This is a genomic window from Tenacibaculum amylolyticum (assembly GCF_964511145.1).
Lineage (GTDB): Bacteria > Bacteroidota > Bacteroidia > Flavobacteriales > Flavobacteriaceae > Polaribacter > Polaribacter amylolyticum.
The window spans coordinates 57,672-173,014 of sequence record NZ_CAZEFZ010000003.1; the positions used below are offsets into that span (position 1 = coordinate 57,672).

The 115,343-nt window shown below is 31.4% G+C and carries 93 protein-coding genes (1 of these 93 only partly in view); 44 read left to right on the forward strand and 49 right to left on the reverse strand.

What is annotated here, in order from left to right; translation table 11 throughout:
• The first annotated feature begins 71 nt into the window (after positions 1 to 71).
• Positions 72 to 377 carry a hypothetical protein gene (locus tag ACKTTC_RS01000; protein ID WP_408037445.1) on the forward strand — a complete coding sequence of 102 codons (306 nt, stop codon included), beginning with the start codon at positions 72 to 74 and terminating at the stop codon, positions 375 to 377.
• A 1-nt stretch (position 378) separates the two neighbouring features.
• On the opposite strand, the gene ACKTTC_RS01005 is transcribed toward ACKTTC_RS01000, so the two are convergent.
• Complete coding sequence (locus ACKTTC_RS01005) at positions 379 to 684, reverse strand: DUF6787 family protein (protein ID WP_408037447.1); 306 nt, start codon at positions 682 to 684, stop codon at positions 379 to 381.
• A gap of 96 nt (positions 685 to 780) precedes the next feature.
• Positions 781 to 1,422 (reverse strand): DUF937 domain-containing protein, encoded by a 642-nt coding sequence (locus ACKTTC_RS01010; RefSeq protein ID WP_408037449.1) that lies wholly within the window; start codon positions 1,420 to 1,422, stop codon positions 781 to 783.
• A 334-nt stretch (positions 1,423 to 1,756) separates the two neighbouring features.
• Here ACKTTC_RS01010 and ACKTTC_RS01015 point away from each other — a divergent pair, with 334 nt between their 5' ends.
• The 7 genes from ACKTTC_RS01015 (at position 1,757) to ACKTTC_RS01045 (ending at position 11,879) form a co-directional block, all read left to right on the forward strand.
• Positions 1,757 to 6,040: an immunoglobulin-like domain-containing protein gene (locus ACKTTC_RS01015; RefSeq protein WP_408037451.1), complete on the forward strand. Its 4,284-nt coding sequence runs from the start codon at positions 1,757 to 1,759 to the stop codon at positions 6,038 to 6,040.
• A 140-nt stretch (positions 6,041 to 6,180) separates the two neighbouring features.
• A complete protein-coding gene (locus ACKTTC_RS01020) occupies positions 6,181 to 7,506 on the forward strand; it encodes a dicarboxylate/amino acid:cation symporter (RefSeq protein ID WP_408037453.1) in 1,326 nt (441 codons plus the stop codon).
• Between the two features lie 114 nt (positions 7,507 to 7,620).
• Positions 7,621 to 8,652 (forward strand): glutathione synthase, encoded by a 1,032-nt coding sequence (gshB, locus tag ACKTTC_RS01025; RefSeq protein WP_408037455.1) that lies wholly within the window; start codon positions 7,621 to 7,623, stop codon positions 8,650 to 8,652.
• A gap of 24 nt (positions 8,653 to 8,676) precedes the next feature.
• Positions 8,677 to 9,516, forward strand: coding sequence for a sulfurtransferase (locus tag ACKTTC_RS01030; protein ID WP_408037457.1), 840 nt, complete (start codon positions 8,677 to 8,679; stop codon positions 9,514 to 9,516).
• The gene (locus ACKTTC_RS01035) at positions 9,517 to 9,843 is read left to right on the forward strand and encodes a hypothetical protein (RefSeq protein WP_408037459.1); all 327 of its coding nucleotides are present in this window, start codon (positions 9,517 to 9,519) and stop codon (positions 9,841 to 9,843) included. It begins immediately after the preceding gene.
• Positions 9,843 to 10,685: an N-formylglutamate amidohydrolase gene (locus ACKTTC_RS01040; RefSeq protein ID WP_408037460.1), complete on the forward strand. Its 843-nt coding sequence runs from the start codon at positions 9,843 to 9,845 to the stop codon at positions 10,683 to 10,685. The genes ACKTTC_RS01035 and ACKTTC_RS01040 overlap by 1 nt, the downstream gene beginning before the upstream one ends.
• A gap of 33 nt (positions 10,686 to 10,718) precedes the next feature.
• Positions 10,719 to 11,879, forward strand: a complete 1,161-nt coding sequence (locus ACKTTC_RS01045) for a flavohemoglobin expression-modulating QEGLA motif protein (protein WP_408037461.1) — start codon at positions 10,719 to 10,721, stop codon at positions 11,877 to 11,879.
• Positions 11,880 to 11,956: 77 nt separating this feature from the next.
• Here ACKTTC_RS01045 and ACKTTC_RS01050 read toward each other — a convergent pair whose 3' ends face one another.
• The 3 genes from ACKTTC_RS01050 to ACKTTC_RS01060 are packed head-to-tail and all read right to left on the reverse strand — an operon-like array spanning position 11,957 to position 13,727.
• Positions 11,957 to 12,637, reverse strand: coding sequence for an SMI1/KNR4 family protein (locus ACKTTC_RS01050; protein WP_408037462.1), 681 nt, complete (start codon positions 12,635 to 12,637; stop codon positions 11,957 to 11,959).
• A gap of 14 nt (positions 12,638 to 12,651) precedes the next feature.
• Positions 12,652 to 13,302, reverse strand: a complete 651-nt coding sequence (locus ACKTTC_RS01055; protein ID WP_408037464.1) for an HAD family hydrolase — start codon at positions 13,300 to 13,302, stop codon at positions 12,652 to 12,654.
• 8 nt (positions 13,303 to 13,310) lie between these two features.
• Positions 13,311 to 13,727, reverse strand: a complete 417-nt coding sequence (locus tag ACKTTC_RS01060; protein ID WP_408037465.1) for a thiol-disulfide oxidoreductase DCC family protein — start codon at positions 13,725 to 13,727, stop codon at positions 13,311 to 13,313.
• Positions 13,728 to 13,867: 140 nt separating this feature from the next.
• On the opposite strand from ACKTTC_RS01060, the gene ACKTTC_RS01065 reads away from it, so the two are divergent.
• From ACKTTC_RS01065 to ACKTTC_RS01090, 6 genes are all read left to right on the forward strand, one after another.
• Positions 13,868 to 14,575, forward strand: coding sequence for an ABC transporter ATP-binding protein (locus tag ACKTTC_RS01065; protein ID WP_408037466.1), 708 nt, complete (start codon positions 13,868 to 13,870; stop codon positions 14,573 to 14,575).
• 10 nt (positions 14,576 to 14,585) lie between these two features.
• Positions 14,586 to 15,815, forward strand: a complete 1,230-nt coding sequence (locus ACKTTC_RS01070) for an ABC transporter permease (protein ID WP_408037467.1) — start codon at positions 14,586 to 14,588, stop codon at positions 15,813 to 15,815.
• A gap of 2 nt (positions 15,816 to 15,817) precedes the next feature.
• Positions 15,818 to 17,059, forward strand: coding sequence for an ABC transporter permease (locus tag ACKTTC_RS01075; protein ID WP_408037468.1), 1,242 nt, complete (start codon positions 15,818 to 15,820; stop codon positions 17,057 to 17,059).
• 31 nt (positions 17,060 to 17,090) lie between these two features.
• The gene (locus ACKTTC_RS01080; RefSeq protein WP_408037469.1) at positions 17,091 to 18,212 is read left to right on the forward strand and encodes an efflux RND transporter periplasmic adaptor subunit; all 1,122 of its coding nucleotides are present in this window, start codon (positions 17,091 to 17,093) and stop codon (positions 18,210 to 18,212) included.
• A 191-nt stretch (positions 18,213 to 18,403) separates the two neighbouring features.
• Complete coding sequence (locus ACKTTC_RS01085) at positions 18,404 to 20,989, forward strand: DUF6923 family protein (RefSeq protein WP_408037471.1); 2,586 nt, start codon at positions 18,404 to 18,406, stop codon at positions 20,987 to 20,989.
• Between the two features lie 497 nt (positions 20,990 to 21,486).
• Positions 21,487 to 21,612 carry a hypothetical protein gene (locus ACKTTC_RS01090; protein WP_408037473.1) on the forward strand — a complete coding sequence of 42 codons (126 nt, stop codon included), beginning with the start codon at positions 21,487 to 21,489 and terminating at the stop codon, positions 21,610 to 21,612.
• Between the two features lie 125 nt (positions 21,613 to 21,737).
• Here ACKTTC_RS01090 and ACKTTC_RS01095 read toward each other — a convergent pair whose 3' ends face one another.
• Together ACKTTC_RS01095 and ACKTTC_RS01100 are read right to left on the reverse strand one after the other, a co-directional pair.
• Positions 21,738 to 22,625 (reverse strand): 3-hydroxybutyryl-CoA dehydrogenase, encoded by an 888-nt coding sequence (locus tag ACKTTC_RS01095; RefSeq protein ID WP_408037475.1) that lies wholly within the window; start codon positions 22,623 to 22,625, stop codon positions 21,738 to 21,740.
• 29 nt (positions 22,626 to 22,654) lie between these two features.
• Positions 22,655 to 23,620 (reverse strand): Gfo/Idh/MocA family protein, encoded by a 966-nt coding sequence (locus ACKTTC_RS01100; protein WP_408037476.1) that lies wholly within the window; start codon positions 23,618 to 23,620, stop codon positions 22,655 to 22,657.
• A gap of 117 nt (positions 23,621 to 23,737) precedes the next feature.
• On the opposite strand from ACKTTC_RS01100, the gene ACKTTC_RS01105 reads away from it, so the two are divergent.
• Both ACKTTC_RS01105 and ACKTTC_RS01110 read left to right on the forward strand, forming a co-directional pair.
• On the forward strand, positions 23,738 to 24,379 hold the full coding sequence (locus ACKTTC_RS01105) for a protein-L-isoaspartate(D-aspartate) O-methyltransferase (protein ID WP_408037478.1): 642 nt from the start codon (positions 23,738 to 23,740) through the stop codon (positions 24,377 to 24,379).
• Between the two features lie 8 nt (positions 24,380 to 24,387).
• Entirely contained in the window at positions 24,388 to 26,487 is a 2,100-nt protein-coding gene (locus tag ACKTTC_RS01110) for a serpin family protein (RefSeq protein ID WP_408037480.1), read from the forward strand.
• 78 nt (positions 26,488 to 26,565) lie between these two features.
• On the opposite strand, the gene ACKTTC_RS01115 is transcribed toward ACKTTC_RS01110, so the two are convergent.
• The 9 genes from ACKTTC_RS01115 to rlmD form a co-directional block, all read right to left on the reverse strand.
• Positions 26,566 to 26,727 carry a hypothetical protein gene (locus ACKTTC_RS01115; protein ID WP_408037482.1) on the reverse strand — a complete coding sequence of 54 codons (162 nt, stop codon included), beginning with the start codon at positions 26,725 to 26,727 and terminating at the stop codon, positions 26,566 to 26,568.
• Positions 26,728 to 26,750: 23 nt separating this feature from the next.
• Positions 26,751 to 27,605, reverse strand: coding sequence for a substrate-binding domain-containing protein (locus ACKTTC_RS01120; RefSeq protein WP_408037484.1), 855 nt, complete (start codon positions 27,603 to 27,605; stop codon positions 26,751 to 26,753).
• Positions 27,606 to 28,475, reverse strand: a complete 870-nt coding sequence (locus ACKTTC_RS01125; protein ID WP_408037486.1) for a nucleoside phosphorylase — start codon at positions 28,473 to 28,475, stop codon at positions 27,606 to 27,608.
• Entirely contained in the window at positions 28,475 to 29,413 is a 939-nt protein-coding gene (locus ACKTTC_RS01130) for a DUF1835 domain-containing protein (RefSeq protein ID WP_408037487.1), read from the reverse strand. The genes ACKTTC_RS01125 and ACKTTC_RS01130 overlap by 1 nt, the downstream gene beginning before the upstream one ends.
• A 169-nt stretch (positions 29,414 to 29,582) precedes the next feature.
• Complete coding sequence (locus tag ACKTTC_RS01135; protein WP_408037489.1) at positions 29,583 to 29,906, reverse strand: translation initiation factor; 324 nt, start codon at positions 29,904 to 29,906, stop codon at positions 29,583 to 29,585.
• 2 nt (positions 29,907 to 29,908) lie between these two features.
• Positions 29,909 to 30,856, reverse strand: a complete 948-nt coding sequence (locus ACKTTC_RS01140) for an isopenicillin N synthase family dioxygenase (RefSeq protein ID WP_408037491.1) — start codon at positions 30,854 to 30,856, stop codon at positions 29,909 to 29,911.
• A 60-nt stretch (positions 30,857 to 30,916) separates the two neighbouring features.
• A complete protein-coding gene (locus ACKTTC_RS01145) occupies positions 30,917 to 31,645 on the reverse strand; it encodes a DUF6048 family protein (RefSeq protein WP_408037492.1) in 729 nt (242 codons plus the stop codon).
• Positions 31,620 to 32,120: a DUF6452 family protein gene (locus ACKTTC_RS01150; protein ID WP_408037494.1), complete on the reverse strand. Its 501-nt coding sequence runs from the start codon at positions 32,118 to 32,120 to the stop codon at positions 31,620 to 31,622. Before ACKTTC_RS01150 ends, ACKTTC_RS01145 begins: the two co-directional genes overlap by 26 nt.
• Positions 32,121 to 32,126: 6 nt before the next feature.
• Positions 32,127 to 33,578 (reverse strand): 23S rRNA (uracil(1939)-C(5))-methyltransferase RlmD, encoded by a 1,452-nt coding sequence (rlmD, locus tag ACKTTC_RS01155; RefSeq protein ID WP_408037496.1) that lies wholly within the window; start codon positions 33,576 to 33,578, stop codon positions 32,127 to 32,129.
• A 125-nt stretch (positions 33,579 to 33,703) separates the two neighbouring features.
• On the opposite strand from rlmD, the gene ACKTTC_RS01160 reads away from it, so the two are divergent.
• The 3 genes from ACKTTC_RS01160 to rocD all read left to right on the forward strand — a co-directional run bounded on the left by ACKTTC_RS01160 (position 33,704) and on the right by rocD (position 36,029).
• Complete coding sequence (locus tag ACKTTC_RS01160; protein WP_408037498.1) at positions 33,704 to 34,258, forward strand: RNA polymerase sigma factor; 555 nt, start codon at positions 33,704 to 33,706, stop codon at positions 34,256 to 34,258.
• 3 nt (positions 34,259 to 34,261) lie between these two features.
• Positions 34,262 to 34,645, forward strand: coding sequence for a DUF6768 family protein (locus ACKTTC_RS01165; RefSeq protein ID WP_408037500.1), 384 nt, complete (start codon positions 34,262 to 34,264; stop codon positions 34,643 to 34,645).
• Positions 34,646 to 34,784: 139 nt separating this feature from the next.
• Complete coding sequence (gene rocD / locus ACKTTC_RS01170) at positions 34,785 to 36,029, forward strand: ornithine--oxo-acid transaminase (RefSeq protein WP_408037502.1); 1,245 nt, start codon at positions 34,785 to 34,787, stop codon at positions 36,027 to 36,029.
• A 76-nt stretch (positions 36,030 to 36,105) separates the two neighbouring features.
• Here the strand turns inward: rocD and ACKTTC_RS01175 are convergent, their stop codons facing one another.
• Entirely contained in the window at positions 36,106 to 36,807 is a 702-nt protein-coding gene (locus ACKTTC_RS01175; RefSeq protein ID WP_408037504.1) for an OmpA family protein, read from the reverse strand.
• A gap of 20 nt (positions 36,808 to 36,827) precedes the next feature.
• Positions 36,828 to 37,310, reverse strand: a complete 483-nt coding sequence (locus ACKTTC_RS01180; RefSeq protein WP_408037506.1) for a lipocalin family protein — start codon at positions 37,308 to 37,310, stop codon at positions 36,828 to 36,830.
• Between the two features lie 251 nt (positions 37,311 to 37,561).
• On the opposite strand from ACKTTC_RS01180, the gene ACKTTC_RS01185 reads away from it, so the two are divergent.
• Positions 37,562 to 37,750, forward strand: coding sequence for a hypothetical protein (locus ACKTTC_RS01185; protein WP_408037507.1), 189 nt, complete (start codon positions 37,562 to 37,564; stop codon positions 37,748 to 37,750).
• A gap of 136 nt (positions 37,751 to 37,886) precedes the next feature.
• On the opposite strand, the gene ACKTTC_RS01190 is transcribed toward ACKTTC_RS01185, so the two are convergent.
• The 4 genes from ACKTTC_RS01190 to ACKTTC_RS01205 form a co-directional block, all read right to left on the reverse strand.
• The gene (locus tag ACKTTC_RS01190) at positions 37,887 to 40,862 is read right to left on the reverse strand and encodes a DEAD/DEAH box helicase (protein WP_408037508.1); all 2,976 of its coding nucleotides are present in this window, start codon (positions 40,860 to 40,862) and stop codon (positions 37,887 to 37,889) included.
• Between the two features lie 198 nt (positions 40,863 to 41,060).
• Positions 41,061 to 41,396, reverse strand: coding sequence for a CCC motif membrane protein (locus tag ACKTTC_RS01195; protein ID WP_408037509.1), 336 nt, complete (start codon positions 41,394 to 41,396; stop codon positions 41,061 to 41,063).
• Between the two features lie 15 nt (positions 41,397 to 41,411).
• Positions 41,412 to 41,708, reverse strand: a complete 297-nt coding sequence (locus tag ACKTTC_RS01200) for a DUF2752 domain-containing protein (RefSeq protein WP_408037511.1) — start codon at positions 41,706 to 41,708, stop codon at positions 41,412 to 41,414.
• 92 nt (positions 41,709 to 41,800) lie between these two features.
• A complete protein-coding gene (locus ACKTTC_RS01205) occupies positions 41,801 to 42,124 on the reverse strand; it encodes a YbaB/EbfC family nucleoid-associated protein (protein ID WP_408037512.1) in 324 nt (107 codons plus the stop codon).
• Between the two features lie 134 nt (positions 42,125 to 42,258).
• Here ACKTTC_RS01205 and ACKTTC_RS01210 point away from each other — a divergent pair, with 134 nt between their 5' ends.
• Positions 42,259 to 44,355, forward strand: coding sequence for a S9 family peptidase (locus ACKTTC_RS01210; RefSeq protein ID WP_408037513.1), 2,097 nt, complete (start codon positions 42,259 to 42,261; stop codon positions 44,353 to 44,355).
• A 68-nt stretch (positions 44,356 to 44,423) separates the two neighbouring features.
• Positions 44,424 to 45,419 (forward strand): PLP-dependent cysteine synthase family protein, encoded by a 996-nt coding sequence (locus tag ACKTTC_RS01215; RefSeq protein ID WP_408037514.1) that lies wholly within the window; start codon positions 44,424 to 44,426, stop codon positions 45,417 to 45,419.
• Between the two features lie 128 nt (positions 45,420 to 45,547).
• Here ACKTTC_RS01215 and ACKTTC_RS01220 read toward each other — a convergent pair whose 3' ends face one another.
• The 12 genes from ACKTTC_RS01220 to ACKTTC_RS01275 form a co-directional block, all read right to left on the reverse strand.
• Positions 45,548 to 46,636, reverse strand: coding sequence for a hypothetical protein (locus ACKTTC_RS01220; protein ID WP_408037516.1), 1,089 nt, complete (start codon positions 46,634 to 46,636; stop codon positions 45,548 to 45,550).
• A 90-nt stretch (positions 46,637 to 46,726) separates the two neighbouring features.
• A complete protein-coding gene (locus ACKTTC_RS01225) occupies positions 46,727 to 47,248 on the reverse strand; it encodes a hypothetical protein (RefSeq protein ID WP_408037518.1) in 522 nt (173 codons plus the stop codon).
• Positions 47,249 to 47,310: 62 nt separating this feature from the next.
• Positions 47,311 to 49,638, reverse strand: coding sequence for a hypothetical protein (locus ACKTTC_RS01230; RefSeq protein ID WP_408037520.1), 2,328 nt, complete (start codon positions 49,636 to 49,638; stop codon positions 47,311 to 47,313).
• Between the two features lie 526 nt (positions 49,639 to 50,164).
• The gene (locus tag ACKTTC_RS01235) at positions 50,165 to 52,423 is read right to left on the reverse strand and encodes a hypothetical protein (protein WP_408037522.1); all 2,259 of its coding nucleotides are present in this window, start codon (positions 52,421 to 52,423) and stop codon (positions 50,165 to 50,167) included.
• 225 nt (positions 52,424 to 52,648) lie between these two features.
• Positions 52,649 to 54,937 carry a hypothetical protein gene (locus ACKTTC_RS01240; protein WP_408037524.1) on the reverse strand — a complete coding sequence of 763 codons (2,289 nt, stop codon included), beginning with the start codon at positions 54,935 to 54,937 and terminating at the stop codon, positions 52,649 to 52,651.
• A 17-nt stretch (positions 54,938 to 54,954) separates the two neighbouring features.
• Complete coding sequence (locus ACKTTC_RS01245; protein ID WP_408037526.1) at positions 54,955 to 57,543, reverse strand: hypothetical protein; 2,589 nt, start codon at positions 57,541 to 57,543, stop codon at positions 54,955 to 54,957.
• Positions 57,544 to 57,580: 37 nt separating this feature from the next.
• A complete protein-coding gene (locus ACKTTC_RS01250) occupies positions 57,581 to 60,088 on the reverse strand; it encodes a hypothetical protein (RefSeq protein WP_408037528.1) in 2,508 nt (835 codons plus the stop codon).
• 11 nt (positions 60,089 to 60,099) lie between these two features.
• Positions 60,100 to 62,799 (reverse strand): hypothetical protein, encoded by a 2,700-nt coding sequence (locus ACKTTC_RS01255; RefSeq protein WP_408037529.1) that lies wholly within the window; start codon positions 62,797 to 62,799, stop codon positions 60,100 to 60,102.
• 25 nt (positions 62,800 to 62,824) lie between these two features.
• Positions 62,825 to 63,898 carry a peptidoglycan-binding domain-containing protein gene (locus ACKTTC_RS01260; protein WP_408037530.1) on the reverse strand — a complete coding sequence of 358 codons (1,074 nt, stop codon included), beginning with the start codon at positions 63,896 to 63,898 and terminating at the stop codon, positions 62,825 to 62,827.
• Between the two features lie 12 nt (positions 63,899 to 63,910).
• Positions 63,911 to 64,579: a C40 family peptidase gene (locus tag ACKTTC_RS01265; RefSeq protein ID WP_408037532.1), complete on the reverse strand. Its 669-nt coding sequence runs from the start codon at positions 64,577 to 64,579 to the stop codon at positions 63,911 to 63,913.
• Positions 64,580 to 64,590: 11 nt separating this feature from the next.
• Positions 64,591 to 64,887 (reverse strand): hypothetical protein, encoded by a 297-nt coding sequence (locus ACKTTC_RS01270; RefSeq protein ID WP_408037534.1) that lies wholly within the window; start codon positions 64,885 to 64,887, stop codon positions 64,591 to 64,593.
• 255 nt (positions 64,888 to 65,142) lie between these two features.
• Positions 65,143 to 66,147 carry an alpha/beta fold hydrolase gene (locus tag ACKTTC_RS01275; protein ID WP_408037536.1) on the reverse strand — a complete coding sequence of 335 codons (1,005 nt, stop codon included), beginning with the start codon at positions 66,145 to 66,147 and terminating at the stop codon, positions 65,143 to 65,145.
• Between the two features lie 203 nt (positions 66,148 to 66,350).
• Here ACKTTC_RS01275 and ACKTTC_RS01280 point away from each other — a divergent pair, with 203 nt between their 5' ends.
• The gene (locus ACKTTC_RS01280; RefSeq protein WP_408037537.1) at positions 66,351 to 67,466 is read left to right on the forward strand and encodes a sensor histidine kinase; all 1,116 of its coding nucleotides are present in this window, start codon (positions 66,351 to 66,353) and stop codon (positions 67,464 to 67,466) included.
• 12 nt (positions 67,467 to 67,478) lie between these two features.
• Positions 67,479 to 68,174, forward strand: coding sequence for a LytR/AlgR family response regulator transcription factor (locus ACKTTC_RS01285; RefSeq protein WP_408037539.1), 696 nt, complete (start codon positions 67,479 to 67,481; stop codon positions 68,172 to 68,174).
• A 3-nt stretch (positions 68,175 to 68,177) separates the two neighbouring features.
• Here the strand turns inward: ACKTTC_RS01285 and ACKTTC_RS01290 are convergent, their stop codons facing one another.
• Positions 68,178 to 69,473, reverse strand: a complete 1,296-nt coding sequence (locus tag ACKTTC_RS01290) for an exo-beta-N-acetylmuramidase NamZ family protein (RefSeq protein WP_408037541.1) — start codon at positions 69,471 to 69,473, stop codon at positions 68,178 to 68,180.
• Between the two features lie 7 nt (positions 69,474 to 69,480).
• Here ACKTTC_RS01290 and ACKTTC_RS01295 point away from each other — a divergent pair, with 7 nt between their 5' ends.
• The 3 genes from ACKTTC_RS01295 (at position 69,481) to ACKTTC_RS01305 (ending at position 73,465) form a co-directional block, all read left to right on the forward strand.
• Positions 69,481 to 70,713 (forward strand): ABC transporter permease, encoded by a 1,233-nt coding sequence (locus ACKTTC_RS01295; RefSeq protein WP_408037542.1) that lies wholly within the window; start codon positions 69,481 to 69,483, stop codon positions 70,711 to 70,713.
• A 324-nt stretch (positions 70,714 to 71,037) separates the two neighbouring features.
• Positions 71,038 to 72,828 (forward strand): eCIS core domain-containing protein, encoded by a 1,791-nt coding sequence (locus ACKTTC_RS01300; protein ID WP_408037544.1) that lies wholly within the window; start codon positions 71,038 to 71,040, stop codon positions 72,826 to 72,828.
• A gap of 205 nt (positions 72,829 to 73,033) precedes the next feature.
• The gene (locus ACKTTC_RS01305; RefSeq protein ID WP_408037546.1) at positions 73,034 to 73,465 is read left to right on the forward strand and encodes a hypothetical protein; all 432 of its coding nucleotides are present in this window, start codon (positions 73,034 to 73,036) and stop codon (positions 73,463 to 73,465) included.
• A 113-nt stretch (positions 73,466 to 73,578) separates the two neighbouring features.
• Here the strand turns inward: ACKTTC_RS01305 and ACKTTC_RS01310 are convergent, their stop codons facing one another.
• Positions 73,579 to 75,192: a CTP synthase gene (locus tag ACKTTC_RS01310; protein ID WP_408037547.1), complete on the reverse strand. Its 1,614-nt coding sequence runs from the start codon at positions 75,190 to 75,192 to the stop codon at positions 73,579 to 73,581.
• 220 nt (positions 75,193 to 75,412) lie between these two features.
• Here ACKTTC_RS01310 and rpmH point away from each other — a divergent pair, with 220 nt between their 5' ends.
• From rpmH to ACKTTC_RS01380, 14 genes are all read left to right on the forward strand, one after another.
• Positions 75,413 to 75,574, forward strand: coding sequence for a 50S ribosomal protein L34 (gene rpmH, locus ACKTTC_RS01315; protein ID WP_408037548.1), 162 nt, complete (start codon positions 75,413 to 75,415; stop codon positions 75,572 to 75,574).
• Positions 75,575 to 75,679: 105 nt separating this feature from the next.
• Positions 75,680 to 78,532, forward strand: coding sequence for a carbamoyl-phosphate synthase large subunit (carB, locus tag ACKTTC_RS01320; RefSeq protein ID WP_408037550.1), 2,853 nt, complete (start codon positions 75,680 to 75,682; stop codon positions 78,530 to 78,532).
• A gap of 134 nt (positions 78,533 to 78,666) precedes the next feature.
• A complete protein-coding gene (locus ACKTTC_RS01325) occupies positions 78,667 to 79,575 on the forward strand; it encodes a LytTR family transcriptional regulator DNA-binding domain-containing protein (protein WP_408037551.1) in 909 nt (302 codons plus the stop codon).
• Between the two features lie 277 nt (positions 79,576 to 79,852).
• The gene (locus ACKTTC_RS01330; protein ID WP_408037553.1) at positions 79,853 to 84,289 is read left to right on the forward strand and encodes a reprolysin-like metallopeptidase; all 4,437 of its coding nucleotides are present in this window, start codon (positions 79,853 to 79,855) and stop codon (positions 84,287 to 84,289) included.
• A 265-nt stretch (positions 84,290 to 84,554) separates the two neighbouring features.
• Positions 84,555 to 86,924, forward strand: coding sequence for a TonB-dependent receptor (locus tag ACKTTC_RS01335; RefSeq protein WP_408037554.1), 2,370 nt, complete (start codon positions 84,555 to 84,557; stop codon positions 86,922 to 86,924).
• Positions 86,925 to 86,928: 4 nt separating this feature from the next.
• Positions 86,929 to 87,756 (forward strand): DUF4249 domain-containing protein, encoded by an 828-nt coding sequence (locus ACKTTC_RS01340; protein WP_408037555.1) that lies wholly within the window; start codon positions 86,929 to 86,931, stop codon positions 87,754 to 87,756.
• Positions 87,757 to 87,887: 131 nt separating this feature from the next.
• A complete protein-coding gene (locus ACKTTC_RS01345) occupies positions 87,888 to 88,334 on the forward strand; it encodes a MarR family winged helix-turn-helix transcriptional regulator (RefSeq protein WP_408037557.1) in 447 nt (148 codons plus the stop codon).
• Between the two features lie 20 nt (positions 88,335 to 88,354).
• Complete coding sequence (locus tag ACKTTC_RS01350; RefSeq protein ID WP_408037559.1) at positions 88,355 to 89,482, forward strand: efflux RND transporter periplasmic adaptor subunit; 1,128 nt, start codon at positions 88,355 to 88,357, stop codon at positions 89,480 to 89,482.
• Between the two features lie 6 nt (positions 89,483 to 89,488).
• On the forward strand, positions 89,489 to 92,650 hold the full coding sequence (locus ACKTTC_RS01355; RefSeq protein WP_408037561.1) for an efflux RND transporter permease subunit: 3,162 nt from the start codon (positions 89,489 to 89,491) through the stop codon (positions 92,648 to 92,650).
• 11 nt (positions 92,651 to 92,661) lie between these two features.
• On the forward strand, positions 92,662 to 93,984 hold the full coding sequence (locus tag ACKTTC_RS01360; RefSeq protein WP_408037563.1) for a TolC family protein: 1,323 nt from the start codon (positions 92,662 to 92,664) through the stop codon (positions 93,982 to 93,984).
• Positions 93,985 to 94,086: 102 nt separating this feature from the next.
• Positions 94,087 to 94,398 (forward strand): DUF6660 family protein, encoded by a 312-nt coding sequence (locus tag ACKTTC_RS01365; RefSeq protein WP_408037565.1) that lies wholly within the window; start codon positions 94,087 to 94,089, stop codon positions 94,396 to 94,398.
• Between the two features lie 134 nt (positions 94,399 to 94,532).
• A complete protein-coding gene (locus ACKTTC_RS01370; protein WP_408037567.1) occupies positions 94,533 to 98,867 on the forward strand; it encodes a CusA/CzcA family heavy metal efflux RND transporter in 4,335 nt (1,444 codons plus the stop codon).
• A gap of 11 nt (positions 98,868 to 98,878) precedes the next feature.
• Positions 98,879 to 100,075, forward strand: coding sequence for an efflux RND transporter periplasmic adaptor subunit (locus ACKTTC_RS01375; RefSeq protein WP_408037570.1), 1,197 nt, complete (start codon positions 98,879 to 98,881; stop codon positions 100,073 to 100,075).
• Positions 100,076 to 100,078: 3 nt separating this feature from the next.
• Positions 100,079 to 100,495, forward strand: a complete 417-nt coding sequence (locus ACKTTC_RS01380) for a Fur family transcriptional regulator (protein WP_408037572.1) — start codon at positions 100,079 to 100,081, stop codon at positions 100,493 to 100,495.
• Between the two features lie 65 nt (positions 100,496 to 100,560).
• On the opposite strand, the gene ACKTTC_RS01385 is transcribed toward ACKTTC_RS01380, so the two are convergent.
• The 6 genes from ACKTTC_RS01385 to pyrR all read right to left on the reverse strand — a co-directional run bounded on the left by ACKTTC_RS01385 (position 100,561) and on the right by pyrR (position 106,195).
• On the reverse strand, positions 100,561 to 102,966 hold the full coding sequence (locus tag ACKTTC_RS01385) for a TonB-dependent receptor domain-containing protein (RefSeq protein WP_408037574.1): 2,406 nt from the start codon (positions 102,964 to 102,966) through the stop codon (positions 100,561 to 100,563).
• A gap of 125 nt (positions 102,967 to 103,091) precedes the next feature.
• A complete protein-coding gene (locus tag ACKTTC_RS01390) occupies positions 103,092 to 104,030 on the reverse strand; it encodes a ribonuclease Z (RefSeq protein WP_408037576.1) in 939 nt (312 codons plus the stop codon).
• Positions 104,027 to 104,347: a T9SS type A sorting domain-containing protein gene (locus ACKTTC_RS01395; RefSeq protein WP_408037578.1), complete on the reverse strand. Its 321-nt coding sequence runs from the start codon at positions 104,345 to 104,347 to the stop codon at positions 104,027 to 104,029. The genes ACKTTC_RS01390 and ACKTTC_RS01395 overlap by 4 nt, the downstream gene beginning before the upstream one ends.
• A 21-nt stretch (positions 104,348 to 104,368) precedes the next feature.
• Positions 104,369 to 104,701: a hypothetical protein gene (locus ACKTTC_RS01400; protein WP_408037580.1), complete on the reverse strand. Its 333-nt coding sequence runs from the start codon at positions 104,699 to 104,701 to the stop codon at positions 104,369 to 104,371.
• Between the two features lie 4 nt (positions 104,702 to 104,705).
• Positions 104,706 to 105,638 (reverse strand): aspartate carbamoyltransferase catalytic subunit, encoded by a 933-nt coding sequence (locus ACKTTC_RS01405; protein ID WP_408037582.1) that lies wholly within the window; start codon positions 105,636 to 105,638, stop codon positions 104,706 to 104,708.
• Positions 105,635 to 106,195, reverse strand: coding sequence for a bifunctional pyr operon transcriptional regulator/uracil phosphoribosyltransferase PyrR (gene pyrR, locus ACKTTC_RS01410; RefSeq protein WP_408037584.1), 561 nt, complete (start codon positions 106,193 to 106,195; stop codon positions 105,635 to 105,637). Before pyrR ends, ACKTTC_RS01405 begins: the two co-directional genes overlap by 4 nt.
• Positions 106,196 to 106,343: 148 nt before the next feature.
• Between pyrR and ACKTTC_RS01415 the strand changes: the two genes are divergently transcribed.
• Positions 106,344 to 108,236 (forward strand): SulP family inorganic anion transporter, encoded by a 1,893-nt coding sequence (locus ACKTTC_RS01415; protein ID WP_408037586.1) that lies wholly within the window; start codon positions 106,344 to 106,346, stop codon positions 108,234 to 108,236.
• A gap of 59 nt (positions 108,237 to 108,295) precedes the next feature.
• Here ACKTTC_RS01415 and ACKTTC_RS01420 read toward each other — a convergent pair whose 3' ends face one another.
• The 7 genes from ACKTTC_RS01420 to ACKTTC_RS01450 all read right to left on the reverse strand — a co-directional run bounded on the left by ACKTTC_RS01420 (position 108,296) and on the right by ACKTTC_RS01450 (position 113,807).
• Positions 108,296 to 108,802 carry a TlpA family protein disulfide reductase gene (locus ACKTTC_RS01420; protein ID WP_408037588.1) on the reverse strand — a complete coding sequence of 169 codons (507 nt, stop codon included), beginning with the start codon at positions 108,800 to 108,802 and terminating at the stop codon, positions 108,296 to 108,298.
• A gap of 162 nt (positions 108,803 to 108,964) precedes the next feature.
• Positions 108,965 to 109,768: a class I SAM-dependent methyltransferase gene (locus ACKTTC_RS01425; RefSeq protein WP_408037590.1), complete on the reverse strand. Its 804-nt coding sequence runs from the start codon at positions 109,766 to 109,768 to the stop codon at positions 108,965 to 108,967.
• A gap of 23 nt (positions 109,769 to 109,791) precedes the next feature.
• On the reverse strand, positions 109,792 to 110,199 hold the full coding sequence (locus ACKTTC_RS01430) for a toxin-antitoxin system YwqK family antitoxin (RefSeq protein WP_408037592.1): 408 nt from the start codon (positions 110,197 to 110,199) through the stop codon (positions 109,792 to 109,794).
• Positions 110,199 to 111,944 (reverse strand): M14 family metallopeptidase, encoded by a 1,746-nt coding sequence (locus ACKTTC_RS01435; RefSeq protein WP_408037594.1) that lies wholly within the window; start codon positions 111,942 to 111,944, stop codon positions 110,199 to 110,201. The genes ACKTTC_RS01430 and ACKTTC_RS01435 overlap by 1 nt, the downstream gene beginning before the upstream one ends.
• Positions 111,941 to 112,336 carry a VOC family protein gene (locus ACKTTC_RS01440; RefSeq protein ID WP_408037596.1) on the reverse strand — a complete coding sequence of 132 codons (396 nt, stop codon included), beginning with the start codon at positions 112,334 to 112,336 and terminating at the stop codon, positions 111,941 to 111,943. The genes ACKTTC_RS01435 and ACKTTC_RS01440 overlap by 4 nt, the downstream gene beginning before the upstream one ends.
• 3 nt (positions 112,337 to 112,339) lie before the next feature.
• Positions 112,340 to 112,792 carry a pantetheine-phosphate adenylyltransferase gene (gene coaD, locus ACKTTC_RS01445; protein ID WP_408037598.1) on the reverse strand — a complete coding sequence of 151 codons (453 nt, stop codon included), beginning with the start codon at positions 112,790 to 112,792 and terminating at the stop codon, positions 112,340 to 112,342.
• A gap of 31 nt (positions 112,793 to 112,823) precedes the next feature.
• Positions 112,824 to 113,807 carry a D-alanine--D-alanine ligase gene (locus tag ACKTTC_RS01450; RefSeq protein ID WP_408037600.1) on the reverse strand — a complete coding sequence of 328 codons (984 nt, stop codon included), beginning with the start codon at positions 113,805 to 113,807 and terminating at the stop codon, positions 112,824 to 112,826.
• A 110-nt stretch (positions 113,808 to 113,917) separates the two neighbouring features.
• On the opposite strand from ACKTTC_RS01450, the gene ACKTTC_RS01455 reads away from it, so the two are divergent.
• Positions 113,918 to 114,475 carry a PASTA domain-containing protein gene (locus tag ACKTTC_RS01455; protein WP_408037602.1) on the forward strand — a complete coding sequence of 186 codons (558 nt, stop codon included), beginning with the start codon at positions 113,918 to 113,920 and terminating at the stop codon, positions 114,473 to 114,475.
• Positions 114,476 to 114,496: 21 nt separating this feature from the next.
• On the forward strand, positions 114,497 to 115,343 hold the 5' portion of the coding sequence (locus ACKTTC_RS01460) for an RluA family pseudouridine synthase (protein WP_408037604.1). 188 nt of this gene lie beyond the right edge of the window; only the first 847 of its 1,035 coding nucleotides appear in the window; the start codon lies at positions 114,497 to 114,499; the stop codon falls past the right edge of the window.

Sequence of the window (115,343 nt, forward strand, 5' to 3'; positions counted from 1 at the left end):
TTTTTCTGAATTGACGTGTCTAATATAATGGCTTAAATTTTTATTTAAGGCTTTAAATGTGAAATAAAAGTATGAATAGAAGAAATAAATATCAAAAACTAGCACTTAGTCTATTATTTGATGCAATTGGATATATATCTTATATCATTCCTGGAATTGCAGAAGCTATAGATATTGTATGGGCTCCATTATCTGCTTATTTAATGACGAAAATGTATAAAGGAGATAAAGGTAAAATTGCTGCAGTAGTTGTTTTTATAGAGGAAGCAATGCCTTGGATAGATGCGGTTCCTACATTTACTTTAATGTGGTTTTATACCTATGTTACAAACAAGGAAGAGGGAAGTAATGACAATAAAAAAACAATTGATGTGTAAATTATTTTTTAAACAGAAAGCCTAGTCCTAATCTGCTAAGAAACTTTTTCTCAAAATTCCAGAAGAACTTAAACTGTCCAAATAACCATCCAACTATAGGTAAGGTTAATTGATAAATAGGAAAGACTAACAAAATTCTTAATGGATAATATACCCAAGGGCTCATTGTTTCAGGAGATAATCCTAAAAAATGTGTTACAGGTTTAGCTACCCAAGCAGAGAAAGAACCATTAATCGCAAAAACGATTAATACAGCAGTAACATCCCAATTTGTTTTCAGTCCCCAACGTTCTTTTAATTTTTCCACAGAAAAAAATTTAAATATCTAACAGCTGGCAAATGTATAGAAAAGAAAAAGGGTAAACAAGCCTGTTTACCCTTTTGTTATTATGTAGATTAATTCTTATTTCTTGCCAAATATACCACCTAAAAGTCCACCTAATAAACCACCAGATTTTTTATCTCCACTTCCTAAAACCATACCAGCAACATCGTCAATAACACTACCATCACCATCAGCATCTAATATTTTTTCTAAAAAGCTTTGCTCTTGTTGTGTGCTATTACCACCTAACATACCACCAAGTAAATCACCTAAACCACCTGAATTATTAACACTACTTTGTCTAGATTGTTTTCCAAGAAGACCCATTAAGATTGGAGCAGCAGTTTTTAGAATACTCCCAACAGAGCCAGCATCTAATCCAGCTTTTTGACCAATTACTTGTTCTACACCTTGTTGTTTGTTCCCTAAAACATGTCCTAAAATTTTGCTTCCATCATTTACAACAGATGAATCTACGCCACCATTAAACAAATCACCTAAGTTATCTAAGATTCCACCATCATGTTTATTTAATGCACCCATTAAACCTTCTGCTCCTTCAGGAGTAGCAGCGTTACGTTGCATTGCTTTCATTAATACAGGTAAGGCCATAGTTAAAACATTACTGGTTTTAGCATTGTCTTGTCCTGTTGAACCAGCAACACCACTAATAATTGTTTTACCCATTGGACTATTTAGTAAATCTAAGATTCCTTCCATTTGTTTATGTTTTAAAGTTAATTACTATTCTGACAATTATATAGACACAATATACGGATTTTAGGTCACATAAATTTTTACAAAAAATTAAAAAAAGTTTAATGAAGAGGTAGGGAAGACTTCATTTCAGTTGTTATATATGTCGTTGAAACTATTTTTAAATTTTAATATAAAATAAAGTTATGATTCTAAAGTATTATACAATTCTAGTATTAATAATTTCTATGGTTTACTATAATTCTTTACTAAAGAATCGATTAAAATTGTGTTTCATTTTTTAAAGTACGTTGCCCCCACAATCTCCTTTATGAAGTAGAACAATCAATTAAAGTTTATGAAGTTAAAATTATCCCTATTTTCTATTTTATTGTCGTTAGCAATGTATGCTCAGCAAAATAAGCTATGGAAAAAAGTTGAATTAGAAAGTAAAAGTACAGTAGTAAAAAGAACTAATGAGGCTTTTTATAAATTAGAATTAGATGCTTTTAAAAAGGCATTAACAACAACATTAAATAGAAGTGGCGGAAAAACTTCAGAAACAATCATTAGTTTTCCTAATGTAGAAGGAACAATAAATGAATATAAAATTCAGGAATATTCAATTATGCATCCTGATTTAGCACTGAAATACCCAACTATTAAATCATATAAAGGAGTAAATATAAATGATCAACTAGATCATATTTATTTTTCTATTTCAGATAATGGTTTGCAAAGTATGTCTTTAACTGAAGGAAAGAAAGATGTCTTTATAACACCTGTTAAAAACCAAAAAGATATTTACAAAATATACAATAGAGGTGTTAAAGAAAATGAGTTTTTCTGTAGTACAGTTGATGCTTTGAAAGAAAACTCAGAAAAGAACCATGTTGAAAATAGAAACGCAGATGATGCTATCTTAAGAACTTATAGAATTGCTATTTCTGTTACAGGGCAATATACAGCGTATCACGGAGGGACTAGAGCTTTAGCTTTGGCAGCAGTAAATGCAACAATGACTAGAGTAAATGCAGTATTTGAAAAAGATTTTAATGTAAGATTACAATTAATAGCCAATACTGAAGACGTTATTTATTTAGACAGTGCTACAGATCCTTATTCTGGAGGAAGGAATCTTAATAGAGAATTGCAAAGAACGCTTACAAGAGAAATTGGAGAAGCGAATTACGATATAGGACATTTATTTACGCATGCCAGGCCTAACGGAAATGCTGGTTGTATTGGTTGTGTTTGCCAAAACGGTAGAAAAGGAAGTGGTTATTCTGCTCATGATGTTCCAGAAGGAGATAACTTTGATATAGATTATGTATGCCATGAAATAGGACATCAGTTTGGAGCAAATCATACATGGACACATAGAGGTTCAGAAAGAACTGGAGTGCAAATGGAGCCAGGGACAGGATCAACTATTATGGGATATGCAGGAATTGGAGGAAATGCAAACGTACAGTTACATAGTGATCCGTATTTTCATGCAGCTTCAATAAGACAAGTAACAAACGTTATAAAAAGAACAAGGTGTCAAGTTGATGTCAATACAGGAAATAATGTGCCAGTTGTTAATGCAGGTAATGATTATACCATTCCAAAAGGAACACCTTTTGTATTGTCTGGAGAAGCAAACGATGCAGATGTAGATGATGAACTAACATATTGTTGGGAACAAGTAGATGATAATAGAGGAGGGAATACGTTTCCTTCTCCAAGAAGAACTAGAGGAGTAGCTTTTAGATCTTATGAACCTACGAGAAATAATAAAAGATACTTTCCGAATCTATCAATTATAAAACAAGGTAGTACATCTTGGAAATGGGAAGCCTTAGCAGATGTTGCTAGAACGTACAACTTTAGATTAACAGTTAGAGACAATAGAGATAATGGAAGTACGAATAATAGTGATGATGTAGAAATAAATGTTGTTGAAGAAGCTGGTCCTTTTCTAGTAAACTATCCAAGTGATGAAAATATTACATGGAATGTAGGTGGAAGTGAATGGATTAACTGGGATGTTGCTGGAACTGATGTTAATGGAGTAAACGCTACTCATGTAGATATTTTAATGTCTACAGATGGAGGAGATACTTATCCTGTTATTTTGGCTGAAAATGTGGTAAATAACGGAGCTCATCATATAAGAGTTCCTAATCATATTGGAAGTAACAATAGAATAATGATTAGAGGACGCGATCATATATTCTTTGATATTTCTAATCATAATTTTAATATAGAGCCAGCAATAGCTTGTGTTGCTCAGGTACCACAGAATTTGAGAGTTTCTAATATTGAAGGAACTTCAGCACAATTAAGTTGGACAGATGTACCAAGTGCAGTAATTAGGGTAAGTTTTAGACGAGTAGGTGATGTAAATTACAGAGTGATTAGAACATCTAATGATAGATTAAGGTTAACAGGTTTGCAACCAAATACAGAGTATGAAGTAAAAATTAAAAGTAGATGTAGAGGCGGAGGAGCAGCTGTAGATTCTGATTTTACAAACACAATTAGATTTAGAACAACACATGATTATTGTTCTTTAGAAAGTGAAAATGCCGATGGATTTATCACAAATTTCGAATTAGGAACTATTGCAAACCCATCTAGAAATAGTGTGTATACGAATTATAACCATCTTTCAACAAATTTAAGAAAAGGTATTGAGCATGAACTGAGAATTACTGTAAATAGAAGATCTGCATTTGCAAGGTATCGATATATTGTTTGGATAGATTATAATAGAGATGGAGATTTTGAAGATGCTAATGAACGTGTTATAAGTACAGATAGAATAAGAGACAATAATATTTCAGAAAACTTTACGATTCCAAATAACGTAAACAACGGATATGCAAAAATGAGAGTTGCAATGGTAGAAGGTAATACAGGACCGTGTGGAACTTTCTTTGCAGGAGAAGTAGAGGATTATGCAATACAAATTACGAGTATAGATGATAACGAAGTACCAGTAATTACATTAAATGGAAATGCTGTGCTAGAAGTAGAAGCTGGAAGTAATTATATAGATGCAGGAGCTACGGCATTAGATAATGTAGATGGAGACATAACTGGGGCAATTGTAGTTGCAAATAATGTAGATACATCAGTTTTAGGAGTATATCAAGTTACCTATAATGTAGTTGATAGTTCAGGAAACAATGCGATTGAAGTTATACGTACTGTAAGAGTTGTAGATACTCAAATCCCTGTAATTACATTAAATGGAAATGCTGTGTTAGAAGTAGAAGCTGGAAGTAATTATGTAGATGCTGGAGCTACAGCGGTAGATAATTTAGATGGGAATATAACAGGAGCAATTGTAGTTGCAAATAATGTAAATACATCTGTTTTAGGAACGTATCAAATTACTTATAATGTAGTTGATAGTTCAGGAAATAATGCTGTTGAAGTTGTACGTACTGTAAGAGTTATAGATACTCAAATTCCAGTAATCATATTGAATGGAAATGTTATGTTAGAAGTAGAAGCTGGAAGTAATTATGTAGATGCTGGAGCTACAGCGGTAGATAATTTAGATGGGAATATAACAGGAGCAATTGTAGTTGCAAATAATGTAAATACATCTGTTTTAGGAACGTATCAAATTACTTATAATGTAGTTGATAGTTCAGGAAATAATGCTGTTGAAGTTATTCGTACTATACGAGTTGTAGATACTCAAATCCCAGTTATTACATTAAATGGAAATGCTATAGTTGAAGTGGAAGTAGGAGCTAATTACGTTGACGCTGGAGCTACGGCAACAGATAATCTAGATGGAAATATAACAGGAGCAATTGTAGTTGCAAATAATGTAGATACAGCAGCTTTAGGAACGTATCAGGTTATTTATAATGTAGTTGATAGTTCAGGCAATAATGCTGTTGAAGTTGTACGTACTGTACGAGTTGTAGATACTCAAATCCCAGTCATTACATTAAATGGAAATGCTATAATTGAAGTTGAAGCAGGAAGCAATTATCTAGATGCTGGAGCTACAGCGGTAGATAATTTAGATGGAGATATAACAGGAGCCATTGTATTGGTAAATAATATAGATACATCTACTTTAGGAACGTACCAAGTAACATATAATGTAGCGGATAGCTCTGGAAATAGTGCTGTTGAAGTAGTTCGAACTATTCGAGTAGTAGATACAAGAATCCCTGTAATTACATTAAATGGAAATGAAATAGAAGAAATTGAGTTTGGAGGAACGTACAATGAGCTTGGAGCAACAGCTTTTGATAGTTTAGATGGAGATATCACCAATCAAATAATAACTTCAGGAAATGTTAATACAAACATAACTGGAACTTATAGTGTAACGTATAATGTAACTGATAGTTCAGGAAATAATGCAGTAGAGGTTGTAAGGCTAATTAAAGTGAAGTCTAAAAAAATAATAGTATTTCCAAATCCAGTAGAAAACGATTTTGTTCAAATTGTTTTTCCTGAAGAAGAAGCAAATTATTTCATTAGCGATTCGTTAGGGAAGAAAATAACAGAAGGAAGCATAAAAGATGGAGAGAAAATTAATTTAGAGCATTTAGGAACTGGAATTTACCATATTAATTTACTGATGAAGAGTAGAGTTAAGACAATAAAAATCATCAAAAAATAAAGAAATAACAAAAAAAAATGAGATAATTAAATTATCTCATTTTTTTTATAAAAAGCTTTCTATGTATTACTAGCAGAGATTTATCTATATTTACTCCTGTTTAATCAGCACAATAAAAGAAAACAAACATTCAATAAAATATGAAGAAATTAGCATTACACTGGAAAATTTTAATAGGAATGGTGTTAGGTATCATATTTGGTATCGTAATGACCACCATAGATGGAGGCGCTGGTTTCGTGGGAAGATGGATAAAACCCTTCGGAACAATCTTTGTAAAACTATTAAAATTAATTGCAGTACCATTAATCATAGCTTCCCTTATTAAAGGAATTTCTGATTTAAAAGATATTTCTAAATTTAAAAATATAGGATTAAGAACAATTGCTATATATGTAGGAACTACTGTCATTGCAATTACTATTGGTTTATTATTAGTAAATGTTGTAAAACCCGGAGATGGAATTTCAGAAGAAACAATTACAAAATTAACTGAAACCTATGCAAATAGCGGAGGAGTACAAGCTAAGATTGCAGAAGCATCAAGACAAAAGTCAAGTGGACCGCTTCAGTTTTTGGTAGATATGGTACCAGATAATGCTATGAAAGCAATGAGTAACAATAAAGCAATGTTACAAGTAATTTTCTTTACAATTTTCTTTGGAATTGCAATGCTGTTAATTGGAGAGAAGAAATCAGAACCATTAAAGAACTTTTTCGATTCGCTAAATGAAGTGGTATTAAAAATGGTAGATTTAATCATGCTGTTTGCTCCGTATGCAGTATTTGCATTATTAGCGAATGTAGTGGTGTCTTCTAACGATCCAGATTTATTACTAGCCTTATTAAAATACGGGCTTACTGTTGTGTTTGGGTTATTGTTAATGGTAGTTTTCTACATGATTTTAGTAAGTGTATTTGTAAAGAAAAATCCACTTTGGTTCTTACAGCAAATTAGTCCAGCACAATTATTAGCTTTTTCAACGAGTTCAAGTGCTGCAACATTGCCGGTTACTATGGAACGTGTAGAAGAACATGTTGGTGTAGATAAAGAGGTATCGAGTTTTGTATTACCTGTAGGAGCTACAATTAATATGGATGGAACAAGTTTATACCAAGCAGTGGCAGCTGTATTTATTGCACAAGCACTAAGTTTCGATTTAACTTTTGGAGATCAATTAACGATTATTTTAACAGCATTATTAGCTTCTATTGGATCAGCAGCTGTACCAGGAGCAGGAATGGTAATGTTAGTAATTGTATTAGAAGCTGTAGGTTTCCCTTCAGATAAATTAGCAATCGGATTGGCATTAATTTTTGCTGTAGACAGACCGTTAGATATGTGTAGAACTGTAATTAATGTAACAGGAGACGCAACAGTATCTACTTTGGTAGCAAAATCCGTAGGAAAATTAGGAGATCCGAAACCAAAAAACTGGGACGATCATTATGAAGAAGTAAAGTAATTAGAACTACTTCTTATATATTTTAAAAAAGATTATTTTTATAAGTATCAAATGTGTAATCATTTGATACTTTTTTTATATAATTGAAGTACTAAAAAATTAACTATTCTACAAATGAACATTTGTTTTCTAATGTACCCATGGGAAGAGATTGAGCCAGAGAAGGATTCAACATTAACGTTAATTCATGAATGCGCTAAAAGAGGGCATGGAGTTGCCATTTGTACCCCATCAAATTTAACAATTCGTAATAGTGTTACGAATGCTTTTTGTACGATTTTAAATAGAATGGAAAAAGTTCCTTCATCTTATAAAAGCTATTATAAGAAAGCAACTACAAGAGAAGAAATGCTACCATTAGCAGGGTTCGATGCTATTTTTATGAGAGCAAACCCGCCATTAGATCCTTTAATGCTAAACTTTTTAGACTCTGTAAAAGATGATGTATTTATTATTAATTCTGTGGAAGGAATGCGTGAAGCAAATAATAAATTATACACAGCCGTTTTTGAAGACCCAGACAATGAGATTATTCCTGTTACACACGTTTCTAAGAATAAAGATTATTTAATCCAGACGATTGAAGAATCAAGTTCAGATAAAATGATTTTAAAACCTTTAAATGGTTACGGAGGTTCTGGAGTTATTTTAATAGAAAAATCAGCAATGGGGAATATCAATTCCTTATTAGATTTCTATATTAGTAAAAGTGATGGTTCATCAGATTATGTGATTCTTCAAGAATATATAGAGGGGGCTGAAAAAGGTGATGTTCGTATTTTAATGTTGAATGGACTACCAATTGGAGCGATGAAAAGAATTCCAGGAGAAAAAGATCATCGTTCTAATATAACAGCAGGAGGAAGTGTTGAAAAACATAAATTAACAGCAGCAGAGAAACTTTTATGTAAAAAGATTGGACCAAAACTAGTAAAAGACGGATTGTATTTTGTAGGGATCGATGTAATTAATGGAAAACTAGTTGAGGTAAATGTAATGAGTCCAGGAGGGATTACATACATCAATAAAGTGTCTAAAGTAAAACTACAAGAAAAAGTAATTGACTTTTTAGAAAGTAAGATTTTAGAGAAAAATGCTGCGTTCAAACGAATGACAGATTTAAAACGTATGGTTAACGAAGCGTAGTTTATCATTAGAAGTATTAAAGAAATGTTGCAAATAACATCTCCCGTAGTTTCTGTAGAGTGGTTATACAAAAATATAAATGCAGAGAATTTAATTGTATTAGATGGAACCATTAAAAAAGTTACAGCTACTGAAGTACATAAAACAGAAAAGAAGCAAATTCCTAATAGTATCTTTTTTGATTTAAAAGGAGTCTTTTTAAATAAAGAAGGACAATATCCTAATACAATTCCAGAGGAAGCATATTTTGAAGAAAAAGTACAAGAATTAGGAATTAACGAAGATAGTTGTATTGTAGTATACGACGATTTAGGAATTTATTCGGCTGCTAGAGTTTGGTGGCTTTTTAAAACTTTTGGTTTTCAAAATATAGCAGTTTTAAATGGAGGATTTCCTGCTTGGGAAAAAGAAGGGTATGTTACAGAATTCCCTGTAGAAAAGAAATTAAAGAAAGGAAGCTTTAAAGCAACTTTTATTCCTTCAAAATTTACAAACTTTCACGAAGTACGTATCAATATAGATTCACAACAGTTTTGTGCTGTAGATGCACGTTCAGAAGGTCGTTTTACAGCAAAAGAACCTGAACCTCGAAAAGATTTAGAAGGAGGGCACATACCGAATTCTAAAAATTTGCCTTTTACAGTTGTACAACAAGATGGAAAAATGAAACCAAAAGAAGAGTTAATCGAGTTATTTAACAAAGTTAATTCAGAACATAAAGATTATATTTTTACTTGTGGCTCTGGAATCACTGCGTGTATTTTAGCATTAGCGTTAGAAATTACGGGAAAAACAAATTACGCAGTGTACGACGGATCGTGGACAGAATGGGCAAGTATTAAAGATTTACCGATAGAGAAATAAATGAGTTTAGACTGGAGTAAAAAAGAATTTGAAGCGTATGTATTATTATATGCAGCGCAATGTAATTTAATAGAAACAGAAGAAGAAAGAGAGTATATTCTTTCTAAAGTAGATGAAGAAACATTCAATAGAATTCATAATTTAATCGTTTTTGAAAAAGATGAAGATTCTATTGCTAGAATAAAAGAATATTTATTTTTAAATAAGTATTCAGCAGAAGAAAAAAGAACATTAATAAACGATATAAAAGAAGTGTTTTTTGCTGACGGAACTGTAGATAAAATGGAGAAAAAAATCTTTGCAGTACTTCAAAAAATATTAAAATAATGTTGAAATTATCTAACGAAGAAATTATTCAAAAGATTACTGCTGAAGAAACTTTTGAAGCAGTAAGTGAGGACTATTCTTTTACCATAAAAATAGAAAACTACCTTCCTTATATCTGTGCAGCGGTACATGATGGACATCAATTTAGAAAAGAATTGTGGGAAAACTGTACACATACAGCGTATGAAAGATGGTACGAAGAAGATCCTGCAACTAAACAAATGGTACAATCGTATCCTATTATAATTGCAGGATTAGATTCTCGATTCGAATACGATTTAAATCGAGAACCAGAAACAGCAGTTTACACAGATGCTTGGGGGAAACCTTTGTGGAAAACACCTCTTTCAGAGGAAATGAAAAAAAAGAGCCTACAAAAGCATGAAAATTTTTATAAAGTTGTTAGAGCTTTAGTAGCCAAAATCGAAGGAAAGTTTACAATGTGTATTGTATACGATATGCATAGCTACAATTGGAAACGCTGGGATAGAGAAGTACCAACTTGGAATATAGGAACGAAAAATGTAGACCAAAAACGATTCCAAGAAGATATAGAGTTATGGAGAACGATTTTAGAAAAAATGTCATTACCAAATGGTATTCAATCTACCTCAAAAATTAACGATACTTTTCAAGGAAATGGCTACTTCTTAAAGTTTATTACAGAAAACTTTGAAAATACATTAGTGTTAGCTACAGAAATAGCAAAAGTATATTGCGATGAGTTAACAGGTGTTGTTTTTCCAGAAGTCGTAAGTGCAGTTGAAGTGTATTTAAAAGAGCATTTGAAAATGCATGCAACAGCGTATTATCAACGACATTTGAATAGATCATTTTCATAGAAAATCATAAATTTGCAAGCATAAGTAAGCATTATGATGATTGACTCTTCAGTACGTACACAAAAACTATTAGATATAGATAATCGTATCGATACACTAGTAAAGAAAATAGAATTACTTCGATATGTGAATCCTACTAATATAGAAGAAGAAAAACAAAAATTCTTCGCTTCTAAATATTTAACAGACCCTGTTTTTGTATATCCAGAAAGAGATTTCGATAAGTTTAAATTACATAGCGAGTTTTTTGCATTGCCTTTAGAGGAAATCCAAGACGAGAGAATTCGAAACTTATACGAAGAGATTATTTACTTCTATTCTGGATTAATTCAGTGTATAGAAACAATTGGAGAAGGAAAAAAGTTCTATTATAATAGCTTGCGTTCTTTTGGATCTCCAACAGAAGAAGATGTAGAAAACGCAAAATTTATTTTACACTTTGAAGATAAAGATGAAAAATCATCAGTTTTTCAACCAAAATATTCTCCTACTCAAGCTGCTGAAATTTTTAAAGAATACGGTAAAAAATATGCTTTCGATTTTAATATCAAACACTCTACTACTATGAGTGCTATTGCTATGGTATTAAATAGTACGCAATCGTTAGTATTAAATGATCATTATACGTATTCAGAAAATGAAATGGGAATTCTAACAAACCATGAAATAGGAGTACATATGGTTACAACTATGAATGGATTAAAACATCCGTTAAAAATATTTTCTCATGGATTTCCTAATAATGTAGAAACACAAGAAGGATTGGCTGTTTTTAGCGAATATATGTCAGGCAATTTAACATTAAAAAGATTAAAAGAATTGGCATATAGAGTTTTGGCTGTAAATGGATTGGCTAAAGGATATTCTTTTTCTAAAACCTTTAGATCATTACACAATACTTTCGATTTAAATAGGGAAGATGCTTTTTATATAACAGTACGAGCTTATAGAGGAGGTGGATTTACAAAAGACTATTTGTATTTAACAGGGCTGAAGAAAATCTATAATTATTATAAAAATAATAAGGATTTGAATGTGTTGTTAACAGGAAAAGTAACACTAGAGTTTGCAGATGAAATAGAATATTTAATAGCAAATAATTTAGCTGTAAGACCAGAGTTTATAACAGATTCTTATGCTGAAAATAGTAATACAGATACAACACTTAATTTTATTCTAGACAATCTAAAATAAATTAGATATTGCTTTAGGGGAAAGGGGGGGAAGTATGTGAAAAAGTTAGCGTTGTCTAATTTCAATAGAAAATAAGATCAACCTATTGTAGGATAATTAGCTTTGGTTTCTTGTGTAACTTCCACAGTTTTATGAGCTACTAAAATCTTAAGCCATTCTGTAAAATTATCCACTTTATATTGTAATTTCTGTTCTTTAGAATTAAAATATACCAAAGGCCATTCTCCTGTATCTGTATTTTCATTCATTAACCAGCACCAAGCACCGCCATTTTTATCATTAGTAACTAAACATAATAAATCCTTTGTAGGAACAGTAGTTCCATTTTCGAATTGAACAGTAGAGCCTAAATCTTTTTGGTGGTCAGAAAGTAAAACAAGTTTTTTACTACTATGAATTGGAGTGCCATAAATATGCTCTCCTCCATCTCCAAAATACTGTAAGAATAATTTATAAGAACTTGGAAATGTAACTTGTAAATTACCTTCAATATTTTCTATATCAGATTTTAAAAGCTTTGGACCAATGTTTTTGTGTAACGAATGATCATCTGTTAAAGCAATAATTAAATCCATAACAGTTTGTTCTTCACCGTACATCGATTTAATATCCTTAATGTCATGTTTAGCTTTTTCTACCATACGCTTTTTACGTATGATTCTATTTTTAATAGCTCTTGATGTAATTTCATTTTTTACATCTAAATAGATAACTCCAGTAAAGAAAATAGCCAATACTGAGAGAGTAATTGTTTTCAAATTTTGCTTTTTCATTATAAAATTTCAATTAATTCTTCATACTTCGATATAACCATGTCAGCATTTTTAAGTGTTTGATTCGTAACTAAAGGATTTTTATATCCTATAACAAAAATACCAGCATCATTAGCGGCTTGTATGCCGTTGTCAGAATCTTCAATAACAATACATTTATTACGCTCACTTTCTCCAAGTGAAGCAGCCTTTTCAAAAATTTCTGGATGTGGTTTAGAGGCTTTTAAATCTGCACCACTAATTTTTGCTGTAAAGTACTGATGTAAATTAAAACGATCGAAAACACGATTAATATTTACCATAGCCGAAGACGAAGCAAGTACTAAAGTGTATCCTTTATTGTAAAAATATTGAATAATATTTTCTACACCATCAATCAATTTTAAATTGGGGTCATTTTCAAAAAAATCAACATAGCGTTTTCGTTTATCTAATACAAGTGTTTCGGGAGGGGTGTTTAAGCTAAAATGTGCTACCAACTTCTGAAAAGCGTTTAAAGTAGACGAACCTGTAAAAGATGTATACAATTCGTCAGAAACACTAAGTCCTAATGCTTCAAACACTTCGTAGTAGGCTTTTTTGTGTAATTCTTCTGAATCGATGATAACACCATCCATATCAAAAATTACACACTCAAGATTTTGTACCATAGGCTTTCTTAACTTAAAAATTTAGACTTCAACTCAGGCGTTGGTATCATGCATTGCGCTTTTTTACCGAACCAACGATACCTGTTTTTCGCAATAAAATCGTATACAAGATTTCTAATCGGAGTTGGGAAAACCCAAAAAATATAAGTTAATTTCCAAAATCCACCCAAGCTATTCATAATATTTAATGCTGCATCAGATTTTATGTAATAAGCAACCTTAGGTTCATAAAGTACGATAGAATCAATTTGAGTTACATCAATTGCAAGATCATTTAGAATTTTTTTTCCAAATTCAGATTGCAATGAAGCAAACAGAAACATATTTTTTTTATCGAACTTTATAATTTTAATAATGGTTTCATTACATAAGTTGCATACACCATCAAACAGAATAAGCTTTTTCCCCCCAGAAATAGTATTCATAATTATATTATCGAAATAATTTCTTCAAAATTACAATAACTTTTTGTAACATAATCCATAAACTAGCGTCTAGTGTGTGTAAGTATGTTAAAATTATAATAACAATATACTTATTTTAGTCTAATAATTAACTAACTAGCATGATTCGAATAGAAGATTTACACAAATCATACCCAATAGGAAAAGATTCACTTCACGTTTTAAAAGGATTGAACCTACATATTAAAGAAGGAGAATTTGTTTCCATTATGGGATCTTCTGGTTCAGGAAAGTCTACATTATTAAATATTGTTGGGTTGCTAGATACGCATGATGAAGGGAAATATTATTTAAACGGACAGCTTATTGAAAACTTAAATGAAAAGAAAGCAGCCGTTTTAAGAAATAAATTTTTAGGATTTGTATTCCAGTCATTCAACCTAATATCATATAAAACAGCTTTAGAAAATGTTGCATTACCGTTATATTATAAAGGTATAGGAAGAAAAGAGCGTTTAAAAACAGCTATGGAATATTTAGAAAAAGTAGAATTAGGACCTTGGGCCAATCATTTACCAAATGAGTTGTCGGGTGGACAAAAACAACGTGTGGCAATTGCCAGAGCGTTGGCTACTAAACCAAAAGTAATTTTAGCAGATGAACCTACAGGAGCTTTAGATTCTAAAACTACAGATTCTGTAATGGATTTATTGAAAGGAATTAATGATGAAGGAATGACAGTATTTGTAATTACGCACGAAGAAGATGTAGCAGAGCAAACAAATAGAATTGTAAGGCTTAAAGATGGAGTAATTATAAGCGATGAACTTACTAAAACGGGAAAAGCTAAAGCTGAATTAACCTACTAAAAGAAGCACTATGTTTGATTTAGATTCTTGGCGAGAAATTTTTCAGAGTATTAGTAAAAATAAACTAAGAGCAATTCTTTCTGGATTTACAGTAGCATTTGCAATTTTACTTTTTACATTACTATTTGGTATTGTTAGTGGTTTAAAGAATACGTTTACAGATGCTTTTGTAGACGATGCTGCAAATTCTATGTTTGTTCGCGTATGGAAAACATCGAAACCATATAAAGGATTACAAACGGGAAGAAGAATACAACTGAAAAATAAAGATTTTAATTATGTAGGTGATGAGTACGAAAATAAAATTCAGTATTTAACTGCTAGAATATATAAAAACGTAAACATCAGTTATAAAAATAAACAAGACAATTATAATTTAAGAGCAGTACATCCAGATCATCAATTTTTAGAAAAAACGATTATGGATGAGGGAAGATATATTAACGAGTTGGATTTACAACAAGCTTCTAAAGTAATTGTAATTGGACGTTTAGTTAAGAAAGATTTATTTGGAGAGCGACCAGCTGTAGGGAAACAAGTAAATGTGAATGGAATTTCTTATAAAGTAATCGGAGTGTTTTCTGATGATGGGGGAGACAATGAAGAACGTTTAACCTATATGCCAGTAACAACTGCACAAAGATTATATGGAAATAACGATCATATTAGTCAGATTAATATTGGATATAATCCGAATTTAAACTTAGACCAAGCTATTGCATTTGGAAATAGACTAGAAAGAGATTTACGAGAGAAGTTAGATATTCATCCAGATGATCAAAGTGCACTATCTGTACGAAATATGGCAGAAGCAAATAAAGGAGTAAATCAATTTATGGTTGCCTTGTATTTTATTGTAATTTTTGTTGGTTCAGGTACTTTAATTGCTGGAATTATTGGAATTAGTAATATTATGATCTTTTCTATTAAAGAAAGAACAAAAGAGTTCGGAATTAGAAAAGCACTAGGAGCAAAACCATCATCAATTATTGCAATGGTAGTAAAAGAATCGTTATTAATTACAGCGATTGCAGGATACTTAGGATTATTACTAGGAACTTATATTTTAGATCAAATAGGCGATGGTTTAGAAGAGTATTTTATTAAAAATCCTGGAGTAAATACAGGAATTGTAGTAGGAGCAACTATCGTTTTAATATTAGCAGGATTAATTGCAGGATATTTACCAGCTAAAAAAGCAGCACAAATAAAACCAATTGTAGCCTTAAGAGCAGACTAATTATGTTTAGATTTTTATTCGATTCAGATACATGGCAAGAAATTTACGGAGGAATTCGTAAAAATAAAACACGTACCATAATTACTATTATTGGTGTTCTGTGGGGAATATTTCTATTAGTAGTGCTTTTAGGAGCTGCTAGAGGAATGGAAAATAACTTTAAAAACCTTTTTGGAGATTTTGCTACCAATAGTGTATTTATGTGGGGGCAAAGAACAGAAAAGCCTTTTAAAGGGTTTCAGAAAGGAAGAACAATACGCTTAACTACCAAAGATATAGATGTTTTAAAAAGAGAATTTAAGGATATCAAATATCTAGCTCCACGAAGCCAAACTAATGGTACTATTATAAATGGGTTCAAGTCAGGAGATTTTAATGTAAGTGGAGATTTTCCTGTATTAGATAAAGTTCAGAAGAAAGATCTTATTTATGGACGTTTTATAAACGATAACGATATTTTGAATAAAAGTAAAGTTATGGTTATAGAAGAGGAAATGTATAAGCAATTATTTGATAAAGATGAATACCCTATTGGTAGTTATTTAATATTGAATAATATAAATTACAAAGTTGTAGGGGTTTATAAATCTGGTAATATTGATATAGATGGAGAAACAGCTTATATTCCTTTTTCTACATTTCAACAAGTCTATAACAGAGGAAACAGAATTAGCTGGATGATGGTTACAGGAAAAGAAGGTATAGACATCGAGCAGTTAGAATTGGACATGAAACTTACGCTGAAAAATTTGCATAAAGTAGATCCTGAAGATAATAGAGCTTTTGGTAGTGCAAATTTGGCAGTGCAAATAGGAAAAATAACAGGGTTCTTAACAGGAATGCAGTTTTTAACTTGGTTTGTGGGTATTGCTACATTAATTGCAGGGGTATTTGCTATTGGAAATATTTTATTAATTACAGTAAAAGAAAGAACTAAAGAAATAGGAATTCGTAGAGCTTTAGGAGCAACTCCTATAGAAATTCGTTTACAAGTAGTATTAGAATCTATTTTCCTTACCACAATAGCAGGAATGTTAGGAATTATATTTGGAGGAGCAGTACTATACTTAATGGATGCAGCTCTAGGTAGTGGGCCAGATCCAACACTATTAAATCCAACTGTAAATATTCCTATCATATTATTAGCATTTTTAATATTAGTAATATTAGGAACCTTAATAGGAATGATACCAGCTTATGTAGCAACATTGGTAAAACCTATTGAAGCATTAAGAGAAGAATAAATTAGTAATCAGACTTATATAAATAAATACAATGAGCAAAAGAGCAAAAATTATTTTAATATTAGTAGCAGTATTGTTTGCTGCAGTATTAATATGGTTCGCGAAAAAGAACAAGAAAAGCGTTGTACAATACGAAACAGAAACGCCTTTTAAAACGACAATTGTAAAGAAAACTGTAGCTACAGGTAAAGTAATACCTTTAGAAGAAGTGGAAATTAAGCCACAAATTGCAGGTATTGTAGATAAAGTAGTTGTAGAAGAAGGTCAAGTTGTAAAAACTGGAGATCTGATTGCTACTGTGCGAGTGGTACCTAATGTAGAAGCATTAAACTCAGCTAATAACGAAATTAAGAATGCACAAATAGCTTATGAGAATGCAAAAACACAATTCGATCGTAATAAAAGATTATTCGAGAAAGGAGTAATTGCAAGACAAGCATTTGAAAATTCAGAATTGTCATTTAACAATGCCAAGCAACGTCTTTCTAATGCAAGGTCTAATATGGATATCATTAAAAGAGGTACAACTGCAGGTTTAGGAAGTGCAGCAAACACAAATATTAGAGCTACTTCTTCTGGTATGATTGTAGCGATTCCTGTAAAGAAAGGATATCAAGTAATTCAAGCGAATAACTTTAATGCGGGTACTACTATTGCAACTATTGCAGATATGAATAAAATGATTTTTGAAGGGAAGGTAGATGAATCTGAAGTAGGTAAGTTAATCAAAGGAACAGACTTAGAAGTTTCTTTAGGAGCTATCGAAAATAAAAAATTCCCTGCAAAATTGAATTTTATTGCACCTAAAGGAACTGAAGAAGGTGGAGCAGTACAATTTACAATTAAAGCAGACGTAACTTTAGATGATAATTATTTCATTAGAGCAGGTTATTCTGCCAATGCGGATATTGTATTAGAGAAGAAAGATAGTGTATTAGCTATTAAAGAAGCTTTATTACGTTTCGACAAGAAAACTGAAAAACCATATGTTGAAGTAAAAACAGGGGAAGATAGTTTTGAGAAGAAAGAGCTAGAACTTGGAACTTCTGATGGAGTAAACATTGAAGTAATTTCAGGTGTTGAACCAGGTGCAGAAATTAAAATATGGAACAAAGCATCTAAAGATAAAAAGAAAAAAGAAGATGATAACTAGTAGTTTATCATAGCTAAACAGTATAAAAGGAGTCTATTATAGACTCCTTTTTTTGTTTATTAAACATTCACCGATGTTAAAATGTAGTTCATCGATAGTTTCATCGAATACAGTATTTTTCCTGTAGATCTTTTGAGATAAAAATATAAATTGCTGGAAATAATTAAGTTAACCCCCGATAAACTATCATTATGAAAAAAAAATACCTAAGTGTTACTTATGTTGCATTCTTCATTGCAACATTGTTTTTAAGTATAACAGTACAATCTCAAAGTCCTTTTAATTGTGTAACAGAAGCATATCTATTTCAACATAACGATGTGTATGCACAAAATCTAGCATCTGGAAATGCTGTTTTAGATGGAATTAACCTAACATCAGAAGTAATTAACGGTGTAGGATATAATGACAAAGATGGTTACATCTGGGGCTCTTTAAAAACTTCAGCAAATAATACCATAGTTCGAGTTGGTAATAATTATGAGGTAACTGTATATACGGTTCCTGGTGCAACATATAGTTATGTTGGAGATATCAATATGGACGGAATTTATTACCTTAAATCAGGAAGTAATTCATTTTATAAAATAGATTTAGATCCTGAATCTGAAGATTACCTAACAAAAATAGGAACAGGAACACTTTCTCAAGGAATTGGAAATCACGATTGGGCATTTAATGCGGCAGATGATATGTTGTATACAGTAGAAAAAGGAAGTAATATTCTGTATAAAATTGATCCAGCTACAGGAAATGTAACAACTCTTGGTGAGGTTCCTATACTTTCTGGTTTAAATTATACATATGGTGCTGTGTATTTTGATGTAGATGGAAATTTTTATATATCAGCAAACCAAACAGGAACGGTGTATGTTGTATATGCTGTACAAAATGTAACCAGTAGCTTAGATATGGTTTCTAACTTGTTCGCATTTGGACCTTCAAGCTCGCAAAATGACGGAGCAAGGTGTCCAACAGCTCCTGTACCTCAAGAAGATTGTACAAATGGTGTAGATGATGATGGAGATGGTTTAGTAGATTGTGATGATCCAGCATGTTCTGGTGTTGCAGCTTGTCCTACTATTACACCAACTACTACAGGTAGAAATGGAGGTTTAGAAAGTAATAATAGACTTTCAGAAAAAATCAATCAAAGAAATTTAAATAGAATTAAGACAAATGATAAGTTCGATCGTGCAACAGCAAAACGAATATATAAGTCGGGTTCATATGGAAGAAAAACTAGCAATACAGTTTCTTTATGGGATTTCATACCAATGGATATTTTAGAAGGAACTAGAGCTATAGAAAGCACCCCAAGTGATTTAGTAGATATTACAAATGCAACAGAAGTAGTTGCGGTAGATTATATAACTGATAATAATGAAGGAGCTGGAACATTATTGGTATTAAAAACAGAGAATTCAGTATATGAACATGCAAAACAGATTTGTGATCGTTTTACAGGATCTGAATTGCTTTCTGTTTCTAATATGGAAATAAATGAAGAATTATTCATTAAATCAATTGAAAAAAGACCAGATGGTGGTATTGAATATGTGGCAAGTTTTTCAGTTAGAAAATCAGATGATGAGCAATCATATGTAGTAGAGTCACATTGGAACTTAGATAAGTACACTCAAAAAGGATATTATAATTTCCAAATTTGGGCAAGCTCTATAGATGATTTATATAGACTTGCAGAAGAAACGTTACGATTGATAAATATTCAAAAAAATATCACAGAATATAAATCTTCTGATGCACCACCTATTTTTATTAAAAAAGGAAATTATAGCAGAGGAAAGATAGAGTTAGATATTGTAAGTACCATTGGAGAAACGGTGGCCGAAATCGAAGGAAAGAAACGAATGACAGAAACAAGTGATAGTGAAAGTGTACAATTTTCAATTCCATTATCAGGTTATGTAAACCATGTAACATTAGATACTCAAAACTTATATGATTTTGGTTTCAGGTTAAAAAATGAATATGACCTTACTCCAGATGATTTATTCTTATCAGATGGAACTTGGGGAGTAGATTATAGTTCTGAACCTTTTACGCAGCGTTTTGAAGTTTCTCAAAATACAATAACATTTAGCGATGAAGAATATGGCGTAGAAAGAAATTTTGCGGCAACATTCGAAGCAGATCAAGATGTGTCTATTTACAGATCGTTAACTCCAAAATTCGAAAAAGTCGACCTTTCAAATTACGATATTATGCGTTTCAATGCAAAAGGTACAGGAAAGTTAAAAGTTATCTTAGTAAAAGAGAGTATTGCTAATTGGGAGGATCAACCTTCTATAACAATAGATCTTTCTCCTAATGAAAGAGAGCATATCATATATTATAACGATTTACAAAGCACAGCTGGAGTAGATGAAATTATTTTAAATGATGTTAAAATGATATTCTTTACACTAGTTTCTGAAGGAGGTTCTGTAGCTGTAGAAAAAACAGTAGAAGTGAATAATATTAGGTTCTCTGAAGGAAATACAGCAGGTACACCAGATGATGTTTTGACAAAAATGTCGGTTGGACCAAACCCTATGGAGAATAGCACAACATTTTCTTTTAACTATACGCAACAACGTGAACTGACATTTGAAGTTTTCAATATTCTTGGAAAGCAAGTTTATGAAGAAGCTTTTACAGCTAAAACTGGAAGGAATACGATTAATTTTGAAAGAAATAACCTAGCTTCAGGATTGTATTTCTATAAAATTAGTGCACCAGATAGAAAGTGGAAAGGGAAGCTATTATTAAAATAATTTTTCCATTTAAAAAATTAGAATTTTTAATGCTTTTTAGTAGTTTTTTTGAATATTTAAAAGTATCTTAAACCAAAGATTACTTACTTAAGTAAACATAAATTTCTTGGCAATTCTTATGTCAAGCTAAAAGAATTAAAATATATTTTGATACTATTAATCTTTAGGATATTACAGAGGTTGTAATATTAAAGGAATAACATATAAAAAAATAAAAATAGTGTATTATTAGTTTATTACAAATAAGGTGAAACTTTGAAGAAGAGCTTGGAAACAAGCTCTTTTTTTTAGTTATACCAGTTATGATTTGAAGTTTTACTGTAAAAGAAAAAAACGTTTTATTATGGTAATTTCAATTTGTAAATGGTATTAAACGAAGCTATACTACCATTTGTCGAAGATAACTACCAGTAGAACTAAAAGTTTACATGTAGTATGAGTAATGTAGGTATCTTTGAAATGTAAAGTTTAGTTTTCATCCCTAAAACAATTTGTTTATGAATATTTTTCAACCGTTAAAAGAAGTTCTTACAAGATTATTTCAATTAAGTATGCCAACAACTAAGGTGCAAGCGATACCGGTATACACAAGAAAAAATAGAAATTCTTTACATAAGAGATAAGGTTTTCCCCCAATACTTGTCGGTAGTACGAAACGATACTATTGATTGTGTTATCACAGATTACCTAAAAAAGGAGCTCCATAGAGCTCCTTTTCATTTTATAAAATATTATTTTATGCTGTTGTTTAGTTAAACATTTTAGCTACTTTTTCAGCTTTTCTACTTTCAGAATAATCATAAAATCCTTCTCCAGATTTTACACCTAACTTACCAGCAGTTACCATATTTACTAATAGCGGACATGGAGCGTATTTTGGATTTTTAAATCCTTCATACATTACATTTAAGATAGATAAGCAAACATCTAAACCAATAAAATCAGCTAATTGTAATGGTCCCATTGGATGTGCCATTCCTAACTTCATTACAGTGTCAATTTCTTTCACACCAGCAACACCATTATACAATGTTTCTATAGACTCATTAATCATTGGCATTAAGATTCTGTTCGCAACAAAACCAGGATAATCATTAACTTCTACAGGAACTTTATTAATCTTTTCAGTAAGTTCAACAATAAAATCATTTACTTCATCAGAAGTATTGTATCCACGAATAATCTCTACCAATTTCATAATTGGAACAGGGTTCATAAAATGCATTCCAATTACTTTTTCTGGACGAGAAGTAACTGCAGCAATTTGAGTAATAGAGATAGAGGAAGTATTAGTTGCTAGAATAGTGTCTTCAGGAGAAACATCATCTAATTCCTTAAATATTTTTAGTTTTAAATCAATGTTTTCTGTAGCAGCTTCAACAACTAAGCTAGCATATTGTACACCATCCTTAATACTAGTATAGGTAGTAATATTACCTAGTGTATTGTCTTTGTCTTCAGTTGTAATTTTCTCTTTAGCTACCATTCTATCTAAATTTTTAGCAATTGTAGCTAAACCTTTATCTAAAGCAGCTTGAGAAATATCAATTAACTGTACATTATATCCAAATTGAGCAAAGGTGTGGGCAATTCCGTTCCCCATAGTACCAGCACCAATTACAGCAATATTCTTCATGAAAATTAAGTTTTAGTTGTTATGTTATATTAATTAGAAAAACAATCAATTATTTGATGAGCAACTCGTAATGCTTCTGTTCCTTGTGTTAAAGAAACAATTGGAGTTGTATCTTGACGAATGGCATCTGCAAAAGAGTCTAATTCATCTAAAATTGCATTGTTTTGATGGATTTTAGGGTTTTCAAAGTAAATCTGTTTTTTTACACCTTCAGCATTTTGTAAGATCATAGCAAAATCGTCTGGTACTTCTGGAGCATCTTTCATTTTTACTACTTCAGATTTCTTTTCCAAAAAGTCTACAGATATATAAGCATCTTTTTGGAAAAAACGAGTTTTACGCATGTTCTTCATAGAAATTCTACTCGATGTTAAGTTAGCTACACATCCATTTTCAAATTCTATTCTTGCATTGGCAATATCTGGAGTTTCAGAAATAACAGAAACGCCACTAGCAGAAACTTTTTTTACCTTCGATTTTACAACAGAGAGAATAATATCAATATCATGAATCATTAAATCCAATACAACAGGTACGTCTGTACCACGTGGATTAAATTCAGCCAATCGGTGAGTTTCTATAAACATTGGCGTATCAATAATATCTTTTACAGCAGTAAATGCAGGATTAAAACGCTCTACATGTCCAACTTGTCCGCGAACATGATTTTGACTAGCTAAGGTTCTAATTGCTTCCGCTTCTTGTAATGTATTGGTAATCGGTTTTTCAATGAAAATATGCTTTCCTTTTTCAATGGCTATTTTAGCACAATCGAAATGAGAAAGAGTAGGAGTTACAATATCTACAACATCTACGGCATCTACCAAATCCTCAATGGAATCGAATAAATGATAGCCGAATTGTTCGGCGACTTTTTCAGCATTTTCTTTACTAGGATCATAAAACCCTACTAATTCATATTTTTCTGACTCTTGTAGTAAACGGAGGTGAATTTTTCCTAAATGACCTGCTCCTAAAACTCCTGCTTTTAGCATATATTATTACCTTTTATTAGTTATTGATTTCAAAATCAACGCTAACAAAGATACACTTTTATAGATTTTTTTTAGCGAATAATTACTACTTTTAACCCGCTAAAAATCGACGTTTTTTTGAGAGATACTACCAAACACCAAGGGCTTAGAAATCAATTAGCTGCTACTTTATCGGGAAAAGGGATAACCGATGAAAAAGTTTTAAATGCGGTACGAAAAATTCCAAGGCATTTATTTATTGATAGTAGTTTTGAAGACCATGCATATCAAGATAAGGCATTTCCTATTGCTGCAGATCAAACCATTTCGCATCCATATACAGTTGCTTTTCAATCGCAAGTATTAAGTATTAAAGAAGGAGAAAAAGTATTAGAAATAGGTACAGGATCTGGTTATCAGACAGCTGTATTGTTAGAGTTAAAAGCAGAGGTGTATACAATAGAGCGTCAACATGAGTTGTTTAAAAGAACCTCTTTGTTTTTACCAAAAATAGGATATAGACCGAAACGTTTTATTTTCGGTGATGGATATAAAGGATTACCAGAACAAGCTCCATATGATAAAATAATTGTTACCGCTGGAGCTCCATTTATTCCAAAAGCATTATTAGCACAATTAAAAGTAGGAGGAATGTTATTAATTCCTGTTGGAGAAGGAACACAAATCATGACACTTTTAATTCGTACTTCTTTAAAAGAATTTGAAAAACACGAATTAGGTGATTTTAAATTTGTTCCGATGTTAGGGAAGAAGAATTAAATTGATCAATGAAAGACTACGTATTAACACTCTTAAAAATCCTTAACAGTAAAGAGAAAAATGTAATAATAAGTCCGTATTGTTTTGAAATTGCATTTACCATTCTCAGTGAGGGAATGGTTGGAAAAAGTAAGAAAGAGATTTTAAGATTATTAGAAATAAATGAAAGGAGTCTAGATTTATCATCCAAATCATATAAAGATTTAACTAATCGTAAAGAGGGAGTTTTATTTGATATTAAGAATGAAATTTCTCATAATAATGAGTTAGAACTAAAGAAAAGTTATAGAAATAGAATAACAAGTAACTTCCCGCTAAAAATTATAAGTGAAGGCTTTAACGATTTATCAGGCAATTTTTCGATTAAAAGCGTTTTTAGTTTAGAAGCTTTTTGGCTGGAAACGTTTTATGAACTTTCAAGGCCAGAAGTATTCACTTTGCCCTCAGGTAATGAAATGGATACTTTATATTTATGCCAGTCCAATATATATGGAGAGAATAATACAAAATATTTAAAAGCTGATACGTATGAAGCTATTCAACTTCCTCTAAAAGGTAAAGAAATAAATATTGAAATATATTTACCTAATGACTATGATGGGCTTGAAGCTTTCGTTTCTCATTTAGAAACTGATTTTTTTCAAAATCAAAAGTTCAAAAACGTTGATGCTATTAAAGTAGTACTCCCTAAATTTAAATCTAATCATAAACTTAATTTAAAAGATTATAAAGAAGAACTTAAAGTTCATCAAGTTTTTGAAGCAAGTTATGATTATTGTAACTTATTTGAAGGTAATGAATTCGTTCATATTACTAAGATAAAACAAGATAATGAATTAGAATTAAATGAAAAAGGAGTTAAAGGTAAATCTACCACTGCTATTGGTGGAATAGCAGGAGGAATTTCATCACCTAAAGAGCATATATATTTTGAAGCATCTCACTCATTTTTATATGTTATAAGGGACAGGGTTTCTGAAGATGTTTTCTTTATAGGTACTGTTGATGAACCTAAATTATTTGATGATATTTCATTAATTTTTTATAATGAGAGGGAGTATAAGATATATAAGGATAACAAGAAGGAGATTACAAATGTAACAAGTTTACTATTAGCGTTGTTTGTATTAAATAGGATAAAGTATTTACTAGAGGTGAATAATATGTTTGTTGATTGGTTTGAATTAACACTATGGAAAATTATAAAAGATTTTTCTGAAGGAAAAGAGAGCAAGCTATTAGGGGTTATATCATCTATAGATGTTCATAATATGAAGATTAAAGGAGTAAACGATGAAGTTAAAAAAAGTTTTGAAGAATTTTTTCAAGCCAAATTTAGTTTACTTAATAATGTGATTAACCAATTGATTTTTAAATATAAGTTTTCAGATAATAATGACGTGGATTATGTAATTGGTTTAGTGAGTGATTTAAAAGAAAGAAATATACAACTGCCTTCTTTTGAGTTGGTGAAAAAATATGAGCTAGGACTTCCCAAAGAAGGTTGTAACATTCAAAAGAAAGCTGATTTTTTCTTAGTTAGGCCATTACCTAAAATTACACTTACTGAAAAAGAGATTAAACAGAAAAAGCAACGAAAAAAAGCAAGAAGATTTCTTTCAACAATTTTAAATATGAATTTGAGAGGGCTGATTTATTTTGGAGTAATCTCCTTGGAAAAAATAATTAAAAAGCATAAATATCAAATTAAAGAATTAACCCCTTGGATTAATGAATTAAAAAAGATTATTATTACAGATATTAAGATTGAAGAAGTAAAAGAAATTTTAGAAGAGTTAGAAGTAGGATTTGATGAGCAAACAGGTTTTTATTCTTCTAGTAGATTTTTAAGCAAAGATAAACATGAGGAAATTATAGAAAAGTATATTGAAATAAAAGAAATACTTAACATACTCTCTGGTTTATTTTGGACAGTAAAATGGAGTAATAATGATTCAAGAAAATCATTACCTGGAGAGATTATCTATAGTTGTGAGAGTATATTTGATGAATTAATAGAACAGAATATTGATATTGAGTTTTTCGAAGATTTAAAAAAACATAGAATTAGAAATGGAAACGTTCTAGGCTCTCCAATAGGTTTATAATAAACAACTATAAATTAAAACAAAAAAAATCCGCCTTTTTAAAAGCGGATTTATTGAATTTGAAAAAAGAACGATCAACTACTCTGCTGTTGCATCTGCAACAACTACTTCCTGTTGATAGTTTTGTTGAGTTTGCTTAGTATTTGTGTTTTGTGATAATCCACATGGAGCTGTGCTTCCACAAGAAGTTAATCCTAAAAAACCAACAGTACAAATTGCAATAAATACGACTCTTTTCATTTCTTTCTATTTAGGTGTTAAATTTACAAAATTTTAATTAATCTATTAGAATTAATCTTCTCGCTAATAACGTTAAACCCAATCATTTTATTTTGAATGTCTGTCAATAAATTTTCTGTGATCGGTTTTCCGTCGTTCCATTCAGTAATAGATAGCCATTCTTGAATGTCTTCGAGTTGTTGTTCGTATCTAATAGCTAATGTTTCATCAATATTTTCAATGTCTTTAAAATCAGCAGTACAACTGTTAATGATTTCTAAGACTTTTTTTATTTCTTCTGGGTGTTTTTCTAAAACTTCATCTCTAATGGCAACAACAAAGCATGGCCATGGAGTAGGGCAGTCGCCTAAACGTCTAAAAGTTCCGTTATCTACCAAAGGTTTGGTAGTGAAATGTTCCCACATAAAGTAATCAGCTTCTCCATTGGTTAATGCGTCAATACCACCTTGTAAGTTCTTAACAACTTTAAATTGTAGTTTGTTTATGTCCCATCCATTATTATAAGCATTTACAATAGCCATTAAATGAGAACCAGAACCATATCTACTAATTGCGACAGTAGCATTTTCTAAATCATTAATACTTTTGAACTTCGATTTAGCTCCTACGTGAATTCCCCAAATTAATGGACTTTTAACGTAAGTTTGTATGATTTTAGAAGGATTTCCATCAATAATATCCTTAATAATACCTTCAGTAAGAACTATAGCAATATCTATAGAACCTTCACGTAAAGCTTTAGACATAGCACCTGTTCCACCTGGGAAATCTTGCCAGCGTAAATTAATGCCTTCTTTTGTATAGGCTTTATTTTTTAAGGTAATGTACCAAGGATAGTTAAAATGTTCTGGAACGCCACCAACTTTTAAATGCAACATTTATTCAGCTAATTTATCTAAGGTATATATAATTAAATCTGCTACTATTTTTCCAGGGTCTTGACTAAAAGTTCCATTGGCTCTATTAGCAAGAATTGCATTCATAGAACATGCATTGTGTTCTAATAATTTAGCAAGTCCGTAAATAGCTGAAGTTTCCATTTCTAAGTTAGTTGGTCTAATGCCTTCATAAGAGAAACTATCAATTTTTTTATTAATAGTAGGATCTTGTAAAGGTAATCGTAACACACGACCTTGAGGTCCATAAAAACCACCAGCTGTAACAGTCATTCCTTTATGCGTATGCTCAGAGTATAATTTTTTCTCTAATTCTTTTGAGCCAGCAATTACTATTGGATAGGCTTTTTTACTAGACCAATTGGTGTGTTGTACAAAAGCGTCTTCAATAGCTGGATGAGAAATTTCATCTGTTATATAGGCACTCAACATTCCATTTAAATCTAATGCGTGCGAACTTAGTAAGAAACTATCAATAGGAATGTCTTCTTGTAAAGAACCAGAAGTACCTATACGTGTAATATTTAATACTGTATGATCTGGTTTAACCATTCTAGTTTCCAAATCAATATTAACTAAAGCATCTAATTCATTAAGAACGATGTCAATATTATCAGGGCCAATTCCTGTAGATATAACAGAAAGTCGCTTTCCTTTATAGGTTCCTGTAGTTGTTTTAAATTCTCTTTTTTGAGTACTAAACTCTATGTGATCAAAGTGTTTTGTAACTTTGTCTACTCTATATTGGTCTCCTACAAAAATGATATCTGTAGCGATGTGCTCAGGTCTTAGGTTTAAATGATAGATACTACCATCTTCATTTAAAATGAGCTCAGAATTTTGAATATTCATTAAGATGTCAATTTCAATAACTTGTCGTTTGCATTCACATACAGGTAACTGTATTTCTTTGCGCCGCCAAGATACGAAAAATCAGAACGAATTTCTCTATAGTAATTTAGCTGGTTTTCTAGTACTTGCATTCCTTCTTTACTTAACTTAACTGGAGAAAAGGAGCTAAATAGCTTTTTTAAACCTTCTATTTTATTAAGATATTGTACATCACCAAAACCATATATTTCTTGGTTTTTTAGTAATGAATGTAGTAAGTTATCTTTCGTTTTAAAATTATTTTCTTGCGCAGTAGATAGAATAATGTTTTCTATTTTATTCAATCCATTTTCTATAGAAGGGAATCTTTGCAAATGTGCATTAATAGCTTCGGTTAAATAAATAAAAGGAGAAGAAGGATTAAACTTATGAACTGTCTCCAGTCGTAAAGGGCTATCTGAGCAATATAATTGCCAAATATAATCTGCATATTCTATATCATCTTGAGTTAGTGTTACACGATTCTTGTATAAATCGAGTAAACTTTCTTTTGAGAGATGCGCATAACCAACAGGTTTTTCAAAGCCTTCTTCATTACCACATTGAATCAGTGTGATTTTTCGGCCTTTTCTGTATCGTTTTAACCAACTAATAACAGCTAGCATATTGATTTGACAGAATAAATCGTAATCAAACCATAAAACAATTTCATCTTGATTTTGTTTACAAAGATTTCTGTATTCTTTTAAAGTAAAGTCAATAAACGTTTTCTTAGTAACCTTATAGGTGTTATTTAAAAAATCGAAACGTGTTTTCCAAAAATCTTCGCTACCTACATCTGTTGTGGTTTTACCTTCACAAAGCATTTCTCGCCATGTAATAATTTTACCTTCTATTTGTAGGTTTTCTAGTATTTCGGTGGTACAATCACCATTCGTAATATGTAAATAAGAGCTCATTAATAGGGACTTAGAAATATTTATCAATATTAATAAAAAAAACAATATCTTGTGGATATTGTTTGTTAATCTCTATATTTTTATGTATTTTACATGTTTATTGTTAAAAAAATAAATTTTCAAAAACACATATAAGGCGATTTTTTTGAAAAGTAAAAAGAATATTAAACTATCCGCCAACTCTTTTGACTTTAAATCCTTTATCTTTTAGAAGTTCCATGATTTTATCTCTATAATCTCCTTGGATAATGATTTTTTCATCTTTAAAACTACCACCTACAGACAGCTTTGTTTTAATTTCCTTAGCTAACTTCTTAAAATCTTCAGTAGCACCACTGTACCCATCTATTATGGTTACAGGTTTTCCTTTACGTTTTTCATACTTACAAAGTATAGGATCGTCCTGTAACCAAATATCTGGTTTTTCTTCAGCTACTGGTTCTTCAAATTGGTGATCTGGAAATAAATTTTTTAACTGATCTTTTAAATCCATGATTACTTTATTAAACCAAGTTCTCTTAAACGTTCATTTAAGAATTCTCCAGCAGTAATGTCTTCAAATTGTTTTGGGTGCTCTTCATCAATACAGTTTTCTAAAACATCTAATTTCATTTCTGAAACTGGGTGCATAAAGAATGGAATTGAATAACGAGAAGTTCCCCATAATTCTTTTGGTGGGTTTACAACTCGGTGAATTGTAGATTTTAATTTGTTGTTACTGTGTCTAGATAACATATCTCCAACATTAATCATTAATTCGTCTGGTTGTGCAATCGCATCAATCCATTCTCCTTCATGATTTTGTACTTGTAATCCTTTTCCATGTGCTCCCATTAATAATGTAATTAAATTAATGTCTCCATGAGCAGCAGCTCTAACAGCACCTTTAGGCTCTTCTTGGATAGGAGGGTAGTGAATTGGTCTTAAAATACTATTACCATTAAATATGTATTGATCGAAATAAGTTTCTTCTAAACCTAAATGTAATGCTAAAGAACGTAAAACATATCTTGCCGTTTTCTCTAACATCTTATAAGTCTGTTTTCCTACTTCATTAAATTCAGGAAGCTCTTCTACAATTACATTGTGAGGGTATTCTTCTTCTAATTTTGGATTGTTTTCTACATACTGACCGAAATGCCAAAACTCTTTTAAATCTCCTTCCTTTTTACCCTTCGCACTCTCTTTACCAAAAGAAACGTAACCACGTTGTCCTCCAATACCTGGAATTTCGTATTTCTGTTTTGTATCTACTGGTAATTCAAAGAATTTTTTGATTTGTGCGTATAAATTATCTACTAATTCGTCATCTAAAAAATGACCTTTTAACGCAACAAAACCTATATTTTCGTATGCATTACCAATTTCGTTAATGAATTTTTGTTTTCTGTCTTTATCTTCAGACAAAAAGTCTCTCAAATCAACGCTAGGTATTTTATTCATTGTTAATAACTTTGTTTTTACTTAGTGTAAAGGTAGTAAAATCAAAGGAAAGCTCTAAAATTATTTATTAACAAAAGGAATTAAATAGCTAATTGTATAATTAAAGCCAAATCCAGTATCGCTACTCAATACTTCATTAAAGCCAGGCGCATACAATGTTTTAAAGCCAGTTTGATCTTGAATATTAACGGCAACTTTAAAAGAACCGCTAAAACCAATAAAGAGATTTTTAAAGGTTTCTACTTTTATTCCAATTAAAAACTCTAGCCAATGTGCAGTTAATCCTGTTTCGGTAATTGGTGTTGTAATAGGAGATGTAGGGAAGTAGATAGGAACATTTGTACTTCCTGTAGTAACATTTGGAGTATAACTATTTAATGTTTGATCGAAAATAGCAAAACCGTATCTTCCACCTACGTAAATCTCATTATTCATATCTAACCAATTATTATAGGTATTATAATTAGCTCCTAAACGAATATAATTTCCTTTAGAGGTAGATGTTGTAAATTGCTCAAAAGTAATTTCTTTCTCATGTCCAATTTCTCCAGCAATATACCATCTTTTTGAAATTCTATAATCTCCTACAATTTCTAAACCAGTATAACTTTTATCAAAAAAAGCTAATGCGGGTTTGCTAATATCTGCTCCAATACGCAATCCATAACCAGTTTTGTATGTAATAGTATCTTTTTCTACTGGTTGCTCCTCAACTATAAGGTTTTGAGAAAAACTGTTGTTAGCAAATGATATTAGAAAAAGACTAATGAAAAACGTTAACGTGCGCATTGTTTTGTGTATTTAAAGATGCTATTTGAGTTGTTTGAAGCTCGTCTACCCAACCTGGTGTACCTGTTACTTCTACGGTAACATTATTAAAGATAACTCTAAATCCACAAGATCTAGAAACATACTCATCTTCTGGTGTATATTTTATAACAAGTGTTTCAATTTCATTATCTGCTAAATTACCGTCTATTTCATTTTTCTTTAATATATAAACAGTTTCTTGTGCTAGCGGGTTTAAAGGAAGTGCAATACTATCTATAGTAGTATTGGTAAATAAGCTATCTGTTTTACCTTGTGCTATAACAGATAAACGTTGTACCGCTTTTAAATCTGTTCTATTAGCATTGTCATAAAAGCGTAGTACCAAGTTTGGAGTAACTGGAGTTTGAGTACAAAAGTCATCACTTTCACAAGAGCTTATGAATATAAGACTACCAGCTAAAAAGAAAGCAAATAAAGGTTTTAAAATTTTCATTGGCTGTTATTTTTCAAATAAAACAACGGTTTCTATGTGCGCAGTATGTGGAAACTGATCTACTAAACTGATTTTTTTAATATGATAACCAGCTTCAACTAATTGTTCAGTGTCTCTTGCTTGCGTTGCTGGGTTACAAGATACATAAACCATTCTATCTGCATTTAGATTTATGATTTTTTTAAGTGTTTTAGGAGCAATTCCAGCACGAGCAGGATCTAAGATAATGGTGCGGATTTTATTTGTGTACTGTGGATGTTCTTGTAAGAACTTACCAACATCAGCAGCATAAAATTCAACACCTTCAATATTATTTCTTTTAGCATTCTTTTTAGCATCCTCTACTGCAGAAGCTACAATATCTACTCCTACTATTTTAGTATTTGTACTTTTAGAAGCTAAAATTTGCCCTATTGTTCCTGTACCGCAGAATAAGTCCATTACAATTGTATTATCAATGGCTTCTTTATTCTCTAAAGCATATTCTATAACTTTACTATATAGCTTTTCTGCAGATTTAGGATTTGTTTGAAAAAAGCTCTTCATGCTAATTTCAAAATTTAAGCCTAGTAGTTCTTCTACAATTTTATCTCTACCGTACACTAAATTAATACTACCAGAAGTAGCAATAGTTCTATCACCAGTTTCATCGTTAATAGTATGCAATAAACCAGCAACTCTATCTCCAAATAATTCGACTAAAAGCTTAGCAAAAGCATTTAAATCAAAATTCTTTAATCCGTTAGAAGTAGTAACTAAGTTGAATAAAAGTTCATTTGTTTTGTACGATTTACGTACCACGAAATATCTAAAAAAACCTTCTTTACGAGGACCGTGCCATGGAGCTAATCTAGTAGCTTCACAGTAGGTGCGTATTTGTTTTAAGTTATCTTCTATATCTTTATCAAATAAACCAGAGTCTTTTTCTAGATTAACACCCATCCACCAAACACCTCTTCGCTTGAAACCTAACGTAAATTCATCAACATCTGAGTTTTGTTCATGACTATAACCAATGGCAGAGAAACTGTATTCCATTTTATTTCTGTAATGAAATAAGTTTGGAGAAGTTACAAATTCATCAAATTGCTCTTCAATATTAGCAACTTTACCTATTTTTTTGAATAAGTCAATAGTACTAGTGTACTTATATTCATGTTGTTTTTCAACTGGAAGTTTTATGTATGGAGCTCCTGGTATTTCTTGATAAGGGCTTATAACTTCGTCTTCAGAAGCTTTTAAAACCTCAATAAGTTTACATTCAGCATATTTCTTTTGAGATTTGGTAACTCTAGCTTTTACAAGTTGTCCTGGTAAAGTATTAGGAACAAAAATTACAAATTCTCCTAATTCAGAACGAATTCTTCCAATTCCTTTTCCTCCAAAGGCATAATCTTCAATAAGGATTTCAATAATTTGTCCTCTTTTTACAAACTTATTACGTTCTCTACGTGGCATTCACTTAAATTTATAGGAATGCAAAATTAGAAAAGTTATCTTTTATTAAGGTTTTGTTGACCGAATTAATTTTAATAAAAATGAACCTTTTATAAAAAGGTACGTCTAGTAGGTAGCAATTAATTATGAAAAATAAAGAAACATACGCCGATAAAAGGCTTATTGAAGAATACCTAAATGGCAACAAAGATGCTTTGGTGTTTCTTGTACGTAAGTGGCATCAGGTTTTCTGTAGTATTGCTTACTCTTATGTGAACAATATGGCGATAGCTAAAGATATTGCGCAAGAAAGCTGGATTACATTAATACCGAAATTGGAGACTTTAGAAGAACCATCAAAATTTAAAAGTTGGGCTATTCAAATTGTAAAAAGAAAAGCAATCGATCAATTACGAAAGCATAAAAGAGAGCATAAACATATGGATAACTATGCTCATGATAATAAACGAAAAATAAATGAAGAGGATATGGAAGCTTTGGAAGTAAAAGAAAAGAGAAAAGAAACTTTAAAAAAAGCGATAGCTGAATTGTCATTAGCACATCAACAAGTAATTCGACTTTTTTATGTGGAAGAACGATCGTTAATAGAAATGAGCGAGTTATTAGGAATTTCTACAGGAACTGTAAAATCTAGATTATTCCATGCAAGAGAAAAATTAAAGAAAATATTAAAATCATAAATTATGAAATTAACAGAAGATATAGACAAATTAATCAAAGAAACGCTTACAGAAGAGGAAGCCGTTTTTTACCAAAAACTAGAAGAGCAAACAGTTTGGCAAATGATATTTGGACTTTTTAAAGGAAAAAATAAATGGATTGTGGTACTAATGAATATTATGACACTTGTTTTTTTCGGATTGTTTATTTATTGTGTTGTACAATTTTTTGATGCTGAAGAAACAAAAGAGTTAATTAAATGGGCAACTGGAGCTATCATATTTCTATTAGGTGTAAGTATGTTAAAGGTATTTGCGTGGATGCAGATGGACAAAAATGCATTGTTACGAGAAATTAAAAGATTGGAAATTCAAATTTTATCATTATCGTCAAAAACCTTAAAGTAAGATTTTAAAAGCCAATGAATATTTATTAATTTGCGTGCTCTTAGGGATGATTTCTCTCCCACGCTGCTTTTTCGAGTTCTTCGAAAGAATAAAGGTACAGTAGGAATGGTTATTTTATGAATTTTTAAAAATTAAAGAAATGGCTGTTTTAGAACAATTAACTTCACAGCAAGCAATCGATTTAGAAGACAAGTATGGAGCGCATAACTACCATCCATTACCAGTAGTATTAAGTAAAGGAGAAGGTGTGTATGTATGGGATGTTGAAGGAAAAAAATATTATGATTTTCTTTCTGCATATTCAGCTGTGAACCAAGGACATTGTCATCCAAAGATTGTAGATGCAATGGTGAGTCAAGCAAAGACATTAACACTAACGTCTAGAGCTTTTTATAATGATATGTTAGGTCGTTATGAGAAATTTGCTACTGAGTATTTTGGTTTTGATAAGTTGTTACCAATGAATACTGGTGCAGAAGCTGTTGAAACTGCTTTAAAGTTATGTAGAAAATGGGCTTATGAAGTAAAAGGAATTGACGAGAATGAAGCAGAGATTATTGTTTGTAAAAATAACTTCCACGGAAGAACGACAACAATTATTTCGTTTTCTAACGACCCTGTAGCTCGTAAAAATTTTGGTCCTTTTACAAATGGATTTATTAAAGTTGAATATGACAACTTAAAAGAATTAGAAGATGCTTTAGCCAATAATAAAAATGTAGCTGGTTTTATGGCGGAACCTATTCAAGGAGAAGCTGGAGTGTATGTACCTTCTGAAGGATATTTAGCAGCTGCAAAAGCATTATGTGAAAAGTATAATGTATTATTTATAGCAGATGAAGTACAAACTGGTATTGCAAGAACAGGTAAATTATTAGCTGTTCAACATGAAAATGTACAACCAGATATTTTAATCTTAGGAAAAGCATTATCTGGAGGAGCTTACCCTGTTTCTGCTGTTTTAGCAAATGATGCTATTATGAATGTAATTCGTCCTGGAAATCATGGTTCAACTTTTGGAGGAAACCCAATTGCAGCGGCTGTTGCAATTGCTGCTTTAGAAGTAGTAAGAGATGAAAAATTAGCAGAAAATGCAGAACGTTTAGGGAAGATATTTAGAGAAGAGATTGGTAAATTAGTTGAAGAAACTGAATTAGTAACCTTAGTAAGAGGTAAAGGTTTATTAAATGCCATTGTTATTAATGATACAGAAGAAAGTGAAACAGCTTGGAATATCTGTATGAGGTTGCGTGATAATGGATTATTAGCAAAGCCAACACACGGAAACATTATTCGATTTGCACCACCATTAGTAATGAATGAAGAGCAATTAATGGATTGTGTTGCAATTATCAAGAAAACAGTAAAAGAATTTGATAAATAAGAGAAGCTTATATATCATATAAAAAAAACCTCACAAATTTGTGAGGTTTTTTGTTTTTTAAAGATGGTTCGCATTCTTAATTTTTACTTTCTTTGGCTGTTCTTTGCGCATCTTGAATCATTTGCTCATTGGCCATAATAGCGAATTCAACACGTCTGTTTTTACTTCTACCTTCTGCCGTATCGTTTGTAGCTATTGGATCTTTAATTCCAAGTCCTTTTGTTTTAAACCTGTTACTATTAAGTCCTTTACTAGCTAAATAATCTTTTACAGAATTAGCTCTTTTTTCTGAAAGCACTTGATTGTAAGCAACTTTTCCAGTACTATCTGTATAACCATAAATAACAATATCAGTATTTTCATAGGTTTTGAAAATAGGAATAAGCTTGTCTAAGTTTGCTTTTGCTGTAGTAGTTAATGTGGATTTATTAGTTGCGAATCGAACTGAATTTTCGCCTAAAGTTAACTTAATACCTTCACCAACTCTTTCAACTTCTGCACCAGGAACTGCTTCTTCTATTTCACGTGCTTGTTTATCCATTTGATTTCCAATTACACCACCAGCAACTCCACCAATTACACCACCTAATACAGCTCCTAATTCTGAATTTCCACTACCAACGTTATTCCCTATAACAGCTCCTAAAACTGCTCCTGCAGCAGTACCAATTGCAGCTCCTTTTTGAGTGTTGTTTGCATTTTTTATAGCCTTACATGAAATAAAAAAACTAGCTGTAATTACTAAAATAGCTAAACTATAAATGATTGATTTTTTCATCGTATTTTTCTTTTATATTATTATTTTCTTTGAAATGAATAGGTGATGTTTTTTACAGAACCTGCGACATTAATTTTTCCAACTAGTTTAAAGCTATTTTCTGTAATATCATTTAAATCTAAAACGTAGCCATCTTTCACCTTTTTAGCTTTATGAGTATTAATAACTTTTAATACAAATTGTCCGTCTTTATTTACATACCAAGTAATAGGAGAGCTAAATTCAGGGCATTCAGTATTTGGGTTATTTAATTTCATTTGCCCTTTATTATTGTTAGAAATAAAGTTCCACTCACTATTAATAAAACATTGAGAGTTTGCAATGTTAAATGAGTTAACGGCGAAGTAATCTTTACCCGTATAATCAACGGAAATTACTCTCCAATCACCTTTTAACATAACTTCTTTTTTGTTATCTAATTTAGTGTTAACGGCAGACGAAGTCGATTTACAACTTGTCATAACTATCATTGCAAAAAGAAACGACCATAAGATTTTTTTCATCACTATAAAATTGATTGATTTATATTATAACTGTTATATATGAGTATTAGAACGTAAATTTTCTAAAAAGTCACATGTTTTAAGACTTAATTAATGTAAAATTTAAGTTAAATAAGAGTAAGTAGTTGGGAGGTAGCATGGTATAAGAAAAAAATAAATTATGAGTTATTAAAGTTATTGTAAATGGAAGTAAATTAGAATGTTTTTTTGGCTATATTTAAGGAATTAACCACTATTAAATAAATAATAAAATGAAAAAAAACATTTTAAAATTAGGAAATGCTTTAAGCAAACAAGAGCAACAAAAAATTGAAGGAGGAAGAAGAGGTGTAGTGCCTTGTAATGATATAAGTGATTGTTTCTTTTTAGGAGACGGTTACATTGGAGATTATTTTTGTCTGCCTGGTCCTTATGGTTTTAAGCAATGTACTCTTTTGTAGATTTTAAAAGCAAAGTATGAAAATAAAGAGGTTGTATTCTAGTTTAAATAAGAATACAACCTCTTTTTATATGTAATTGTAAGATAATTAATTACTTCGTAATCGTTGAGTTCTCTAATGACATTTCAGAAACTATTTACTGTACCATTTCATATACATTTAAATGTTTCTTTAAAACTCCTGAAGGCGTATTTTTTGTTTCATCGAAAATTCGAGTATCTCCAAATAGTATAAAACTATCTTTCGCTCTGGAAACAGAAACATTCAACATGTTCGGTTTATTGTCTTTTTCAAAGAACATGGTACCTTCATCTTCATTTGTGTATACAGAGCTAAATAAAATAATACTACGTTCCGCTCCTTGTAATGCATGCACTGTTCCTAGTTTAATTTGATTGACTTTAAAACCAGCTTCAATTAATGCTTTAGAAAGTTCTCCCTTCTGACTGGCAAAAGGTGTAATAATTCCTAAAACACTTTCAATACTATCTACATTATAAGCTTCTTGTATAGCTTCCTTATTTTGTTGTAACCAAGTAATAATTGCTTTTACCTCTGCAATATTACAACGACTATTATATTTACGTTCACTTACGCCTTCTACATGATAAGCTACCATAGAAGGAAAAACTTGATCATCTTTGGCTTTTCCTTTCATTGGTTTTAGAATTCCTCCATAAGCTAACTCGTTGCAGAAGTTAATAATTTCATCATTACATCTTCTGTGTTCTAATAAAATTAGACCTTGCTCTTTAGTGTTTGCAATTGGAGTTTCATATTCACAAGCATTTTGCGCCATTTTCATTATACAACCATTCGATGCCAGAAAACCTAAATCTTCTAGTTGTTCATAGTTATGTTCTGTTAGCATGTCTAAACTAGAAAGGTTACCAACATCAATTTTTTGAGGAATAGACCAAATAGGTTCAATTTGCTTTAAATCGCCAATAACAAAAGCCTTTTTAGCTAAGGCAAATACTGGAATACTTACCTCAGGTGTTACTTGTCCTGCTTCATCAATAATTAATAAATCTAGGAAATTGTATAAAGGCAAATAGTCGAAAATAGGTCTTCCGTTTTCGTTTTCTCCTTGAAACTGACTGTATACAAAATGACTTGGAGCCATATAAAACGTTGCTACAAAACAAGGAGTAAGCATGGCTCTACGTTTCCATTTTAATTGAATGACATGTTCACCAGTTCCTTTTTCTGTATCTTCTTCTAATGCTTCTCTAGTAGCTAATAACCAACGACCTTCCCAATAATGTGTTGCTAATAAAAAAGCTCTGTGACGCAATGTAACATCCAATTCATCATAAAAATATTGAGGTGTGGTATCTTTAGTATGCAACTTGTTAAATTCAGATTCCCATAATTTTTCTTCTGAAGTTATTGGAAATCCTTTGACATTATATTGAAAACGCCAATCTTTTAGTTTTAAGTGTGATTGTAATGCGATATTAATATTGGAAATCAATTCTTTGATTACCACAATTATTTTTTTACCATCAGCAATGATATTCTTACGAGTCTTAAAAATCCAATCGCTACTTTCAGGTTGATCATCTTCGGAATCGGCATAAAAATATTGACTAACTTGTGAAATGAAATCAGGGTTTTTATGAGCAACTTTTAAGTTACTTAAAATTGTTCTCCACTCAGTAAGTTGTGCTATTTTAAAGTTTTCTTTTTCTATGAGATCTTTTTTGTGTAAAAGCTGCTCATTAATATAGGCTATAGAAGAAAGAAAACCACTAGAGAATTCTACACTATCTATAAGAATATCTTCTATGGCAATAATTTCATCTTGTAAATGATAAATGGCGTCTTCTAAAGAATCGCTTTCTACATTAAAATAATTACAATAATTGGTCAAGAACTCATATTCTGCATTATTCAAATAAGTTTCATTCTCTAAATTACAGAGAGTTCCTTCATGACCAAATAAATTCCCTTTTAAGAAGTTAATATCACCTAAATATTTTTCGCTTTTAGAGTTCGAAGGCAAATAGGTAGCATATCCTTTAAAGTCAGGAATCCACCTATGAGCAAGGCCTTCCATACTACTTTCAGCATTAATAAAACTATCGATAATATTAGTAACTGCTTGGTTATTATTTGAACAGGCTAAAACAATTGGAGGTTCTTCTCCAATGATGGCACTTTTTACTACTTCTGTGGCTACTAAACTTTGTAATAAAGTTGTTTTACCAGTACCAGGAGGTCCGTTTACAGCAGTAACAGCACTTTCTTCAGCTGCTAAATAAGATAATAAAGTTTTACGCTGACTTACAGATAGTGGAAATTGATTAGACATTTGTCCTAAATGCAAATGATTATAATTTAAAAAATCGGTATCTGTAATTGCATCTCTTTTTTCTTTCAGATATGGATTTGTTATCTTAGAAAGTAATGGTAATTCTTCTAAATTATTCAGTAGGTTCTCATATAAGAACAAGATGCTTTTTGCTGTCGAAATTTTAGAACTCACAGAAAAATAAGTGAGTTTAAATTGAGTCGTATATCTGTCAGCTTTATAAGAATTCAGACTTTTATATGTAATAGCTGAAAAGACTTCGTTTATATAGTCCCAATATTCATCCCATGGAACAGGTTCGTTCTCTTCTTCAGGAATAGGAGGCTCTATTTCTTTTGCGTCTAAAATGGTGTCAAACGAAGAGAAGATAAAATCATTTTTTATATCTGCAATAGGTGTAACATAATTACGAACTACTAATGGAAATAAATCTCTTGGAGCAGATAATTGTCCTAATCTATTTACAACAGCATTAATCCAGAAAGGATGTATTGTTTTTTGTTTAAACTTTGGATTATCTGTTTGGTATTCTAAATGAAAAGGAGCGATTAGAATTCTAGCGTCTTCTACTGGTTTCCAATTACTATTGTCTTTTTTTAAGATACCACGAAGTCTATTAATTCTACGCTCTTCAGCATCGATTAACTCATTTGCTTGTTTTTTGTCTAGAAAAGCATTACTTATATCAGAGTTGTTTTGATGATATAAGTTTTTAATTTTAGCAATATCAATAGCTAAATTTTCACTATCAATTAAACTATTTTTATAATAGTGTAACCAGTTTTTTTCGCTCATTATTTTTTGAAACTTATGTAGTGGAGGAGGTGGGCGAAAATAGTAGGATATTTTAAAAAAGAAAGGACTTTTTTATTGTTTTTATTAACTAAAAACGAGAAGAATTGTTAAGTAGTTATATATCAGGTATAGCTGAATAGTGATATGTTTTAGTCATTAATATTTCAGTTCAACTACACCTGATTTTTTAGAAAGTGATTATTGTAATTCGTTTAATCTTTCTTGCATTAATTCAGGATCTTGTAAAGCTTCTAAACCAAAGTAAGAAATAATCCATAAGATGAATAACAAGTAGATAACACTTAAAATAATTCCAATGATAGATAAAATATATCCTGTTTGTAAGTTTGAGTAATTGGTATACATACTTGGATTACCAGTATATAAAGCTTTATCTTGTTTATACAAAACTAAAGCTACGATTCCAATAACAAGTCCTAAAATTCCATAGCAGCAGCATGTAATAATAGATAAGATTCCTAAAACCAAAACAGCCGTAGCATTGGGTAATTTTCTTTGTTCGAATTCAAACATAAAAGTGTAATTTATCTAGTTTAATATTAATTTGTTCATTTTTAAAAAGTATGCTATTATCATAATAACAGCATTTATAATAGCAAAAGCAATACTAATTTTTGAAGTTATTTTTTTCTTCAAAAAGAAATGAAAAACAATCGCTATTATAAAAAGGAATGTAGTATAAATTGCCGGAAACATATAAAAGGCTTCTGTAAACTCTCCTTTAGAAACTAAAACTACAGAACGTTGCAATCCACATCCAGGGCAATCAACACCCAATAGTTTTTTGTTTAAACAAGGAAGCATGTAATCTTTGGCTCCGTGCATGAATATTTTTCTGGTAAATGTAATTAAAATGTATAACTTCTAAACCTTGTTTTCTCTATAACATTCCTAATTGTTAGAGTATAGAAAAGTTCTTATTTAAACATATCCATAGCAGGAATATTAGGCATTCCACTTTTTGCAGCTATGGCCATTTCCTGTTCATTTATTTCTCCTGCTCTTTTTAAAGCTTTATTAACCGTTAAGATTAAATAATCTTCCAACTCTTCTGCATCGTTTAATAAACTTTCGTCTATAGAAATAGCTTTTACTTCTCTATTAGCGGTAACAGTCACTTTTATTTTTCCATCAGCACCGTTTTCGTCTATCAATACAGTATTTAAGCGTTGTTTTGTTTCTTCTACTTTTTGTTGCGCTTGTTTAAGCTTATCCATCATTCCAGATAAATCACCAAACATAATTCTATTGTTTTATTTAAGTTTTTCTGATGCAAAATTACTATTTTACTCATCCTAAAATCAATCAAATGGAAAAAAATCTTTTAATATGTCTCACATTAAGTGTTATTTTTGCTTCCTGCAAAAAAGAGAAGATGGAAAAAACTATAACTCCACCAGTAGCTGAGAAGCAAGCTCAGCAATTAGAGAAGCACGGAGATGTTCGTACAGATAATTATTTTTGGATGCGTTTAACTGATGATCAGAAAAATGCAGAACAAAAAGATGTACAAACACAAAAAGTGTATGATTACTTAAATGCCGAGAATGACTATTTTGAAGATGTAATGGGACATACCAACGATTTTCAAAAGAATTTATTTGAGGAAATGAAGGGTAGAATTAAGGAAGATGACGAATCGGTTCCTTATAAAAAAGATGGATACTTCTATATTACTCGTTATGAAAAAGGCGGGCAATATCCTATATATTCTAGAAAGAAAGGAAGCTTAGAGGCTGAAGAAGAAATTATGTTTGATGTTAATAAAGAAGCAGAAGGACATGATTATTTTCAGTTAGGAGGGTTGAATGTTTCTCCAAATAATAATTTGGTTGCTTTTGCTACAGATACTGTAAGTCGTCGTCAATATTTTATTCGTATAAAGAATCTTGAAACAGGAGAAATTTATAAAGACAAAATAGAGAATACTACAGGAGGAAGTGTATGGGCTAATGACAATAAAACATTATTCTATACAAAGAAAGATCCTGTAACACTTCGTAGTTCTCAAATTTATAAGCATGTATTAGGAACAGATGCTTCTGAAGACGAACTTGTATTTGAAGAAGGAGATGATACTTTTGGAGTATTTGTAACGAAAACAAAATCTAAAAAGTATATCGTAATAGGTTCTTACAGCACTGTTTCTAGTGAATATCAAGTATTAGAAGCAGACAATCCTGATGGAACTTTTAGAGTAATTCAACCTCGTGAGCGTGATTTAGAATACGATATTGCACACTATGGAGATCATTTTTATATTAAAACAAATAAAGATGGTGCTACCAACTTTAAGTTAATGAAAACTCCAGAGGATAAAACATCTAAGGAGAACTGGGTAGATGTAATTCCGCATAGAGAAGACACATTTTTTGAAGACTTTTCAATCTTTAAAGATTATTTAGTATTAGAAGAGCGTACAGACGGTTTATCAAAGATTAGAATTAAGCGTTGGGATGGTACTGAAGATTATTATTTACCATTTGATGAGGAAACATATTCAGCAGGTGTATATTCTAATCCTGATTTTGATACAGATATTATTCGCTATTCATATAATTCAATGACAACTCCTAATTCTGTGATCGATTTTAATATGAAAGATCGTTCTAAAGAAGTAAAAAAGGAGCAAGAGGTATTAGGAGGAAAGTTTAATAAAGACAATTACGTTAGTAAGCGTGTATGGGTTCCAGCTAGAGATGGTAAAAAAATCGCTTTATCTCTTGTGTATAGAAAAGATACCAAAATAGATAAAGATACTCCTGTATTATTGTATGCTTATGGTTCTTATGGATATACAATTTCAGATGGATTTTCAACGACACGTTTAAGCTTACTAGATCGTGGATTCATCTTTGCATTAGCACATATTAGAGGAAGTCAATATTTAGGACGCGAATGGTATGAAGATGGAAAAATGCTGAATAAGAAGAATACATTTACAGATTTTGTTGATTGTTCTAAATATTTAATAGATAACGGGTATACTTCACCTGGACATTTATATGCAATGGGAGGTTCTGCTGGAGGTTTATTAATGGGAGCTATTATCAATATGAATCCAGAGTTATATAACGGAGTGATTGCTGCTGTACCTTTTGTAGATGTAATTTCTACAATGTTAGACGATAGTATTCCATTAACTACTGGAGAATACGATGAGTGGGGTAATCCTAACGATAAGGAATATTATGATTATATTAAATCATACTCACCTTACGATCAAGTTGAAGCAAAAGCATATCCAAATTTATTAGTTACAACAGGATTACACGATAGCCAAGTACAATACTGGGAACCTGCAAAATGGGTTGCAAAGCTACGTGAATTAAAGACTGATGATAATTTATTGTTTTTACATACGAACATGGAAGCTGGTCATGGAGGAGCGTCTGGAAGGTTCGATGCTTTAAAGGAAACAGCAAGAGAATATACATTCTTATTAGCTTTAGAAGATAAGTTAGAAAAATAATTATATTTTTGCACGGATTTAAACCTGATGGTATCCACTATCAGGTTTTTTTATGAAGTTAATTTTTGATGGAAAGAAACAAAGCAATTGTAAACTCTGTACTCGATTTAATCGGGCAAACACCAATTGTTAAACTACAGCGAATCACTAAAGATTATCCAGGAAGCTACTATGCAAAAGTAGAAGCTTTTAATCCTGGGCATTCAGCTAAAGACAGAATTGCGTTGCATATTGTTGAGAATGCAGAAAAAAAAGGGATTCTAAAACCTGGAAGCACTATTGTAGAAACCACTTCAGGAAATACAGGTTTTAGTTTAGCTATGATTAGCTTAATAAAAGGATACCGATGTATTTTGGCTGTAAGCGATAAATCTTCTCAAGATAAGATTCGAGTTTTAAAAACTATGGGAGCTGAGGTACATGTTTGTCCTGCTAATGTTCCTGCAGATGATCCTAGGTCGTATTACGAAACAGCAAAAAGACTTCATAAAGAAACTCCAAATTCTATTTATATCAATCAGTATTTTAATGAGCTTAACATAGAAGCACATTATACTACAACTGGGCCTGAAATTTGGGAACAAACACAGGGGAAGATTACACATTTAGTAGCAGCTAGTGGAACAGGAGGAACTATTTCTGGAACAGGTAGGTTTTTAAAAGAAATGAATCCTAATATAAAAATATTAGGTGTAGATGCTATTGGTTCTGTAATTAAGAAATACCACGAAACAAAAGAGTTTGATCCAAAAGAAATTTCTCCATATAAAATAGAAGGGTTAGGAAAGAATTTAATTCCAACAGCTACAGATTTTGATATGGTAGATGTATATGAAAAAGTTTCTGACAAAGAAGCTGCTTTTGCTTGTAGAGAGTTAGTAGAGAAAGAAGGAATGTTTTGTGGATATACTTCTGGTGCTGTAATACAAGCAATAAAGCAATATGTTGCTAAAGATACTTTTTCTGAAGATAGTTTTGTAGTTATGATGTTACCAGATCATGGTATCCGTTATATGGATAAAGTGTATTCAGATGATTGGATGAAAGCACAAAGCTTTATGTAAACATAAAATTTCTTTTTTGTAATTATTAAGATTACTTCACTACACTTTGTTTCGTTTGTAATGACAATTCAAAATATTTAATGGAGTTTTAATGACTTAAAGCGTTTTTTCATAATATAAATGAAAAACTATCCTCTTTTCCATATTCTAATTTGTTGAGGATTAAATAAAGCATATCCTTTGTTTTCGGTATCTTCTTGTGTTTCAATATAAGTTTTATAAAAGCGAATAATAGAAGCATAAGAATACCCATAAACTTGGCTACTAGTAGGAACAACCATAACACGTCTTCTACTATGTGTTTCACGATCATAATCAGCTCCAGTACCAGGTAAAGCAGCATATACTTTTATTTTGGTATTGTAAGCCATTTGAGCGGCATAGGTGTGGCATAATCCTCGAATTAAAAAGTCTTTTATTTCTCTTAAAGTCCTAGTAAATCTACGTTCACTTATGGTTTGGTTATTTCTAGATCTAAAGAAAAATAAGGTGTCCTTTTCAAAATAGGTATTGGCAAACTGATTAGAAAAAGATAAAGTAAATGTATCATCATTATTATGACTTCCATATCGTTTTCTTCTAAATTCTGAACTCAAAAGTACTTTGTTAATAACCGTTTTATAAATTCTACTAGAAGCGCATCCCCATACCCATATATGTGCTTGATTATGAAAAGCATTTTTAAAGTTACGCCATTCAGAAGTATTCATATTGGTTACATTAGTATCTTTTTTTCTACCGTCTTTATCCCAAGGATCTCGTAATCTTGGTATGCTACCTGTATGTTTATATGCCGAACGTTCGTATGAATTGACTAATACAGGACCACCTCTCCAGCCATGTCCTACTATAGAAAGCTCGCGAATTGTATTAGGATGGTTCTTGCCAATTTCTTGTATATGCTGATAAACATCTGTAATTGAAAGCACATTTGTTTGTTGCTGAATGAATTTATCATCAGAAGTATAATGGATGGAACGATTGATCGCGTCAAAATTACTCGAAACCACATTCCACTGTATGTTTCCGTTGTTTAGAGCTCCTCTTTCAATAGCACCATTTTTTACATCAAAAAGAGTAAAAGAAACATTAGAATCATTTTGCCAACTATTATGCTTGTGTAAGATTGCATTAGCTCTTTTTTTACAGAGTAAGGCCATATTGGTACGACCATGTTTGTACTCGTAACCAGCTACAAGAAGTATATTTTTACGCATCGTTTTTTTATTTAAACCCCACAGATTTTCATAATCTATGGGGATTTGGTTAAAACAAAGCCAGATCGAGTCGTCGATCTATGGTTTAATTTATCGCTTGGGACTTTGGTCAAGTTTCCGAAGCGCATCTTTTTTTATTTCTTTTCTTAAAGTTTCGTTGAGGTTTTGTATTTGATACTTTTTAGCAGGTTGAATTTTAGAAAAGTCGACATGTTTTTTTAGAATATTAGCATCTAATACAAAAGTTCCATTCACTTTAGGTGGATTTTTTGGAGGTGTTTTTCCTTGTAATTTTTCTATTTTATACGATAGCTTGTTAATCGTTGTTTCATATTTAGTCAACATTTGTAGTAGTTTAGATATGTTGATAGTTAGGTCGTTAACTTCAGTAGATAACTGATCGTTTTTATTGGCAATTGGCACACTAAAAAAGCCTACAACTACAGTGGCTATTAATACAAGTCCCATAAACATTCCAATAGTTTTAGTTGCTATAGGTCTAGGTGCTTCTCTTTTTAGTTCAGCTTGTAATAATCGGTAGGTAAGGACAATCATGATTAATGCAAATCCTGATATTCCATAACTTAATAATTTTTCACTTAAAATGTCCATATCGTTTAATTGGTTTTTATGAAAGGTTTGTTTTTTAAATATTTGTTGTTCTAATTTTTAGCTTACGGAGTTACTATAATTTCATTTGTAACTACTTCTGTATATTTTCCTTTTTCTTTACTACCATCTTCAAAGCGTTTGGTAATTTTTACAAAAAGTTTTCCCTCTTCATTATGATGATAAGTAATAGGAGTGGGGATACCATTTCCAGAAAGCTCTTCTTTTTTTAATTCAACAGTGGTTCCATCTTCTTTTTCAAGCTTGAATTCAAAACGGATGTAATCAATTTCTTCAGAATCAAAAGAAGGTCCATTCCATTTTAGTAATAATTTGTTTTCTTTGACTTTATCTTCTATTTTGAGTAATAAAGGTCCACCAGTTGTTATTCCTTTTTGTAGTATTTCTAAATCACCATTAGTAGTAACTGCAGTAAATTTGTATGTAATAGCATCTCCTTTTTCTAACACAGGAATGTGCAATTCATCTAAAGTAAAATCGGGAGCTTTTGCTCTCATCAGTTTGTCAAAAACAAAGTTGTCTTGAGTTGCTTCGTATGAAAGATGTAATAAAATTTCTAAATGTTTTTGTACATCAGCACCAATAATAACAGGAATAATTTGTACGCTTTTAAATTCAAAAGGATCTGCTATTATAATTTCTTCATCAACTAATGCGGTACTGTTTTGTTGTAATGTTGGACGTCCATCTGCAAAATGATAATGACGTTCTTCTTCAATATATGCTTGAGAGTTTGGTTGATTACGAATGTTCCATGTTTCTTTTTGGTTAGCTGCTGATAAACTCAATATTTCTTGATTTATTTGTGTTCCATCGGCATTTTTAGAGCGAATAAAAATATCGACTCCTTTTACTTTTGTAGTGTCTATATTTCCATATCTGAATTCGAATCGTTGTAATGGAGCTAATACTTGTGGAATGATAATTAGATCTTGAGAACTACTGTAGTTTACATGACTAAAAACAACTACTGGTGAGTTAATATTTTCTACATCTTGTTTGTAAGTAAATTTTGTTTGATAGAAATAACCAGAAGGTTCATCGGCTTCAGTAATCCAAGCAATAGCATGTTTTTCTTTATCATCTTTAGTAAAAGTAAAACTAGCTAAAGCATCAGCATTCTCTGGAATAGCAAAACCGTTAGCAAGTTCTGTTGCCATTTTACCATCTTTTTTACGCCAGATTAAAACTTCAGCACTCAATAAATCATTCGTTGGAGAGTCAAAATCGTGTAATAAAGCAATGTCTAAATGATGTTCTCTCCATAGGTTGCTAAATGTTACTGTTTTACTATAGATGTCAATTTTATCTTTAATTTGATTTCCTAACAGCCATAAATGCGATTGAGGATTATGAATCTTAGTAGTTGCAGAACGTTGTCTATAATCTATTGAGATTGTTTTGTTATGAAAGAGTTTTTTCTTTCGGAATTTATACGCAGCACCAATTAAAATACCATCTCCAGGAGTAGGATTTGGAATTCCTCCAGGGATATCAGGAATTTCAGGAGAAATATATGGACTGAATAATTCTCTCATCACTTTATCTGAAAATTCTTCAATCATTTCATTCATCATTTTCTTAGTATCAGCATCTGTAACTTGAGAAAGTACATTTATTTCAATATCACCATCTTCAATTAATTTTTCTTTAATGAATTCTAGTTCAGCTTTGGCAGAAATTCCTAATTCACCATATTTAATTCCAACACCAGCAGCAAAACCGTGAGATACTTTTTGATGACAACGATCTAAATCAGCTTTTATAGTCATATCTAAAGCACAGCGCATTGCCTTGAATTGTAAATTATAGAGAATCCCTGCTACAGAACTACGCTCTCCTTGTAAGGTTGCAGCAATTAAGCTAGCACCTTTTCTGTCTAATCGAACATTGAAAATAGATTTTAGATCGCTACTAGATAAAGAAGGTTTCTTAGAGCCAATAATGCTTTCTACAAAAGATTCATCATTAATTGTATCTTGATTTTGTGTAGTACTGTCCAGTACAATTAAATCTACAGAACCATCTTTCCATTCTGGTAATGAAAAAAAGAAATCATTAGGAAGGTTATGGTCGTCTATAAGTGTTTCGCGCACACGCTCTAGTTTTTCTTCGCTAGCTGTACATTGAACTCCTAAAGACATAATCGCTCCAGAAGAACCTTCTAATTCTTTTAATCCTCCTTTAATAGCTGTTCCTTCTTTAAAAATTTGCAGGAAGAAATCGAACGTTTTTTCATCTTCGGTATCATCGCTAATTACAGGAGCAAGACTTACTTCATTGGGTAAATAGTAAACAATGTTATCTTGTTCATGATCGCCATAAAAAACGATGTTTTCATGTACTCCATATGGTTTTCCTAGATCTAACATGGTTGGTTGTTTAGTTGTTTTTTATTTAAAGATTACTTTGTCGTTCCTCCTCGTAATGACGGTTTTTTATGTTTTGTCATTGCGAATGAAATGAAGCAATCAGTTTTTTATTTAGAGATTACTTCGTCGTTCCTCCTCGTAATGACGGTTTTTTATGTTTTTGTCATTGCGAATGAAATGAAGCAATCTGCTTTTTATTTAGAGATTACTTCGTCGTTTCTCCTCGTAATGACGATTTTTTATGTTGTGTCATTACAAATGAAATGAAGCAATCTGCTTTTTATTTAGAGGTTACTTCGTTGCTCCTCCTCGTAATGACGGTTTTTTTATGTTTTTGTCATTGCGAATGAAATGAAGCAATCTGCTTTTTATTTAGAGATTACTTCGTCGTTTCTCCTCGTAATGACGATTTTTTATGTTTTTGTCATTGCGAATGAAATGAAGCAATCTGCTTTTTATTTAGAGATTACTTTGTCGTTCCTCCTCGTAATGACGGTTTTTTTTATTAAGTGATAGTTTAAAAACTTTACCATATATTTTCTGGAATACTTACTTTGAGATGTTCTTCAGTAGTAGTTATCCAATCAGACTTATAACGGTCTCCACTTTTACTTTTTGCCTTTAACCGATATTTATAACTTAATAGGTTTGAATCTGTCATTGCATGTGTGAAAATCACGACATCATTTAGTTCTTTAAAAACTAATTTTTTAGTATCATCAGAATCAATAGCTATATTGTTATGTTCATCTTCATATAAGATGCTTAGTGAGATTTCTTTAATTTCATAATCTTCAAAATCTGGAGCATCAATTAAGGTAGCTTTAATAGTACGTTCAGGTTGTACGTTGTCTTTTATCATTGCAATTGGTCCTACATGATCTTTCCAAGCTCCTCGAATAATTTTTCCTTCATTGGTAATTACTGTAGTTCTTAACTCGTAGACTTCTCTAGGTGTTTGTAAACTAGTAATGACAGAAAAGGTATGTGTATCTTGTTCTTTTGTGAAGTTGAACTTTTCAGTAATCCACGTATTCCTAGTATGTTCCCAAACGCGTGCTTCTACAATAAGCTTGGTAGATTTTTCCCAATCAATTTTACTCATAAGTTCTACAGACCATTTACTTTCAAAAGGATTTGGAATGAAATAACTGAAATCTTGATGGTCTGGTAATTCTAAAATGTATTCTTCAGAACCAGCTATGTAGTACTTTACCTGTAAATCTAGCTTTACTGGATGTAGTTTACTGTATAATAATGACAATAATTTTTGTTTCTTTCCTTCATCTGTGTTTTCTAATAAAAAGGATTGGGTTAGTAGTTTTTTATCAGTAACTTTTTCCGTAACAGTTACAGTCGATTCAATCAAATGTGCATGATTAAAAATATCGGTATCGTCTATTCCTATTTGTAATTTGATGTTTTCAAAATATTCAGTAGGATTAAAATAAATGAATTCAGAAGTTGTTTCTTGAGCAGTTACTTCCATTTGTGGTGGTAACCCAGTTCCTTCATTATCTAAAAAAAGAGTGGCATTATATCGATATGTATATTCATTTGTATTTTGTCGAGTATAAGTAAATGTGCCTTTTAAATTTTCAGGAGTAGATTTATTAAAAATAAAAGTTTGTTCTTTAGCAACTTTTTGCAAAGTAAGATCCCAAATTTCACAAGAAATTTTTACTGTTTTAATATTGTTAATACTAAATGTGTCTGCAGCAATATCTACAGCTACAGTTTCTACACGAAAAGGTAAGTCTTCTAGCTTAATCCATTTTAAATGATCTTGCAAACCACCAATATCGCGAATCATACTAGATAGTAGTGCTTGAGGATAAAATGGGTATTTCTTTGCTTTTCGCTCTCTCAAATCAACAGTAAGTTCATTGGTTTGTACCTCTTTGTTATTTCTGAGAATATAAAATGATCCAGGAATAATGGTAGAATGTATCATAGCTACGCCATGCGCAATTCTATTTTCTATTTTTTTACTAGCACTTAATGGAGGCACTGAAGGATTAAACAAACGTTTAATAGCTTCTGTTTTTAATTCATTTAGTAAGGTTTTAGAAGCATAATCAGATACATCTGGATCTAATTCTTCAATTTCCATAGTAACCATACTGGTTTCTTTTAAATCATCTAGTGTGTTACTAATATCTTCTCTGTAGAAAATAAAGTTCTTCACTTTCATGTCTTCAAAATGTTTGTAGATACGATCCCATTTTACATGCATTTTTGCTTTAAATGTTGGCGCAATACCAAGAATATTTAACTCGTAATAAACATGACCAGCTATAACATCTTCGTTTAAAGCAGCGACTAATCTTTTAGCTTCGTTTCCAGTTGTTTTTACAACTAAAGCAGCTCTATTATCACCAAAAATAGAAGGAGATACTCCAGAAGTAACGTACCAATCTTTTGGATCTGGATTTTCACCAGCAGCAGCCATAATCATATAGACTTTTCCATCTGTTATAGTAACTGGAAGCAATCGTTTTACTTTCTTACTCCATTTTTCTTTGATTTCTTCTTTTGCTCTTTCTAAAATAGCGTCCGATACTTTTAAGGAAACTTCCATAGAAAGGCTTGTGTCGATAATTTGATCTATATTTTCATCGGTACTACTTTCTGGTAAAATTGTATAAGCAGATATAGCAGGACCTTCTTTTTTCTGAACTATAGAAGGTTGAACATTTGCATAGTAAAATGTTTCTGGATCTACATCATCTCGAAAGATGGTGAGGTTTCCTACATTCATAAATGGTGGTTGATAACTTAACATGATTTCTAGCTTTTAACCATTATTGTTTTCTAAAATCGTATTTCATATGATGAATTCTTGTCATCCTGAACGTAGTGAAAAATCTCTCTTGTAACTATATTCGTAGGATTAAAGATTTTTCATTTTCCTTTGATTACCTGCGACTGAACTCAGGAACTTCTCTTGGAGTACTTAGAATGACATTTTTGTTCTTTCCTTTAGGTTCTTTTTTCTGTGAAAAAACTACTAGACCACTCCTTGAGCTGTATCTTGTATGATTAAGAATTTACCTCGTCCTTCTAAATCTCGTATTTCAATAGGTTCACCTTGTCCTGGATACAGTGTTAAATTGTAAGTGTATGAATCGTGTTTATCATCGATTCTAGGAATAAACCAATTCAAAGGTTTTGTAGCGTTAGTAGCGTTTAAGAATACTTGATGCTGTACTTTTTGATCTTCGTGTTCGTATTTTAATTCTAATACCGCATTATGATATTTTTCTCCGATTTTTAATCGACTTACATCGATTCCTACTTGAAGAATAGGTAAGATTACAGTTTGATCGCCATGACCATTTACCCAACCACTTTTAGAAAATAGATTGTCTCCTACAATTTTGTAACGGTATGAAAAGTCTTGTTTGTCTTTATTAAGTTGTACAAGCTTTGCAGTAACAGGATCCCAATCGTCTTCGCCCGCTAATACAACTTTATCTTCGCTTGTAAATTGATTGTCTTCATCTTCGTATTTAAATTCTACAATAATTTTCTTCAAACTTTGATCTGGAGACATTCCTAATTCTACATCTAATTCTAAGGTATCTTCATAAGGATTTGGTGTGAAAATTTCTGCTGTCTGATTTTTAGAGAAATAATATTTCTGCGATGGCATTTCTATCACTTTTCCATTTTTACTGAAGTATTTTACAACATATTCAATAGGAGCGTCAATTTCACGATACAATGCACGTTCTAACTTTTTTCCTTCGATATTTTCTGGAGTTAATAACAAACTGGTTTTAAAATGCTCTGGATCTTCTGATGTTTTATAACTAATATCTATTTGAATGCTATGTACTTTATTATCGCCAGACAAAGAATTTAATGTAAGGTGAGGTTTAAAGTTCGCACTTAAGAACCCAATTTTTCCAACTTCGACATTTATCAAACTATTGGTTTCTTTAGATGGAATTATTAATGGTTCAGAAACACCTTTAAAATATATTTCAGAAGTATAATTTACAATTCCATCATCATTTTTAGGTCTTCTAAACAACCACTTTTCTTGAGTTTTATTTTTATCAAATAACCAAGCGTCTTTTTGGTTTGCAGAAGGATATTCAGCAGTTACTTTTACAGAGGAAACAAAAGGAGTTTCTTCCCAAGGAGCATTTACCTGAACTGGAATTTCTACAGTTCCTACTATGTCATCAGCTAAATCTACAATTTTGGTAATATTCTTTTTATGCTCTTCGTCTATATCTGCTAAAAAGTTCATGATAGTAGCTTGAGGAGCCATTGACCATTCTACAACATCACGTTGTGTAAAACGTAATTCTACAAAAGAGTTGATTTCTTCTTTCATTAATTCAATCATAGAAGATTTTCGTTCTTCTTCCGTTAAACCATGAATTCGAGATTTAATAATTTCTTTTACTTTTTCTTCAATGAGCTTAATAGCCATGGTACGTAATTGTCCTACATGTTCATCTGAAATTTGAGTAGATCCTTTTTTAATTTCAATATTCATTAATCCTTCTTCTGTCATTTTTTCAACGACTTCAGAAACATTAATACGTTCTACGTCGGCATCGCTACAACCTTTATCAACGTTTTTCCACACACGATCTACTTTTCTATTAATTTCTGAAGATTGGTGAGAACCTGCCCAAGCTCTTATTTCAAGACTTGGTAAACGTAAGAGCGCTTTTAAATTGAATCGTGTACTGAAAGCTTTGTCGCCTTGCTGCAATGCTTTATACCAAACAGCGGCACCGTCTGGACTTAAACGAATGGCAAAAGCCGCGTTATTATCGCCTACTAAACTTGCTGGTCCACCACCAGAAGACCAGGTAACCATTCCGCCTTCTTTTTCTTCTAATAATTCAACAGTTCCTTCAGTAAATTGTAAAGAACCGAAAACAATTTCTCCAACTTCAGGCACATCTGGATCTGGAATATTTTTTTCTCCTTTAGCTCTGGCAATTAAACTTAAACGTTCTCTTTCAAGTTTTAGAATTTCTTTTCTACGGCTTTGCTGAATTTTCATGCTCTTTAACTTTTGAGCAGCTCTTTTTTCTTCTTCTTCAGAAATTCCTAGGTTTACATCGAAGTTTACATATCCACCAGCTAACCCAGCAGTTGCATTTCCAGTTCCATCAGCTTTATCTGTCCAGAATAAACCATTAAAAATAGGTGTTTCGTCATCCATTCTTATTTGTGGAGCAGAACGGAGTAGGTAGTATAAGTTTGGATTTTCATCGTCTGGAAAAGCTATAATATCGTCGATTACATTTATTTGTGGTAAAGTTGTCATGTTGTTAAATTTTTAGATTAAACTTTCGGATAGATATACAGGTGTTCAATACTTGTATTTTCACTACTTTCCCATTCGCTTGGAGTAGAAGGAGTAAGTGTAATATTCGTTTGTCTAAACTCATATTTCCGATTGTCTTGTTTTTTGGTGTTTAAGAGTTGTTGTACAGTATTTGTCATTTTAATGAGTTGGCGTGGGTTGGCTTTGTTCAATTCGCAAGAGGCTATAATTTCCCCTTGAGAATTTCGAATTTCTACAAGCACGCCCATGATCTTTTTGTAAGGAGTTTTTTCCTCTTCAGAGCATGTATCCCAGTTTTCAAATAAAGGAGAAGAGACATTGAGAGTCCATTGTTGTGTATCGCCTGTAGCACGATCTACTACGGAAGCCATGATCTTTTCTGGATCAATAGCTGCACGTACACCATATGGTTCGCATACCATGTTTGTCCACACCATATTCTTATCAGAAAGTTGATCAACATCATCTTGATTGATGAAAATACCTTCACGATCTCCAGGAGCTAAACTAAGTGGCCAGGTTACTCCTTTGGTGTGTAATTCGTAATCTACATCGTATATGAAGTTATCATTAGTAGCTAATAATGTAAGATCTACATTTTCTACAGTTACTGGAGTAGGAGTTTGATTTTTAAGATAAAATCCTTGTAGAATTCCTGTTGTACCGCCATCAATACTTTCTACAGTTAGTGGAATATTTTTAAGCTTTTCAAAATTTAATTCAACATTAATTGGGTGGCTTTCTTTTACAGTAACACCTGCTTCAGTTTCTTCTTCTAAGTCGAAAAAGATTTTACCAATATTAATTCCATTGGCTAAAAACTCTTCTTTAAAAGCTTCAAAAGATTCTAAACTATGGTCTGCGGTAATGGTAAAACCTACTGGATCTATTTGTTGTAATTCTTCAGTGATTTTAATAGAAAATAAAGCATTTTCTTGAGCAAAACGATCTTCTATTTTAAAAGATACGTTTTGATATCCTCCTAATACCAGGTTTTCTACGTATTTGATATTTCCTTTAGATAAGTCTGCTAAATCTAATAACAAGTCTTTTTTTGCCAGTGGATGGTAATACGGTTCAATAAACATTGTCATTTGTATTCTATATTCTTTATCTCCGTTGTCTTTTTCGTTTTCATAGAGATTTAAATACATCTTTGGTTCACCGGTTTTATGATTTACACCAATGCGATATACTTGTGGTAAAAAGAAAACTTTGTTAGGATCATTTGTTAACCTGTAGTAATACGAATGTTCAATTTCTCCGTGCTTAATTTTAGTTTCTTTTCTCCATTTAAAATCATTGGATTCTAATGCATCGAAGAAACCTTGAAATACAGTTGCATCTTCTTTGTCAAATAATAAAATTTGTTGACTTGTTACGGTTATTTTTTGAGGTTTAGAAGGCTGAGCTGGCTGCGCGGTTGTACGAATAGCCTCTAACATTCTTGGTTGAATTACCGCATGAAAGAGTTGCATTCGTTGTGATTTTGTTCTTTTCAAATAGGTCATACCAGGATTTGGCCTTCCTATATAACAAACTGTGTCAAATCCATGCTTTTTAATTATAGCGAATGCTTTATTAGCATTATTACGATTGCTGCCAAAATCGAATAGATATCGATTACCTTCTACTATTTTCCAACGCTTTTGAACAAACTTTACTTGTAATTTGGAAGGGGTGAATTCTATAGCATCTTCTCCTCGTAGTTTTCCTGTAGGTGCATTATTCCCAGAAAGAAAATAAGTAAAAGTACTACCGACATTACATTTTCTATCGAGTTTATAATGTTTGAGAGCCAAATATGCTTTTTTAGCATCGGAAGGGTTTCTAAATTTAAGTAAAGGAACAGGAGTTCCTATTTGCATAGGACCAACTCTCTTTTTAACAGTAGTTGTTATTGAGTTTCCAGTGATTTTTATTGTGTTTTTATCAAATATGGAACAAGCATCTTTTACAGTTGGAGTTGTGCGGCGCGGTGGAGTAGGAGTAGCGCTTCTAGTCGGTGTACTGTTTGGTGTTGGTTTTTGCCACCAAACATCAGCAGTAAAAATAAGTTTTGAGCTTCCGTCTGGGGTGATTAATGCTTTGTAAACTGCTTCTTTATCTGCTTCTTTAATTACTGTTTGCGCATAAATATGCTTTAATACATTGGTAGCTTTGTCTGGTACAATTTGTATAATTTGTAAATGTACTTTTTGAATACCAGAAGCGTTTTTATAATGCAAGACTACCGTTATACTTTTAAAGTCTAAAGGAGTTACATTTTTTTGAGGATGAAAAGCTTTAGCAATAATGTTTAAGCGTAAATTTCCTTCTGTATCTTTTGTAAATTGAAATCCTTTTTGACCAGGAACTCCTGAATTATTATCGTTAGATAGTAATTCGAATTGAGGTTTGGCGTAGTTTTTACCGTTGTATGTATATATTTTATCCGCTGTAGGAGCTTCCGAAAGTATATTAACAGCATTGTTTACCGTTAATATACTGCGAAAGTTCTTCATAATAGCTGGGTTTACTGCGTAGTTAAGTTTACTAGAAGTAAATATTCCTGTTGTTTTTGTTGGTTTTAATGTAGTTGGCATAATTTTCTGTTTTAGCTAGCTTTTATGTTTAGGTTGTTTAAGCATCTTCAACAGGAATCTCTGCCTTTGGATTTTCTAGAATTAAAATACCTCCTTGTATCGTTTGATCTGAAATGTCTACGACCTTTCCATTTCCAGCAAATTTTAAATTATAGTTGAAAGAATTGGATTTTGGAGTAAATGAATGTATTTCGAAAGATTTGATGAAATCTTGTTGTGTTAAACGAATGGTTTCTTGTTTGATATATTGATTTTCGGCATCTTCATAAGCTACATTTACATACACAACTTGCCATTGTGTCCAATCTACCATTCCTGCATCTATAGTAAGCATTTGTTGATAGCGTTTTAAATCGATTGGATCTATATTTTCATCACTAACAGCTTCTTTCCATTCAGAAGTTTTTACTAAACCATCTGTGAACTGAACAAAGTATCGATATGTAAAGGTGTTGGTAGCTCCTTCTCGTAAACGCATGCTCCAATCCCAAGTTTCAGTGCCAGAGAACCATTTAGAAAATTCTTCACTAATTCCATTAAGTTGATCTTTATACAATACTTCTACTTTTGCAGTTTTTACGGTATTTGTATCCATGATAACATCGAATGAAGCTTTAGCTCTTCCAACTAAAATATCATCTATAGATAAAGCTTCTCGAGTATCTGTTTTATAGGCTGTTTCAGATTCTGTACCATCATGATAGAAATATTTTACTTTATATCGATATTCTTTGTCTTTGTGACCATACATAAAGCATTTCCAATTATCGCTTAAAGAATCTTTATTCAAACGAATTTGTTTTTTGGTATCTGGTTTATTAGGTTCTGCTAAGTATTCTAAATCAACAACAACTTCTTTAATACTGTCCCAATCAATTTCTCCTGCTGATACTTGTGTTGTTATAAAACCAAGTTTGTCGTATGAAATATTTAAAACACGATCACTGATATTTTCTAATACAATTGGAGGTGGAGCATCTGCTGTTCCTTTATAAGATATTTTAGCTTCAGCTTTATAAAAATCTAAAAGTTCACCTTTTGCATTTCTAGCCATGCTTACTCTAAAAGTAAATACTTCGTCGCCAGTTTGAAATAGAAATGATTTTGCATTCTGACGAATAATTCCTGATTTATGATCTTTTTCCTTGTACGAAAGATTTACAATAACCGAGTGAATGTTATCAGCTTCGAAATCGGCATTCACTTTTATCTGTACTTGCATTATTTGAACTTCTGGACTACTAACATCGATGTATTGTACAGCAGCTTTTCGTTCACTTTCTGTTAGTTGTACAGCTAGAGATCCATTTGGATTTTTTAAAAATTCTACAACACCGTTCTTTTTAAAATGAAAGTTGATGTTTGAAATCTTAGATTTATCTACATCATTTTTGAAATAGTAGTAATGATTTTGGTTTTTAACCCATTTGTCTCTTGCACTTAATCCCATGTCTGGGTTTGGTTGGACACCGTTATTTGGAGTATTGTTTTCTCCATCTCCTTCTTCATTTTCTCCGTTTCCATCTTCTATAAACGAAGTTTCAAAAAATGACTTGATAATGGTTCCAAAGATTAAATCCATTAACATTTGGCGTAATTGATCTTCTACTTCCTTTTTCTCTGCGCTATTAGAGCCAACATCTCCATAATCTGTAATATCTACTCTAATGATTTTAGAATCAATCATTTTTTCAACTAGAGAGTTAATATCATTTTTATTAATATTTACTCGTTTATCGTATAGCCATGATTTTTTTGATACAGTAATTCCAGCAATTTTTCTAGTTCTAGTGCGTTTTCCTTGTTCTACCTCTTTTTTATAGGTGTTCTCTTGTGTTTGTAAGAAATCATAAATTTGTGAAGAGCTTCCAGTAACCTTTACTTCTAAATTAGGAACAAAACCATATCCTTTTAACTCATAACGAACAATAGCTTGTAATGGTGTTTTTTCATCCTTTCCTTTTTTTGTTTTATAGCCTTTAGACAATGCGTCAAGTATAATTTCAGCACCTTCTGCTCCAAATGTAGCATAAAATGATGCAGAGTTTGAAGCTGTTAATGAAGGTTTTACTTCGGCACTAGAACTCTTCTTAAATGTATCTCCTAAGCCTTCTAAAATTTCTAATTTGGCTGTTCCACTTTTCCAAGTTGATGGATAAGTTAATACAGGTTCTATTTTTCGATTTGGCATTTTTCGTTTGTATCTTTTGTAATAGCGACGTACGAAAGGATGCTCTTTTTTATTGATAATTTTTCTGAGATAATTAACTGCTATTTTATGTTCTTCTTTAGATAGAGATAAATCTACTGTTACAACCAACTGACCTAATTGCGCTTCGACTAAATCTTTATTAGGACTACTTGCATAAGCAATGTCTGCGTTTCTTGCAAAAAGATTGTATTTTAAAGTAGGTTTATTGTCTTGATCTCTGGCTACAACAGGAATAGATCTAATTACATGAAATGTATTTTCTTTTTTATGATCTCTATAAAATTCTACGTCGGGTAGTCCTGGAACTTTGATGGTATCTAATAATGAAAGCATGAGTTTTAGTTTTAAGATTGATTGATATTTGTAATAGGTAGCATTAATAATGGAGCATTAGGTGGAACCATAAAAGAGAGTTCTTCTATAGAGCCATCATTAGAGAACACACGAACAGCAGCGTTTAAAGCGACTGTTGAAGGAAGATCGGGTATAATGGCTGTATGTTCTAATGAAGTTTCGTTTAAGAAAAGAACAGTGCTTCCAGGATGATCTTCACTAATACTATTTAATGTAACCTCTAATGCTACAATACTTCCAGAAAAAGTATTACTACCTAATAGAGTTTTTACTTTTACAGTTCTAAAGCCGCTATTGTCTAAGTTAATTAGTGGTTGTTCTGTATCATAATTAATCCAATCACCTTCTAATAAACGTCCGTCGTTTAAAACAAATCGACTTCTTCCCATCCAGTTTCTAGAGTCTTCTTCCTCTACTAATACTGCAAAAGAACGAGAAGGTTGTTCTGGTGTAAGGTTTAATGTTGTTGTTTTTTCTTCACTATCAGCAGCAGTATATCGAATATCTACCAACGCCTGTTTTACAAGGCTTTGGCTAACTGCAAGGTTTGGCGTAATACTAAATATTCTAGCTAAAGGTCTGTCTACAACAACTTGAGAATCTTTAATGTTTTCTTCTTCGAAAACTAATTTTTCATCTTTAAAGAAGAATTCTTTGCGTACATAAAAATCGTACTGATTTTCTTTTGGTGGATGAATTAAATAGCGAGTAAGTGCTGTATTACCTTCTTTGAAAATTGTAGTACGTCCGTTAGCATCTTTTTCTGGAGCTAAGAATATTTGTACAGATCGGATTCCTTCATTCTCAAATTGAATTTCACCTGTTTGAATCTCAACAGGAATTAGAGGAGAATGGGTATCCATATTAATACTTAGATCACGTTTTGTTTCGTCTTCAAATACTTGAGAAGTAACTTTAGTTTCTGGACTACCAATAATAGAACCGGTATTATGAATAAACTCTACATAATAATCGTAACTTAAGGTTCCGTATTTATCTACAAAGAATTTAATTTTATCACTAGTATTGCTAGCGTTTAATGATAGGCTATGTTCGTGTAAACGATTATTTTTATCGCCTTCATCTCCACGATATCCGTATGAAATATGTACAATTGCTTCTCTAATATCATATTCTTCGAAGCTGAAACTTGCACGTACTTCTAATTCAATTTCTTTAAAAGGTCCTTCTCCTAAACGGACTAGTAGTAATTGTTTACTCGCATCAAAGGCAGTGTTTGCAACAGTCAATGCACCGTTAGGATGATATTTAATTGTTTTTGCTTCTGCCTTATTAAATACAAAAGTTCTTTTTACTTGTTGAGAAATTTCTCTTCTTCTATAAGTGTATCCTACATTAACATTTACATCAAAAGCTTCAGATGTTTTTTCTTTTTTATCATCATCTTCGTCATCGTTTTCATCATCATTGTTATCATCATCTTCTCCAGGAGTTTCTATTTCATCGTCTGGATCTTCATCTTCGTCTTCGTCTCCATCACTATCATCATCATCTCCTTCCTGATCATCTGCACGTTCACCGTCATCATCTCCATCATCTTCGTCTCCGTCACTATCATCATTACTACCGTCTTCATCACCATCGCTATCATCCTCCTCCTCATCATCCCCTGCATCTTCGCCACTGCCATCATCATCAGGTCTATCATCTGGAGTATCAGTTCCGTCAGTTCCTTCATCGTCATCATCTCCATCATCCTCTGGATTGTCAATTATTGGATTATCATCTTGATCATCTCCACCAGGAGGTCCATCAGCATCGCCGCCTTCACCATTTCGCATACGGTCTGCTATAGATTCGTTAATAGCAGCAGTATAGTCTTCAGAAGGAATTGCAGTAGCTTGGAATAGAGTAGGACCCATTAATTTTTTAACTAATTCAATACCCGTAGGATCATTTCCTAAAAGATTTGTTTGTGCTTCTCTTGCAGCATATACTGTTTCTCGTACTATGATAGCACCTTCATTCATTAATTCACGAATCATTACATCTACATCTGCACTAGCTGCAATATTTACATTTTCAGTTTCTACACCAGCTCTTAGGTTGAAAGAATGATTCCAAAAGTCTTCAGTAGCTTTAAAGTCTACTTCTATTTCTAAATTATAAGCATCTTCTATAGCAGCAAAATCCAAATCATAAACAACAGAAGCTTGTGTTTGCCCCTCTTGTTTAAGTAAATTGTACATAATTTGAGCAGGCTTATTGCTCAATCTTACAGAGAATACAGCTGTTTGCCTTAATTGTAATGAAGGTTTAGTAGAACCTGCAATTGTTATATTAAAATCTTGCGTATTTCCATCAGAGGACCCATCTGAACCAAATAATACTAACTTTACTGTTCCATCTTTAAAAGGAACCATAGAAAGTCTAGCTTGATCTCCGTATTTTGATTGAATTTCAGTTTTAATAGCTTCAAATTCTGTTTCTGTAGGACCTAGTTCTACTTGTAAGGTTAGAAATCCACCTACACGAGATTCATCTTGGTCAAAATCTGGATCGTCTCCTTCTTTAATTTCATTATCTGTATAGACTACATATTGAATACCTCTTCCATTATCGGCAATTTTTGCTTTTTCCTTAGGTAGGCAATAAAAGGAATTAGGATCTGTATAATCTTGATAAACGACACATCCGTTTATGATTTCTTGTTTTGCTGTAGTTAACATAATTGTAGTTTTGTTTTAGGTTGAATTAAACTGGAGTAGCCAATGACATTCCTAAAGATTTAAAAGTTGCTTCATTTGCATATCCATAGGCTTTTCCGCTATGCATATCTTTTTGGAATTGAATTAACGCTTTGGCTGTATTCGCTCCAAAATCACCATCTATGGTTCCTGAGTAATAGGGTTTTCCTGTACTACTTTTTCTCATTTTTTGTAGGCCTTCTTGTAAACGTTTTACCAAAGGACCAGAAGAACCATGTACAACTTTTATTAAATCTATATCTGTAGAAGTAGCTTCTGCAATTTTTTGCATATTGAAGCTATCTATTAATAGGTATTTAAAGTTTTGTTGCTCTTTAGCAAAATGATCATATACATTCCCAATAAACTCTTCCCATGCATTCCAATTACCGCTTTTTTGTCCTCTAGGAATATATTGTTCTGGGCATCCTACGATTACTTGACAACCATAACTACTGTAGTAGTCTGACATACAAAATGAGTAAGAAAAATCTTGCCCTTTTAATGCTTTAACTTTGGTTGTTCTGGTATTATTCCTGGCGCAATGAATATTATCTCCTGGATTTCCTGTTCCAATGTATGCAGATGGTCCGTAATCTATTACAGGTTGTTTATTTTGTAGCGTGAAATTTGCTCTTCTAAATGTAATTTTACTCTGCAATCTAAGTGCTCTATGAGGCTGGAACCCAGAATTGCTTCCTGAATGCTGACCTTTTCTGTAATTATAAAAACCAGGTTGCATGCAATTAAATTGATGCTTTTTCTTTTTATTTCGTTGTACTACTTTTAAATTAGGAACAGTGCTAGCCGGGAAAATTGCGATTTTCCTTTCAGAAGGTAGCCATTGACCAATAACACATCTAGGGTAATAGTAGTTTACTTTTACTCTTTGTAATAAGTGTTCACTTTCAAATTTTGTATGATCGCTATAATCCAAAAGGCTAATGCCTTCTGCAGCAGGCAAAGCACCTCGAATAGCAAACAAAATCATTTCGTCTTCGTTATCTGAGATATCTATATTGTGAAATTCGCAAGCACTTCGTAAAGCACTGTCGGAAATTGTAAAGTTGTATGTAGACATTTGTGTTTAGTTTTAAAGTTTAGCTAGTTGTGTTATAAGTACTCTTCTGGTAGCTCTATCGAAAATTCCATTAATGGTTAATGATGGATAAGTAGATTGAAAAAGTTTTAAAGCACCTTCAGTTTTAGGTCCAAAAATTCCATCAGATGTTCCTGGTTGAAATCCACAAAGTTTTAAAGCATCTTGTAGGTTTACTACATCTTGTCCAGTAGAACCTTTTCTTAAAACTTTTGTGCTTAGTTTTGTTTTTTTAACGGGTCTAAGCCTTCTAAAACCTAGTAATTGAGAAGCAGAGAGTGCAGTTTGACTTACTTGATTGCTTTGATTTCCACCAAGTGTATAAATTCTAGATTGATCTTGAGAATACCCCATGAAAATACCAACATGGCCTTGATAAGATTGTGGACTTTCTCTCCAGAAAATTACAATATCACCTGGTTCGGGGGTGGTAACAATAATTCCAACATTAAGCCATGAACGAGCATTGGCAAGTTTTGTAGATTCTAATTGAGCTTTTTGTGCGACCCAATTCATAAAAACACTACACCAAGGTGTTTCATCGTCGTTAATAAAATCGAAACCAGCTTCTTTAGCATAGGCAACAATACGAGGGTTGTGTTGTGGTCCTGGAATTTCTGTAGTTCCGATTTCTCTGGATGCTATGCGAATCAACCTATTCATTAGAAGACTGATTAGTTAGCTTCGTTAGAAGTAGTTAATTCTCCTTTTTCAGTAACAAAAACTTCTTTATTGCTATCGAGTAATGTGACAACTGTATTAAGAATGGTGAGTGGTTTAGTAGAATCGATAAAACCACCTCTGTTAACAAATGTTGTTAAATTGTCTCTATTTTGAGAATTTGCTTTTAAAAAGTGAATGTCCCCAATTTTTATTTGTCTATCGTGTTTGGTACCGTATAATCGAATTTTAGCATCTTCATCTCCGATTAATAAATTATAGTCTGTAATTTTTGATGGATAGATTACCATAGTAGTAAGTTTTATTTGGTTATGGTAACAAAATTAACTAGCTAGTTAGCTGTTTTTTAGAGGTTTTACTTCCGTTTTTAGATGATTGTTTCACTAGTTTTGATACAGGAAAAACCCTGATAAAGAGTAAGGTAAATTGCTTTAAATGTTAAAAAAAGATAATTATAAATAGAAAGGGACTTCCAATTTTTAATGGTAATGTTAAATTATATCATATAATTATAACTTATATTAAGTATTGATATTAATAATGTACTATTTTAAAAGTTGTAGTATTTCATTGCATATGATTGTAGCATTTTCTTTCTTTGAATATATGGTATTGTGATTACCATTAATTAATATTTGCGTAGCATTGGTAGAGAGGTTTGTATATTCATTATGCATATGTATCCTTTTATTTAATAATTCATCTGGATCAATACCGTTTTTACGGTATACTTCTTTGTTCATTTTAATAGCGGTAAAAATTCTAATAGGAAGCGATTTAAAATGATTGACGGCACTAGCTCTTTCTAAACTGGTATGGTATTCTTTTAATTCGTTTCTATAAGCGCTAATTAATTTTCCATTTATCAAAAAATCAGACATGCGATTATTAATCTCATTAGGAAGTCCTTCAGCAGCTAGTAATGGGCCAAAAAAATGATCATAAAGACCTACAATTCCTAAATCTCCTAAAACAGCTAATATATTATAGAGTCCTAAAACAGTTTTGAATTTAAATGATGATTTAGATGGAGCGTGTAAACGTGTAACCTGATCAGGATGAGTTGCATCAATAAAAATTAAAGCAGTTACTAATTCAGGATACAACTCAGCGAACACACGTATATAAAGTCCGCCCATAGAATGACCAGCTAATATATAAGGTGGTTTTTCTCCTGCTTTTTCGAGCAACGTTTTTAATTCTCGTGCTATAGTTTCGGGGGTTCGAGGTGAGTTACTAAGCTCACTATATCCAATTCCATCTCGATCATAGCGTACTACTCTCATACTATCTTTAAGTTCTTTGCTCAACCAATAGTAATGTTCACTAGGAACTCCACCGCCGTTTTCTATAACCAATGTTGGTTTATTACTCTGTTTGCCTGTAGCATGAATATGAAGTTTGGTATTACCTATATCAATTAATTTACCTATAGGTTTGTGAGGCTTAGAAAATAAACGAAAACCTAATCCAGCTATAACTATGAGTAACAATAAGAAACCTATAAATATGCGTAATCGCTTCAATACTTTTTTGATGATTTTTTTCATAATAAGTTCATTAATTTGAAGCAAACGTAGGTTGTGAATAAATCCTTATCTAATTATTTTGATGAAGTATTTTAAAAATAATACAGACATATTTTAATTTAAAACAGAGAAGATTGATTTAAAAAGTTTTACTGTTTGACTTAAAAATGACAGTGTTTGTCAAAAACATTATTTACAGATAGTAAGAGTATTATTTTTGTAGAGTGAAGAATTCTATTTTAAAAAAATATAAAGCATTACTATTAGGAGGGATTATTACAATAGGGTTAACTTTTCTGATTGGCAATGGTATCGGTTTTTTTATTGTTAACCCTATCTATGTATCTAACGCTGTTTATATTTTAATTAATACGGTTGCCGTTATTATTATTTGGTTACTACTTTCTTTTCTAATAAATAAGTTTAAGATATATAAAATATTAGTAGTTGTGGGAATGTTTGTAGCAACCATAATTATTGAAAATTACCTTCATATTAAAAATGGAATAATTACTGTTCCGTTGATTATTTTGTTTTGGTTAGGAATTACCTATTTTATTATACCTGAGTTTTTTAATAAGTATAAGTTATTTATTCTTACTATATACGGATTGATAATATGTTATTATTTAATTTTTAGAATATTAAACGATTATGGAACAATAGATCGTTTAGAGTTTTTTAAATACGTATTAATTCCGATTCCATTTTTTGGAGCTGTATGGCTATATGAACAATGGCGTTGGTTGCAAATGCTACGGATGGATAAGTCTAAAGCAGAATTAGCTTTACTAAAAAGCCAAATAAACCCTCATTTCTTCTTTAATACGTTGAATAATCTTTATGGATTAGTAGTTGAAAAGTCAGATGACGCACCGGAAGTGGTTTTGAAATTATCGGATATGATGCGTTATACAATTTATGAAGGAAAAGAAGAATATGTGAATTTAAGTGATGAAATCGCTTATTTACAAACGTATATTGAATTACATAAAATTCGTTACCATAAAAAAGTAATTATACAATTTGTACAAGAAATTGAAAAGGATGTTAAGATTGCACCATTGCTTTTTATTCTGTTATTAGAAAATGCTTTTAAACATGGTGTAGAAAAGCTAGCAGAAGATGCTTATATTCATTTAGAAATAAAATCTAGAGCGCAAGTAATTGAATGTATAGTAGAAAATAATTATGAAGCGAATAATTCATTTCAAAAAAAAGGAATTGGATTAGATAATTTAAGAAGACGGTTAATGCATATATACCCAAATAAACATACATTTAGAGTAGAAAAAAGAGATAATGTTTACAAAGCGTATTTAAAAATAATACTGAATTAAGAGAAGTTGTTTATGACTAATTATTGCATTGTTGATGATGAGCCTATTGCACATCGTATTATTGAAGGTTATTGTAAAGAACTTCCATATTTACAAAAAGTAGGAAGTGCTTATAATGCTTTTGAAGCCTCTCAATTAACAAGACAACAAAAAATAGATATTATTTTTTTAGATCTTAATATGCCAAAACTAACAGGTTTTGAGTGGTTAAAAACATTGGTAAATCCACCCAAAATAATTGTAACTACAGCCTATAAAGAACATGCCTTAGAAGGGTATGAATTGGATATTGTAGACTATCTTTTAAAACCATTTTCTTTTCCACGTTTTTTAAAAGCGATTCACAAGGCTATTGATATTCCTCAAGTTATTACATCAGATAAAGTAAATAATAATATTACGAATAATAGTTTTTTTATCAAAGGAGATAAAAAATACCATCAAATTCATACTCAAGATATTTTGTATGTAGAAGCCTGTGGGAATTATTCAAAAGTTTATTTAACAGAAGAAATGATTCTTACTCATGAGAAAATTTCAGTATTAGAGACTTTATTAGATAAAGAGAATTTTTTAAGAGTACACAAATCCTTTTTGGTAGCGAAAAAGAAAATAGAACTAATTCAAGGGAATCAAATTGTAATCGAAAATTATAAAATCCCTATTGGTCAGACGTATAAGGCTTTTATAAATACATTACTTAAATAAATATTAGTTGTAAATAAGGTATTTACTACGAATTTCTTTAAAATGATTTAAGCCATTTTCCCAAGATTTTTTTATATCTGACTCAGAAATTCCTTGTTCTATTTGCTCTTGTAATTTAGTCGTGCCAGCAAGTTTTGTGAAGAAAGTATTGAAAAACTCTTTCTTATTGCCTGTTTGTTCGTATGCCTTTATCAGCCAAGATAAATCCAAACTGTTTAGCGATTGTGTGTTGACTAAATTTTCACCATAACAAACCTTTCCTTTGTATTTAGGGTATTTGGCTCCTTCGTTAGGCTCAGGTTTAAAAGAAAAACCATCTTTATTTAAGAAAGGAGAACCGTAAATTTGAAACTGTAAATCAGTTCCTCTACCAGCAGAAACATTTGTCCCTTCAAAAAAACAAAGACTAGGATAAAGATTAATAGATTTATCATTTGGAAGGTTAGGAGATGGCTTAATAGGTAAGCTATATCTCGTTTGATGTGTATAATTTTTTAAAGGAATTACCTTTAAATCACATTGGATGTTACTTTGTAACCATTGTTCTCCATTAATCATTTTCCCATATTCTCCAATGGTCATTCCATATACAACAGGAACAGTGTGCATTCCTACAAAACTTTTATGTTTTAGATCTAAAACAGGTCCGTCCATATAATATCCATTAGGATTTGGACGATCTAATAAAATCACAGGAACATTATTTTCTGCACAAGCTTCCATTACATAATGTAGAGTAGATATATAAGTATAGAATCTAGCACCAACATCTTGAATATCGAATAGGACAACATCTATATTTTTTAATTGCTCTTTAGATGGTTTTTTATTTTTTCCATATAATGAAATAATAGGTAACCCTGTTTTGGTATCTATACCATCTTTAATAGTTTCACCAGCATCTGCTTTACCTCTAAAACCATGTTCAGGAGCAAAAACTTTTACAACATCAATATCTTTTGAATTATTGATATAATCTACTAGGTGAATAGCCGTAATATTAGGGTTGTATTTTGACTTTTTTTGAATAACAGAAGTTTGATTTGCTACAATTGCGACTTTTTTTCCTTTCAATAAAGGTACATATAAAGCAGTTCTATCTGCACCAGTTATTACTTTTGCATTAATAATAGTATTTTCAGTCTTGTTTAAACTAGTAGATTGCTTATTATTTACAATAGTATCTGTAACATTCTTTTGCTGAGGTATTTTAACTGTAGTCTGTTTACAGGAAGTAAGACAAAAAATGATAGATATAAACAAGAATAAATATGTACTTTTGAAAGAGTTATAAATCATTACTTTTTTGAATTACGAATTATTTGTAGCCAAACGAATTGTTACTGGCAAAGAGCATAAAAATAGTATATCATCTCCAATAATAAAAATAGCAATTTTAGCCATTGCGCTGGGAATTGCTATTATGCTAATTTCGGTTGCAGTTAGCTCAGGATTTCAGTTAAAAATACGTGAAAAAATTGCAGGATTTAAAGGGCATATACAAATCACAAATTACGATAACAATAATTCAGATGTTTCTACAGTTCCAATTTCAATTAATCAAGATTTTTACCCAAATTTTTCGGGAATTGAAGGAATTAAAAATGTACAGCCTTATATTAATAAAGGAGGAATTATTAGAACGCCAACCGATTTTCAAGGTATTGTTTTTAAGGGAGTAAATAAAGACTATGATTTTTCGTTTTTTAATGATTTTCTAGTTGAAGGAAGATTACCAAATTATGATCAGCCTAGAAATAGAGAAATTTTAATCTCTAAATCGATAGCAGATGGTTTAGGGTTCAAATTACAAGATACCATTCAAACTTGGTTTGAAAGTGCAACTACTACAGGGTTTAAAATGCGTAAACCTGTTGTTGTAGGGATTTATGAAACAGGTTTTGAAGAGTTTGATAATGCAATTATTGTTGGTGATTTAAAAGAAGTACAGCGCATTAACAAATGGAAAGAAGATGAAGTAGGGGGCTTTGAAATAATGATCGATAATTTTGATGATTTAAAAATAAAAGGAGATGAAGTATATAGTACCATAGGTAGCACATTAAATGCTACGACTGTTACAGAAAATTATCCTGCTATTTTTGATTGGATAAAGTTATTTGATAATAACGTTTGGTTTATTATTGGAATTATGATTGTAATTGCCAGTATAAATATGATTACTGCTTTGTTAGTTTTAATTTTAGAACGTATTCAAATGATTGGTGTTTTAAAAGCATTAGGGAGTTCGAATTGGGAACTTCAAAAAATCTTTTTATACAATGCTTCCTATTTAATTTTAAAAGGATTGTTCTGGGGGAATTTAATAGGGCTAGCGGTTCTATTATTTCAGAAATATTTTAAAGTAATGACATTAAACCCTGCAACATATTACGTTTCTACAGTGCCTATACATATAGACTTTTTGTATCTGTTTTTCCTTAACATAGGAACATTGTTATTATGTTTGTTAATGTTGATTATTCCTTCAATGATTGTCTCTAAAATTCACCCTTCTAGATCTATCAAATTTGAATAGCGTAAATGCTTAGAAAATAAGTGTCTGAGAGGTGGAGCTTGATGGAGGTTTAATAACGTACACTTACTAACTTAATCAGTTTGAAATTATAAGCTCTATATTGTTATTAGAGCAATTTTCTGATATATATCCTCATCAAAGCCAGAAAAATGTAATTCGATTTTTATGATCAAAATGTTTAAGAATCATTATCAAACAATAATTCTTCATATTGATTAAAAAATACGAATCATGTTTAGCTATTATTTTGTAAATTAAATGCTTATAAAGTTAAACAATTCCCTGGTTTTTCTTGTTGTTTTCAAGAACCAAATAAAATGAATTATGAAAACTCATATTGATAAAAAAGAAGATAAGAAAACGCAATCAACTACTTCTATAAAATCCCAAAAAGAAAGTAATAATTTATCTACAGCTCAATTTGTAAATAACCGGCCTGAAGCAGTTATACAAAGAAAGCTAGAGAAAATAGCAGGTAATAGTCCACAAGTAAAACAAGTAGCACAACTGCAATCTATGGTAGATAATCATACTACCCAACAGCAGTTACCCATTCAAAAGAAAAACAATACAGGCTTACCAGATAATTTAAAAACAGGAATTGAAAACCTTTCAGGTTATTCGATGGATGATATCAAAGTGCATTACAATTCCGATAAACCAGCAAAATTAAAAGCGCATGCGTATGCACAAGGAACAGATATCCATATAGCATCTGGACAGGAAAAACATTTGCCTCATGAAGCTTGGCATGTAGTACAGCAAAAACAAGGCAGGGTACAGGCAACTACCCAAATGAAAGGAATTGGAGTTAATGATAATTCTATTTTAGAAAAAGAAGCCGATGTTATGGGAAAGAAAGCTTTAAGTACTCCAAATAATAATAAAGATTTAAAAACCGTAGGAATTTCTTCTAATACTGTACAAGCTATTTCCTATTATGAATATGAAGAAGATGCACCTAGTTATAGAGGGAGTTACACAGCAGATACTTCAGCTACTATTTTTAGAAAGGAAAATGTAGATGCTGAGCGTTTGAAAGAATTTAAAAATTGGATGCAAACTAGTTTTGATTTTGATATTTATAAAAAAGGAACTGAATATTATATAGAGCGTAATGTAAATGCTCACACAGCTATTCGTGAGATTGATGATTTGGCCGAAATGCGGAATGTATATGATCATATAGAAAAATATTCAGATGGGTATGTGAAAGGATCAGATAGAACAGATGATGATATTCGTAGATGGGCTACGAATGATAGTATTATAAATGGTGTAGAGCGTCGTAAAAAGGATGATTATTGGACAATTAAAGATGGGGTAGGAGATGTTTATCGTAATTTTAAAAAATCAGGAAAGAGAGAAAAAGATTTTTTAAGTGAAGTTTTTGATCATTATGTAGGATTAATGGGAAATAGAGTCACGCCAAGAATAAATAATGAACGAATGAGCCATTATCGAGCTCGTATAGAAAATGAGGTAATTAATTATAAAGATTCATTAGGACATACTAAAGTAAATTCAGAAAAAACAATTGCAGCTCGAAAAGGATTTAATAATCAAGGCTTGTTAGATAAATATTTATATAATGTTTGGAGGAAAGACAATGAACCTGATATAGAAGAATTTGAGCAAGAAGAGATTAATACACCAACAGATAAATCTAAAGTAAGAAATACATACTTCAAGATTTGTCGTTTAGCAGGAATTGCATTAGACTGGAAAAACGAGTATTATACTAATGGGCATGGCTATGCAGGAGAACCTAATGCAGTAAAGATAGCTAAAGATATGGTGTTTAAAAACGGACAGTATAAGAATGGATCTTATTTTGTAAAGAGAAGAAATGAAGATGATAATGGCTACACATATCATAAAGTAAAAAACTTATCACATTGTTCATATTATTTTGCACAAGGAGCTAAATTTACAGTCATTACTAAATTACAGGATCCAGATAGTATTATTGGCATAGCAACACATCTTACGAGTACTTCATATCAGGTTGCAAAAACTACGGAGTTGGCAAATGGATATTTACAGATTGGAGATACTATTTTTTACGATCGCCCGAATAATGCAGGTAGTGGCATACAAGAATATAGTTATTAATTGGAGGAAAAAAACAAAGTTTCGATTCCCCTTTATTATAACAGATCAAAACTACCTTGAATATCTTGCAAAAGACATGGCTAATTAAAATTTTAGGATATGAATAATACTAAAATAAGATTATAATTTCTTAACTGAAATATTAGAATCATTTTGACGCAACCATTTTACTGTTCTTACATCTTAGAATAAAATACTATACACAATGATTCAATTTATCAAACCATTTACGATCATAACTTTTTTATTAGCAATCATTGCTATTACATCTTGTAATAACAATGATGATTTCAATTCAGGATGTAAAGAAACATTTTGTACAGAAGAATTTAGAACAATTGTAGTGTCTATAAAAGACCAGGATCAAAACCCTGTGGTTTTAGATTCTTTTGAAGTGATAAATCTTGAAAATGGAGAAAATATGACTATTTCACTTACGGTATCAGGCTTAGAAATGGCACATCGATTAGGACAATATCCTTTGGTGGATGACGGAAGTCTTGGAATGAGTGAAGAACGACAAATTCAGTTTAAAGGGTATATTAATAATGAAGAAGTGATTAGTAGGGAATATACCGTTAGTACAGATTGTTGTCATATAGATGTTGTGTCAGGAATGTTAGAATTCATACTTTAGAAAGTATATAATAAAGAAGAGTTAATTTTTTAATTTAAAGTTTTTATATAAAAGAAACATCTCATAAGTTTAGAACCTATGAGATGTTTTTGTTTATATATCCTTTTAAAAGATTATGCTTTAGAATAATGTATGGCAGCACCAATAAAATCTAAGAATAAAGGGTGCGGATTTAAAACAGTACTCTTGTATTCTGGATGATATTGAACCCCCACAAACCAAGAGTGATTTGGAAGTTCTACAACTTCCACTAAACCAGTTTTAGGATTAACACCTGTAGCTTTCATTCCAGCTGCTTCAATCTGCTCTTTATAGTTACTGTTAAACTCGTAACGATGTCTATGACGTTCGCTAATGTTTTGCTCTTTGTAAGCAACATAGGTTTTCGAATCTTCAGTTAGTTCACAATCCCATGCACCTAAACGCATTGTTCCACCCATATCTGTAATTTCTTTCTGCTCTTCCATTAAGTTAATTACAGGATGTGGCGTATTGGTATCCATTTCAGTAGAATTTGCATTCTCTAACTGTAAAACATTTCGAGCAAACTCAATAACTGCCATTTGCATTCCTAAACAAATACCTAAGAAAGGGATATTGTTTTCTCTCGCATATTTTACAGCGTCGATCTTACCTTCAATTCCACGCTCTCCAAATCCAGGAGCAACTAAAATTCCATGTAAACCTTCTAAATGCTCTGTAATATTGTCAGAAGTTAATTCCTCAGAATGAATCCAACGTACATTTACTTTTACCTCATGCGTAGAACCTGCATGGATAAAAGCTTCCGTAATCGATTTATAAGAATCATGTAACTCTACATACTTACCAATCAAACCAATTTCTATCGTTTGCTTTGGATTTTTATATTTTTTTACGAAACAATTCCATTCTTCCAAATCAGGTTGCTTTTCTGCAGACAAGCTTAGTTTTTCCAAAACAACACGATCTAATCCTTCATCAAACATTAAATTAGGAACATCATAAATTGTTTCAGCGTCTAAAGACTGTATTACATCATGTTTTTTAACATTGCAGAATAATGCTAACTTACGTTTAATATCTTCAGAAATTTCATGTTCAGACCTACATACTAAAATGTCTGGACCAATTCCACTTTGCATTAGCATCTTTACAGAATGTTGTGTTGGCTTAGTTTTTAACTCACCAGCAGCAGCTAAATAAGGAACTAAGGTTAAGTGAATCACAATAGCATTATCGTCTCCTAATTCCCATTGTAATTGTCTTACAGCTTCTATATAAGGTAACGATTCAATGTCTCCAACTGTACCACCAATTTCTGTAATTACGATATCATACTTGCCAGTATTTCCTAAAATTTTAATACGATGCTTAATTTCATCGGTAATATGTGGAATTACCTGAACAGTCTTTCCTAAAAATTCTCCTTTACGCTCTTTATTAATTACAGATTGATAAATTCTACCCGTAGTTACATTATTAGCTTGCGAAGTAGGAATGTTTAAAAAACGTTCATAATGTCCCAAGTCTAAATCCGTTTCTGCACCATCGTCAGTTACATAACATTCTCCATGTTCGTATGGATTTAATGTTCCAGGATCTATATTAATGTATGGATCTAATTTTTGAATTGTAACAGAATAGCCTCTTTCTTGTAGTAATTTGGCTAACGAAGCTGCAATAATACCTTTCCCAAGTGAAGAAGTAACGCCCCCAGTTACAAATACATATTTTGTGTTGTTCATGCTAGTGTTAGGTTTGGGCAAAAGTAATAACTAAGAAAGTTTTCGCAATAAAAAAATGATGAAAATAATGTATCTTAGGCCTAAAAAAAATATTCTTAAAAAAAAGATAAAGATGACTTGTCAAAATGAAAAACTGTTGTATATTTGCCCACGCTTTTAGCAGTCGGAATTTCACTATTAGCAAAAGATTAATTTTAGTAAGATTTAAGATTTATTCAAAATGAGTAAGAGAACCTACCAACCATCAAAGAGAAAGAGAAGAAACAAACACGGTTTCCGCGAAAGAATGGCTTCTGCTAATGGTAGAAAAGTATTAGCTAGAAGAAGAGCGAAAGGAAGAAAGAAATTAACAGTTTCTTCTGAAACAAGACCGAAAAAATAATGATTTAGAGTTGTTTATATCGAGGTGTTACTTTTATTTAGTAACACCTTTTTTTATACCCAATCAATTTTTATATTTTTATAACTGTACTAATTATAATTACAAATGCCTAAAAGAGAAGACCTAAAATCTATTTTAATTATTGGATCTGGACCTATCGTAATTGGTCAAGCATGTGAATTTGATTATTCTGGTTCGCAAGCATTACGTTCGTTACGTGAAGATGGAATTGAAACAATTTTAATAAACTCAAATCCTGCAACGATAATGACGGACCCGTCAATGGCAGATCATGTATATCTTTTACCATTGACAACAAAGTCGATAATTAAAATATTAAAAGAACACCCGCAAATTGATGCCGTATTACCAACAATGGGTGGACAAACAGCTTTAAATTTATGTATTAAAGCAGATGAAAAAGGTATTTGGGAGGATTTCGGAGTAGAAATTATCGGAGTAGATATTGATGCCATTAATATTACAGAAGATAGAGAGAAATTTAGAGAGTTAATGGGAACAATTGATGTACCTATGGCACCTCAAGCTACAGCAACTTCTTACTTAAAAGGAAAAGAAATTGCGCAAGAGTTTGGTTTCCCTTTATGTATTAGAGCATCGTTTACCTTAGGTGGAGCAGGAGCTTCTATTGTATATGATGAGGAAGAGTTTGAAAAATCATTAACAAGAGGATTAGAGATTTCTCCAATTCATGAAGTAATGATTGATAAGGCAATGATGGGATGGAAAGAATACGAATTAGAGTTATTACGTGATGATAATGATAATGTAGTAATTATCTGTTCTATTGAAAATATGGATCCAATGGGAATCCATACAGGAGATTCTATCACGGTGGCACCAGCAATGACATTATCAGATAAGACTTATCAGAAAATGCGTGATATGGCTATTAAGATGATGCGTAGTATTGGTGAATTCGCAGGAGGATGTAATGTACAGTTTGCAGTTTCTCCAGACGAAAAAGAAGATATTATTGCAATTGAAATTAACCCACGTGTATCACGTTCTTCTGCTTTAGCAAGTAAAGCAACTGGTTATCCAATTGCAAAAATTGCATCTAAATTAGCAATCGGGTATACATTAGATGAATTAGATAATCAAATTACAAAATCTACATCAGCTTTATTTGAGCCTACTTTAGATTATGTAATTGTAAAAATACCACGTTGGAACTTTGATAAATTTGAAGGTTCAGATAGAACATTAGGTTTACAAATGAAAGCTGTTGGTGAGGTAATGGGAATTGGACGTTCATTCCAAGAAGCATTACACAAAGCAACACAATCGTTAGAAATTAAGAGAAATGGAATTGGTGCAGATGGAAAGAGTTATAGAGATTATAACAAAATTATAGACAAGTTAAAATATGCTTCTTGGGATAGAGTATTTGCTATTTATGATGCAATTCAATTAGGAATTCCTTTATCTAAAATCCACGAAATCACGAAGATTGATATGTGGTTCTTAAAACAATATGATGAGTTATATCAATTAGAAAAAGAGATTTCTAAATATACAATTGATACCTTAGAAAAAGACTTGTTATTAGAGGCGAAGCAAAAAGGATATGGTGATAGACAAATAGCACATATGCTAGATTGTTTAGAGAGTCAAGTATATAAAAAGCGTGAAGAATTAGGAGTAAAGCGTGTATACAAGTTAGTAGATACTTGTGCTGCAGAATTTACAGCGAAAACACCTTACTATTATTCAACGTTTGAGCAAGAAATTGAAACTGCTGATGGAGAAAAGTATGTTGCTAACGAAAGTGTAGTTTCTGATAAAAAGAAAATCATTGTATTAGGTTCTGGGCCAAATAGAATTGGACAAGGAATTGAGTTTGATTATTGTTGTGTGCATGGAGTATATGCTGCAAAAGAATCTGGATATGAAACAATTATGATTAACTGTAATCCTGAAACAGTTTCTACAGATTTTGATACAGCAGATAAATTATACTTCGAGCCTGTTTTCTGGGAGCATATCTACGATATTATCAAGCATGAAAAACCTGAAGGAGTAATTGTTCAGTTAGGAGGGCAAACAGCGTTAAAATTAGCTGAGAAATTAGATAGATACGGAATTCCAATTATCGGAACAAGTTATAAATCGTTAGACTTAGCAGAAGATAGAGGAAGTTTTTCTACCTTATTAAAAGATAATAACATTCCTTATCCGAGATTTGGAGTAGCTACCAATGCAGATGAAGCTTTAGCTTTAGCAGATGAATTAGATTTCCCAATCTTAGTACGTCCATCTTATGTATTAGGAGGACAAGGAATGAAGATTGTAATTAATAAAGAAGAGTTATTAGAGCATGTAGTAGATTTATTACGTAAGATTCCTAATAACAAATTATTATTAGACCATTATTTAGAAGGAGCTATTGAAGCGGAAGCAGATGCAATCTGTGATGGAGAAAATGTGTACATTATTGGTATTATGGAACACATTGAACCTTGTGGAATTCACTCAGGAGATTCAAATGCAACCTTACCTCCATTCAACCTTGGAGAATTAGTAATGGAGCAAATTAGAGAGTACACTAAGAAGATTGCTTTAGAACTTAATACAGTTGGATTGATAAATATTCAGTTTGCAATTAAAGATGATAAGGTGTACATTATTGAAGCGAATCCAAGAGCTTCTCGTACAGTACCATTTATTGCAAAAGCATATAAAGAGCCATATGTGAATTATGCAACAAAAGTAATGTTACGTGAGAAAAAAGTTACTGATTTTAACTTTAAGCCAGAGTTAGAAGGATATGCAATTAAGCAACCAGTATTCTCATTTAACAAATTCCCTAATGTAAATAAGAAACTAGGACCAGAAATGAAGAGTACAGGAGAGAGCATCTTATTTATAGATAGTTTAAGAGACGATGAGTTTTATGATTTATACTCAAGACGTAAAATGTATTTGAGTAAATAATATGTAATCATACACGATAAAATTGAATACCCGAAGGATTTGCCTTCGGGTATTTTTATTAGGAACAATTTAACGACTTTGCAAAGCGATTTTTTTTAGTTTTAACACTCCATTAAATTCCGCTAACAGAACTAATGAAAATAAAAGAACTCCTCAATATCCCGTTACCCTTATTCAACACTAGACAAGAAAAATGGCAATACATTATTAGTAGTACCTTGTTTTTTGTGTTTTTTCTATTGGTATATAGACCTTTTGGAATTTTAGATAAATCGCATGCTCATGGACATAGTGTTACTAGGTATATCATGATTGTTTTGATTTTTGCGATGATTATTTTTTCCATTTTAACCTTAAGTCAATTTATATTTCGAGAGCGGTTCTTTGTGGAAAATAGAACGATAAAATACTTTATAAAATGGTTTCTTATTGATGTATTGCTTATTATTTGCTTTGCAACTTTTATGGTATTATTAATCTTTAGTGAAAAAATATATTCAGTAGAGGGGTTTTTAAGTAAAATCATTCTTAGATCTATTGGTATGTACTTTAATATCTCAGTAGTGCTGTTGTATCCAGTAATGGGAACTCTTATTTATAATTATATAAAACAATTGCATAATGATAAAAAGGAAATTGAAAATGATTTAGAACTAATGAATAATCATTATAAGATTGCATCGGGAAATGATGATTTAGTTCAGATTGTAGATGAAAACAATGAGTGTAAACTAACAGTTCCTATGAATGCTATTTACGCTATGGAATCACAGAATCAATACGTATCTATTCAGTATTTGAAAAATGAAAAACTGTGCAAACAAATTATACGAACTAGGTTTTCTAAAATTTTAAAAGAACTAGAAGAAATCCCTTCGATTATAAAATGTCATCGTTCATATGCTGTAAATTTGATTAATATAGAAACGTTAAAGAATATCAATCAGAAACCCACATTGATTTTAGGAACGTTTGAATCTATAAAAGTACCTGTTTCTAAAACTTATTTAAAAGACGTTAAAACTAAACTTTCGTTGTATTAGGATAGTTTTCAAGCCAATGAATTTCAGCGCCTTGTAACACTAAGTTCAGCTATTAAAAGAAGTTTATCTTCGTTTTCTTTTCGAGTTTTTTGTCAAGGTTAAAGAATCCTTAGGAAGTACTTTTAACAATGTTGAAACTGTTTTTTTAGTAGAATTGTACTAAATAATCATTTTATAAACATAAAATAACAATCATTTAAATACCAAATATTTAAAACAAAAAATATTGTAAATTCTTTCATAAATATTTATTAATTAATTTTTTACCTCCCAAAACATGAAAGAAAAATTACTTCTTACCTTATTAATGGCGAGTACTATTTTATGTGCTCAAAACAATAATTTTTGGAAAAAAGAAAACGTTAGAAACAAAATAGCTAGAGCGAGAAAAAATACACTTCAAAAAAAACTACCCGACAAAAACATTTATAGTTTAGATTTTGAAAGGTTTAAACAAGCGTTAAAGAATGTCCCTGTAAGAAATTCAGGAAAAACATCAAATGTAATTGTTGCATTCCCTAATTCAGCAGGAGTATTAGAAAATTACCGTATTACAGAAACTCCAGTTTTACATCTAGAACTTGCAGCAAAGTATCCTAATATTAAATCCTATTCAGGAGTTGGTATAGATAACCCTTTAGATAAAATTAGATTTAGCGTATCTTCCAAAGGATTGCAAAGTATGCGATTGAGTATAAATAAACCCACTATTTTTATAGAGCCTTATGCTACAAATTCACACAGATACAGTATTTACAAAAAATTCGATAAACCTAAAGAAATAGAAGGTTTTGAATGTGATATACATCCTCATGAAAATAGAAAATTAAAAAGGAACTCTGTCTCCTTAAAAAATGCGAATGACGGAATTTTAAGAACCTATCGTATCGCTGTTTCTTCAACAGGTGAATACACTGCATACCATGGAGGAACCAAAGAAGATGCGTTAGCTGCCATCAATGCAACGATAACAAGAGTAAATGAAATTTTTGAAAGGGATTTTAATATTACCATGGTTATCATAGCAAATAATGATGATGTTATTTATACTGATGGAGCTACAGATCCTTATTCTTCTAGGTATAACTATAATCAAGAACTACAAACAACTTTGACGAATACTATTGGTGAAGCGAATTATGATATTGGACATTTATTTGTAAAAGATGGAGATTATGGTAATGCAGGATGTATCGGTTGTGTTTGTATTGATGGAAAAAAAGGAAGTGGTTTTAGCTCTAAAAACGTTCCTGAAGGTGATTCTTTTGTCGATCTTGTGGCACATGAAATGGGACATCAATTTGGTGCAAATCATACATTTAGTTATAGAAACGAAGGAACAGATGTACACATGGAGCCAGGTAGTGGTTCAACTATAATGAGTTATGCTGGTACGCTGTTTAGTTTAGATGTACAATCGAATAGAGATCTGTATTTTCATGCTGCTAGTATCGAACAAGTTACTGATTATATAAAGACTACTTCTTGTCAGGTTGATACTGCAACTGGAAATACAGCTCCTGTTGTAAATGCTGGTAATGACTTTACGATTCCTAAAGGAACTCCATTTGCATTAACCGGTGTAGCCACAGATAAAGATACTGATGATATATTGACTTATTGTTGGGAACAAATAGATGAGAATGACGCAGCTACTACACGTCCAAATGAATATACAAATTCTGGAGTAGCCTTTAGATCTTATAAACCAACTAAGAATCCTACAAGATATTTCCCTAGACTTGAAACTATACAGGAAGGTAAAACCTCATGGCAATGGGAAGCTATTCCATACGTAAGTAGAGACTTAAATTTTAGATTAACTGTTAGAGATAACAGGATTGGTGGAGGTACAAATGCAAGCGATGATGTAAAAATTACTGTTAATGCAGATGCTGGTCCATTTGTAATTACTAATATGAACTCAAACTCCATAAAGATTGTAGGTGATACAGAGACCATTACTTGGGATGTAGCGGGAACAACTGCTAATAATATTAACGCGCAAACGGTAGATATTTTATTATCTACAGATGGAGGAAATACTTTTCCTATAGTTTTAGCTAACGAAGTCCCTAATAATGGTTCATATAATATTACAATTCCTAATATATTAGGTAATAAGAATAGAATTATGGTCAAAGCAAGCCATCATATTTTCTTTGATATTACTGATAGTAATTTTATTATTGGAGACCTCCAACCTTGTACAGATAAAGTTCCAATAAATTTACTAGCAAATAATATTGCAAAATCAAAAGCAGACATTAGTTGGAATGAAGTAAAAGGAGGTTCTTATATCTATGCGTATAAAAAAGCAACAGATACTACTTGGAATACAAACAACACACTGTTATCCAATACTACAATTTCTAATTTAGAACCAGCAACTATCTATGAATTTAAAGTAAAAAGTGTTTGTCCCAACAATAGTACCTCTAACTTTAGTGAAACTATTAGTTTTAGAACAAGTTTGCAATATTGTGGAGCCAATAGTTTTTATGCAGGTCTTGGATATATACGTAATGTAACATTAAATACGATGAATAATACTTCATCTAGCAAAACATATAATGATTTTACAGATATTTCTACGACAATTACAAAAGGTTTCGAAGAAACCATTAGTATTACTCCTATCTTTTCAGATATTTATCCTATCGAAATGGCACATGGAGTTTGGATTGATTATAACCAAAATGGTGTATTTACAGATCCAGGAGAATTGGTTTGGAGCCAAGAAGCTTCTACGGAATCTCCTGTTAAAGGTACTTTTAAGGTGCCTACATCAGCAAAATTAGGAAATACCACTATGCGAATTATTTTAAAAAGAGATTTCATTCCAAATCCATGTGATGTTTTTAGTCTTGGAGAAGTAGAAGATTATACAGTAATCATTGTTGAACCAGATACAGAAGCACCAGTTTTAACCTTATTAGGTGAAAGTGAAGTAACTATTATTTTAGGTGATACTTATACGGATACTGGAGCAACTGCAATAGATAATGTAGATGGTGATATCAGTGAAAATATTACAATAGCTGGTACTGTAGATACAAATACAATAGGTTCTTACGCTTTGGTTTATAATGTAACTGATAAAGCTGGAAATATTGCTAAGTCTATCACTAGAACTGTTCACGTAAACTTAGAAGGTTGTCAAAATGGTATAGACAGCTATCCTTATACTGAATCATTTGAAACCTCATTTGGGTTATGGACGCAAGATATTAATGATGATATTGATTGGAAAAGAAGACAAGGGATAACTTTAACTCCAGATACTGGACCTAATGCAGCATATCAAGGTCGTTACTATACATATGTAGATGCTTCTAAGCAAGGTATTGGACATCCATTCAAAAAAGCAACGTTATATTCGCCTTGTTTTAGCTTATACGGAATAACGAATGCTACTGTTTCTTTTGCATATCATATGTATGGAGATCCAGATATAGGAAGTCTAAATCTAGAACTTAGCGATGATGATGGTCAAACTTGGAAGAAGATTTGGAAAGCTACATCAGATAGTAAATTTAATATTTGGAAAACAGCCTCTGTAAATTTAGATCAGTATGTAAATAAGGGAATCCGTTTCCGTTTTAACCGTAAAACAGGTGCTAGTAAAAGAGCAGATGTAGCTATTGATGCTTTTAAGTTATCTGCAATTAATTATAATGATTTTCCTGTTTTAACTTTACAAGGAGCTAAAGAAATTGAAGTAAATGTAGGTGATACTTACACAGATAATGGTGCTACTGCCACTGATACTACTGATGGAGATATTAGTGAGAATATTGTTATAACCGGTAATGTAGATACTAGAAAAATAGGAACATATATCTTAACTTATAATGTTACAGACAGCGATGGTAATTTAGCGAAACCTATTACTAGAACTATTAAGGTTAAAATGATTGAGTGTTCTAATAGCGTTTCTAACTTTCCATATAAAGAATCTTTTGATCTGTCTTTTAATTCATGGGTACAAGAGCCTAATGATGATCTTGATTGGATAAGAACAAGTGAAGAAACGTTAACTCGCGATACTGGCCCATCTGCTGCATACGAAGGCACACATTATATGTATGTAAGCGCAGCAGAAAAAGGAATAGGATATCCCTTTAAGAAAGCTATAATATATTCTCCATGCTTTGATTTATCTGTTGTTCAAAATGCTACAGTTTCTTTTGTCTATCATATGTATGGAGCACCTAACTTAGGAGATTTAAAATTAAATATAAGCGAAGATGGAGGAAATACTTGGGCCACAATTTGGCATCAATCAGGTGATAAAGGAAATGCATGGAAATATACTTCTGTAAGTTTAGCCAATTATGTAGGTAAAACTATTCGTTTCTCTTTTGTTCGTAGAACAGGTAATACATTAAGAGGAGATGTTGCTATTGATAAATTTGAAATAAAAACAGAAAACAACAATGTGGTATCAGAAAGTAAAGTACTACTAAACCAAAGAGAAAATGAATCAGGCTTTGGTATTTATCCTAATCCAACAGACCAATTCCTTTACATAATTACCCCTTCTGCTACTGCAAGAGGAATAAATTATGTGATTTATAATTATCTCGGTCAAGAAGTTAAAAAGGGAATAGCTATAAATTATATCGACATTAGCGATTTAAAGGTATCAGTTTATACGCTACAGTTGAAGAGAAAAGGTGAAACAAAAAATCTAAAGTTTATAAAGAAATAATAATAAACTAATAATATAAAAGAGATTGCCTTTTTAGGCAGTCTCTTTTAATAAGAAAATATATATCAAAAGAGTTTCCAATCTTTTTTGTCGTAACTTAATATACATCCATTCTCTTTAAATTTTTGCGTTGTACACATCTTAAAAAAAAGTTAACACAATACGTTTCACACCAAAAAATGTTTTTTCGCACCAATCATAGTAAAACTAGCTAACACAGCTGCATTCTTCTCGTTAATTTTGAAGAAAAATAATTCAGAATTTTATGAGAAAATACATTTTGTACGTCCTATTGTTAACCTCGTTCTTTGGGTTTTCACAAGAGAAATTTACAATTAGTGGAACTTTAAAAGACAAAGCTAATGGTGAAACTTTAGTAGGAGCAACAGTTATAGTAAATAATATGAATTTAGGTGTGTCAACGAATGAATACGGGTTTTATTCATTAACACTTAAAGAAGGAACGTATACACTTCAAATCTCATATTTAGGTTATGTAGCTATTGAAAAACAAATAGATCTTAATAAAAACGTACAACTCAATTTTGAATTACAAGAAGATGCTTCAGAATTAGAGGAAGTAGTCATAACCACAAAAGGATTAAAAAAGACAAATTTACGCACACCTCAAATGAGTGTAACGCAATTATCTACAAAAACAATAAAGCAAATTCCTGCAGTAATGGGAGAAGTAGATATTATAAAATCTATTCAATTACTACCTGGAGTTACCAATGCAGGAGAAGGAGCATCAGGATTTAATGTGCGTGGAGGAGCAGAAGATCAGAATTTAATATTATTAGATGAAGCTATAATTTACAACTCGTCACATTTATTTGGTTTCTTTTCGGTTTTTAATAGCGATGCTATTAAAGATATTAAACTATACAAAGGAGGAATTCCAGCACAATTTGGTGGACGTATTTCTTCAGTATTAGATATTCGTCAAAAAGAAGGAAATAGTAAACAATTAGCGCTTACTGGAGGTATTGGAGCTATTTCGAGTAGACTTACCTTAGAAGCTCCTTTATTTGATGGAGATGGCTCTTTTTTAATTGCAGGAAGAGCTTCGTACGCACATTTGTTTTTAAAATTAACAGATAACGAGAATAGTGCTAAATTTTATGATCTAAATTTTAAATCGAATTACAAAATCGATGAAAAAAACAGGATTTTCTTATCGGGTTATTCTGGCCAAGACGATTTTAGTTTGGCTGAAAACTTTACGAATTCCTATGGAAATATATCAGCAAACTTACGTTGGAATCATATTTTTAACGATAAGTTGTTTGCGAATACTTCATTAATCTATAGTAGATATAATTATGGATTACAGATAAATAGTGTTGGTTTAGATTGGAAATCGAGTATTAATAATTACAATCTAAAATACGATGTAAGTTATTATGCCAATGATAAACTGAAATTTAACTTTGGAGCAAGTGGTATCTATTACCAGTTTGATCCAGGAGATTTAAATCCGTTGAATGATTCTTCACCTATTAACCCAAGAAAATTAGATAATAAGTTTGCCGTAGAAGGAGGGTTGTATGGGAGTTTAGAGCATAAAATTAGTGATAAATTAACGGCTATGTATGGACTTCGCTATAGTACTTTTCATCGTTTAGGAAGCCAAACATTAAATCAATATCAAAACAATTTACCAGTAGTATATAATCCAACATTAGGAATTTATGAACGAGCAGAGCCAATAGGAGAAACCAGCTATGGTAGTGGAAGTACCATTTCTTTCTTTGATAATTTAGAGCCACGATTTGCGCTTTCGTACCAGTTAAATGAAAATAGCTCTGTAAAAGGAAGTTATAACAGAACAGCACAATATTTACATTTAATTTCAAATACAACATCGGCAACGCCATTAGATGTATGGGCACCAAGTGGAGAATTTATAAAACCACAGTTAGCAGATCAGTATGCAGTTGGATATTTTAGAAACTTTAAAGATGGAGAGTATTCTTTTGAAGTAGAGACCTATTATAAAACTGTAGCTAATCGAGTAGATTATATAGATGGAGCAGATTTAATCGCTCAAAATACAATTGAACGTGAGATTTTGATCGGAGAAATGCGTTCGTATGGAGCAGAATTTTTGTTAAGAAAAAATAGTGGGAATTTTACAGGGTGGTTGTCATATACGTTATCTAGAGCAGAACAGAGAACACCAGGAAACGCTTCAGGAGGACTGGGAATTAATCAAGGAAATTGGTACAGTACTGCTTTTGATAGAACACATGATATTTCGTTAACAGGAAACTATAAATTGAATGAAAAGTGGAGTTTTGGAGGGAATTTTGTATTCCAAACAGGAAGACCTGTTACAAATCCAAATGGCCAATTTCAGTATGAAGGATTGTCTGTACCAACATATAGCGAACGAAATGCAGATCGATTACCAGCTTATCATCGTTTAGATATTTCTGCAACACTTACACCAAGAAAAAATAAAAACAGGAAATGGAAAGGCGAGTGGGTGTTTAGTATATATAATTTATATAACAGAAGTAATGCTGCCTCTATTAGTTTTGAACAAAATACAACAACAGGAGTTAACGAGGCAACGCAAACTACAATTTTCGGAATTATCCCTTCCGTAAGCTATAATTTTAAATTTTAAGAAAATGAAAAAATCAATTATAAAATTCATACTGGTATTCGTAAGTGTAGGATTTTTTACAGGATGTACAGAAGTGGTAGATGTTGATTTAGCCAATGGAGGTAATCGTTTGGTAGTTGAAGCTTCTATTTTATGGGAAAAAGGAACTGTTGGAAATGAACAAACCATTAAACTAAGTACTTCTACACCTTATTTTTCAGAAAATCAGAATACACCTGTAGTTAATGCAACGGTACAAGTGACAAATACAGATACAGGTGAAGTCTTTGTATTTACAAATCAAAATAATGGAGAATACACCACAACTACATTCAATCCAATTTTAAATAACGAATATGCATTAGAAGTAGTGTATAATGGAAATACGTATAGAGGAACAGAAATATTTATTCCTGTTACAGATATCACAAAAGTAGAACAAGAAACAAGAACAACTTTTGGAGGCTCAGAAGAATTGCAGGTTAAAGTATTTTTTAATGATGAAGAAAGTGAAACCAATTTTTACTTAGGAAGATTTAAAGCATCTAACATACCAATTCCAGATTTAGAAGCGAGAGATGATGAGTTTATCAATGGAAACGAAAGTTTTATTCAATACAGAGATGAAGATTTAGAAGTTGGAAGTATTGTTGCAATTAGTTTGCAAGGTATTTCAAGACAATACTTTAATTATATCGATTTATTAATAGAGCAGTTAGGACAAGGAGGACCTTTTCAAAGTACACCAGCACGTTTAAGAGGAAACTGTATCAATGTCAATAATTCTAATGAAGAAGTATTCGGTTATTTTCGATTAAGTGAGATTGTTAACGAAAATTATACGATTAACTAATTGATATGAAGCTATAATATTAAAACCGAAGACATTATTTCTTCGGTTTTTTTAACAAAAAATTAACCTGTTGCATATGCAACTAAATTAAGCTTTTAATCTAATTTTGCATCTTATATAAAGTGATGCATATGGACATAGAGAAAACATTAGTGCCTTGGATGGGGAAGACAATGAAAATGATAGATAATCATATTCAGGATGTGTTTTATGAAAAGAATATAAGCTTAACTAAAACCCAGTGGATACTTTTAAAGAAGTTAGAAGAAAAGAATGGAGTGCCGCAACAAGAATTAGCTTTTTTAACAGGAAGAGATAAGACTTCATTGACTCGACTAGTAAACACAATGGAGAAAAAAAGTTTAGTAGCAAGAATACCATGTAAATCAGATAAACGAATAAACCGTATTTATTTAACTAAAAAAGGAGAACTTCTTTTAAAAGAAACATCTCCCATTATGGAGCATTTTGCAAAATCATTACAAGAAAATATTTCAGAAGAAGAAATAGCAAAAGCAATAGAAATAATTAAAAGAGTACAAGAAAATTTAATAACACAATCAGCTAAAAAGTTGTAGTAACAACTAAAAAGTAAACCATGAGAAAACTAATCATTGTAGGAGTAGGGATATTAGTATTAGGAGGTGCAGCATTATTATCTAATTATCTAAAGAATAGTAAAAAAGAACCAGAGCAAAAAGTAACTAAAATTGAAAAAACTGTCTTTGTAGAAACAGTTGCCAACAAAGAAATTCCAATTACAATTACAGCAAATGGAAACTTGGTGGCCAAAAACAAAGTAGACTTGTACTCAGAGGTACAAGGTGTTTTACAAACAGCAAGAAAAGATTTTAGAGTAGGTACATCATATTCAAAAGGACAAACATTATTACGAATTAATAGTCAAGAATTATATGCATCTATTCAGTCTCAACGAAGCACATTACAAAATTTAATCGCTTCTATAATGCCAGATATTAGATTAGACTACCCTGCATCTTTTCAAAAATGGGATACGTATTTAAAAAACTTTGACATTAACAAAACAGTACCACCATTACCAGAGCCAACTTCAGACAAAGAAAAATACTTTATTACAGGAAAAAATATTTACACAACGTATTACAATATTAAAAACCAAGAAGTCCGATTAGGAAAATACAATATTAGAGCGCCTTTTAAAGGAGTTTTAACCGAAGCTTTAGTAACGAATGGAACTTTGGTAAGAGCAGGGCAAAAATTAGGAGAATTTATAGACACTTCGGTGTTTGAATTACCATTGTCTGTAAATGGAATGCTAGCAGATGTTTTACAAGTAGGAAAAGAAGTAATGTTACATAACCTAGAAAAAACAAAAACATGGACAGGTAAAGTAGCAAGAATAAATGGAAAAATAGACCAAACATCGCAAACAGTACAAGTTTTTGTAGAAGTGAAAGGAAAAGATCTACGTGAAGGAATGTATTTAGAAGCAAATGTACCTACCCAAACTGTTACAAACGCTATTGAGATTAATAGAAAATTATTAGTCGAGAATAAGTCGGTATACATTGTACAGGATAAAGCATTAAATCTTGTGGCAATTACTCCAGTTCATTTTAATGAAAGTACAGTTGTGATTAAAGGCTTAAAAAACGGAACGCAATTAGTTTCTAAACCTTTATCAGGAGCTTATGTTGGAATGCCCGTAAAAATATTTACTGAAGCAACAAATGCTAAAAAATAGAGAAGAATGAAAAAAACAATAGCATATTTTATAAAATATCCTGTCGCAGTAAATATTATTATAATAGCCTTTGTTATTCTAGGATTTCTAGGCTATTCAAATTTAAAATCCTCTTTTTTCCCTTTAACAAAAGCAAAGTTTATTACCATAAACGTAGCTTATCCTGGTGCTTCTCCACAAGAAATGGAAGAAGGAGTAGTATTAAAAATTGAAGATAATTTAAAAGGACTTGTTGGAATAGATAGGGTAACTTCAACATCATCAGAAAACACGGCAACCATTACAGTAGAAACACTAAAAGACTATGATATCAATGTTGTTTTAGCAGACGTTAAAAATGCAGTAGATAAAGTGCCTAACTTTCCTACGGGAATGGAACCTGCAGTAGTTGCCAAAGTTGAGAATATTGCAGAAACGATTAGTTTCGTAGTAACAGGAGATAAAATTTCTTTAAAATCGTTAAAAAGTATTGCAAGAGATATAGAAAACGATATTAGAAGAATAGACGGAATATCTCAAATCACCATTTCAGGGTATCCAGCAGAAGAAATTGAAATTGCTGTAAGAGAGAATGATTTGTTAGCATATAACTTAACATTTAATCAAGTAGCAAATGCAGTTGCAACAGCAAATATCTTAACTACAGGAGGTTCTGTAAAAACAGATGCAGAAGAATATTTAATTCGTGCGAATAATAGATCTTACTACGGAGACGAGTTAGATAATTTAGTAGTAAGAGCAGATGCTTCTGGAAATATTATCAGATTAAAAGACGTAGCTACAGTTAGCGATATTTGGAATGAAACACCAAATAGAAATTATTACAACGATAATTTAGCGGTGCGAATGCAAGTAAGTAACACCAATAGTGAAGACTTATTATCTTCTGCCAAGAAGATAAATGAATACATCGAAAAATTTAACAAGGAGCACAAAAACGTAAAAATTGAAATTACAAGAGATGCATCCATCACACTAAATCAACGTACAGAATTATTATTCAAAAACGCATGGCAAGGAATGTTGCTAGTAATGTTGTTTTTATCATTATTCTTACGACCAAGATTAGCATTTTGGGTAGCCGCAGGATTACCTGTTGCTTTTTTCGGAATGTTTATGCTAGCAGGATATTTCAACATTACTATCAATGTATTGTCGCTTTTTGGAATGATCATCGTAATTGGTATTCTGGTAGATGATGGAATTGTAATTTCAGAAAATATTTATCATCACTACGAAAAAGGAAAGAACCCAATTCGTGCAGCTATAGATGGAACTATGGAAGTTGTTCCGCCTATTATCTCGGCAATTACAACTACAGTATTGGCATTCTCTGTATTTTTCTTTTTAGACGGTAATATTGGAGAATTTTTTGGAGAAGTAGCAACAGTTGTAGCGTTAACGTTAATTCTATCTTTAGTAGAAGCATTAATTATTTTACCAGCGCACGTAGCACACTCTAAAGCATTAGATAGAAATCAAAAACTATATAAGTTTAATAAGTATGCAGAAGATGTAATGGACTTTATGCGTGATAGATTGTATGCTCCAGCTTTAAAATTTGTATTGGAGAATAAGTTTTTCGGACTGGTAATCCCTATTGCTTTTTTATTCATAACTATTGGAGCATTTCAAGGAGGAATTATAAAAGGAACTTTTTTCCCTTCTATTGCCAGTGATAGAGTATCTGTGAATTTAACAATGCCACAAGGAACTAATGAGAAAATTACCGATAGCATTATTTCTGTAGTAGAAACGAAAGCATGGGAAGTAGAGAAGGAGTTCACAAAGAAATACGGAAATGAAGGCGAACCTGTAGTAGAAAATATATTGAAACAAATAGGTCCAGGTTCTGCAAAAGCATCGTTACGAATAAACTTATTACCAGGAGAAAATAGAAACTTTAGTTCTAGAGAAATTACCAATGCTATTCGAGAAAGAGTAGGAAAAGTATATGGAGTTGAATCATTAACCTTTGGTTCTGGAGGGAATTTTGGAGGAAGTCCAGTATCAGTATCATTATTAAGTAACAATATTGAAGAGTTAAAAGCTGCTAAAACAGAATTAAAAGCAGAATTAACAAAAAATCAAGAATTAAAAGATGTTACCGATAATGATCCGCAAGGAATCAAAGAAATAAAACTAAAATTAAAAGACAACGCGTATTTACTTGGTTTGAATTTAAATGAAGTAATGTCGCAAATAAGAAGCGGATTCTTTGGAAGACAAGCACAACGTTTTCAAAGAGGTCAAGATGAAATTAAAGTTTGGGTTCGATACGACAAAAAAGAACGTTCGTCAATTAAAAACTTAGACGATATGCGTATAACAACACCTTCTGGAAGTAGAGTACCACTTTCTGAAATAGCAACCTATGAAATAGAACGTGGAGAAATTTCTATCAATCACTTAGAAGGGCAAAGAGAAATAAAAGTTGAAGCAGATATGAAAGATGCACAAGCAAGTGCAACAGATGCTTTAACAGATATTCAAACGCGAATTATGCCAGCAATTGCGGCAAAATACCCATCGGTAACTGCATTGTACGAAGGACAAAACAGAGAAGCGTCTAAAGTTTCAAATTCAGCAAAAATCGTAGGGCCAGTGATTTTACTACTAATTTATATTGTAATCGTATTTACATTCAGGTCATACGGACAACCATTTATGTTATTAATTATGGTTCCGTTTAGTTTAATTGGTGTTGCTTGGGGACACTGGATTCACGGATTTGCAGTAAACATTCTTTCTATGTTAGGAATCATTGCGCTTATAGGAATTATGGTAAATGACGGATTGGTATTGATAAGTAAATTCAACAGTTATTTAAAAGAAGGAATGGAATATGAAGAAGCATTGTTTGCAGCAGGAAAATCGAGATTTAGAGCAATTTTCTTAACTACAATTACTACGGTAGCAGGATTGGCTCCTTTAATTTTTGAAACGAGCAGACAGGCACAGTTCTTAATTCCAATGGCTATTTCTATTGCATACGGAATTATGATAGCTACTTTCTTAACACTGTTAACGTTACCAGTATTGTTATCTATTTCTAATTATTCTAAAGTATACACAAAATGGCTTTGGGAAGGTAAAAAACCATCTAGAGAAGAAGTAGAAAGAGCCATTAAAGAAATGGAATCTGAAAATGAAGAACTGACTGAATAAAACGAAGAACAATGAAAAAAATAAACATATTTATAGGAATGTTGCTCATAGGTACTTCTTTTTATGGACAAGAAACTTTGAGTAAAGAAAAAGCTGTAGCACTAACATTAGAGAATAATTACGATATCCGTGTTACAAAGAATAACTTAGAAACAGCAAAGAATAATAAGAGTATTTATAATAGCGGATATTTACCAACAGTAACAGGTAAAGCAGGTGCTAATTATAGTAATAACGATACAGATTTAGAATTTCAAGGAGGAAATGTAAATACAGTAACTGGAGCGGAATCTAAATCGTATAATGCTTCTATTGGTGTAAACTATACTATTTTTAATGGATTTAATAGACAAAACACATTTAAGCGCTTAAAAGAAAATTATAATCTAACTGAATTACAAGCGAGACAGGTAATGGAAAACACAATTACTACATTGTTTATTGCTTATTACGAAGTAGGAAGATTATCAGAAAATAAGGAGACTCAAAAACAAGCATTAGAAATTTCTAAGAAACGTTTAGAGCGTGCTAAATACGGATTCGATTATGGACAGAATACAAGATTAGAGGTTTTAAATGCGGAAGTAGATGTGAATAATGATAGTATTACTTATATCGACATTAAAAGACAATTAGCAAACGCAAAAAGAGATTTAAACGTAGTGTTAGGAAGAAGTGTAAGTACACCAGTAGCAGTAGATACAAGTGTATTGTATGCTTCAAATCTTAACTTAGAAGAAATTTTACAACAAGCAAAAGCAAATAATGCAGGTTTGTTACAAGCAAAAAAGAATATAGACTTGCGAAAATTAGATGTAAAAATTAATAGAGCTGGTTGGATGCCTAATGTTAGTTTAACAAGTTCCTATGCATGGAATAAAAGTAATAGCGATCCAACAAACCAATTTAGTCCAATAAGTAATACACAAACAGGATTAAGTGCAGGAGTAAACTTTTCTTGGGATTTATTTGATGGAGGGCGTACAAAAACCAATGTGGCAAATGCAAAAATAGCATTAGAAACACAAGAGATTCAAAAAGAGCAACAAGAAGAACAATTAGAACGAAATGTTAGTAATGCTTGGGAAACATATCAAAACAGTCTGTTTTCATTACAAGTTCAAGAAAAAAATGTAGAAACAAACAAGTTGAATTTCGAAAGAACTAACGAACGTTATAAACTTGGACAAATTACTTCTATAGATTTTAGACAAGCACAAGTCAATTTAATAAATGCAGAACTCAGTGTTAGTAATGCAAAGTACGTAGCCAAAAATGCAGAATTGCAATTGCTGCAATTAGCTGGTACGCTGCTAGATAATAAAAACTTTTAATGAAGTTTTAAAAGCCAGAAATTTTAATTTCTGGCTTTTTTTATTCCTATAAATTAGTATTTGCAATACGTATGCAGGAACTAATTTTATATCTTTGTGTTAATGAAGCTTTTTACTATCATATTCGCATTATACATCTTTGCGCTAAATTTAGTGCCTTGTGAAGATTATGGTAGTTTAGATAATGAAGTAAACACCGAAATATCCAAATCGGGAGAACATGATCATAATCATCAAGACTCAGATATGTGCTCTCCGTTTTGCCAATGTCAATGCTGCCATGTATATGTAATTCATGTTTCAATAGCAGATTATAAGGTTTCGGATGTTGCTTTTATAGAAAAAAGCTATTTCTATGAAGAAGGCTTTGAAAAAGAATTTAATACTTCGCTTTTAGAACCACCAAAAGTATAATTCAGTTTTTACAGGGATAATTACATCCACATTTTAAAACATTTTACCAAGGTAATTTTCAATAAGAAAATCTATTTCTCATTGTTTACCAGTTAAATGTTATACCTAATTAAATAACTGAAAAATACGATTTCATGATTAATAAAATCATTGATTTTTCAATCAATAATAAGTTTATAATTGGTTTGTTTACGCTTACCATTATTGCAGCAGGTATTTGGAGCATGACAAAAGTTCCAATAGATGCTGTCCCCGACATTACTGATAACCAAGTGCAAATAATAACACAGTCACCAAATTTAGGAACTGAAGATGTAGAGCAAATTATTACGTATCCAATAGAGGTAGCAATGAGTAATTTGCCAAACGTACAGAAAATACGTTCCATTTCACGTTTTGGTTTATCAGTTGTAACTATTGTTTTTAATGATGATATGGGAACATATCTTCCTAGACAATTAGTATCAGAAAAGCTGAATGAAATTAAAGAAGAAATCCCAGAAGGTTTCGGAACTTCCTCTATTGGGCCTATTTCAACAGGATTAGGAGAAATTTTTCAATATACTTTGAAAGTAAAACCTGCATTTAAAAACAAATATTCCATAACAGACCTACGAAGTATTCAAGATTGGATCATTCAACGTCAAATGGCGATGGTAAAAGGTGTTGTTGAGGTAAATGCTATAGGAGGAAAAATAAAGCAATATGAAGTTGCTATAGATCCAAATGAGTTACGAGCAATTGGATTAACAATTTCCGATGTATTTGAAGCATTAGCATCCAATAATCAGAATACAGGAGGAGCTTATATTGAAAAGAATCATCAAGCAAATTTCATCAGAGGAGAAGGACTGGTGAAAAACTTAGAAGACATAAAGAAAATAGTAATAAAGAATTCGAATAACATTCCAATTACTATTGGAGATATTGCAAAAGTGCAATACGGTGCTGCTATTCGGTATGGAGCATTAACACAAGATGGAGAAGGAGAAGTAGTTGGAGGTTTGGTAATGATGTTGAAAGGAGCTAATTCTAATGATGTTATTAACAATGTAAAAGAAAGAATGGCTCAAATTCAAGAATCGTTACCAGAAGGTGTGGTAATAGAACCGTTACTAGATCGAAGTAAGTTAATATCAAAAACAACTGCTACGGTAGCTATAAACCTTACAGAAGGAGCCTTAATTGTGATTTTTGTATTGATATTTCTGCTAGGAAATTGGCGAGGAGGACTTATTGTAGCTTCTACAATTCCATTGTCGTTATTATTCGCTTTTATATTAATGAATGCCTTTGATGTCTGGGCAAACTTAATGAGTTTAGGTGCAATTGATTTTGGAATTATCGTAGATGGTGCAGTTATTATTGTAGAAACGACTGTTTTTCTAATAACAGCGCAATTTCTCAAAGAGAAAAAAGAATTAAATCTAAAAAAGAGAGACGAAATAACGGCCAAAGCATCGAAAAAAATGATGAGCGCCGCTTTCTTTGGACAATTAATAATCTTGATTGTATTTCTACCAATTCTAGCACTTCAAGGAATAGAAGGGAAGATGTTTAAACCAATGGCGTTGACTTTTATTTTTGCGATGTTAGGAGCTATGATTCTTTGTCTAACGTATGTGCCTGTACTATCATCATTATTAATTAAAGGAGTAAAAAAAGAAAAAAAGAATTATGGAGATCGTTTTGTTAGCTGGGTTGAAAATAAGTATAAAAAACTATTAGAAAAAGCCTTACAAAGAGGAAAGATAATTGTTGGAGTAGGTATTGGCTTATTTGTGTTTTCTGTATTTGTTTTTAGTCGAATGGGAGGAGAGTTTATTCCACAATTAGACGAAGGAGATATAGCGTTTCATGCAATACTAAAACCAGGGAGTTCTCTTACAGAAACTATTGAAACTACCACAAAAGTAGAACGAATTATAAAAGCAAAATTCCCAGAAGTAGAGAAAATAGTAAGTCGTATTGGAGTTGCAGAAATTCCAACCGATCCAATGCCAATGGATATTGCAGATGTTTTTGTAATTCTAAAACCCAAACAAGAATGGAAAACAGTTGCTTCTAAAAATGAATTGATAGAAAAGATGAAAGAAGCAGTAGAAATTATTCCTGGTGTAAACTATGAATTTACACAACCTATAGAAATGCGATTTAACGAATTGTTAGAAGGTGTTAGAGAAGATATTGCTGTTAAAATTTATGGAGAGGATATTGAGATTCTTGCAGAAAAAGCAAATGAAGTAACCAAAATTATTGCCGGAACAGAAGGGATTGGAGATATGAAAGCTGAAGCAATTACAGGCTTGCCGCAAATTACTATAGATTATAATAGAAATAAGTTAGCGCAATATGGTTTACATATTAATGAGCTTAACAAAACCATTCAATGTGCTTTTGCTGGAGGACATGCAGGAGTCATTTTTGAAGGTGAAAAAAGGTTTGATCTCGTAGTTCGTTTGCATAAAGAAAGCAGAAAAGATATTTCAGACGTGCAAAATTTGTTTATCAATTTACCTTCAGGAACACAAATTCCATTAAGAGAAGTTGCGCAAGTGTCCTATAAATCTGGACCAATGCAAATAAGTAGAGATAATACGAATAGAAGAACCTATGTAGGAATTAATGTAAGAGGAAGAGATGTAAAATCTCTAGTAACGGAAATAAAATCAAAACTAGATGAGCAGTTAGAACTTCCATCTGGATACTTTATTCGTTATGGAGGTGCTTTTGAAAACTTAGAAAGAGCAAGTAATCGATTACAAACTGTGGTTCCTATTGCATTACTATTAATTTTTGTCTTAATCTATTTTGCATTAAAATCATTGCCACAAACACTTATGATTTACATTGCTATTCCTATGGCGACTATTGGTGGAGTAGTGGCACTTTGGTTTAGAGATATGCCGTTTAGTATTTCGGCTGGAGTTGGTTTCATTGTATTGTTTGGTGTAGCTGTTTTAAACGGATTAGTAATGATTAGTGGATTAAATGAATTAAAAGAAGAAGGAATTACGAGTTTAAAAGAAAGAATCATAGAAGGAACAAAAAGAAGAATACGTCCAATTATGCTAACAGCATTTACAGACGTTCTTGGTTTTTTACCAATGGCAATTTCAAGTTCAGCAGGAGCAGAAGTACAACGCCCATTAGCAACAGTAGTTATAGGTGGTTTATTAACTTCTACACTATTAACTTTATTTGTATTACCAATTTTATATAATTGTATAGAAACAAAGGAGTTTAAAATAAGAAAGTCAGTCAAAAATGTACCTGTAACAGTTATACTGTTATTATTATTTATAATACCTAGTACGATTACAAGTCAGGAAAAAGAGCCAATTCTACCAGAAGTTACGTTAGAAAAAGCTATCGAATTAGCGAAGCAAAACTATCCTCTTTTAAAGCAGGAAAAGCTTGAAATTAATAAACAAAAAGAATTAAAAGCTACAACTGTAGATTTAGGAACTACGCAGCTTTTTACAGGAGGAGAGGAGATTAATAATGGTAACGGTGTATATACAACTTTTGGTATTGGTCAGCGAGGTGTTTCATTGTTAGATATTGGAGCTAAAAAACGATTGCAAAAAGCCAGAGAGGAATTGATTCAGGAAGAATATGAACTTTCAGAAGTAACATTAAAATTACAAGTAAAAAAGGCTTGGGTAAAATGTTTTCAAGCAAAGCAAAACTATTTGTTGTACAAAGAATTAGATAGTATTTATGCTAAGTTTAAACAGGCCATAGTTTTGAATTATGAAGTAGAAGAAATTTCTAAATTAGAATATACAGCTGCAATACATCAAGTAATTAAAACTCATAATACATTAAAAGAAGCATTAAGTGATTATACTATAGCGTTGCAAGAATTTAATTTATTGTTATTTACAGATGAATTATTTACAGTTTCTGATAAAATTCAAATTCCATCGGGAATTATTGAAAATAAATTAGTTATTGAAGGAACTCCTTTGTTTAAAGTTTCTCAACATAAAAAAAATGTTGCTGAAGCTAATTATAAAGCACTGAAAGTAGGTATGCTTCCAAAGCTAAATTTACAAGGAAGTATGCAAAACGTAAATGGAAACGCTGGTTTTTATAGTTATCAAATAGGTGTTTCTATTCCATTCTTATCTGGGAATCAAAGAGCAAAAATAAAAACAGCTAAAATTGATAAGGAAATTGCTCAAACTGATGTAGCATTTCATAAGAAAGAAATTAAAACAAGATTCAAGCAAGCCATAGAGAATTATAAGAAATGGAAAAGGTCTTGGGAGTTTTATCAAAATGAAGTGTTACCACTAACAAAAGAGCAAAAATCAGGAGCCTTATTAGCCTTTAAAGAAGGTCAAATAGATTATTTAGGATTTACACAACTCATTAAACAAACTCTGGAATTAGAGTTAGAAGCACAACGTGCACAAATGAAGTATTTAGAAAGCATCTTCGAATTAGAATATTTTAATTAATAGAAAAGAAAATGAAAAGAATAATATATAAAATTATCATAAGCTGTATCCTAATACAATTAGTTTCTTGTGTAGGAAAGCACGATCATAGTCATGATAATGAATCTGACCAGGAAACGAATCATCAAAATGAAACTCACAATTCACATAAAGAAGAGGTTAAACTATCAGAAGCGCAATTCAATACGCTTAAAATGAAAATAGATACGTTGGCTTCTCGTAATATTAGCGATTATGTGGCAGCAAATGGAACTTTAGAGGTTCCACCACAAAATGAAGCAGCAATAACATCAGTAATAGGAGCAACGGTTACAACAATTAAAGTTACTGAGGGAGATAAGGTGAAAAAAGGACAAGTAGTTGCATATTTATCGCATCCAGACATTGTAAAGTTACAAGCAGACTATTTGAATGCTTACAGTAATCGTAATTATTTGAAAAACGATTTTGAAAGACAGAAGAGATTATATGAAGGTGGAGTAGGTTCTGGTGCCAATTATCAAAAAGCCAAAGCAAAATATGAAGCTTCTAAGGCAAATGTGAATGGCTTAGCTGCACAATTGAGAATTTTAAATATTAATTTGAAACCTGTTCAAAATGGAAAAATTTCACAAAGTGTTCCTTTAGTAAGTCCTATTGAAGGAGCAGTACAAAAAGTAAAAGTTAAAACAGGGCAGTATGTAGCACCACAAACAGAATTATTAGAAGTTGTAAATACGCATCATGTGCATGCCGATGTTATGGTATTTGAAAAAGATGTGTATAAAATTAAGAAAGGACAAAAAGTAAGTTTTAAAGTACAATCTATTCCAGACGCAGAGTTAATGGCAGAAATCTATGCTGTTGGTAAAACATTTGAAGAAAATCCTAAAGCAGTACACGTACATGCTGAAATTGAAAATAAAAAAGGGAATTTAATTCCAGGAATGTACATTCAAGGAAAAATACAAGTGGGAAACAGTTTTCAAAAAGCATTACCCTTAAAAGCTGTAATGAAAGAAGGAGATAATTACTATGCTTTTACAGCCAAAAAAATACAAGAAAGTTGGCTTTTTACACCTGTAAAAGTAGTGTTAGGAGAAAAAGATGGTGATTGGGTTGCAGTAGAGTTTCTGGAAGAATTAACTTCTAACACAAAATTTGCTTTTAACAATGCCTATTATCTAATTGCTGAAATGAAGAAAAGTGAAACAGAACATGTACATTAATTTATGGAGGAAATAGAAGAATTTTTAAAAATGAAAAAGATTAGGGTAACTCCAATGCGTTTGTTGACGTATAAGTTTTTGTCTGAAAAAGAAAGAGCAGTAGCTTTAAGTGATATTGAAAATACATTTGAAACAGCAGATAGAACAACATTATATAGAACTATAAAGACTTTTGAAAATAAAAAAATAGTCCACCAAATAGATGATGGAACTGGAATTATAAAATATGCATTATGTAAACAAGGTTGTAATTGTGAAGTAGCAACAGATTTACATTTGCACTTTCATTGTAAAAACTGTAGTGAAACAATTTGTTTGTCAGATTATAAAATTCCACAGATTAATATACCTGATGGGTTTATTTCTGAAAATGTGAATCTAGTTGTAAAAGGTATTTGTAATAAATGTAGTAAGCTGTAAGAATGAAATAAATAAAAAAAACCGAAGTCATAGACTTCGGTTTTTAGCATATAGTTATCCTTCAATTAAAAGAAACCTCCGCCTCCTTGTTTTTCGTTACTATCTCTTCTTCTTCTAGATTTAGCTTTGTTTTTACCACCACCAAATCTGTAGTTAAATCCAATATAAGCTGTTCTACTTTCCCATTTAAAACGACCGTTTTGTGTAAAAGGTCTATCAGAGTTAAATTGGAATTGCATTGTATTAAAGATATCATTTACTCTAAAAGTAAGGTTTCCTTTTCCTTTAAATACAGAGTAGTTAGCTCCAAGATTTACCATTTTCATAGGGTCTACTTTCCATTGAATATCTTCTACTGCTCCTCTATACATTGCAAATAATTGTAAACGTAATCTTTTGCTAACTGTAAAGCTGTTACTAATACGAGCGTTAAATACATTGTTTTGTACTTCTAATCTTGGTGCATTAGGATTTGACAAATCTGCAGTACCAAATTGTGTTTGAGAATAGTAATCCATACTAGCATTTGCTCTCCACCATTTAGCAACTCTATAGTTTGCAGACAGCTCAAGTCCATAAGCATCTGTATCATCAAAGTTTTGGAATGTAAGAATCTGACGAATGTTAGATGGATCTGCAGGATCTCTAAAAGTAACTCTAGAAATAACATCGTTAATATTTCTATAGAATCCTCCTAAAGTAATAGATCCTCCTTTAATTCTTCTTGTATAGTTTAATTCAACAGAGTTGGTGAATTGAGGTAATAAGTTTTCGTTACCTACAGAAGTAATTAATGGTGTACTCCATTCTCTAATTGGATTTACTTGTTGAATATTAGGTCTGTCAACACGTTTACTATAACTTAATTGAAATTGATTCTTTTCAGACGGATTATAAGTAAAGAATGCAGATGGATAAATAGTGAAAATATCATCAGTAACGGTATCAGTTCCTACTGTTTCAACATTAAATCTACCTTCAATATTATATTGTTCTAATCTAGCACCTAATTGCATAGTAACTTTTCCAAACTTATGACCATAGTTAGCATATCCAGAAACAATTCTTCTATCGTATGTAAATGCTGAGTTGTTAAAGTTAGCTTGATTTGTAATGTTTATATTATCTGTATTATCTTCTCGATACTCTAATCCTAACTCTAATTTTCCTGCTTTAGAAACTGGATTTGTATAATCTAAGTTAACTAAGATATTTTGACGTTCGTTACTAATATTGTTGAAATAATTCAACTCTCCATCAGTTGGATTAATTAAGTCGTTATTTAATAAAACTTGCGGCGCATCATTTCTTGAATACGTAGATTCAAATTCGATATTATGTCCCTTCTTTTTAAAATCGTGTTTATAATTCACATTATAAGTCTGATTATGACTGTCAGATATTTGTGAATTAGGAGCATTACTTGTTAAAGTATTAGTTGCATCAGACACTAACACACGACCATTGGCATTATTATCAGACCAGTTTTGTGTAGTATAGAAAGAGAATGTGTTTTTATCATCGATATAAACATCAGCTCCAATTTTAAATAAATGCGATTCGTTATCGTTTGTGAAAACAAAATCTTGAAAGTTAATACCAGTTCTATTAATAAAACCAAAGTTAAAACGATCTCCACCATTGAAACCATAGTTTCCAAAGAAGTTTACTTTCCCTGTTTTATAGTTCATATTAGTAGAAGCGTTGTAGCGTACATAATGTCCAGCTTCAACTCCAGTATTTAAGGAACCATTGAATCCCATATTAGCATTCTTGTTTAAGATGATATTAATAATACCACTCATTCCTTCTGGATTGTATTTTGCAGATGGATTTGTAATTAACTCAATGCTTTTTATAGAGCTAGAAGGTAATTGTTTCAATAATTGAGAAGCAGGAATGTTAGTAGGTCTTCCATCAACCAAAACACGTACATTTTCATTACCACGTAAACTAATATTTCCTGTTTGACTATCAACACTTACAGATTGTACATTGTTTAATAATTCAGAAGCAGTAGCTCCAGCAGAAGTAAGGTCTTTTCCTACGTTAATTACTTTTCTATCTACTTTTTGAACAACAGTAGAGGTTTCTGCACGTACTTCAACTTCTTCTAAAGTAGTAGAGTCCTCTTCTATAGCTATCGTTCCTAGTTTAATATTTCTATTTTTATTAGTAACTGTAATCTCTTTTTTTACAGTCTTGTATCCAATAAATTGTATTTCTACTAAACTTTTCCCCTCAGGAATATTAGGAACATTAAAAGCTCCTTTTTCATCTGTAATACCACCAGTTAATACTTTATTAGCTGCGTCGCGTACAATAATATTTACATATGGTAATGGTTCTTTCGATACTTTATCTACTACCTTTCCTGATATTTTTCCAGGTTTAGGTAGGTATTCTTTTTTCATTTGTGCAAATGAATTTGTACTTAAAGCAAGTACAAGTAACAGTAATAATTTTCTCATCTCTCTTGTGTTATTTGTGTAGTTCTTCAACGCATAAGAGACTATAGGGGGAATGGTTTTGTTACTTCGTTTAACACTGTTTAACGAATCATTAACAAAACTCTTACAATAAAAAAAAAACTGTTTTACACCTGAAGCTGTAAAGAAGCATTGCAAGTAAATGTTTCGCCAACCCTTGCCAGTGCTACGTTTTCGAAAACAGTTTGTGCTTCTTCTTTAAAACATTCTATGTCAGAATACCTACTAGAATAATGTCCTAATATTAACAAACCTACATTTGCGTCTTTTGCAATGATTGCAGCTTGTTCTGCTGTTGAATGTTTTGTTTTTTCGCACAAATGCTCTAGCTCTTTTAAAAAGGTTGCTTCATGATATAAAATATCAACTCCTTCTATAATTGGAACGATGTCTGGTTTAAACATAGTGTCGCTACAAAAAGCATAGCTTTTAGGTCTTACAGGATCTGTAGTCAGTTCCTCATTTGGAACGATTTCTCCTGTACTAAGTATGAAATCTTTTCCTGCTTTTATGTTATAATAATCGCAAGTTTCAATTTCATCATATTGTTTTATATTATCTAAATGTAGATTACGTGGTTTCGGTTTTTCTTTAAACAAAAAACCATTAGTATATACTCTATGACGTAATGGTATTGTATACACAGCCACTTTATCATCTTCAAAAATAAGTTCACTTTTTTTCGAAGATAATTCGTGAAAGACAATGCGATATCGTACATGCGACATCGACAATTTTAGCTGTAATTCTGTAATCTCTTTAATACCTACAGGACCATAAACATGTAAATCTTTCTCTCGATTTAAAATACCGTAGGTAGATAATAATCCGATTAAACCAAAAAAATGGTCACCGTGTAAATGCGATATAAAAATGTGGTTAATTTTAGAAAAACCAACTTTATATTTTCGCATTTGTCGTTGTGTACCTTCACCACAGTCAATTAAAAAATGCCTGTTGTTTATTTCTAGATACTGAGATGTTGGGTGGGCGTTAACCCTTGGTGTAGCTGAATGACAGCCTAAAATTTTTAATTTTATACTCATCTAATGACAAAACGTTTAGAAATTATTTCCTTGCTAGTTTGAATAGCGTAGATATACATTCCTGAACTTAAGTCGTTGCGCCTGAAAGGAAGTTTGTTATTTCCTTTGTGAGCGGTAACTTTTTTAAGAAACACAGTTTTACCCAGAACGTTTTTAACGCTAATTAAAACTTCTTGTTTGTTAGTTGAGTTAAATGAAATAGTTGTAGTATTTAAAAATGGATTTGGTGATGCGACTAATTTATTGACTGACTTTTCTTGAGAAAGCGCAATGAATGAGCACAAAATGCAAAAGATAAAAAGTATTTTTTTTATCATAGACGTTGGGGATATTAATTGTTAAAAACCTAAATCTCGTTGAATGTTTTCCATTTCTAATACATCTTCTGCTTCTTGTAAAGTAGGTACAATGTTAAAAGTTTCTGGAAAACTATCTACATCAACATTCTGATACACAACCACAAAAGTTGTGCCGCTTTCTCTATGCATATCAGCATACTCTAAAAATATAGAAATATCTTGATTGTTGATGCTAAGATTCGATGAAAGGTAAATAATTATACTGTCTTTTGCAAGTTCCTGGTGTTGATTGGTGAAAAAAACACAGAAATCTGAAAAAGAATTACCTTCATCACTTATTAAAACATAATCTGATTTTCGTTCTATTTTCATGAGTTTATCTTTTTATTTGTTGTGCTAACAAATAAATTACAGCCATTCTTACAGCAACTCCATTTTCTACCTGATTTAGGATAATAGATTGCTTACTATCGGCTACATCACTTGTCAATTCAACTCCTCTGTTAATAGGGCCTGGGTGCATTATTACAATGTCTTTACCAACATTGTCTAATACCTGCTTATTAATTCCGAAAAGTTGTGTGTATTCTCTAGTAGAAGGGAAATATTTAATATCCATACGTTCGTGTTGTACACGTAAAACGTTGGCAACATCACACCATTCTAATGCTTTTTTTAAATTAGTTTCTACGCCAACACCCAAACTAGTAATGTATTTAGGAATTAAGGTCGTAGGTCCGCACACTTTTACTTCTGCACCTTGTAATTGCAAAGCAAAAATGTTAGATAAAGCTACTCTGGAATGTAAAATGTCTCCAACAATAACAATTTTCTTTCCTTTTAAATCAGAATTTAAAGCTTCACGCATAGAAAAACTATCTAACAAAGCTTGCGTTGGATGTTCATGTGTACCATCTCCAGCATTTACAATCTTCGCATCTACATGTCTAGAAAGAAATACTCCCGCACCAACATTAGAATGACGCATTACAACAATATCTACCTTCATAGACAAGATATTGTTTACGGTATCTATAAGAGTTTCACCTTTTTTAACAGAAGATTGTCCAGCAGAGAAATTAATTACATCTGCTGATAAACGTTTTTCTGCAAGTTCAAAGGATAATTTGGTACGTGTACTATTTTCAAAAAACAAATTAGCAATAGTAATATCTCGTAAGGAAGGCACTTTTTTAATAGGTCTATTAATAACCTCTTTAAAATGAGATGCAGTTTCAAAAATAAGTTCTAAATCACTTTTGTTAAGATATTTAATGCCTAATAAATGTTCTACACTTAACTGCTTCATTGTGCGTCCGTCTTGGGTTGTTTTGGTACTAAGTATATTTCGTCTTTATCGTGAGTTTCTTGCCAGTTTACCACTACTTTTTCTTGGTTTATAGCATCTACTTGCCTTCCTCTATAATTTGGTTGAATAGGTAAGTGTCTGCTAAATCTTCTGTCAATTAAAACTAATAATTCAATGTTAGTAGGTCTTCCAAAAGCTTGTAAGGCAGTTAATGCTGCTCGAACACTTCTTCCAGAATACAATACATCGTCTATAATAACTACTTTCTTATTCTCAATTAGAAAGTCAATTTTAGTTGGCGTAGCTTCTAAAGGTTCATCATTTCTTCTAAAATCATCACGATAAAAAGTAATATCTAACAATCCTAATTTTAAAGAATCGATTTGATATACTTCTGTTAAAATCTTTTTTAAACGTTGTGCTAAATAAGTTCCACGAGGTTGCAAACCAATTAAAACAGTATTAGAAAAGTCGTTGTGATTTTCGATTAACTGGCACGCTAATCGATGCAGAATGATGTCAATTTCTTTAGAAGTAAGTAGTGTTTTTCTGCTCATTTTATGCTATCAATTTGCTTGATAGTTCCAAGAAGCAAAATTAAAGCAAAAAAGTAAGTGAACAAAATTTAAAGTTGCCGAAACCTAAAAAGCATATCAATAAAATTATCTTTACATTTGCCAACTTTTAGAAAAGACTCGTGTTATTATGATGAAATACATTAGAAATAAGAAGATTAACATTAAAGATGATACACTAGCAGGTATTACAGTTTCTTTAGCAATGATACCAGAAGTAGTTGCTTTTGCTTTTGTGGCACAAATCAGTCCTATTGTAGCACTTTTTGGTGCTTTTGTAATAGGTTTAATTGCTGCTATTTTTGGAGGAAGACCAGGTTTAATTTCAGGTGCAGCAGGAGCAGTAGCGGTTATTTTTGTGAATATGATCCAAGAAGGACACGCCAAAGGATTGCTATTTGATCAACCTGTAGAAAATATGGGGTATTTTTATTTACTGGCCGCTGTAGTTTTAATGGGAATTATTCAAGTATTAGCAGGAATCTTTAAGTTGGGTAAGTTTGTTCGCTTAATTCCACATTCAGTAATGATGGGGTTTGTAAACGGATTAGCCATTGTTATTTTTATGGCCCAATTAGGAATGTTCAAAGAAAATGTAAAGAATGTTTATGGAGATAACATGCGTAAAACAGTTTCTAAAGAATTAGTGTATAAAGTAGAAGGAAATAAGGTAAAAGATGCAGTATCTAACACTGTTTTATTCGATATTAAAGGTGATAAGGTAGTTAATGCTAGAACAAATAAGGAAGATTTTATTATTTCTAAAGGTCAAGTTTTTGATATAACAACGCAGAAAGTAGTTTTTAATGCTGGAAAAGAAGGATTTTATGCTGTAAAAGATGAAGGAGTTGTAAAAGAAACTATGAAAGGAAAAGAGTTGTATACTATGATAGGGTTGGTTTTACTAACAATGTTAATTGTTTGGGGACTACCAAAACTTACAAAGAAAGTACCTGCAGCTTTAACGGCGATATTAATTGTTTCTTTCGTAGTTATTTTTGGAGGAATTAATTCTATTAATGTAGGTGATTTTATTAGAGATGGAGGAGGATTAGGTCTAAATGGTTTTGATGAGCTTTCTAAAAAAATGAACTTATTAGAGCTTTGGAGTCATCTTCCATTTAATTTAGATACACTAAAGTTTATAGCGCCTTATGCTTTTTTAGCAGCTTCTGTTGGATTGATAGAAACACTTATGACTATGAATTTAGTAGATGAATTAACAGATTCTAGAGGGAATGGAAATAAAGAGTGTGTTGCACAAGGAGCAGGGAATATTTTAAGCGGTATGTTTGGTGGTACTGGAGGTTGTGGTATGATAGGACAAACGGTAATTAATATCAATGCAGGTGGTAGAGGAAGACTTTCTGGCGTAGCAATGGCAGTTACATTGCTTGTTTTTATTTTATTTGCAGATAAATATATAGAACAAGTACCTATTGCAGCATTGGTTGGAGTAATGTTTATGATGGTAATTGAAACCTTTGCATGGTCTAGTTTTAGAATTATGAAAAAAATACCAAAATCGGATGCTTTTGTATTGATTATTGTATCTGCAGTAACAGTATTTTTTGATTTAGCAATTGCTGTTTTTGTAGGAGTAATTATTTCAGCGTTATCATTTTCTTGGGAAAATGCTAAACGAATTAGAGCTCGTAAGCGTATGAGAGAAGATGGAACCAAAGTATATGAAATTTGGGGACCTTTATTCTTTGGTAGTATTACTTCTTTTAATGAAAAGTTTGATATTAAAAATGATCCAGATAATGTAATTATTGATTTCGTAGAAAGTAGAATCTCAGATCATTCTGCTTTAGAAGCTTTATTTGTACTGGTAGAGAAATACCAAGCAGCAGGAAAAACAATTCATTTAAAACATTTAAGTGAAGATTGTAAAGTGTTAATGTATAAGGCAAGTGATAAGTTTCACAATATTATTATAGAAGATGTTGACGATCCAAGGTATCATTTAGCTGAAGATCCAGAAGCGTTTCCAAAACCATTACATGAATATAAATTCTAAAAAATAAAACTCCTGCATTTGCAGGAGTTTTTAATTTGTATCAATTGTAAATCTGGTTGCTAGTTTGTAACTAGATTTTTAATAACAGATCGTAATCTTTTTTCTTGATTTCCAATCCACTTATCTACAATATTTCCTTGTTTGTCTATGATAAAAAACATAGGATATTGTTTTACATCATATGTTTCTTTCACCTTATCTTTATCTTTAAAATCCCATATGGTGGCAGATTTAAAATCAATTTTAAGGCGCTTGGCAATTTTATACCAAGTATCTTTTTTATCATCTCCGTGTACAGAAATAACTTTTAAATCTGAAGGATACTTCTTTTGAAGCTCATCCATATGAGGATATGTTTTCCAGCAAGGACCACAGTAAGTAGCAGTAAAGTTTAAAAGAACGTGCTTTTTGTTTTTGAACTGAGAAACTTTAATGTTTTTATTCGATTTTATATCGAATCCTTCAACATCAAAGGCTTTCTTTCCTATTTTAATATCTTGAGAAAAAAGGGTTGTACTCGCAACAATACAACATAGGTAAAATACATTTTTAACTATATTTTTCATGGGGAATTTGGGGATTAAAATTTCTAAAAAACGAAATCAAATTCATGATTCTTTTTCATCCGAAAAATAGGAAAATCTGAAGGGAATTTTTATGCTTTTTTAATCAAATTATTATAAATTTATTAACCAGTGTTTTAGCTTTGAAAAAAGAGATAAAATTCTTTATTTTTTGAAAATCCAAACGTCTTGTTGTGGTCTGTTATTTGTTAAAATCCCCGGAATGTGATGTAAAACTTCAAATTTATTTGCAGAACCAATTTGTTTCATAAATGCTTCTGGTTGGTAAGTTGCATATAAACGATTTCCTTCTTTCTTAAAGTTATGAACAACCAATTTTCCAGAATTAAATTTTTGAAGTTCCTTTACTGTTAGTTTAAATGAATGTACATTTCCATGTGTAGTGATAAATAAAATACCTTCGGGTTTTAAGACACGATATAATTCAGAAAACCAATTGTAATGTTGTTCTTCAGAAAGGTGAGTGAAAATAGAAACACCGTACACTAAATCAAACTGTTCGTTTTTATATGGTAGTGGTGGTGTAACTTGATTTAGTTGAAAGTTAATTCCTTTAAGATGTTTTGCACACCAATCAACATATTTTGGATTATAATCGCAACCAAAATAATGATTAGTATCTCCTGCTACAGCGGGTAAATGTCTTAAAACTCTACTTGTACCACAACCCCAATCTAAAATGGAAGCATGTTCTAAAGTTTTAAACTTACTAACAAGATTGTATAACCATGTCGCAGTAGGAATTCCATTGGTGTAAAATTTATGATAGTTTAATTGAAAGGTTTCATAAATATAAAAATCAGGAGGTAATTGAATGTTTGGATATTCTTGTTTAAACTTTTTATTCTCTTTCCTATGAATGAGTTTTTGCCGCCAAAAATTAATTTGTTCAACAATAGGAAGTAAGTAGAGTTTGGTTAAGAATCGTTTAATTACAATTTTTTTCATAGTAAAGTGAATTTTACAATAAATTAATCTTTAGATATTAATTTATTGTATTCCCAAAGTTGCGTTTCCTTTAAAGTGCCATCTGCATTGTAAAGTTTCCATGTTCCATGCTTTATATCATTATCAAAATTGCCTTCGGCACTAATAGAACCATCTTCTACATTGTAAACTATCCACCAACCATGCCGTAGATCATTTTTCATAGGTCCTTCACCAGCAATATATCCATTTTGATGATACCATTTCATCTTACCATTTGCCTTTCCGTTTTTATATTCACCTTCACTAGCAATAGTTCCATTATCCCACCATTCTTTTTTAACTTCTAGTGTTGTACGTGGCTTTTTAGGTGTTGCTTTTTCACTGTTATTTCTTTTACAATTGAAAAGTAGTATAAAAGCAAATAGAGCTAAAGTGAATATAGTTCTCATTAGTTCGCTATTTTAAAAATAGGCAACCTCATATGTGCTTTTTCGTAATGAGGTGTTTTTTGATAAATCCAATTGAGTTGTGCTCCTGAATTTTTAGCAAATGTTGTATCTGATGCTAGTTTGGAATTAAATTCAGCTTTAATAATTGGGTGTTGATTTAAAAATTCTTCGGCTTTATCTTCAAAAACATAACTAGAAAAACCTTCTTTTCGTTGTAAAATAGTATCAAAGAAATTCCAATTAAAGAAACTATCTACAGCTTCTGCTTCTAAGGTTTCTAATAAATAACGAACTCCACTTTGACTGGTAGGAATTAACAGATCTCCTTTTGTGAATTGAACGGTATCCATTGATTTGTTTACTGTAGTGTTGTAATGTAAATAATGGCCTTCATATGGATTAGAGATTGTTTTAAAATCTTTGATATGATTTACTTCAACATTAAGTATCGTATCTTTCTTAAAACGAGTGAATTCAATATTGTTTAGTTGTAATTGCTTAATAACATTATGCCAGCCTTGAGGTATTACATAGGCTTTAGGAATGGTAACTTCCTTAGTTACTATGAAATTATTGAAATAATCCACAGGTTTTTCATAAGGCTTGTTTTTGTCGTAAAATAAACGTTTTCCATTGGTAACTTTACTGTCAATATAAGTCCCTTCATATCCTTTAAAATTAAATTGAGAAGGATTTTTTGTGTCTACTTTATAACGTATAGGGTATGTTTTTTTAGCAATGATGTTTTTAGCTGCATTTGCTCTTAGTTCTTTAATTTTAGTAGCATTTTCATTAGTGAAATCTAACATTGAAACTAAAAGTTCATAGGTTTGTTCTACACGAATTTTATAAGGTTTTAGCATGTGCGTTTCTACCATCATTCCAAAAGTGTTGAATAAAGTAGTATAGCCAGTAGAGTAGCGCGGAGAATCCATAAATTGTGACCAACCTTTATCTGGCGTACTTCCCCAAACATTTACATAAGGAGTAATAGGAATGTCTTTTTTTTCTAAAGAGTTTTCTAAGTAAGGACGCATTTTTTGCTCTAAAAAGTTTCCAAGTTCACCACCTAGTTTATTATGTTGTGTAAATAAATGCGTAATCGCGTATTGATAATCGGCACCATTACTTACATGATTATCTATAAACACATCTGGATTTACAGCATGAAAAATTGTTGCAAATGCTTTAGCGTTTTTGGTGTCAGATTTAATAAAGTCTCTATTTAAATCGTAATTTCTAGAGTTTCCTCTAAAACCATAAGCTTTTGGTCCATTTTGATTAGCTCTTGTGTGTGAATTTCTATTCAATGCACCACCAATATTATATACAGGAATTACACAAATTAAATCGTTTTTATAAGCTTCTTTTAAAGAATCATTTTGAACGATATTACGTAGTAACAACATCGATGCATCGATACCGTCAGACTCTCCTGGATGAATTCCGTTATTAATAAGAATGCGGTTTTTTTGTGAGTTTGCTATTTGATTTTTTGAAGTTTTTCCATTTGCATTAAAAACAACTAAATGTAATGGATGATCACTATCCGTAGTACCGAATTCTAATAATGAAATCTCGGTATAATTTTTTGCCAATTTTTGATAAAAGGCAATTACTTCTTGGTATGTAGGAGTCTCTGTTCCTTTTGAAGTTTCAAATAACGTTGTAAAATTTGACTGTACTTCTTTTTGATAACAAGAAGCAATTATTAGTAGTATACTTAAAAGTATGAGTTTTTTCATTTTCCGAATGTATAACTTTTAATCTGTTGTTCAAATTTAATGCTATCTTTAAAAGCACATAAATTTCCATCAGGATCAAAGAATTTAGCTACGGTTCCCCAAGAGTGTTCTTGATAATCGACTTTTATATGTTTGTTTTTTAACTTGTTAGCGAGAGATAATACATCAGGAACATTCATGCGTAAACATGTTTTAATACGCTCATTTCCATAGTCTAAATCAGAATTGTATTCATCATCTTTTTCAATCATTAAATAAGCGTTGTTGAAAGAAAAACATGTTATAGTTTCAGTTTCAAAAAGAATATCCAACTCTAGTATGTCTCTATAAAATTGCACACATTTTTCATAATTTATAGTGTACAATATAAAGCCTGTGCGATCGAATTGCATAGATTAAATTCTTACCGAATTAGGAACTAAGCCAGTATAATCTCCATTATGACGAATAACTTCTCTTACAATAGATGAAGAAATATAACTTTTGCCAGAAGAAGTGAGTAAGAATACAGTTTCTATTTCAGATAACTTTCTATTTGTGTGTGCTATAGATTTCTCAAATTCAAAATCAGCAGGATTACGTAATCCTCTTAAGATGAATTGAGCGTTAATATCTTTGCAAAAATTAACAGTTAACCCTTCATAGGTAAGCACTTTTATTTTTGGTTCTCCTTTAAACGTTTCTTCAATAAACTGTTTTCTTTTTTCTAAAGGAAACATATATTTTTTATCGGCGTTTACACCAATTCCTATAATTAGTTCATCGAATAAGGTAACACCACGTCTAATAATATCACAATGTCCTAGTGTAATAGGATCAAAAGACCCTGGGAAGATTGCACGTTTCATATGATAAAGTTGTTAGTTTTATTATGGTAATTTAAGAGTTTTTATTTATTGCTTGAGAAATAGCATTATCAAAAAGCCTTGTGAGTGTAATTCCAGCTTGTTGTGCCTGCTGTGGTAAAATACTTTCTTCAGTAAGACCAGGTACAGTATTCATCTCTAAAAAATGAGGAATTCCATTCACCAAAATATATTCCGAACGTGAAAAACCACTCATGTTTAAAACTTCGTATACTTTTTTAGAAATTGCACTCACTTTACGTTCTTCTTCAGAAGAGATTCTTGCGGGTGTAATTTCTTGTGATTTACCTTCATACTTCGCTTCATAATCGAAAAAATCGTTTTCAGATACAATTTCAGTAATTGGAAGAACAATAGTTTCATTTTCAAACTCAAGAACACCTACAGAAACTTCGGTACCTTCTAAAAAGCTTTCAATTAAAATTTCAGAGTCTTCTTTGTAAGCTTTTTCAATAGCAGGAATTAAACCTTCTTTGGTATGTACTTTAGAAATACCGAAACTAGAACCTGCATTATTAGGTTTAACAAAGCAGGGTAAACCTACTTTTTCGATAATATTTTCAATATGTATAGTATCTCCATTATTAAGATATACAGATGTTGCTGAAGGAATATCGTATTTCTTTAAAATACTTAAAGTATCTCTTTTATTAAATGTTAAAGCCATTTGATAAAATGGGGCAGAAGTATGAGGAATATGAAGTAAATCAAGATATGCTAAAATTACACCATTTTCTCCTGGTGCTCCATGTATAGCATTAAAAACACAATCGAATGTAATTTTTACATCGTTATACATTACAGAGAAATCATGTTTGTTAACAGGATATCTTGTTTCTTCTGAATCAACTAAAAACCAACCTTCTTGCAAAATATGTATGCGATACGGTTCATATTTTTCTCTATCTAAATGTTTATATACTACATTTCCGCTTTTAAGAGAAATAGCTACTTCAGATGAGTAGCCACCCATAATAATGGCAATATTTTTTTTCATTAGCTACAATTAATATTTACAAACTTACCAAAAAAAGTATTTTAAAATCGATGTTTTTAAATTAGTCTTATTTTTAATGTACATTTGTTGCATCTCATAAAAAATCGATAATGAAAATAATTCAATTTTTTAAAAGTAAAGTGTTTTTTATTCAAGTAGGACTTGCTATTATAGGTTTATTACTTTTTGTATTTGCATTGCAGTGGTGGTTAGGGTATACAACTAATCACGATCAGAAAATACAAGTGCCAGATTTAAATAAAATGAGTTTGGCAGAAGTAGAAAATACTTTGAATGAGTTGAACTTGACTTATGAAGTTATAGATAGTGCAAGTTATAACCCAAACTTCCCAAAAAAATCAGTAATTGAACAAAATCCAGAAGTTGGCGATTTTGTAAAAGAAAAACGTAAAATATATTTAACCTTAAACCCATCTAAATATAAAGACGTAGCTATTCCAGATTTAAATGGTAAAACAAAAAGACAAGCAATAACACATTTACGTTCTATAGGCTTTTTAGTGGGGGAGGATTTTACGTATGTGCCAGATATAGGTAAAGATGTAGTTAGAGGACTAAAATACAAAGGAAAGCAGGTTGGGTTAGGAGACAAGTTGCCAAAGAAATCTGTGATCAATTTAATTTTAGGAGACGGAACTGGAAACTAAACATATATAATTCGTTTGACAATGCAGGAGGAAAATTATGAACTTCAAGAAAGTGCCGACTTACATGAGCACTATCGATTTACAGCTACTGATGGACAAGAACCATTGAGGGTAGATAAATTCTTAATGAACTTTATTGAGAATGCAACACGTAATAAAATACAACAAGCAGCTAAAGCAGGAAATATTTTAGTTAACGATGTTTCTGTTAAATCTAATTATAAAGTAAAACCAAAAGATGTAGTGCGTGTAGTATTAGCTTATCCGCCTCATGAAAATTTATTAGTTGCAGAAGATCTTCCACTAAATATTGTACATGAAGATGATGCTGTAATTGTTGTGAATAAAGAGCCGGGAATGGTAGTACATCCTGGTCATGGAAATTACTCTGGAACTTTAGTGAACGGTTTAATTCATCACATAGAAAATTTACCTAAAAATAGTAACGAGCGTCCTGGTTTAGTGCATAGAATAGATAAAGACACAAGTGGTTTATTGGTAGTTGCGAAGACAGAATATGCTATGGCACATTTGTCTAAACAATTTTTTGATAAAACTACAGAGCGTTTATATTATGCTTTAGTGTGGGGAGTTGTAGAGAATGATGAAGGAACAATTGAAGGCAATATTGGTAGAAGTCATAAAGATAGAATGCAGATGGCTGTGTATCCAGAAGGAGATTTTGGAAAGCCAGCAGTAACACATTATAAAGTAGTTGAACGTTTTACTTATGTGACTTTAGTTGAATGTAGATTAGAAACAGGAAGAACACATCAAATTAGAGCACATTTTAAATATATTGGTCATACATTATTTAATGATGAAAGATATGGTGGAGATCAAATTTTAAAAGGAACTACTTTTACAA

Coding starts and splice junctions, on each gene's coding strand:
- ACKTTC_RS01450 (WP_408037600.1), bottom strand. CDS start 113,807: ATGAAAAAAAATATTGCCATTATTATGGGTGGCTACTCATCTGAAGTA.
- ACKTTC_RS01045 (WP_408037461.1), top strand. CDS start 10,719: ATGATGATTGACTCTTCAGTACGTACACAAAAACTATTAGATATAGAT.
- ACKTTC_RS01330 (WP_408037553.1), top strand. CDS start 79,853: ATGAAAGAAAAATTACTTCTTACCTTATTAATGGCGAGTACTATTTTA.
- ACKTTC_RS01250 (WP_408037528.1), bottom strand. CDS start 60,088: ATGCTTTCATTATTAGATACCATCAAAGTTCCAGGACTACCCGACGTA.
- ACKTTC_RS01145 (WP_408037492.1), bottom strand. CDS start 31,645: ATGCGCACGTTAACGTTTTTCATTAGTCTTTTTCTAATATCATTTGCT.
- ACKTTC_RS01370 (WP_408037567.1), top strand. CDS start 94,533: ATGATTAATAAAATCATTGATTTTTCAATCAATAATAAGTTTATAATT.
- ACKTTC_RS01135 (WP_408037489.1), bottom strand. CDS start 29,906: ATGGATTTAAAAGATCAGTTAAAAAATTTATTTCCAGATCACCAATTT.
- ACKTTC_RS01350 (WP_408037559.1), top strand. CDS start 88,355: ATGAGAAAACTAATCATTGTAGGAGTAGGGATATTAGTATTAGGAGGT.
- ACKTTC_RS01160 (WP_408037498.1), top strand. CDS start 33,704: ATGAAAAATAAAGAAACATACGCCGATAAAAGGCTTATTGAAGAATAC.
- ACKTTC_RS01340 (WP_408037555.1), top strand. CDS start 86,929: ATGAAAAAATCAATTATAAAATTCATACTGGTATTCGTAAGTGTAGGA.
- ACKTTC_RS01140 (WP_408037491.1), bottom strand. CDS start 30,856: ATGAATAAAATACCTAGCGTTGATTTGAGAGACTTTTTGTCTGAAGAT.
- ACKTTC_RS01425 (WP_408037590.1), bottom strand. CDS start 109,768: ATGAAAAAAATTGTAATTAAACGATTCTTAACCAAACTCTACTTACTT.
- ACKTTC_RS01365 (WP_408037565.1), top strand. CDS start 94,087: ATGAAGCTTTTTACTATCATATTCGCATTATACATCTTTGCGCTAAAT.
- ACKTTC_RS01200 (WP_408037511.1), bottom strand. CDS start 41,708: ATGCACGGAGCCAAAGATTACATGCTTCCTTGTTTAAACAAAAAACTA.
- ACKTTC_RS01430 (WP_408037592.1), bottom strand. CDS start 110,199: ATGAGAACTATATTCACTTTAGCTCTATTTGCTTTTATACTACTTTTC.
- pyrR (WP_408037584.1), bottom strand. CDS start 106,195: ATGAGCAGAAAAACACTACTTACTTCTAAAGAAATTGACATCATTCTG.
- rpmH (WP_408037548.1), top strand. CDS start 75,413: ATGAGTAAGAGAACCTACCAACCATCAAAGAGAAAGAGAAGAAACAAA.
- ACKTTC_RS01190 (WP_408037508.1), bottom strand. CDS start 40,862: ATGAGCGAAAAAAACTGGTTACACTATTATAAAAATAGTTTAATTGAT.
- ACKTTC_RS01390 (WP_408037576.1), bottom strand. CDS start 104,030: ATGAGTATAAAATTAAAAATTTTAGGCTGTCATTCAGCTACACCAAGG.
- gshB (WP_408037455.1), top strand. CDS start 7,621: ATGAACATTTGTTTTCTAATGTACCCATGGGAAGAGATTGAGCCAGAG.
- ACKTTC_RS01230 (WP_408037520.1), bottom strand. CDS start 49,638: ATGTTAGATCTAGGAAAACCATATGGAGTACATGAAAACATCGTTTTT.
- ACKTTC_RS01000 (WP_408037445.1), top strand. CDS start 72: ATGAATAGAAGAAATAAATATCAAAAACTAGCACTTAGTCTATTATTT.
- ACKTTC_RS01060 (WP_408037465.1), bottom strand. CDS start 13,727: ATGAATACTATTTCTGGGGGGAAAAAGCTTATTCTGTTTGATGGTGTA.
- ACKTTC_RS01335 (WP_408037554.1), top strand. CDS start 84,555: ATGAGAAAATACATTTTGTACGTCCTATTGTTAACCTCGTTCTTTGGG.
- ACKTTC_RS01270 (WP_408037534.1), bottom strand. CDS start 64,887: ATGGTAATCTATCCATCAAAAATTACAGACTATAATTTATTAATCGGA.
- ACKTTC_RS01215 (WP_408037514.1), top strand. CDS start 44,424: ATGGAAAGAAACAAAGCAATTGTAAACTCTGTACTCGATTTAATCGGG.
- ACKTTC_RS01360 (WP_408037563.1), top strand. CDS start 92,662: ATGAAAAAAATAAACATATTTATAGGAATGTTGCTCATAGGTACTTCT.
- ACKTTC_RS01405 (WP_408037582.1), bottom strand. CDS start 105,638: ATGAAGCAGTTAAGTGTAGAACATTTATTAGGCATTAAATATCTTAAC.
- ACKTTC_RS01375 (WP_408037570.1), top strand. CDS start 98,879: ATGAAAAGAATAATATATAAAATTATCATAAGCTGTATCCTAATACAA.
- ACKTTC_RS01260 (WP_408037530.1), bottom strand. CDS start 63,898: ATGTCTACATACAACTTTACAATTTCCGACAGTGCTTTACGAAGTGCT.
- ACKTTC_RS01175 (WP_408037504.1), bottom strand. CDS start 36,807: ATGAAAAAATCAATCATTTATAGTTTAGCTATTTTAGTAATTACAGCT.
- ACKTTC_RS01240 (WP_408037524.1), bottom strand. CDS start 54,937: ATGACAACTTTACCACAAATAAATGTAATCGACGATATTATAGCTTTT.
- ACKTTC_RS01100 (WP_408037476.1), bottom strand. CDS start 23,620: ATGCTAAAAGCAGGAGTTTTAGGAGCAGGTCATTTAGGAAAAATTCAC.
- ACKTTC_RS01385 (WP_408037574.1), bottom strand. CDS start 102,966: ATGAGAAAATTATTACTGTTACTTGTACTTGCTTTAAGTACAAATTCA.
- ACKTTC_RS01245 (WP_408037526.1), bottom strand. CDS start 57,543: ATGCCAACTACATTAAAACCAACAAAAACAACAGGAATATTTACTTCT.
- ACKTTC_RS01380 (WP_408037572.1), top strand. CDS start 100,079: ATGGAGGAAATAGAAGAATTTTTAAAAATGAAAAAGATTAGGGTAACT.
- carB (WP_408037550.1), top strand. CDS start 75,680: ATGCCTAAAAGAGAAGACCTAAAATCTATTTTAATTATTGGATCTGGA.
- ACKTTC_RS01255 (WP_408037529.1), bottom strand. CDS start 62,799: ATGTTAACTACAGCAAAACAAGAAATCATAAACGGATGTGTCGTTTAT.
- ACKTTC_RS01115 (WP_408037482.1), bottom strand. CDS start 26,727: ATGAAAAGAGTCGTATTTATTGCAATTTGTACTGTTGGTTTTTTAGGA.
- ACKTTC_RS01395 (WP_408037578.1), bottom strand. CDS start 104,347: ATGATAAAAAAAATACTTTTTATCTTTTGCATTTTGTGCTCATTCATT.
- ACKTTC_RS01455 (WP_408037602.1), top strand. CDS start 113,918: ATGAAAATAATTCAATTTTTTAAAAGTAAAGTGTTTTTTATTCAAGTA.
- ACKTTC_RS01285 (WP_408037539.1), top strand. CDS start 67,479: ATGACTAATTATTGCATTGTTGATGATGAGCCTATTGCACATCGTATT.
- ACKTTC_RS01020 (WP_408037453.1), top strand. CDS start 6,181: ATGAAGAAATTAGCATTACACTGGAAAATTTTAATAGGAATGGTGTTA.
- ACKTTC_RS01075 (WP_408037468.1), top strand. CDS start 15,818: ATGTTTAGATTTTTATTCGATTCAGATACATGGCAAGAAATTTACGGA.
- ACKTTC_RS01125 (WP_408037486.1), bottom strand. CDS start 28,475: ATGAATATTCAAAATTCTGAGCTCATTTTAAATGAAGATGGTAGTATC.
- ACKTTC_RS01195 (WP_408037509.1), bottom strand. CDS start 41,396: ATGTTTGAATTCGAACAAAGAAAATTACCCAATGCTACGGCTGTTTTG.
- ACKTTC_RS01065 (WP_408037466.1), top strand. CDS start 13,868: ATGATTCGAATAGAAGATTTACACAAATCATACCCAATAGGAAAAGAT.
- ACKTTC_RS01080 (WP_408037469.1), top strand. CDS start 17,091: ATGAGCAAAAGAGCAAAAATTATTTTAATATTAGTAGCAGTATTGTTT.
- ACKTTC_RS01070 (WP_408037467.1), top strand. CDS start 14,586: ATGTTTGATTTAGATTCTTGGCGAGAAATTTTTCAGAGTATTAGTAAA.
- ACKTTC_RS01185 (WP_408037507.1), top strand. CDS start 37,562: ATGAAAAAAAACATTTTAAAATTAGGAAATGCTTTAAGCAAACAAGAG.
- ACKTTC_RS01040 (WP_408037460.1), top strand. CDS start 9,843: ATGTTGAAATTATCTAACGAAGAAATTATTCAAAAGATTACTGCTGAA.
- coaD (WP_408037598.1), bottom strand. CDS start 112,792: ATGAAACGTGCAATCTTCCCAGGGTCTTTTGATCCTATTACACTAGGA.
- ACKTTC_RS01305 (WP_408037546.1), top strand. CDS start 73,034: ATGATTCAATTTATCAAACCATTTACGATCATAACTTTTTTATTAGCA.
- ACKTTC_RS01290 (WP_408037541.1), bottom strand. CDS start 69,473: ATGATTTATAACTCTTTCAAAAGTACATATTTATTCTTGTTTATATCT.
- ACKTTC_RS01205 (WP_408037512.1), bottom strand. CDS start 42,124: ATGTTTGGTGATTTATCTGGAATGATGGATAAGCTTAAACAAGCGCAA.
- ACKTTC_RS01085 (WP_408037471.1), top strand. CDS start 18,404: ATGAAAAAAAAATACCTAAGTGTTACTTATGTTGCATTCTTCATTGCA.
- ACKTTC_RS01030 (WP_408037457.1), top strand. CDS start 8,677: ATGTTGCAAATAACATCTCCCGTAGTTTCTGTAGAGTGGTTATACAAA.
- ACKTTC_RS01120 (WP_408037484.1), bottom strand. CDS start 27,605: ATGTTGCATTTAAAAGTTGGTGGCGTTCCAGAACATTTTAACTATCCT.
- ACKTTC_RS01220 (WP_408037516.1), bottom strand. CDS start 46,636: ATGCGTAAAAATATACTTCTTGTAGCTGGTTACGAGTACAAACATGGT.
- ACKTTC_RS01095 (WP_408037475.1), bottom strand. CDS start 22,625: ATGAAGAATATTGCTGTAATTGGTGCTGGTACTATGGGGAACGGAATT.
- ACKTTC_RS01265 (WP_408037532.1), bottom strand. CDS start 64,579: ATGAATAGGTTGATTCGCATAGCATCCAGAGAAATCGGAACTACAGAA.
- ACKTTC_RS01150 (WP_408037494.1), bottom strand. CDS start 32,120: ATGAAAATTTTAAAACCTTTATTTGCTTTCTTTTTAGCTGGTAGTCTT.
- ACKTTC_RS01310 (WP_408037547.1), bottom strand. CDS start 75,192: ATGAACAACACAAAATATGTATTTGTAACTGGGGGCGTTACTTCTTCA.
- ACKTTC_RS01325 (WP_408037551.1), top strand. CDS start 78,667: ATGAAAATAAAAGAACTCCTCAATATCCCGTTACCCTTATTCAACACT.
- ACKTTC_RS01010 (WP_408037449.1), bottom strand. CDS start 1,422: ATGGAAGGAATCTTAGATTTACTAAATAGTCCAATGGGTAAAACAATT.
- ACKTTC_RS01110 (WP_408037480.1), top strand. CDS start 24,388: ATGAAAGACTACGTATTAACACTCTTAAAAATCCTTAACAGTAAAGAG.
- ACKTTC_RS01015 (WP_408037451.1), top strand. CDS start 1,757: ATGAAGTTAAAATTATCCCTATTTTCTATTTTATTGTCGTTAGCAATG.
- ACKTTC_RS01440 (WP_408037596.1), bottom strand. CDS start 112,336: ATGCAATTCGATCGCACAGGCTTTATATTGTACACTATAAATTATGAA.
- ACKTTC_RS01415 (WP_408037586.1), top strand. CDS start 106,344: ATGATGAAATACATTAGAAATAAGAAGATTAACATTAAAGATGATACA.
- ACKTTC_RS01225 (WP_408037518.1), bottom strand. CDS start 47,248: ATGGACATTTTAAGTGAAAAATTATTAAGTTATGGAATATCAGGATTT.
- ACKTTC_RS01300 (WP_408037544.1), top strand. CDS start 71,038: ATGAAAACTCATATTGATAAAAAAGAAGATAAGAAAACGCAATCAACT.
- ACKTTC_RS01165 (WP_408037500.1), top strand. CDS start 34,262: ATGAAATTAACAGAAGATATAGACAAATTAATCAAAGAAACGCTTACA.
- ACKTTC_RS01400 (WP_408037580.1), bottom strand. CDS start 104,701: ATGAAAATAGAACGAAAATCAGATTATGTTTTAATAAGTGATGAAGGT.
- ACKTTC_RS01355 (WP_408037561.1), top strand. CDS start 89,489: ATGAAAAAAACAATAGCATATTTTATAAAATATCCTGTCGCAGTAAAT.
- rocD (WP_408037502.1), top strand. CDS start 34,785: ATGGCTGTTTTAGAACAATTAACTTCACAGCAAGCAATCGATTTAGAA.
- rlmD (WP_408037496.1), bottom strand. CDS start 33,578: ATGCCACGTAGAGAACGTAATAAGTTTGTAAAAAGAGGACAAATTATT.
- ACKTTC_RS01130 (WP_408037487.1), bottom strand. CDS start 29,413: ATGAGCTCTTATTTACATATTACGAATGGTGATTGTACCACCGAAATA.
- ACKTTC_RS01235 (WP_408037522.1), bottom strand. CDS start 52,423: ATGTTAAGTTATCAACCACCATTTATGAATGTAGGAAACCTCACCATC.
- ACKTTC_RS01210 (WP_408037513.1), top strand. CDS start 42,259: ATGGAAAAAACTATAACTCCACCAGTAGCTGAGAAGCAAGCTCAGCAA.
- ACKTTC_RS01345 (WP_408037557.1), top strand. CDS start 87,888: ATGGACATAGAGAAAACATTAGTGCCTTGGATGGGGAAGACAATGAAA.
- ACKTTC_RS01420 (WP_408037588.1), bottom strand. CDS start 108,802: ATGAAAAATATAGTTAAAAATGTATTTTACCTATGTTGTATTGTTGCG.
- ACKTTC_RS01055 (WP_408037464.1), bottom strand. CDS start 13,302: ATGGTACAAAATCTTGAGTGTGTAATTTTTGATATGGATGGTGTTATC.
- ACKTTC_RS01180 (WP_408037506.1), bottom strand. CDS start 37,310: ATGAAAAAAATCTTATGGTCGTTTCTTTTTGCAATGATAGTTATGACA.
- ACKTTC_RS01035 (WP_408037459.1), top strand. CDS start 9,517: ATGAGTTTAGACTGGAGTAAAAAAGAATTTGAAGCGTATGTATTATTA.
- ACKTTC_RS01275 (WP_408037536.1), bottom strand. CDS start 66,147: ATGAAAAAAATCATCAAAAAAGTATTGAAGCGATTACGCATATTTATA.
- ACKTTC_RS01435 (WP_408037594.1), bottom strand. CDS start 111,944: ATGAAAAAACTCATACTTTTAAGTATACTACTAATAATTGCTTCTTGT.
- ACKTTC_RS01090 (WP_408037473.1), top strand. CDS start 21,487: ATGAATATTTTTCAACCGTTAAAAGAAGTTCTTACAAGATTATTTCAA.